Raw genomic sequence first — 110,650 nt, 5'->3', positions numbered from 1 at the left:
GCCACCAGGCAGCGGACAATTTGCATGATGGCTCAAACATAAGCACCGGGCATGAGGTGTGTCACTCGCTCACTTGCCTTCGTCACGCAGCGTGAACATATGTAGCGCGGCGCACCGAAGAGACCTCGCCCAGTCGTCCGCAAAGGCCAAGAAGATGCCAAAACTCGTCCTGACCGTCGCCTTCATCCTCGGGACTGCGATTCCCGCCCTCGCCCAGCAGGCGCAACAGCCGGCGCCGGCGCAGAGCTGCGTCATCCAGTACGATTCCGGTTCCGACAAGACATCGCCCGCGGGGCTGCTCTCCAACGGCTTCGCCATCGCCGCCGCCGTCCCCGGCGGGGTCTGGATGCAGAAGGGCGCCGAAGCCTACTACTGCACCGTCAATCGAACGCAGCCGGGCGAGCCGATCTGCTGGAAGTTGCGCGATCCGGTGACCGTCCAGACCTGCCAGTAGTCCCGGCCGCCGCCCCTTCACAACTCGTCGCGTCGGGGCTATTGAGTTGCCGGGTCCACGCCACGTTTGAGCGGAAGCCGCGATGCTTCCTGGCGATTGGCCTTCGCCTCTGGCGAAGCAGTGGATTCTCCCAAGTGTATCTACTGGCCAAGGTTGGTGGGCTGCAGGCGGACGTTTCGCGTTGAAATTGCCGTCCGCCGACGCCACAGCGGTGAAGGAAGGACGAGAGCGGCGAAGATGACACGAGACGACATCGCCACGCTCGCCGCGCTGATCGTGGTCTTCGCCTGCGGCGCGACCATGCTCTCGCACCGCTTTTACGCGGTCTATCAGCGGTGGCTGGCGAGCGGAACCCGCTTCAAGGCGCATCATCTGCCTGGCGCACTCGGGATCGCGGCGATGCTGCTGGCCCTCTTTCTGGCCGCATCCATGCTGGGATGGACATACGTCATCGCGACCCTGCTCGGCGGCCTGTCGATCTCGATGGGGTACGTCTATGTCCTGCGCTGGAGGGTCGAAATCGCGCCGGTCGGCCTCGTTCTCGGCCTGGCGGCGCTCGTCGCGGGATAGACGCCGCGCTTCTCAACCCTCGTTGAAGAACGGATCGGGCAAGGACGGATTACGGAGCTTGGCGGCGGCGCCGGAGCCGGCCACCGGCAGGCCCTTCGGATCGAGCAGGCCGATCTGCACCAGCACGTTCGCCTGGTCCCACATGATGTGCTCGTAGGACACCTTGTCGCCCTCGATGCCGACGATCACGACGAAGACGGTTTCCACCCGCTTGCCGGTCGGCTTGACGCCCGGCAGCATCCAGTCGATCGTCGTCGTGTGGGTGAAGGAGATGATGAGCTCATCGACCAGGCGTTCTTCGCTGTAGGTCCGCGAGATGCTCTCGAATTTCACGTCCGGCGGGAAGAACTGTCCGATCAGTCGCTTGGAATAGAAAGTCCGGACGCCGCTCGTTCCCTGGCCGCCGACCATCGTCGGGATGTTCACGAGATGCGGATTGGCCGACATGGTCGCCAAGGTCTTGTCGAGATCGCCGGCCAGTTCGGCGTCCATGTGGGCGTTGAAGATGGCGTCGAGCTTCTTCACGAGCATCGGATCGGTCACTGTCGGCGCTCCCCTTGCGCTGGCGCCGGCCACGACGCTGCCCGCCATCGCGGTGGCGAGCCCGGCAAGCGTTCGTCGTTTCAATTCGGCCATGGCACCCGTCTGGAAACCGCCCGCGGCGGCTCGGGCGCAAGACTACGCTACTTTTCAACGTCGGCAAGCATGGCGTGCCACAGCAGATGAAGATGGGCACTACTCGTTCGCCGTGCCGCTATGATGCAGCTCGCCGAGCTACGCCGCCGCTTGCGCACATCGCCCAAACCACTCTCACGTTCTACGATAACATGGCGCCATCCGTGATTCTGGCATCGCCTGGCTCGCCGCGTTCGAGTAAATTCAGGCTCGAAAAATGGAGTGGCCAACAGACCATGACGGAGCATCCTCGCATTGCGCTCGCCCCCGGCGTGCTCGCCGGTAAGCCTGTCATCCGCGGGACGCGGTTGTCTGTGGAGTTCATGATCGGCTTGATGGCCGACGGATGGAGCGAAGCCGACATCCTCGGGAATTACCCGGGTGTCACACACGACGACATCATCGCGTGCCTCGCATATGCGCGCGACACGTTGAGCTCGGAGAAGGTATTCCCGAGCGCAGCCTGATATGCGCTTTCTCGCCGACGAGAATTTCCCTGGTGCAGCGGTCACCGCTCTCGAGGCAGCCGGGCACGACGTTGTTTGGGTAGGACAGCCGCACCGGGTGCAATCGATTCAGACGTGCTGGCATGGGCGGCCCGCGAGCAGCGCATCCTCCTGACCTTCGACAAGGATTTCGGCGAACTGGCCAGAGGATCGGCGCTGCCCCGCACCTGCGGCGTCATTTTGCTGCGCATGCCGGTGGCAAAGCCTGGAGAAGTTGGAGAGCGACTCGCCCAGCTGGTAACAGCGCGTGACGATTGGGCTGGCTATTTCTCTGTCATCGAGCCGGGCCGAGTGCGAATGCGACCGTTCGGATAGCAGGTACGTTCACATGGTAGGCGCAAGGACGGCTGTAGAGTGAGAATGGGCGCTCCAAGGTTGGTCCTAGCGTGCTCTGGCGAAGCATGGCGTCCCCAACGGGATTCGAACCCGTGTTACCAACGTGAAAGGCTGGTGTCCTAGGCCTCTAGACGATGGGGACGTGGCCGGCCTGGGCGGCAGGAGCGGGTGGATGTAACGGCCCGGCCCCGGGAAATCAAGCAGGCGGGACGGCGCGCCTCCGCCGCCGCCGACTAGGCCAGCATCGAGCCCGCCGCGGCCGCCGCATCGTCGATCTGGAGGCGGACGGCTTCGCGGCCGTTGTAGCGCTCGAGGCGCAGGGCGCCGGCGACGTGGAGCACGGGCCTGGTCCGATCGAGAAGCGCCGGGCCGAGCGCGCTTTGCGCGGCGCGGAAGGCGATCGCCTCGACCCGGCCGCGCTGCTGGCCGACCAGAGTACAGCGCACATGCCCCTCGCCCACCGGCTGGGCGTAGTCGACCCGTACGCCCGACAGCGCGAAACGCGGCAGCGCGTTGCCGGCGCCGAACGGACCGGCACGCTCGATCATCGCCACCAGCTCGTGTGTCGCCGCGCCGGGTGCAAGGGCGGCATCGATGCCGAGCTCGCGCACCGCCGGCGCCGCGCCGAGCTGCGGTGCGATGCGCTCGTCGAGGAATTTCGCGAGCTCGGAGATCGCCTCGCGAGCCACGGTGAGCCCCGCCGCCATCGCATGCCCGCCGCCATTGACCAGCAACCCGGCCTGCCGCGCGGCCAGCACGGCGGCGCCGAGATCGACGCCCTTCACCGAGCGGCCGGAGCCCTTCCCCACTTCGCCATCGACGCCGATCACGAAGGCCGGCCTGCCGTAGCGTTCGACCAGCCGGCTGGCGACGATGCCGATCACGCCGACATGCCATCCCTCGCTCTCGACCAGCAGCGCCGAGGGCAGGCCCTTGCGATCGGGGCCATAAAGTCCCTCGATGCGCGCGATCGCTTGCTCGAGCACGTTGCGCTCGATCGCCCGCCGCTCGGCATTGAATTCGTCGAGGCGCAGCGCCAGCGCCCCGACCTCGTGCGGATCGTCGCTGGCCAGCAGCCGTGCGCCGAGGTCGGCCTGCCCCACCCGTCCGCCGGCATTGACCCGCGGTCCCAGCATGAAGCCGAGGTGATAGGCGCCCGGTGCCTCGCGCAGGCGGGCCACGTCGGCTAGCGCGGCCAGGCCGGCATTGCGCCGCTGGCCCATCACCAGCAGGCCCTGCCGCACCAGCGCGCGATTGACGCCGGTGAGCGGCACCACGTCGGCGACCGTGCCGAGAGCGACCAGGTCGAGCCATTGGCGCAGATCGGGCTCGGGCCTGTTGTCGCCGTACCAGCCCAGATCGCGCAGCGCGCGGTTGACGCCGACGGCCAGCAGGAAGGCGACGCCGACGGCGGCGAGCTGCTTGTGCGGGCTCTCCTCGTCGATGCGGTTGGGATCGACCACCGCCACCGCCTCGGGCAGCGTGACCTCGGCCTGGTGGTGGTCGATGACGATGACGTCGAGGCCGGTGCGTCGCGCCTCGGCCAGCGGCTCGTAGGCGGTGACGCCGCAATCGACCGTGACGACCACCGAGGCGCCCTGTTCCCTGAGTGAGCGCATCGCCTCGGCGCTGGGCCCGTAGCCTTCCTTGCGCCGGTCCGGGATGTAGTGGCCGATCGTGCCGCCGACGGCGCGGAAGAAGCGCAGCAGCAACGCCGTCGACGTGGCGCCGTCGACGTCGTAGTCGCCGAACACGACGATCCTCTCGCCGTCGCGCACCGCGCGCACCAGCCGGGCGACGGCCGCGTCCATGTCCTTGAGGTGCAACGGGTCGGGCAGGAACTTGCGCAAGGTCGGTTCGAGGAAGTCGGGCACCGCGTCGAGTCCGACCTCGCGCGCCGCCAGCAGCCGGCAGATCGCGTCGGGCAGGCCGTGGCGCTGCGCCATGGCGAGCGCGATTCGTTCGTCGGCCAATCGCGCCGCCCAGCGCCTGCCCGTCAACGACCGCTCGATGCCGAGAAAGGCGGGACGCGCGGCGCGCAGTTCGACGGCCATGGGCGACCAACTCGTTGGGAAGAAGTTACGCCCAGCTCGGCAGGCCGGTCTTGATCGAGAAATTGTGGTGAGCCGACACCCAGCGCACGGTGCCGGTCTTGGAGCGCATGACGATCGAGTGGGTCTCCGCGCCGTTGCCGAAGCGGCGAACGCCCTTGAGCATCGAGCCCGAGGTGACGCCGGTCGCGGCGAACATCACGTCGCCCTTGGCCATCTCGATCATCGAATACTTGCGGTTGAGGTCGCTGATGCCCCATTTCCTCGCGCGCGCCTTCTCGTCGTCGTTGCGGAACAGCAGGCGTCCCTGGATCTGCCCGCCGATGGCGCGCAGCGCCGCCGCCGCCAGCACGCCTTCCGGCGCGCCGCCCGAGCCCATGTAGATGTCGATGCCCGAATCGCCGGTCGATGTGGCGATGACTCCCGAGACGTCGCCATCGCCGATCAGCATGATGCGCGCGCCGGCCTCGCGGACCTTGGCGATCAGCTCGGAATGTCGCGGCCGGTCGAGGATGCAGACGACGAGATCCGAGACCTGCACGTTCTTCGCCTTGGCGAGGTCGGCGAGGTTCTGCTTCGGCGTCTTGTCGAGGTCGACCACGCCGTCCGGCAGGCCGCCGCCGACGGCGATCTTGTCCATGTAGACGTCGGGGGCGTTGAGGAAGCCGCCATGCTCGGCCATCGCCAGCACGGCGAGCCCGTTGGGCAGGCCCTTGGCGGTGATGGTCGTGCCCTCGAGCGGGTCGAGGGCGATGTCGATCTTGGGGCCGCCGGCGCCGACCTTCTCGCCGATATAGAGCATCGGCGCCTCGTCGCGCTCGCCTTCGCCGATCACCACGGTGCCGTCGATCGAGAGCGTGTTGAGCGCCGAACGCATGGCATCGACGGCGGCCTGGTCGGCGGCCTTCTCGTCGCCGCGCCCCATCAGCTTGGACGCCGCGAGGGCAGCCGCCTCGGTGACTCGCACGGCCTCCAGCGCAAGATTGCGGTCCATCTTTCCAACGTCGGCCATCGCTTCCTCCGTCGGCGCGCTCGCGGCGCCGTCTAGAACTTCTCGATCCGGATCAGGCAAGGTTCCTCGGCGACCGCCGGCAGGCGGGCGATGCGGGCCACCGCCCGCCGCATGCGCGCCTCCTCGGTCTCGTGCGTCGTCAACACCACCGGCACCTCGTCCGAGGGCGAGCGGCCGCGCTGCAGCATCGATTCGAGCGAGATGCGCTCCTTGGCGAGCACGCCCGACACCGCCGCGATCACGCCTGGCCGATCCTGCACCATCAGGCGCATGTAGTAGGCACCCTCGTGACGGTCCATGGGCGCTGCCTTCTTGTCCGCCAGGCGGTCGGCCGGGACGACGAAGGCCGGCATCTGGCGGCCGCGCGCCACGTCGACGAGGTCGGCGACCACGGCCGACGCCGTCGGCCCCTGCCCCGCACCACGGCCCTGGAACATGGTCGTGCCGACGAAGTCGCCTTCGACGACGACGGCGTTGAACACGCCCTCGATATGGGCGATCGGCGCGTCGAGCGGCACCATGCAGGGATGCACGCGCTGCTCGATGCCGTGGCGCGTTTCGCGCGCCAGTCCCAGCAGCTTGATGCGGTAGCCGAGCTCCTGGGCGAATTCGATGTCCATCGCCGTGACGCGGCGGATGCCCTCGACATGCACGCCGGAGAAATTCACGCGCGTGCCGAAGGCGGTGCCGGTCAGCACGGCGAGCTTGTGGGCGGCATCGATGCCGTCGACGTCGAAGCTGGGATCGGCCTCGGCATAGCCCGCGGCCTGCGCCTCGGCGAGCACGACGTCGAAGTCGCGGCCGGTCTCGCGCATGGTGGTGAGGATATAGTTGCAGGTGCCGTTGAGGATGCCGTAGAGGCGGCGCACCCGATTGCCGACCAGGCCCTCGCGCAACGACTTGATGATCGGGATGCCGCCGGCGACCGCCGCCTCGAAGGCGAGGATGGCGCCCTTCTTCTCGGCCAGTCCGGCAAGCCCGGCGCCGTGCATGGCGAGCAGCGCCTTGTTGGCGGTGACGACGTGCTTGCCGGCCCGCAGCGATTGCTGGACCAGGCGCCGCGCCACGCCGCCCGAGCCGCCGATCAGCTCGACCACGACGTCGACGTCGGGCGCATGCGCGAGCGCCAGCGGGTCGCGCTCCCAGCGCACGCCTGACAGGTCGACGTCGCGCTTCTTGGTCTTGCTGCGGGCACTGACCGCGACCAGCTTGAGAGGCCTGCCGCCGCGCAGCGACAGCAGACGGCTGTGCTCGGCGAGCAACTTGACCACGCCGGCACCGACGGTGCCGAGGCCGGCGATGCCGATCTTGAGGGGAGTTCTCATGGGGCCGCCCTGATACGACAGGATACGCTCAGGCGCGAGCCTTCAATGGCGTGATATTGTCCCCAACGCCGCGCAGATAGAGGTCTATGGCACGCGACGGATCGGCCATCACCTGGCGGACGTTGCGGATGGCCTGGCGGATGCGGTGCTTGTTCTCGACCATGGCGATGCGGACGTGGGCGTCGCCATGCTCGCCGAAGCCCAGGCCCGGCGACACCGCGACATTGGCCTGGGTGAGCAGCAGCTTGGAGAAGGCGAGCGAGCCCAGCTCGGCGAATGCCTTGGGGATCGGCGCCCAGGCAAACATGCTGGCCGACGGCGCCGGGATGTCCCATCCCGCCGTGCGCATACCCTCGATCAGGATGTCGCGGCGCTCGCGGTAGGTGTTGCGTGCATCGACGATGCAGTCCTGCGGGCCGTTGAGCGCCGCCGTCGCCGCCACCTGGATGGGCGTGAAGGCGCCGTAGTCGAGATAGGACTTGATGCGGGTCAGCGCCTGGATGAGCGTCCGGTTGCCGGCGGCGAAGCCGATGCGCCAGCCCGCCATCGAATAGGTCTTGCTCATCGAGGTGAACTCGATGGCGATGTCGCGCGCGCCCGGCACCTGCAGCACCGACGGCGGCGGGTGGCCGTCGAAATAGATCTCGGCATAGGCGAGGTCCGACAGGATCCAGATCTTCTCGCGCTTGCAGAAATCGACAATCGCTCGGTAGAAGTCGAGATCGACGACCTGCGCCGTCGGGTTGGACGGATAGTTCAGCACCAGCGCGAGCGGCTTGGGCACGGTGTGGCGCACTGCCCGTTCGAGTGCGGGCAGGAACTGGTCGAGCGAGGTGCTGCCCGGCACCGGAATGTGGCGCACCGAGCCGCCGGCGATGATGAAGCCGTAGGGATGGATCGGGTAGCTGGGGTTGGGGACCAGCACGATGTCGCCCGGCGAGGTGATCGCCTGGGCGAGATTGGCCAGCCCCTCCTTCGAGCCGAGCGTGACGATGATCTCGCTCTCGGGATCGAGCTCGACGTCGAAGCGACGTGCGTAGTACGCCGCCTGTGCCCGTCGCAGGCCGGGAATGCCGCGCGAGGCGGAGTAGCCGTGGGCGCGCGGATTGCCGGCGGCCTCGGCGAGCTTGGCGACGATGTGCGGCGCGGTCGGCAGGTCGGGGTTGCCCATGCCGAGATCGATGACGTCCTGGCCCGCGGCGCGCGCCCGCGCCTTCATGGCGTTGACCTCGGCGAACACGTAGGGAGGCAGGCGCTTCAGCCGATGGAATTCGGAATCGTCCATTGTCTTGTCCTTGGCGCGCCTAGAGGTCGAGGTAGATCTCCGCGCGGCGGTTGGCGGCCACGCCTCGCGCGGTGTTGGTGGCGTAGACCGGCTCGTCGTCGGACGCGGCCTCGGCGACGATCGCGCCGCGCGGCACCCCCATCCGCATCAACGAATTGGCGATGGCGAGCGCGCGCCGGCGCGACACCTCGTAGTTGCCGCGCTCCAGCGCGCCGGACGACGCGGCCGTCACGTCCTGCGAGGCATGCGCCACGATGCGAATCGTGCCGCCGTTTTGCTTCTGGATCTTGGCGACCCTCGACAGAACCGCCTCGTCGTTGCCGCCCAGTCCCGACGACGAGCGGCCGAACTGGATCACGGCGACCTGCACCTGCCCGCTGAAGGGCGGCGACTTGATGGCGCTGAACGGCACCTCGCCCGAGATCGCCTTGGCAATGTCGGCTTTCGTTGCCGGGGCGGGGACCGGGGGCGGTTCGGCGGCAGGAGTCGTAGACGGCGTGGCTTGGACAACGGGCTGTGAAGGCGGCGGTGGCGGAGGTGGCGGCGGCGCGGCGACCGTGGGTGGCGGCGGTGCCGGAACCGGTGCGGTCTGGACGGCCACGGGCGGCGGAGGTGGAGGCGGCGGAGGGGGTGCGACAGCCGCCGTCTGGACGGTCGGCGGCGGCGGTGCCGACGGCGCGCTCGCAGCGGGCGGAGTCCAGCCCGGAGGGGGCTCGAAAGCCTTGTTGGGGTCGGCACGCCGTGGCGGAGGCGGCGGAGGTGGCGGCGGCGGTGCGGCCGCCATGCGCGGTTCGGGTGCCGGCGGAGGCGGCGGGACGGCAGCGGCCGTCACGGCGGTCGTCGACGGAGCTGTCGCGGCAGGTGGCGGAGGCGGCGGCGGGGCAGCGACCACGGGATTGACCGCTTCACTGCGGTCGGGCGGCGTCCAGCCCGGCGGCGGTTCGAACGCCTTGTTCGGATCGACGCGGCGCGGCGCCGGCTCGGGCGGTGGTGGTGGTGGTGGTGGTGCCGCAGCCATCCGGGGTTCAGGCGCCGACGGCGGAGGGGGCGGCGGTGTCGCCACGGCGGAAGCGGTCGCCGTTTCGGTGGCTGGCGACGGCGGAGCGGCAACGACCGGATTGATCGCCTCGCTGCGGCCTGGCGGCGTCCAGCCCGGTGGCGGTTCGAACGCCTTGTTCGGATCGGCCGGCCTAGGCGGAGCTGCCGCGACAACCGGTGCCGTCGTCTCTGCGGGGGGCGGCGGCGGCGTTGCCGCCGTCGTCACGGTTGCGGCAGGAGGCGCAGCAACGGACGCCGCCTCGGCGACCGGAGGAGCCGACGGCGGCGGCGGCACCGCCGCGGTCGTCACGGCGGCAGGGGGCTCCACCGCGGCCTGCGCCGGCGGTTGCGCGGTGCGGCGTTCGGCGGCCTCCTTTTCCTGCTGCTGCTCGCGTTCGCGGGCCTCGCGCTCGGCCTGGTCGCGTGCCTGACGCGCTTCCCGCGCCTCGCGGTCGCGCTCGGCGGCCAGCTTGGCGGCCTCTTCCTTTTGGCCCTGCTGTCCGCCGCGCGCGGCGACGACCGAGCCGATCTGCGCTCCCTGACGCCTCGTCTCGTCGACCGGAGCCACTGCGGTATCGTACTGCCGTCCCGAACTCGCCGACGGCAAGGCGCCGCTCGCCGCCACCTGGCGCTCGGCACCGGGCCGAACTTTCGCGCTGTTGGCCGGGCTGTCGCGATCGCAGCCCGCCAGCAGGGCGGCCGCCGACACGCCCGCAAGCAGGCCAGACAAACGCATCCTACCAATCATGCCCTTGTGCCCTCGCATCCCGCTCCTCGTGTCTAGCGAAGCCCGAGAGGAAAATTGACCCCCGGGTTGTCGCAGCCTACCTAAGGGGGAAGGCTAGGCGATCCGGGAAAATGCCCGACGGTTCATTACCGGGCCGCTGAAAATACCGCAAGAAACGCGGCAAAGCCAATGATTCGTAAAGGGAAACGCATGTCCGAGACGTCGTCCCCACGGTCCACGCCAGGCACCCTCCCCGGCCTCACGCCGGCCGAGCAGGAGAAAATGCAGGCCGCCTTTCAGGATATCGCCGAGCGCAGCCAGAAGCTGCTGAAGGACTTCGCCGAGCGCTACCAGGCCGACGGCACGCAACCCGCCGATCCACTCAAGCTCACCCAGACCTTCATGGACTTCACGGCCAGGATGCTGGCCGACCCCAACAAGCTCCTGCAGGCGCAGATGGAGTTGTGGACGCAGTACATGCAGCTCTGGCAGGTCACGGCGCAACGCATGATGGGCCAGAAGGTCGAGCCCGTCGCCGAACCCGCCAAGGGCGACAAGCGCTTCAACGATCCGGCGTGGAAGGACGAGGTGGTCTTCGACTACCTCAAGCAGTCCTATCTGCTGACGGCACGCTGGCTGCAGCATACCGTCAAGGACGTCGAAGGCGTCGACGACAAGACCGCGCAGAAGGTCGACTTCTACACCCGCCAGTTCATGGACGCGATGTCGCCCAGCAATTTCGCGCTGACCAACCCCCAGGTCGTCAAGGCGACGATGGAGAGCAAGGGCGAGAACCTCGTCAAGGGCCTGCAGAACCTGCTGACCGACCTCGAGCGCGGCAAGGGCCGGCTGGCGATCCGCCAGACCGACATGAACGCATTCAAGGTCGGCGGGAACGTCGCGACCTCGCCCGGCAAGGTGGTCTACCAGAACGAGCTGATGCAGCTCATCCAGTACGCGCCGCGCACGGAAGAAGTCTGGCAGATGCCGCTGCTGATCGTGCCACCCTGGATCAACAAGTTCTACATCCTCGATCTCAAGCCCGAGAACTCCTTCATCAAGTGGGCGACCGAGCGCGGCTACACCGTGTTCGTCATCTCGTGGGTCAACCCGGACGAGAAGCTGACCCAGCTCGGCTTCGAGGAGTACATGAAGCGCGGCCCGCTCGCCGCCCTCGATGCCATCGAGAAGGCGACCGGCGAGCGGCGCGTGTCCGCCATCGGCTACTGCATCGGCGGCACCTTGATGGCGACGACGCTGGCCTACATGGCGGCGCGACAGGACGACCGCATCGCCGCCTGCACGTTCTTCACCGCCCAGGTCGACTTCACCGAACCCGGCGAGCTCGGCGTCTTCATCGACGAGGATCAGCTCGCCGGCATCGAGCAGGTGATGGAGAAGAAGGGCTATCTCGACGGCACCGAGATGGCGACGACCTTCAACATGCTGCGCGCCAACGACCTGATCTGGTCGTTCGTGGTCAACAACTACCTGATGGGCAAGGATCCCTTCCCCTTCGACCTGCTGTTCTGGAACGCCGACGCCACGCGCCTGCCGGCGGCCATGCACAGCTACTACCTGCGCAACATGTACCAGAAGAACCTGCTGGTGCAGCCGGGTGGCCTCGTGATCGACAACGTGCCGATCGATCTGCGCAAGGTGTCGATCCCCGTCTACCTGCAGGCCGGCAAGGAGGATCACATCGCGCCGGCCAGGTCGGTCTACAAGGCAACGCAGCTCTTCTCGGGGCCGGTCCGCTTCATGCTGGCGGGCTCCGGCCACATCGCCGGCGTCGTCAATCCGCCGCACGCGAAGAAATACCAGCATTGGCTGAATGAAACCGCGAAGAACCCGCCGACGCTCGCCGAATGGCAGGCCGCGGCCAGGGAGTTCCCCGGCTCGTGGTGGAACGACTGGGACGCGTGGCTGTCGGAGAAGTCGGGAACGAAGGTGCCGGCACGCGTGCCGGGCACCGGCGGCCTGCCGGCGATCGAGGACGCGCCGGGATCGTACGTCAAGGTGCGGCTGATCGACTGAGCCAAAGCCAGGGCTTGGGTCGCGCGCTGCCGCATCGAACCGTCAGCCGCGCCTCAGCCGGTCGGCCATCCTCTCGGCGATCATCACCGTCGTGAGATGCGTGTTGGCGCGCACCACCTCGGGCATGACCGAGGCGTCGATCACGCGCAGCCCCGACACGCCGATCACGCGGCACTCGGGATCGACGACGGACGTCGCCGCGTCGCGCGGTCCCATGCGGCAGGTCCCGCTGGCGTGCTGGGCGTCGGAGCACTCGGCGAACATCCAGTCGTCGATCTCCGCCGGACTCATCTCCTCCTCGATCGATCGGCCCGTCATGCCGTAGTCGACCCGCGTCGTGATGGCGCGAACGGCGTCGTGCCGTCCCAGCGCGCGCAGGCGGCGCACGCCGTCGCGCATGCGCACGAGGTCGCGTTCGTCCGACAGCATGCGCTCGTCGATCCGTGGATCGATCGCCGGGTCGGCGGTCGTGATCGCCACCCTGCCCTGGCTGAACGCCTGGTAGACCGAGACGACCAGCCGGCCCTTCGACGTGTCGCCGCCGCCCAGCGACACGAGGTTGCCGGCAATGACGATCATGTCGTTCTCGCCGGCACCGCCGAGGCCGGACGAGTAGCGCAGGCAGCAATTGGTGTGCCGGTGCATCATGGTGCCGACGCGCGCCCCGTCCCCAAGATGCAGGTAGAGCGTCATCGCCGGATGATCGAGCAGGTTCTCGCCCGTCGGCAGGTCGGCGATCACGGCGATGCCGAGCGACTTCAGCAGCGCGGCGGGCCCGATGCCCGAACGCTGGAGCACGGCCGGCGAATGGATGGCGCCGGCGCACAACAGCACCTCGCGGGTGGCGCGCGGCGTGAAGACCTGGCCGTCGACGCTCACCCGCACGCCGCTGGCATGCGGCCGGTTGCCCTCGAACTGAAGCGTCGACACAAGTGCGTTGCCGACGATCCGCAGGTTGGCCCTGCCGCGCGCCGGCTCGAGATAGCCGTCGTTGGTCGAGACGCGCACGCCGGCGCGGCTGTTGATGGCGTAGGGCGAGGCGCCGGTGCCGGCCGGCGCGTTGTGATCCTCGCACCAGCCGTAGCCGAGACCGATGGCCGCGTCCTTGAGCGCCCGATCGACCGCACCCCAATCGTGAACCGGCGCACGGTAAACCGGGATCGGGCCGGAATTGCCGTGGTACGGCGCGTCGCCGAAATTGACGTCCGTCTCGAGCCTGTTGAAGTAGGGCAGCACCTCGGGCCAGCCCCAGCCGGCGCAGCCCATCTCCCGCCAGCGCTCGAAATCGTCGGGCACGCCGCGGATGGCGATCTGCCCATTGATGGTCGAGCTGCCGCCAACAGCCCGGCCGCGCCAAAGGAGCTTCGGCTCCTGCCGCTCGGTGCGGCGCGCCATCAGGGTCGGCCAGCGATAGCCGTCGTCGGCGATCGCCCGCATCGGATTGGGGATGCGAATGTGCTCGGGCGTCTCGGCCGAACGGAAGTCGCGGCCCGCCTCGAGCAGCAGCACGCGCACGGCCGGATCCTCGCTCAAGCGCGCCGCCAGCACGGCGCCGGCCGATCCGGCGCCGACGACGATGTAGTCGTATTCGCGGGCGATCACGCCCGCCCTACTCCGCCGCCCTGGGCCGTTGCTGGGCGAGATAGGTCTGGGCGAGCGCGACGTAGTTGGCGGCCGAACGCCGGAAGCGCTCGATGTCCCGCTCCTCGATGTCGCGCATCTTGACCGCGGGATTGCCGGCCCACAGCTCGCCCTTGCGCACGATCTTGCGCGGCGTCACCACGGCGCCGGCCGCGACCATCGCCCCGGTCTCGACCACCGCCTCGTCGAGCACGGTCGAGTGCATGCCGATGAAGGCGTCGTCCTGCACTTCGCAGGCGTGCAGCAGCGCCATGTGGCCGACCGTGACGTTGCAGCCGACCGTCGTGCCGACACCGCGCGCGGCGATGTGGATCACCGTGCCGTCCTGGATGTTGGAGCCGTCGCCGATCCGGATCGGCGGGCCGTCGGCGCGCAGCACCGCGCCGAACCAGATGCCGCACCTCGCGCCGATCGTGACGTCGCCGACCAGGGTGGCATTGGCGGCGATGAATGCCGACCCGTCGACCTTCGGCAAAATGCCGTTGAAGGGAACGATCAGGCCGGCCATCGCCTCTCGGCTTAACGCTTGGAGAACTGGAAGCGGCGGCGGGCGCCGGCGCGACCGTACTTCTTGCGCTCGACCACGCGGCTGTCGCGCGTCAGGAAGCCGCTCGACTTCAGGGCGCTGCGCAGCGCCGGCTCGAACTTGGAGAGCGCCTGGGCGATGCCGTGGCGCACCGCGCCGGCCTGGCCCGACAGGCCGCCGCCGGACACCGTGGCGATCACGTCGAACTGGCCGTTGCGCTGGCTGACGTCGAACGGCTGCTGGATCACCATCTGCTGGGTCGGGCGCGCGAAATAGACCTTCTGGTCGCGGCCGTTCACCGTGATCTTGCCGGTGCCGAGCTTGACCCACACGCGGGCGACGGCGTTCTTGCGCCGGCCCGTGGCGTAGGCGCGGCCCTGCCCGTCGACTTCCTTCTCGCGCACCGGAGCGGGCGCCTCGACGCCGGCAATCGGCGCCTTCTTCAGTTCGGCAAAGGACGAAAGTTCGGTAGCCATATCAGCCGATCCTCGAATTCTTGCGGTTCATCGCGGCGACGTCGAGCTTCTCGGGCTGCTGCGCCTCGTGCTCGTGGTTCGGGCCCTTGTAGACGCGCAGGTTCTTCATCTGCGCGCGGCCGAGCGGACCGCGGGTGATCATGCGCTCGACGGCCTTGACGATGACGCGCTCGGGAAAGCGGCCTTCCAGGCGCTTGCCGAGGGTCTCGCCCTTGATGCCGCCAGGATGGCCGGTGTGCCAATAGAAGACTTCGCGCTCGGCCTTGCGGCCGGTCAGGCGCACCTTCTCGGCATTGATGACGACGATGTTGTCGCCGCAATCGACGTGCGGGGTGAAGGTCGGCTTGTGCTTGCCGCGCAGGCGCATGGCGATGATCGTGGCCAGCCGGCCGAGCACCAGCCCGTCGGCGTCGATCAGCACCCACTTCTTCTGCACGTCGGCAGCCTTGGCGCTGCGGGTCTGGTTGGTGAGGGTCTGCATGGGTCTTTCTTCCGTGAGCGGGCGCTTATGGGGATGCCGCCGTGGAATGTCAAATCATGAGAAAAGATGTCTATATTATAGCGTGTTAGATGTGAGGTATTATAATACCTCATCTTATTGCCCTGCTCCCACTTGTCATCCTGAGCGAAGCGAAGGGTCCCACGCTGACCCCACCTCCGTTGACCACCCTGCCAGGTCCTTCGCTCCGCTCAGCACGACCTAGGACCGTGGCGGAATCGCATAGGTGACGGTGGCGTGCGCCACGGGGTCGACCTTGCCTTCGCTCCAGATCGTGAAGTCGCCGACCGCCAGCGTCTTGCCGAGCTTCATCAGCCGGCCCTCGCCCAGCAGATCGGCGGGCTCGGGCTTGCGCATGAAGTTGATGTTGAGGTTGGTCGTCACCGCCAGCGCGACCGGACCGAGCCGCCCGAGCAGCAGCAGATAGAAGCCGCAATCGACCATCGCCATCAGGGTCGGCCCGGAGATCGTGCCGCCCGGACGCAAATGCCGCTCCGCCGTCTTCTGGCGCACCCGGATCGTCGTGTCGGTGAGATGCTCGATCGAGATGCCCTGCGGCGCCTGCGGGAACGCCTCCTTGAGGAACCTGTGCAGTGCATCGACAGTCATCGCCGGCATGACGCCCCTCCCCTCATCCCGTACACTGGCGTCATGTCAGCCGCTCCCAACGAACCGGTCCTGCTGCGACGCGACGAGGGTCGGGTCGCCATCCTGACCCTCAACCGTCCACGCGCCATGAATGCCCTCTCGGGCGAGCTTATAGACGCGCTGCAGGCGGAATTCGACAAGCTCGCCAAGGACCGCGGCGTACGCTGCGTGGTGGTCGAGGCGGCGGGCGATCGCGCCTTCTCGACGGGACACGACCTGCGCGAGGTCGCCGCACTCGCCGGCCGCGACGCCGCGCACGATCTGGTGCGGCGCTGCTCGGCGATGATGCTCGCGATCCGCAACCTGCCGCAGCCGGTGATCGCCAAGGTCCAGGCGGTGGCGACGGCCGCCGGCTGCCAGCTCGTCGCCGCCTGCGACCTCGCCGTCGCGTCGAGCGCGGCGACCTTCGCCACCTCGGGCATCGTCAACGGCCTGTTCTGCGGCACGCCGTCGGTGGCGGTCGGCCGCACCGTCGGCCCCAAGCGTGCGCTCGACATGCTGCTCACCGGCCAGTTCGTCGATGCCGCGACGGCGCTGCGCGACGGCCTCGTGAGCCGCGTGGTCGCGCCGGCCGACCTCGATCGCGAGACGCTCGATCTCGCCAACCGCATCGCCAGCCAGCCGCCCGGCCAGATCGCGGCGGGCAAGGCGATGTTCCACAGGCACATGGAAATGGACGTGGCGCGCGCCTACGGCTTCGCCACCGACTTCATGGCGGACGCACTGCAGACCGAGGACGCGCGAGCCGGTATCGACGCCTTCGTCGGCAAGAAGCCCGGGCCGGAATGGACGGGGCGGTGACCACGCCGGCTCGGCGATCTGCCCTTCATCGGAGATCAGGAGAAAATCGGTTTCACGAGCTGGAGGAAATACGAGCCGCCAGCCAACACTGTTCCGATTCTCAGGCACCAGCTCAGACCGGGTCCCCATTCCGACTGGGCGTTCCTCAGTCCCTCGATGGCTTCCTTGTGCTTGTCACGCAACAGCGGATCGAAAGGGGCGATCTTCGCCAGCTTGGCGACCAGAACGCCATACCTCGCAGCATAGAAAGCCGGAAATGCGAGGAGCACGACTCCGAGGAAGCCCAATGCGTTCGCTGCCACGTCCATGCCCGTCAGGCGCTCCCGTCGCGCTCGTAGGCTTCGTTCAGGGCGAGTTGCGTGTCTTTGAGCCCTTCGAACGGATCCGGATGGGCTCCGCCTCCTTTGAAGTCCAGGGCAACGGCGTCCACGATGCGCACGTGAGTCGCATCGATCGGTGAGGCAAACACGAATCCCACGGTTGCCCCACATACTTCTGCGTAGCGATTGACGGTAGCGATGTCCGGAAAGCCGCCGCGCGCACTCTCGAGCCTGGAAACGAACGCCTTGTCCCAGCCGGTGCGGGCAGCAATGTCGCTCTGGGCCAAACCTGCACTTCTGCGCAGGCCGACCAGTTTCATGCTGAGTGATCGCCGCGACGCCGTTTCGTCCCAAATTTTCCGAACATCCGGCCGCGTCGCCAGTACTTCACCTTCCACTTCTTCGAGGGAGGTAAATTTCGGCTGACCGGTCAACTTCTTCGCCTTGGTCATGACACTACTCCCGGCCTCGAACGATGTGGATATCCGTTGGAGCCTTGGACAACACGGCAGCGGCTGCCTTCATCGCCGCAAATTTCTTCGTCTCCTCCGAAGCGGTCGAATATGCGCCGACATCTGCCACCACAATCACATTGGCGTTGGCCGGATCCACGACGAGGATGGCCGCCAGATCGGGAAAGTCAGCTTCGAGCAGGTAGACATCCCATCGATGGTCGAGAACCGCAAAATGCCGCTCGCCCTTCAAGCCGTAGCTTCGGACTCCATCCAACCCCAAGGTAATCTCCGCATACGCCCGGGGAGAAAGGGCTTTGATCGCTTCGACTGCTTCAGAGGTGCATCGGACTTGGGGCAAGAAAGATCGCCTTAACATAAGCAGGTTGATTCAGAAATCAACCCGGATCACTTACGCCGAAACAAAAATTATACTACTTTCAGTAGTCGATATCTAAAGCTTCCGCTACCCAACAAATCTACCGATTGCCGGTCATCGGCGACCATCCTGAGCCACTCCCCGGTCAGGCCTCGAAGACCAAACACGTCGTCGTGGCATGGGCGAGCAGGCGGCCCTGACCGTCCGTAAGGCGACCCTCGGCGGTGCCGACGCGTCGTCCGCTGTTCAAGACGATGCCCTCCGCCCTGATCGTCCCGGTCTCGGGCGTGACCGGACGCATGAAGGAGATCTTGAACTCGAGCGTGGTCTGGGCGAGCCCCTTGTCCAGCGTCGTCAGGACGGCGAGCCCCATGCAGCTGTCGAGCAGCGTCGCCGACAGGCCGCCATGCACCGTGCCTGAGGGATTGAGGAGATCGGCATTCGGCTGCGCCGTTATCACCACGCGCCCTTTGTCGGCCTCGACGATGTCGTAGCCCAGGGTCCTGGCAATGGTGTTGAGCGGCAGCGTGCCGTTCACCAGCCCGCGCACGAACTCGAGCCCGCTCATCTGCCGGCGCCGCTCCGCCGGGACGGTTCCGTAGGTCTTGTTAGTGGTCATCCCTTTTCCCTAGCGAGCCGCGTCCGGCAAGGCTCGCGGGATTCGGACATCAACACTGTCGTCCCGAGGCGAAGCCGAAGGACCTAACAGAACAACCAACGACTCTGCTGCGGCGTCAGGTCCTTCGCTTCGCTCAGGACGACAAGAAAGATTACTGCCGCCAGTCGGTGCCCCTGCCCTCGATCTGGCGGAGCGCCGCGCGCCAGTCGGCCATGCCGAACTCCGGCGAGGCGCGCTGCGCCTTGGCGCGCTGGCCGTAGCTCTCGATCACCTCGGGCTCGATCGGCACCGGCTCCTCGCCGAGGCTGCGGGCGATGATCTCGACCTCACAGGCGCGCTCCAGCATGTACATGCGCCGGAGTGCCCCGGGGATGGTGGCGCCGACGGTGAGCAGGCCGTGGTTGCGCAGGATGACCGATTCGCCCTGCTGGCAAGTCACGCCGAGCGCGTCGCATTCCTCCTGCGAGGCCGGCATGCCGTATTCGTGGTAGGCGAGCTCGTCGTAGACGGCGAGCGCATCCTGGGTGATTGGCCTGAGCCCGCGCTTCAGCACCGAGATGCCGGTGCCGGCGCGGGTGTGGGTGTGCATCACGCAGTTGGCGTCGGGCCGCGCCTTGTAGACGCCCGAGTGGATGGTGAAGCCTGCCGCGTTGAAGGCGCCACCCTTGCTGTGGACGTTGCCGTCGGTGTCCATCTTCACCAGGCTCGACGCCGTGATCTCGCCGAACAGGTCGCCGTAGTTGTTGATCAGGAAGCACTTCGGCTCGCCCGGAATGCGCACCGACAGGTGCGTGTTGATGGTGTCGGTCCAGCCGTACATGTCGGAGATGCGATAGAGCGCGGCGAGGTCGCAGCGCGCCTGCCACTCCGCCTCGGTCATGTTCGCCCGATCCTGCATCATCGTGTCCATCGCCTGCTCCTTCGCCCGAGCCGCCTCGAAACCATGTTAGTCTAGGCGAAGCCGTGCCGGGGTGCGACCGCAGGCTGCGCCCGGCGCGCAAGCCCGCTATGCGATCGTGGGCGGCATCGCGGTTGCGTTCAGGCGTCGTCCCGGTGGAGGAGTGGCTCGTGACTGGCCGACCGTTTCATCTCGCATGGTTCCTCCAGGGCTCGAGCGCGCAGGCCTGGGGCGAGGCGTGGACCGGACACATCGGCACGGGCTGGATGCGGCCCGAGCTGTTCCTCGATCTCGCGCGGTCGCTCGAGCGCGCCTGCTTCGACTACGTGCTGCTCGAGGACTCTTCCTATGTCGGCGAGAGCTTCGGCGGCTCGACCGAGATCTACCTGAAGAAGGGCCTGTCGGTGCCGCGCCAGGATCCCTCGGTGGTCGCCGCGCTGATGACGCAGGTGACGTCGCGCATCGGCATCGTGCCGACCTTCGGCACCTACGCCTATCATCCCTATCTGCTGGCGCGCCTGGTGGCGACGCTCGACCAGGTTTCGGGCGGGCGCATCGGCTGGAACGCCGTGACCGGCAGTTCCGACATCGCGGCGATGAACTTCGGCATGCAAGGCATGCCCGAGCACGACCTGCGCTACGAGATGGCTGACGAATACATGGAGGTGTGCCGCGGCCTGTGGGGATCGTGGGAACCCGGCGCCATCGTCGCCGACCGTCGGGGCGGCATCCTCGTCGATCCCTCGAAGGTCCATGCGGTCAACCACGACGGCCGGTATTTCCGCACGCGCGGGCCGCTCAATTCCGGCCCGGCGCCGCAAGGCCAGCCGGTGATCGCGCAGGCCGGCGGCTCGCCGCGCGGCCGCAGGTTCGCCGCCACCCACGCCGACACCATCGTCGTGCACGCCAAGGGCATCGAGGCGATGAAGGCCTATCGCGACGACGTGCACCGCTACATGGTCGCGCAGGGCCGCAAGCCCGCCGACTGCAAGATCCTCTTCCTCATCAATCCCATCCTCGGCGAGACCACGGAGGAGGCGCTGGAGCGGCGCAAGGCGCGCCAGGCGCTGTCGATGGTGAAGATCGACGAACGGCTGGCGCATTTCGGCAAGGTGACCAACATCGACTTCGGCCGCTTCGATCTCGACAAGCCGCTGCCCGACGACGTCACCACCAACGGCCACCAGCAGAACCTCGAGCAGTTCCGCAAGGTCGCCGCCGGGCGTTCGATCCGCGAGACCATGGCGAGCTACAACGCCGTCGACCTCTCCATCGAGCTGGTCGGGACGTGCGACGCGGTCGCCGCGCGCATGGGCGAGGTCATGCAGGAGGTCGGCGGCGACGGCTATCTCTTCTCGATGCCCAACGTCCATCGCCGCACCTTGGCCGAGATCGAGGACGGGCTGGTGCCGGCGCTGCAGGACCGAGGCCTCGTACGCAAGGCCTACGAGCACGCCCACTTCCGCGACAACCTGCTGGCCTTCTAGTCGCCGGCGCCGAGGCCCTTCATGTAGGTCGAGGGCACGACGCTCTTCACCGACTGCGCCCGCTTGGCGAGCCAATAGGCCTGCGCCGGCGGCACCGAGCCGAACTGCGCGTCGACCCCGAGCTTCTGCGCCGCGTCCATCGGCCAGTTCGGGTTGTAGAGCAGCTCGCGGGCGAGCGCGATCAGGTCGGCCCGCCCCTCCCGCAGGATGCGCTCGGCCTGGTCGGCATGCACGATCAGCCCGACCGCCATGCTGAGGATGTCGGCGTCCTTCTTCAGGCGCTCGGCATAGGGCACTTGGTAGCCGTAGGTCACCGGCCCGGCGCTCACCACCGGCGAGCCGCGCATGCCGCCCGAGCTGCAGTCGATCACGTCGACACCCTTGGGCTTGAGGATCCTCGCCAGCGCCACGCTCTGGTCCGGGCCCCAGCCCGAATCGTCCTCGACCGAGAGCCGCACGAACAGCGGCTTGGAAGCCGGCCAGTGCGCGCGCACGCTCTCCACCACCTCTATGGCGAAGCGCATGCGGTTGAGCTCGCTGCCGCCGTATTCGTCGTTGCGCACGTTGGAGAACGGCGAGAGGAACTGGTGGATCAGGTAGCCATGCGCCATGTGGAGGTCGAGCACATCGAAGCCCGCCTCATGGGCGCGCCGCGCCCCCTGCCCCCAGCGCTCGATCACTTCGGGGATCTCGGCCCGCGTGAGCGCGCGCGGCGCGGGATCGCTCTCCGGCGAATTGATCGCACTCGACGAGACGAGTTCCCAGCCCTCCCAATCCCAGACATCAGGGGAGTTCTTCAACGGCGCGCCGCCTTCCCACGGCCGGAAGCGGCGCGCCTTGCGGCCGGAATGGCCGAGCTGGATGCCGGGCACGGCATTGTGCCGGCGGATGAACTCGACGCAGCGTTGCAGGCCGGGGATGAAGGCGTCGTCCCAGATGCCGAGATCGCCGACCGTGCCGCAGCCGCGGCGCTCGACCTTGGTCGATTCCATGATCACCAGTCCGGCGCCGCCGGCTGCATAGCGGCCGGCGTTCATCAGGTGCCAGTCGGTGGCGAAGCCCTTGTCCGCCGAATACTGGTGCATCGGCGCCACCACGACCCGGTTCTTCAGCGTCACGTCCCGGATCGAAATCGGTTCGAACAGCAGCGGCTTCGCCATGTATAGTCCCCTCCCCATGCCCGCCGTGAATATGTCCGCCGTGAATATGTCCGCCGTCAATCACGACCGCTACGACGACGCATACTTGCGCAGGATCCTGCGCGACACCAAGACCATCGCCATGGTCGGCCTGTCGGCCAACTGGAATCGGCCGTCCTATTTCGCAGCGAAGTACCTGCTCGACCGCGGCTACAGGGTCATCCCGGTGAACCCGGCGGCGGCCGGCCAGGAGATCCTCGGTCAGAAGGTCTACGCCTCGCTCGACGAGCTGCCGGTCAAGGCCGACATGGTCGACATCTTCCGCAACGCCGAGGCGGCCGGCGCGATCACCGACGAGGCGATCCGGCACGGCGCCAGGGTAGTGTGGATGCAGCTCGGGGTGCGCAACGACGACGCGGCCAGGCGCGCCGAGGCGTCGGGACTGAAGGTCGTTATGAACCGCTGCCCCAAGATCGAGCATTCGCGGCTTGCCGGCACCATCGAATGGCACGGCATCGCCAGCGGCGTGATCTCGAGCAGAAAACGCGCACTTTAACTCTGGCGCAATTTGGCAATCATCGTTTCCAAATCGGAGACGAGCGCGGGTAGCCGGTTTCTGCCGACGTCCCACAGCCGCCTCTCGTCCACGGCGTTGTAGCCATGCGCGAGGAAGTTCCTCTGGCCGATGATCAGGCGCCCGGCGTATCGGGAAAGCGCGAACGAAATTCTTCGGACAGGCCTCGGGCGGCTTCGCCGATGATCTCCAATGTACGTTCGACGGCGCGCACCCGCATTCTGTCGCCGACGAATGCCTCGTAGTCCGTGACACTGGTGTACTGAGAGCACTCACGAGCCGCATCGAGCATATCGATCAGCAGCGCCAGATCTCGACCTGCCGATTCATCACCCGACATAGAGCGGTCGTTTGTCGCGCAAGATCGCTTGGCGTCGCACCGGGTTCTTGACCGCGCCGTCGACGACGACATCGACGGGGCGACCGAACAACCCTGCAAGCTCCTCGCGCATGTCGACCATATCCCACAAGTCCCAATGCTCGCCCGGCTGAAAGGCCACCAGCACATCGGCATCGCTTGCCGGGCCGGCTTCGCCGCGGGCCATGGAGCCGAACAGCGAAAGCTCCTTGATTTGCCAGCGCCTGCAAAACACGGCCACCGCTTCCGGATCGGGCAACTTTGTCGCCATAATGGAAGATACCACGTCAATCCACACCATGGCACCACGGATGAAGTTCGGCGTCTTCGATCACATGGACCGCGCCGGGCCCGATCTCGGGCGGCAGTTCGAGGAGCGGCTGCGGCTCTGCGGGCTCTACGAGCGCGCGGGCTTCCACGCCTATCACGTCGCCGAGCACCATGCGACGCCGCTCGGCATGGCGCCCTCGCCCAGCGTCTTCCTCGCCGCCGTCGCCCAGCGCACGACGACGCTGCGCTTCGGGCCGCTGGTCTACACGCTCAACCTCTATCACCCGCTGCGCCTGATCGACGAGATCTGCATGCTCGACCAGATGAGCGGCGGCCGGCTCGAGCTCGGCGTCGGCCGCGGCATCTCGCCCTACGAGGTCGGCTACTACGGCGTCGATCCGGCGACCGGACCGGAACGCTTCCGCGAGGCGCTCGAGGTCGTGCTGCGCGGCCTGGTCGACGAGCGCCTGACCTACCGCGGCACGTACTTCACCTTCGACGACGTGCCGATGGAACTGCGGCCGGTGCAGCGCCCGCGTCCGCCGCTGTGGTACGGCGCCAACTCCCTGGAGAGCGCCGACCGACTCGCCGGGGAAGGCCTCAACGTCGTGGTCGGCATGGACGCGAAGGGCGTCGGCGCCTTCGCCGCGCGCTACCGCGCCGCCTGGCGGGCGCTCGGCCGGTCCGACGACGCGCTGCCCCTCATCGGCCTCAGCCGCCACGTCGTGGTCGGCGACAGCGACCGCGAGGCGCAGTCGGCGGCCAGGCGTGCCTTCGCCCTGTGGTACGACGCGCTGATCCATCTCTGGCGCGCGCACGGCGTCGGCCTGCCGCGCCAGCTCATCCCCGCGGCGTTCGAGGATGCGCTCGATCAGGGCTACATCGTCGCCGGCTCGGCCGCGACGGTGCGCGACCGGCTGAAGCGCGACAACGACATCGCCGGCATCAACTACTGCATCTGCCGCCTCGCCTTCGGCGATCTCTCGTTCGAGGAATCGGCGCGCTCGGTCGAGCTGATGGCGCGCGAGGTCATGCCGGCGCTCGCCTGACGCCGCCCCTGCACGGGCACCCGGCACGGCCGCCAGATGTGCGTGCTTGGCGCGCGACATTCCTTCGGATTGTGTGTAAGATAGTCACACAACCGACTGAAATATAACGATTTGATGAAAATCGCCGTCTTCGACCACATGGATCGGTCCGGCGCGCCGGCCGAGCGCCAGTACGAGGATCGGCTGCGCCTGGCCGAACTCTACGAAGAGGCCGGCTTCTACGCCTATCACGTCGCCGAGCATCACGGCACGCCGCTCGGCATGGCACCCTCGCCCGGCCTGTTCCTCGCCGCGCTGGCCCAGCGCACCACGCGGCTGCGCTTCGGGCCGATGGTCTATCCGCTCGGCCTCTACCATCCGGTGCGGCTGATCGAGGAGATCTGCATGCTCGACCTGCTGAGCGGCGGCCGGCTCGAGGTCGGCGTCGGGCGTGGCGCCTCGCCCTACGAGGCGAGCTTCTTCGGCGTCGATCCGAAGACCGGCCCCGACCGCTTCGGCGAGACGCTCGACATCCTGCTGAAGGGTCTCGGCGCGCGCCGCCTCGACCATCGCGGCAAGTTCTTCCTGTTCAAGAACGTGCCGCTGCAGCTCCAGCCATTGCAGCGCCCGCGCCCGCCGCTGTGGGTGGCGACGCGCTCGATCGAGAGCGTGCCGCAGCTCGCGCGGCAGGGCTGCAACATCGCGCTCAGCCTGCCGGTCGGCGAAGTGGCCGACTTCACCGCGCGCTACCGCGCCGCCTGGGCGCGGCTCGGCCGCGATCCCGAGGAGATGCCGTTCGTCGGCGCGACGCGCAACGTCGTGGTCGGCGACGACGATCGCGACGCCGTTGCCATCGCCCGCCGTGCCTTCCATGTCTGGTACGGCTCGCTGGTCCATCTGTGGAAGGCGCACGGGCTCGACCTGCCGCGCCAGATCTTCCCGGCCGATTTCGACGAGGCGGCGGGGCTGGGCTACGTCGTCGCCGGTTCGCCGGCCACGGTGCGCGAGCGCCTGCGCGCCGACGACCACGCGATGGGCATCAACTACAGCCTCTGCCGCTTCGCCTACGGCGATCTTTCCTACGACGAGGCGGCGCGCTCGGTGCGCCTGTTCGCGCGCGAGGTCATGCCGGCGCTCGAATCGCGCTACGGCTCGCGCGACCGCGCCGCCCTGGGCGGCCTGGTGAAGGGCGTGCGCTGGGTCGGCGGCGAGACCCTGAGCGACGTGGCGATCCCGTTCCGGTGAGGCGCGCGGCGCGGCGGAAACGGCGGACGGCGCAGACACCTGGACGACGAACCGCCGATGGCATCGGCATCGGAGCTGTCCACGCCTGGATGGACATCGGCCGGACGCGCCTGCCCGCCCGCACGCCCGCCGGCCCACAACATGCGGGGTGGACCTGAATTGATTGCCGTTTTTCAATTCACGGCGGACAAGATCTTGGGATGGGCGCCGCGCGGACAGGCAAAAGCCGGCGATGGTGGGGCCACCGCCGGCTTCGCCGTGAGGGACAGGTTAAGCCGCCCGGGGAGAGACAGCGACGAACCTGGACATTCCCTCGCGATAGATTTTCATCAGCACCGGCTTGTCGCCCTTGCGCGCCTCGGCGAGCTTGCCGGCGGCGGCCTGCGGGCTGTCGACCGCGTCGCGGCCGACCTGCTGGATGACGTCGCCGGGGCGCAGGCCCTGCTCGTCGGCCGGGCTGCCCGGCGCGACGGCGACGACCAGCGCGCCGTCGACCTTGTCGCCGAGGCGGAGCTGCTGGCGCGCCTCGGGCGTGAGCGGCGCCAGCGAGAAGCCGAAGGCCTTGCCGTCGGGCTTGATCTCCGTCTTCTCGCCCGCCTTGGCCTGCTTCGGCCCGGCGTCGCCGAGCTTGGCCTGGACGGTCATCTCCTTGCCGTCGCGCACCAGCTTGACCTTCACCGTCGAGCCGGGCTGCGCCATGCCGATGGTGCGGGTGAGGTCGCGCACGTCGGCGATCTCCTTGGCGTCGACGCCCTTGATCACGTCGCCCGACTTGATGCCGGCCTTGGCGGCGGCGCCGTCCGGTTCGACCGCGGCGACCATCGCGCCCTTGGTCGAGCCGAGCGACAGGCTGGCGGCGATCTCGTCGGTCAGCGGCTGGATCTGCACGCCGAGCAAGCCGCGCTCGACCCTGCCGTGCTCCTTGAGCTGGGCGACGACCGGCTCGGCCAGGCTCGAGGGGATGGCGAAGCCGAGGCCGATGTTGCCGCCGGTCGGCGAGAAGATGGCGGTGTTGATGCCGATCACCTTGCCGTCGAGGTCGAACAGCGGGCCGCCCGAGTTGCCGCGGTTGATGGCCGCGTCGGTCTGGATGTAGTCGTCGAACGGGCCCGACTGGATGTCGCGGCCGCGCGCCGAGACGATGCCGGTGGTGACCGTGCCGCCCAGCCCGAACGGGTTGCCGACCGCCATCACCGCCTGGCCGACGCGCACCTTGGCGGCGTCGCCCCACGGCACGAACGGCAGCGGCTTGTCGCTGTCGATCTTGAGCACGGCGAGGTCGGTCTTCTCGTCGCTGCCGAGCAGCCTGGCGTCGAACTTGCGGCCGTCGGACAGGGTGACGACGATCTTGTCGGCCTTGCCGGCGACGTGGTTGTTGGTGACGATCACGCCCGACGGATCGATGATGAAGCCGCTGCCGACCGCCTGGCCCTTCGGTGCCGGGCGCATGTCGCGGCGGCCCTGGCCGAAGCGCTCGGCGAAGCGGCGCATGAACTCCTCGAACGACTGCGAGTCGTCCGACATCTGCAGGTGGTTGCCCTCGCCGGCGCCCGGCTTGAAGGTGACCGACACGTTCACCACGGCCGGCGAGACCTTGGCGGCGAGGTCGGAGAAGTCGCGCACGACGGTGTCGGCGGCGCGGGCCGGCGGCGCGCTGAACGCCGGCGCGATCAGCACGGGGGCTGTCAGCGCGGTGGTCAGGGCCAGGGCAGCGAACAACTTGGATTTGAACTTGGTCATGTCTCGGAACCTCCTCGGTCCCGAGAATATGGGTCCCGGCCCATGGCGGGCGGATGGCCGCCACATTGAATGTTTGTATAGTCGCGACCGTGAAGATCCTCCTCGTCGAAGACGACAAACAGACCGCCGACTACATCCTCAAGGGCCTGCGCGAGCAGGGCCACGCCGTCGATCGCGCCGACAACGGCCGCGACGGCCTCTATCTCGCGACCGGCGAGCCCTACGACGTGATGATCGTCGACCGCATGCTGCCGCACATGGACGGCCTGTCGCTGGTCAAGGCGGCGCGCGCCGCCGGAACGAACACGCCGGCGCTGTTCCTCACCACCATGGGCGGCATCGACGACCGGGTCGCCGGGCTGGAGGCCGGCGGCGACGACTACCTGGTCAAGCCCTTCGCCTTCGCCGAGCTGCTGGCGCGCATTGCCGCGCTGGCGCGTCGCGCGCCGATGGCACCACAGACCACGTTGCAGGTCGGCGACCTCGAGGTGAACCTGCTGGCGCGCACCGTGACCCGCGCCGGCAAGCGTCTCGACCTGCTCGGGCAGGAGTTTCGCATCCTCGAGTACCTGATTCGGCACGCCGGCCAGATCGTCACGCGCACCATGCTGCTGGAGAAGGTCTGGGATTTTCACTTCGACCCCAAGACCAACATCGTGGAGACGCACATCAGCCGCCTCAGGGCGAAGATCGACAAGGGCTTCGACAAGCCCCTGCTCCACACCGTCCGGGGAGCCGGCTATGTCATCCGCGCGCCCGACTAGCACCTTCGCGCGCATCCTGCGCTCGGCGACGTTCCGGCTGGCGCTGGTCTATGCCGGGCTGTTCGTCGTGTCGGTCGGCGCGCTGTTCGCCACCGTCTACGTCACCGCCACGCGCGCCATGCAGGACGACATGGAGGCGGTGCTGCGCACCGAGGCTCTGCAGCTCGCCGAGATCCATCGCCGCGGCGGGCTGCTGGTGCTGGCCGAGCAGATCAGCCGGCGGCTGAATTTCCGCACGCGCGGGCCGATCTACTACCTGCTGCAGGGACCGAGCGGCCAGGTCGTCGTCGGCAACCTGCCGGGCATGCGCCCGATCGAGGGCGTCGTCGACTTCGACAGCGACGAGGACGGCAGCCCCGACCGGCGCGCCAAGCTGACCGGCTACGGCGTGCGGCTCGGCGACGGCTCCTTCCTGCTGGTGGCGCAGGACGCCAGCCGTCTGACCGACATGCAGCGCGCCATCGGCCGCGCCTTCCTGTGGGCCGGCGGCCTGACCCTGCTGCTCGGCATCGCCGGCGGCCTGCTGCTCGGCCGCGGCTTCCTGCGGCGCATCGACACGATCGGCCGCACCAGCGCCGCCATCATGGAAGGCGATCTCGGCGCCCGCATCCCGCTGCGCGGCACCAACGACGAGTTCGACCAGCTCGTGGTCAGCCTCAACGCCATGCTCGACCGCATCCAGCAGCTCATGGAGGGCGTTCGCCAGGTGTCGAGCGACATCGCGCACGACCTGCGCACGCCGCTCGGTCGTCTGCGCCACCACCTCGAGGAAGCACGCGACCGCGCCGCCTCACCCGAGGAGCTCCGCGCCACGATCGAGGCGGCGATCGCCGAAGCCGACACGCTGCTCGAGACGTTCTCCGCCCTGCTACGCATCGCCCAGGTCGAGGCCGGCACCCAGAGGAGCGCGTTCGGCGAGATCGACCTCACGGCCCTGCTCCGCAGCGTCGCCGAAGCCTACGCGCCGTCGGCCGAGGAGTCGCGGCATGCGTTCGCGTCGCGGATCGAGGACGGCCTGTCGCTGCAAGGCGACCGCCAGCTTCTCGCCCAGATGATTTCGAACCTGGTCGAGAACGCGCTGCATCACACCCCGGCGGGAACCGCGATCGAGCTCACGGCGCGCCACGCCGGCACCGGCGTCGAGATCGAGGTCGCCGACAACGGTCCCGGCATCCCCGAGGGCGAGCGAGAGAAGGTGTTCGAGCGCTTCTATCGCCTCGACCGCAGCCGCTCGACCCAGGGCAGCGGCCTCGGTCTGGCGCTCGTCAAGGCGATTGCGGGCTTGCACGGTCTCGCCGTGTCGCTGGAGGATCGCCGCCCCGGTACCGCCGTCCTGTTGAGGTCCATCGCCAAATGAGCGCCCTGTTCGCCTATGTCGGCAGCTACACCACGCCCGAGCGCAACGGGCGGGGCAACGGCATCAATGTCTACCGGGTCGACCGGCGGACCGGCGGGTTCACTCACGTCCAGCATGTCGGCGGGCTGGAGAACCCGTCATTCCTCGCGATCGACGATGCGGGAACGCATCTCTACGCCGTGCATGGCGATCGCAGCGAAGCGACGTCGTTCACCATCGACCGGGGCACCGGCGAGCTCGCCGTCCTGAACCGGCAATCGACCGGCGGCTACAACCCGGTGCATCTCGCCGTCACCCGCGACGGCAAACACCTCGCGGTCGCCAACTACACGACCGATTCGGTGTGCGTGCTGCCGGTCCTGGCCGATGGCGCGCTCGGCCCCTACTCCACCCTCACGGTCGTCAAGGGCGAGCTCGGACCGCACAAGGTGCAGCAGCGTGGCATGTATCCCCATCACATCCCGCTCGATCCGTCCGGGCGGTTCTTCTACGTGCCCTGCAAGGGCGGCGACTGCGTCGTCTCCTATCGGCTCGATGCGCGGCGGCGCGTGCTGGTCGAAACGTCCCGCGTCGCCGGACGCCCGTCGGCCGGTCCGCGGCACATCGACTTCCACCCGACGCGGCCGCTCGCCTATGTCCTGAACGAACTCGACTCGACCATCACGACCTATCGCCGGGACCGATCGAGCGGCGCGCTGAAGCCGATCCATGTCGTGCGCTCCACGCCCGCCGACTTCACGGCCTACTCGACCGGCGCCGAAATCCAGGTCGATCGCGCCGGCCGCTGCGTCTACGTGTCGAATCGCGGCCACGACAGCATCGGCGCGTTCGCCATCGACCCGAGGGACGGCACGCTCGCGCCGCGCCAATGGGTGCCGACGAAGGGCGGCACGCCGCGTTTCTTCGCGCTCGATCCCGCCCAGCGCTTTCTCTATGTGGCGAACCAGGACGGCCACACGATCGTTGCCTACCGGAAGGCCGCGTCCGGAAAATTGTCACCGACTTCGATCCGGGTGCGCGTCGGCAGCCCGGCCTGCATCGTCTTCACAGCGGGAGGATCGCGATGAGCGACAAGAGCTACGGCTTCGAGACACTTTCGGTCCATGCCGGGGCCGCGCCCGATCCGGCGACCGGTGCCCGCGCCCAGCCGATCTACCAGACCACGGCCTACGTGTTCGAGGACGCCGATCACGCCGCGGCGCTGTTCAACCTGCAGACCGTCGGCTTCATCTATTCGCGCCTGACCAATCCCACCAACGCCGCGCTCGAGACGCGGCTCGCCACCCTGGAAGGCGGCCGCGGCTGCACCGTCACCTCGTCGGGCCATGCCGCGCAGGTGCTGGCGCTTTTTCCGCTGATGCAGCCCGGCGACGACATCGTCGCCTCGACGCGCCTCTACGGCGGCTCGCTGCAGCAGATGAGGAACACCTATCCCAAATTCGGCTGGAAGGCCCAGTTCGTCGACGCCGACACACCCGACAATTTCAAGCGCGCCGTGACACCGAAGACCAAGGCGTTCTTCATCGAGAGCCTCGCCAATCCGGGCGGCGTGGTGAGCGACATCGAGGCGATCGCCCGCATCGCCGGGGATGCCGGCGTCCCGCTGATCGTCGACAACACGCTGGCCACGCCGTGGCTCTGCAAGCCGATCGACTACGGCGCCACGCTGGTGATCCATTCGACCACCAAGTTCCTGAGCGGCACCGGCACCTCGATGGGCGGCGCGGTCGTCGATTCCGGGAAGTTCGACTGGGCCGTCAAGGCGAAGGACGGGACCGGCCGGTTTCCGAGCCTCGCCGGCCCGGAGCCGGCCTATCACGGCCTGAACTTCTTCGAGACCTTCGGCGACATGGCCTACACCTTCCACTGCCACGCCGTCGGCCTGCGCGACCTCGGACCGAGCCAGGCGCCGTTCAACGCGTGGCTGACGATGCTGGGGATGGAGACGCTCGGCCTGCGCATGGAGCGGCACTGCGCCAACGCGCTCAGGGTGGCGCAGTTCCTGGAGGCGCATCCGGCGGTGGCCTGGGTCAACTACGCCGGCCTGCCGTCGAACAAGTATCACGCGCTCGCCGCCAGGTACCTCGCGAAGGGCGCGGGCTCGGTCTTCACCTTCGGCGTCAAGGGCGGCTATGCGGTCGGCGTCAAGGTGGTCGACAACGTCGAGCTGTTCTCGCACCTCGCCAACATCGGCGACGCCAAGAGCCTGATCATCCATCCCGCCTCGACGACGCACCGCCAGCTCACCGACGAACAGCGCGTGGCCGCGGGCGCCGGCCCCGACGTGATCCGCCTGTCGATAGGGATCGAAACGGCGGAGGACATCATCGCCGATCTGGAGCAAGCTTTGCAGAAGGCCACATCCTAGAGAGTGCGGACAAATGCTGAGCAAGGAGGACAACGAGTTCCTGACCCGAAGCGGCAAGGGCACGCCGATGGGCGAGCTGCTGCGCCGCTTCTGGATGCCGGCGCTGCTGTCGGAGGAGCTGACGGAGCGCGACGGCCCGCCCCGGAAGATCAAGGTTCTCGGCGAGGACCTGCTGGCCTTCCGCGACAGCAACGGCCGCGTCGGCATCGTCGAGCCGCACTGCCCGCATCGCGGCGCCAATCTGTACTTCGGGCGCAACGAGGAGTGCGGCCTGCGCTGCGCCTATCACGGCTGGAAGTTCGACGTCGAGGGCAACTGCGTCGACCTGCCGACCTCGCCACCCGAATCGACCTACAAGGACACCATCAAGCTCCTCGCCTATCCGACGCGCGAATGGGCCGACATGGTCTGGGTCTACATGGGCCCGCGCGAGGCCATGCCGGAGTTGCCGCAGCTCGAGCTCGGCCTCGTTCCCGCGGCGTCGCGCTTCGTCACCAAGAAGTGGCAGGACTGCAACTGGGTGCAGAGCGTCGAGGGTGCACTCGACACCGCGCACTTCTCCTTCCTGCACGCCGTGCTGGCCAAGGACGACGCCAAGGCGCGGGCCGCTCTCGCCAAGGCGGCGGTCGCCGATCAGTCGACGCCGGACGACCGCATCCGCTGGATCCACAACGACCCGCGGCCGAAATTCACCGTGCTCGGCCACGACGCCGGCCTGCTGATCGGCGCGGCGCGCAAGACCGACGGTGAAGATCTCTACTGGCGCATCTCGCAGTTCCTGATGCCCAATCATGCCTATACGCCGACGGCCTTCCCGGGCGAGATCTACTACGGCCAATGCTGGGTGCCGGTCGATGACACGACCTGCTGGATCTACACTTACTGCTGGAACCCCGACCGGCCGTTCAGCAACGCCGAGCGGACGAAGTTCGACGGCGGCTTCAACGTCCACGCCGAGGTCGACGACAACTACGTGCCGCTGCGCAACCCGGGCAACGATTATCTGCGCGACCTCGAGGCGCAGAAGTCGGTGTCGTTCACGGGCATAGAAGGCGTCAGCGAGCAGGATGCCGCCATCCAGGACAGCCTCGGTCCGATCCAGGATCGCACGAAAGAGCATCTCGGCCCGACCGACATCGGCGTCGTCGAGTTCCGAAAGCTGCTGATGAGCGCGGCTCGTGGCGTCCAGGCGGGGAAGCCGCCACGGGCCGCGTCGGCGGCGAAGCGCTATGCCGTGCGTGCCGGCGGTGCCGTGGCCACGCCCGACAAGCCCCTCGAAACCGTGATGGTCGACCGGTTCGGCCACGGCCGGGGCTATGTCGGCCGGTCATATGGTCTGGGGGAGTGAATGCTGAGCAAGGAGGACAACGAGTTCCTGACCCGAAGCGGCAAGGGCACGCCGATGGGCGAGCTGCTGCGCCGCTTCTGGATGCCGGCGCTGCTGTCGGAGGAGCTGACGGAGCGCGACGGCCCGCCCCGGAAGATCAAGGTTCTCGGCGAGGACCTGCTGGCCTTCCGCGACAGCGACGGCCGCGTCGGCATCGTCGAGCCGCACTGCCCGCATCGCGGCGCCAATCTGTACTTCGGGCGCAACGAGGAGTGCGGCCTGCGCTGCGCCTATCACGGCTGGAAGTTCGACGTCGAGGGCAACTGCGTCGACCTGCCGACCTCGCCGCCCGAATCGACCTACAAGGACACCATCAAGCTCCTCGCCTATCCGACGCGCGAATGGGCCGACATGGTCTGGGTCTACATGGGCCCGCGCGAGGCCATGCCGGAGTTGCCGCAGCTCGAGCTCGGCCTCGTTCCCGGCGCGCATCGCTACGTGTCGAAGAAGTGGCAGGACTGCAACTGGGTGCAGAGTCTGGAAGGCGCCATCGACACCGCGCACTTCTCGTTCCTCCATGCCATTCCCAACACCAACGAGGCACGACGTCTCGAGATCCTGCAGAAATCCTCGGCCATCGGCCAGGAAGCGGGGTTGGCCGACCGCAGCCGCTGGATCACCGCCGACCCGCGGCCGAAATTCAGGATCGACGGCCACGACGCCGGACTGGTCATCGCCGCCGGGCGGAAGACCGACAGCACCGACATCTACTGGCGCATCGCCCAGTTCCTGATGCCCAATCACGCGCTGGTGCCGGTCGCCTTCCCGGGCGAGGTCTATCATGGCCAGTGCTGGGTGCCGGTCGACGACACCTCGTGCTGGATCTACACCTACAGCTGGGTGCCCGACCGGCCGTTCACCAATGCCGAGCGCACCAAGTATGCCTCGGGCCTGAGCCTGCATGCCGAAGTCGACGAGCACTACGTGCCCAGGCGCAACATCCGCAACGACTACATGCTCGATCGCGACCTTCAGAAGACCGAGAGCTTCACCGGCATCGCCGGCGTCAGCGAGCAGGATGCCGCCATCCAGGACAGCCAGGGCGCGATCCAGGACCGCACGAAGGAGCATCTCGGCCCGACCGACGTCGGCATCGTCGAGTTCCGCAAGATGGTGATGGGCGCGGCGCGGGCGCTCGCGGACGCTCGGCCGCCGAAGGCCGCCGAACGCGCGGCCGCCTACGCGGTGCGCGCCGGCGGATGGATCGCCGCGCCGGACAAGGACCTGACCACCATCATGACCGAGCGTTTCGGCCATCGGCACGGCCATGTCGGCCACGAGCACGGGCTCGGACAATAGTTAGACCGCGCGCGCACACTGGACTATCGTCGCGCCCGCAATCGGATGGGGGAGACCGCAAGTGACCGTCAAGATCTATGGCCCCACGGCCTCGCGCGCCGCGCGCGCCCTCTGGATCGTGCATGAGTTGGGCATTCCCTTCGAGCACGTGCCGGTGGAGATGAAGGACCTGAAGAATCCCGACTTCCTGAAGATCAATCCGAACGGCAAGGTGCCGGCGCTGGTCGACGGCGATTTCAAGCTCTTCGAATCGATGGCGATCAATCTCTATCTCGCGGCGAAGTACGACAAGAACGGTCTCCTGCCCTCCAGCCTCGAGGATCGGGCGCTGTGCCACCAGTGGAGCTTCTGGGGCATGACCGAGGTCGAAAAGCCGCTGCTGACGATCCTCATCGACATGTTCATGACGCCGCCCGACAAGCGCAAGCCGGACGCGGTGGCCGAGGCGCAGAAGACGCTGCCCAAGCCGTTCGGTGTCCTCGACGGTGCGCTGCAGGGACGCGACTATCTGCTGGGCGGATCGTTCACCGTGGCCGACCTCAATCTCGCGTCGATCTGCAGCTGGGCCAAGCCGATCAAGTACGACTTCTCACCCTTCCCCAACGTCTCGGCCTGGCTCGATCGCTGCCTGTCGCGCCCCGCCTACAAGGCGGCGCGGGCGACGAAGTAGTCGCTTCCTACTCCGCGGGCACCGCCTGCGGACGCGACGCGGCCGGGATCGCCGCCTTGCCGTCGCCCTTGGGCAGCAGGAGCGACACCAGGGTGATCAATACCGAGAGCGCGGCGAGGCCGAGGAACAGCATCTCGAGGCTGCCGGTCGCCTTGCGGATCCAGGCGATGGCCATGATCGCCAGAGGGCTGGCGCCGAAGGCGATGACGAACTTGGCGCCGAAGCCGAGGCCGTGGTAGCGGCTCGGCGTGTAGCGGGCGATCAGGATGTTCTCCACCGGCCCCGCCACCGAGCTCAGGATCGCCGAGCCGATGGCGCCGCAGAGCGCGACCGGCATGTTGCCGATCGCCAGCGCCAGCATGGCGACGACCTGCAGCGACTGGGCGACGATGTAGCTCGAGCGCAGCGGATAGCGGTCGACCACGCGGCGCCCGAGCGCATACTGCGCGAGGCCGGACACGACGTAGATCATCGATGTCGCCAGGCCGATCCACAGCGCCGCCTGCGCCAGCTCGCCGAGTTGCGCCTCGAACACGAACCCGGATCCGAACAGCACCGCCTGCCAGATCACGCCTTCGAGGGCCATGGTCACCGACAGGACGATGAACACCCGCCAGAACTCCGCGCGCCCCGGCTGGACGCCCGGCGTCGCCGGCATCGGGCGGTCGACGATGCGCTTGCGCGCCATCTCCCAGATCAACGCCGCGCCGATCGCGAGGCAGACGATCCCCGGCACGATGAACGCCGCGCGCCACGAAGCGAGCGTGATGAGCACCCCGGGCACGATGCCGTAGAGCGCGAGGCCGACGCTGCCGAACAGGCCGTTCACCCCCATGGCGTGCCCCTGTTCCTTCGCCGTGCGGATCACCCAGCCGATGCCGACCGAATGGTAGATCGCGCCGAAGGCGCCGATCCCGCACAGGGCGATGGAGAGCGCCAGCGTGTCTCCCGTCGGCACCAGCCCGCAGGCGATCGACGACACGCCCAGCCCGAGGAACATCACGACCATCATGATGGGAGCGCCGAAGCGGTCCGACGCCCAGCCGGCCGGCAGCGACATCACGCCGAGCAGGACGGCCGCCGGCGCATACAGTTCCAGCAGGTCCTCGGCACGGAGGTTCCAGGAGATCGCCAGGGTGAGCACGATCACGGCGTAGAACGCCGTCATCAGATGCATCAGGGCGTGGCCGAGCGACGAATAGATCAGGACGCGTCGCGACATCTCGGCAGGCAGGCTCATTTTGCCTGTATCCGCTCGCGACGAGCGCAGCACAAGCCAACTTGCGGCAGCGCAGCCATTCGCGCTAAACGGGCCACCTTCGGTCGGGGCGTAGCGCAGTCTGGTAGCGCATCAGTCTGGGGGACTGGGGGTCGTCGGTTCAAATCCGGCCGCCCCGACCATCTCGCGCCCGGCGCGGCGCTATCGCGGGTCGACCATCCGCCGGCCGCTCTCGGTGAGCTTGCAGACCAGCCAGTCCGGCTTCAGCGGATTGGCGAACCAGGGCTCCGCCCAACCGCGCTCGAGGCAACGCCGCACCACGCCGACGTCGACGTCCTGGCCGTCGAGATCGAACAAGGGCAACTTGCCGCCCGGCTGGGCCAATCCCCGCCGGAGGTACAGAAACTCCGGCAGGTTCGGCTGCTCGAAGTCCTGCGCATTGTCGTTCGACGCGACGGCATGCGGCACCAGCCGCGGTCTGTCTCGATCGGCAATCACGGCGGCGTCCCCCTCTGACGTTGCCGGCCCGGAACCCTTGCCGCCGCCAAGCCCAACTTGGCATTGGAAAGAATCGCCCAGGCTAAAAAGACATCGTAAAGATCGAGGCGTTCCTCAGGCCTGCCGCCCCCAGCGGCAAGCCTGCTAACCCCAGGCTAGTTCTGAGACTTGAGCGTGCTGCGCAGTTGCGTCAGCGCCTGCTCGAGATCCTCGAGCACGGTTTCGATCTCCCGACGCTTGTGCAGGTCGAGCATGGCCGCCCTCGGCGTGGTCGTCGAGGGCTGTGGGCCGGTGCGCGGCAGCGGCTGGCGGCTCCCCGTCGCCATGGCTTCGGCACGCGCCGACACGATGCGCAGGCTCTCCAGCGCGCTCTCCGCGGCGATGTCGAGGCGCTGTTGCGGCAAGCGACCACGCCCCTCCTTCAACAGGCGCTGAACGCCCTTGATGGTGTAGCCATCGTCGTAGAGCAGCGTGCGAATGCGGCGCAGGAGGTCGATATCCTCCGGCCGATAGTAGCGCCGGCCCCCGCCGCGCTTCAGCGGACGGACCTGGCTGAACTTGCTTTCCCAGAACCGCAGCACGTGCTGCGGGACGTCCAGTTCGGTCGCCACTTCGCTGATAGTGCGAAATGCCTGCGCCGACTTCTCAACCCGCCTCTCGACGGTCTGAACAGATGCGGCCATTACAAATCCCCCACAATTCCCCAGTTACCCCTTGTGCCTCCTCAGGCCTCGCTCTCGCCGACCGTCCCATTGATCAACGATTTCAGGACGTTCGACGCCCGGAAGACAAGAACACGCCGCGGCAGGATCGGAACTTCCTGCCCAGTCTTCGGATTTCGACCCACGCGCTGGCCCTTGTCGCGAACCGTGAAACTTCCGAATGAGGAAATCTTCACAGATTCGCCACGCGCCAAGGCCTCGACGACTTCGCCGAGAATCGTCTCGACGAGATCGCTCGATTCGTTGCGCGACAGTCCCACTTGCTGGAATACCGCCTCGCTCAAATCGGCACGCGTAATAGTCCGGCCTTCCATCCGGTACCCTTCCTTCCCCCACTTAATCCTTACTCTAAGGTGGGAAAGCGGTCAATATCAGCGAGATAGCGCGGAGACTTGAATCTTTAGTCTGTTCTTGTTCCGTTGCGCCCGGAATTGTCACGAATCGTTCAATTCACCAGCGGACCAGCGACGCGCCCCAGGCCAGTCCGCCACCGATCCCCTCGAGGAGGAGCAGATCGCCCCTCTTGATCCGGCCATCGGAAACCGCCGCGTCGAGCGCGAGGGGGATCGATGCTGCCGAGGTGTTGGCATGCCGGTCCACGGTCACGACGACCCGCTCGGGAGGCAGTCCGAGCTTGCGGCCGGTGCTGTCGATGATGCGCTTGTTGGCCTGGTGGGGGACCAGCCAATCGATATCCTTGGACTCGAGGCCAGCTTTGCCCAGGACCTCGCCGACCACCGCCGCCATGTTGACCACGGCGTGCTTGAACACTTCCTTGCCTTCCATGCGGAGGAACCCGGTCGTCCGCGTCGAGGACGGTCCGCCATCGACATACAGGATGTCGTGCTGGCGGCCGTCGGAATGCAGGGCATTGGCGAGGATGCCGCGGTCGGCGGACGTGCCCTTGCCCTCTTCCCCTCGCAGCACGACGGCGCCGGCGCCGTCGCCGAACAACACGCAGGTCCCCCGGTCGTTCCAGTCGAGGATGCGCGAGAACGTCTCCGCGCCGATGACCAGCGCCGTGGTCGCCACACCCGACTTGATCATGCTGTCGGCCACCGAGAGGCCGTAGACGAACCCGGCACAGACGGCCTGGACGTCGAAGGCGGCGCCCTTCGTCATGCCGAGCGAGGCCTGGACTCGCGTTGCCGTGGCCGGAAACGTCTCGTCGGGCGTTGCCGTGGCCAGCACGATGAGGTCGAGGTCGGACGCCTTCAGGCCGGCATTGTCGAGCGCCCGCTGCGAGGCCTTGGTGGCGAGATGGGAGGTGAACTCGCCGTCGGCGGCGATATGGCGCTGGCGGATGCCGGTGCGCTGGCGGATCCAATCGTCTGACGTGTCCATCTGCCTGGACAGGTCGTCGTTGGTGACGACACGCTCCGGCAAGTAGGAACCGCACCCCTGCACCACCGACCGTATCACTCGGCTCCTCCGCTCGCCTGCAGTGCCTCACCCGACAACTCGGCAGCCGAAATGACTTCCTTCAGCCGAGCCAATCCCTCGACGAGCTTGCTCCTGTATTCGTAACGCACCAGATCGACCGCCACCCCGATGGCGTAGGCGAAGCCCAGATCGTCAGTGCCGCCGTGGCTCTTCACGCAGACGCCATCGAGTCCGAGGAAGACGCCGCCGTTGTAGCGCCGCGGGTCGACCCGCTTGCTCAGCTTCACCCAGGCGCCCGCGGCGAACAGGTAGCCGATCTTGGCGAAGGTCGAAGTCCGAAAAGCGTCGCGCACGAAACCGGTCCGGCCCATCAAGAGTTTGGCCGTGCCCTCGATCGCCTTCAGCGCCACGTTGCCGGTGAAGCCGTCGGTCACCACCACGTCGACCACGCCGGCGCCAATGTCGTTGCCCTCGACGAAGCCGTGGAAGTTGACCGGCGCGCCATCGCCGCGCAACCAGGCCGCCGCCTGGCGCAGCTCCTCGTGGCCCTTCAGTTCCTCGGAACCGACGTTCAGCAGCCCGACCTTTGGCGTATCGAGCCCTAGCAGGACCTGAGCGAACACGCTGCCCATCACGGCGAACTCTGCGAGATTGTCCGCATCGCACTCGAGATTGGCGCCGAGGTCGAGCATGACCGTTTCGCCGCGCGTCGTCGGCAGGAACGAGGCCAATGCCGGCCGGTGCGCGCCCTCGATCATGCGCATCGCGACCATCGAAATGGCGAGAAGCGCCCCCGTGTTGCCCGCCGACACCACCGTGTCGGCGCGTCCCTCGGCGGCCGCCTGTACCGCCAGCCACATGCTCGAGTTGCGGCGTCGACGAAGGGCGAAGCTCGGCTTGTCGTCGGCCAGCACCGCGTCCTCGGCCGGCACGATCTCGAGCGATTGCGCCAATCCCTTGCGCTTGTCGACCAGCGGCTTCAGCCGGGCCGGATCGCCGAACAGCAGGAACGAGGTGTCGGGATAGCGTTCCCGCGCGATGGCCGCGCCGTTCACAACGACGGCGGGGGCGTCATCCCCGCCCATGCCATCGAGCGCGAGAACAACCTTGTTCGCGCTCATCGCGGCGCGCTGGAACTAGCTTTCGGCCGACTGGTTGTCGGCCAGAACGGGCATGTCCTCGCGGTAGTATCCGCAGTGCGAACATACCGAGTGCGGCCGCTTGAGCTCACCGCAGTTCTTGCACTCGACGTAGGCCATGGCGGGCAGGCCGTGATGGGCGCGACGCATGTTGCGGCGCGACTTGGATACTTTCTTCTTGGGAACTGCCATGACGATCTCCACGGAGGCGGCGGCCACGCCAGCCCCCACAAATAAGGCGGCCGCGCTCTATAGGCGCGGCGGGCCGACTTCTCTAGCCAAATCGTTACGCCGCTGCAACATTTTACCGCCTCCGCCGTGGCTTGTCTTTCAAGGCGGCCAACCCCGCGAAGGGATGCCGCCGCCCCTCGTCCCGGCCCTGCCGTTGCCCTGTCCGCGGCTTCGGCAGAACGTCCTCGAGCCTGGCCCCCGGGCGCCTCGGATAGGGATCGGCCGCCAAAGCCAGCTGCTCTGCGACGATTTCCCCCACATCGAGCGTGGCGCCCTCCAGCGGCTCGGGAGCGTCGGTCTGCGCGCTCAGGACGGCTTCGCCGCTCTCCGGGTCGCGCTCGTCGGCGAGCCCTTGCCTGAAGACGATGCGAAAACTGTCGTCGAGCTCCTGTGTCACCGGGTCCAGGGTCAGGATGCAGGCCTGCACGATCTTGCCGCGCAGGCGGCCCTCGACGACGACCTGCCCGCCTGGGCGGCAGTCGACGGTGGCGCGTGCCGAGAAGGCCGGCAGCCCCAGGAAACCGAAGCGCTTCGCCAGTGCCAGCCGTTCGCTGTCGCTGGCGACGATTTCGAGGGCGGCGCCTCCCGGTCCCATCCGGTCGAGGTCGACGATCCGCTCGAGCTCGGATTTCGGCGTCTTGTCGGATATTTGCGGCATGGTTCGACTACTTCGCGAGATCGGCCCGTTCGGTGCGGTCGAGGCGGGCGACCTCTGCCCGCACATAGCTTGCCAGGGCTTCGACCGGGCCCTGGTCTGAAGGCGGCCTACCGCCATAGGCGTTGCGGCGCAAGGCCTCCCGCAGCGCGTCCGGCCCTTCGCCGAGGGCCCGGCGATAGGCCAGCGCCCGGCCATGCAGTCCTTCGGCCATGATCTTTATGCGTCTTCCCACCCCGAGATCCTGCACGCCGATTTCGCGCAGGGTGAGATCGAGGTGACGGAACATCGCATCGAAGAAGGCTTGCGCGAGGGGCTCGCCTTCCGGCTCCCGGCGAAGCCGGTCGATGACCAGCGCAGCGTGCAGGGCCAGCGCATCGAAGCGCCCGTCGAGCGTGTCCGGAATCCCGCAATGCTCGAAGAGATCGGCCGAACGTGCGCGCTCGGCGGTCCGAACATACAGGGCGGCCGCGAATTGTTCCTCAGGTTTGCGGCGTCGAAACACCTCTCGCCCCTCCTGCCATCGATCCGTTGACCCCGCCCCGGCGGCGCGACATGTTGTGCCTCCGTCGCCCATTTTCCAAACCCATGACCTGCATGCGCAACGCCGCCTCGCTCGCAACCGTCTGTGCCCTGACCGCCTCGCTTGCCGTGGCCGGCTGCGATGCGATCGTCGACCAGCGCGGGTTCGCCGCCACCCCCGGCGCGGTCGAGAAGCTCGAAGTCGGCGCGCAGGGCCGCGAGGATGTGCTTCGCCTGATCGGCTCGCCATCCGCGGTGGCCACCTTCAATCCCAACGTCTGGTACTACATCAGCCAGAAGCAGGAGACCTACGCCTTCCTGAAGCCGACCATCGTCAACCAGAACGTACTGCAGGTGACCTTCAACGAAACGGGCCGCGTGCAGGCGCTCAAGAACTACCAGCTCTCCGACGCCGAACGCATCACCATGGTGTCGCGCATCACCCCGACGTCGGGCAAGGAGCTGACGGTCCTGGAGCAGATACTGGGCAACGTCGGGCGTTTCAGCGGACCGCGTACGGAGACCAATCCGGGCGCGCCGACCGGTATTTGAACGGACGAAGCCCCGGTCTTTCGACCGGGGCTTCGCGTTTCGCCGACCTATGCGGCCGCTCAGTGCGCGAGCACGGCGAGCAGCAGCAGGGCCACGATGTTGGTGATCTTGATCATGGGGTTCACGGCGGGTCCCGCCGTGTCCTTGTACGGATCGCCCACGGTGTCGCCGGTCACCGCCGCCTTGTGCGCGTCGGAGCCCTTGCCGCCGAAGTGACCTTCCTCGATGTACTTCTTGGCATTGTCCCATGCTCCGCCGCCCGCCGTCATCGAGACGGCGACGAACAGGCCGGTGACGATCACGCCGAGCAGCATCGCACCGACCGCGGCGAAGGCATCGGCCTTGCCCGCGATCGCCGTGATCACGAAATAGACGACGATCGGCGACAGCACCGGCAGCAGCGACGGCACCACCATCTCCTTGATGGCGGCGCGCGTCAGCATGTCGACGGCCCGGCCGTAGTCCGGCCGGTCCTTGCCTTCCATGATGCCCGGCTTCTCCTTGAACTGGCGGCGCACTTCCTCGACGACCGCCTGCGCGGCGCGACCCACCGCCAGCATCGACATGCCGCCGAACAGGTACGGCAGCAGGCCGCCGATCAGCAGGCCGACGACGACATAGGGATTCTCGAGGCTGAACTGCACCGCCTGCACGCCGAGCTTGCCCTGCCCGATGAAGTACTTGAGGTCTTCGGTGTAGGCCGCGAACAGCACCAGCGCGCCGAGGCCGGCCGAGGCGATGGCGTAGCCCTTGGTGACCGCCTTGGTGGTGTTGCCGACCGCATCGAGCGCGTCGGTGTTCTTGCGGACCTCCTTCGGCAGGCCCGACATCTCGGCGATGCCGCCGGCGTTGTCGGTGACCGGGCCGTAGGCGTCGAGCGCCACCACCACGCCGGCCAGCGCCAGCATGGCCGTCGTGGCGATGGCGATGCCGAACAGGCCGGCCAGCAGGTAGCAGGCCACGATGCCCGAGCAGATCACCAGCGCCGGCAGCGCCGTGGCCTCCATCGACATCGCGAGGCCCGCGATCACGTTGGTGCCGTGACCGGTGACCGACGCCTGCGCCACCGCCTTGACCGGACGATAGTCGGTGCCGGTGTAGTACTCGGTGATCCAGATGATCAGGCCGGTGACGGCAAGGCCGACGAGGGCGCACCAGAACAGCGACATGCCCGTGAAAGTGGCGCCTCCCGCCTTCATCTCGGTACCCATGCCGACGACGTTCTGGGTGACCAGCCAGATCGCGGGCACCGACAGGATCGCCGCGGCGATGAAGCCCTTGTACATCGCCCACATGATGTTGCCGTCGGAACCGAGGCGGACGAAGTAGGTGCCGATGATCGAGGTGATGATGCAGACACCGCCGATCGCCAGCGGATAGATCATCAGGCCGGAGACCAGCGCGGCATTGCCCTGGAAGAAGATCGACGCCAGCACCATGGTCGCCACGAAGGTGACGGCATAGGTCTCGAACAGGTCGGCCGCCATGCCGGCGCAATCGCCGACATTGTCGCCGACGTTGTCGGCGATGGTCGCCGGGTTGCGGGGGTCGTCTTCCGGGATGCCGGCCTCGACCTTGCCGACCATGTCGCCGCCGACGTCCGCACCCTTGGTGAAGATGCCGCCGCCGAGACGGGCGAAGATCGAGATCAGCGACGCGCCGAAACCGAGCGCCACCAGCGCGTCGATCATTTCGCGAGCACCGGCTGTCACGCCCATGCCGAGCAGCGCCGAGAAATAGCCGACGACACCGAGCAGGGCGAGGCCCGCGACCAGCATGCCGGTGACGGCGCCGGACTTGAAGGCGATGTCGAGACCGTCGGCCAGGCTCTTCTGGGCGGCGACGGCCGTGCGCACATTGGCGCGCACCGACACGTTCATGCCGATGAATCCCGCGGCGCCCGACAGCACGGCGCCGATCAGGAACCCGACGGCGGCATATGTGCCAAGCAGGATCGCGAGCACGACCAGCACGACGACGCCGACGATGGCGATCGTGGTGTACTGGCGACGAAGATAGGCGGCCGCGCCCTCCTGAATCGCCTGTGCGATCTCCTGCATGCGCGGCGTGCCCGAGTCGGCGGCCATGACACGCGAGGCGGTGACCATGCCGTAAAGCAAGGCGACCACACCACAGCCGATGACGGCCCAAAGAACGGAAGACATATTTTCTAACCTGTTGTTTCCACAGCGCTTTTAGCCAACCGTAACGCGAAGTTCCGGATCTCCCCCCGCGCCAAGGCGGGCGGAAAATGACAGAACGCCCCTGTCCGCGCAACACAGGCCGTGGAAAAAGCCTCATCACGTCAAGGGCTTGGCTGGAAAGGCGTCCGGTCCTCCGGACTCAGACGCGGCCGGGGTACCAGATCCGGAAGCCGCCGATGACGAGCAGCGCGATGCAGACGAGCGTGAGCGCGATGTAGTTCAGGACGGCCCAGCCGTTGAGCTCGAGCACGATGGAGGCCATCAGGCTCGCCGCCGATGTCGTTCCAAACACGGCGAAATCGTTGAAGGCCTGCGCCTTGCCCCGCTCGGACGGGCGATAGGTCGTGGTCAGCAATGTCGTGGCGCCGACGAACAGGAAGTTCCAGCCGACGCCGTTGAGACCGAGCGCGGCCCTGAAGTGCCACTCGGTGAGACCCATCAGGGCGACGATCACGCCGGCCACCAGGAGCGCGATCCCGGCGATCATCACGTTGAAGACGCCGAAGCGCGAGATCAGATGACCGGTGAAGAAGGCCGGCACGAACATGCCCATGACGTGCACGAAGATGGTGACCGGGGCCTCGGTCTTGTCGAGGCCGCATTGCACGATGGCGAGCGGCGACGCGGCCATGACGAACGACATCACGCCGAACGCGATCATCGCCCCGGCGGCCGCCACCATGTAGGTCGGCTGGGTGACGATCTCGAGAAGCGGACGTTGTGGGCCGCTTGCGTCTTCCGCCTTCACGCGCGGGAACTCGATGAAGCCCAGCACGACGAACACGACGGCATGGACGACGATGACCGCCACGAAGCTCGCCTGGAAGGTCGGCAACCAGAGATCGGGCGTGAAGCGCGCCAGGGTCGGGCCGAGGACGCCGGCGAGCACGCCGCCCGCCGTGACGTAGGAGATCGCCTGGGCGCGGAAATGGCCGGGCGCGAGTTCGACCGCGGCGAAGCGATACAACTGCATGTTGGCGATGGCATAGCCGAGCAACAGGCCGCCGAGGCACATCAGCGGAAAGCTGGCGAGTCCCAGCCCGAGGGCGGCACACGAAGAGCCGACCATTCCCATCGTCGAGCCGACGCGAAAGCCGAGCTTGCGGCCGCGCCGCATCATCAGCATCGACGCCGGAAAGACCGAGAGCATGACGCCCAAATGCTGCATGGTCACCGGCAGGTTGGCCCACATCCGCATGTCCGGCGTGACGATGGTCAGCACGGCGAGCGCGGACGACGCGAACATCAGGGTGTTGCTGCTCTGCGTGAGCGCCTGGCACACCGCCAGCAAGGCGATGTTGCGCAAGGCACGGCGCGGCATCGGCCCGCCCGCGAGCGCCTGCGCTTCTTCCGCCTTGGTCGTTCCGTCCATGGGGCGGGCAATCTAGTCGCCCGGCTCCTGCCTCCCAAGAAAATAAGGGATACGCAGTGCTGCCATGTGTTCAGAAGTGGACATAGCCTTTTCGTGGGGCGCGGACCGGGCGTCCCTTCACGGTCAGGTCGACGCCTTCGCCCGCACCGAAGCCGCCGATGAGGGTCACCTTCACTCCGGCCGACCGAGCCGATGCGAGCAGCGCCGCGCGCCGTCGAGGCGGCAGCGCGATGAGCAGTTGGTAGTCGTCGCCCCCGCCCACGACGTTGGCCCACAGGGAGGGATCCGATCTCACGAGCCGTCGAGCGGCGGCCGACAGCGGCACACGCTCGCGCTCGATGCTCACCGCAACGCCCGAGGCGTCGGCGATGTGCCCGGCATCCGCCAGCAATCCGTCGGAAATGTCCGCCGTCGCGCCGGCAACTCCCACCAGCCGCGGCCCGAGTGCGGTCGGCGGTCGAGGCTGCCGGTAGCGCCGCTCGAGACCGGGTGCATCGACGCGACCCTTCGCCGCCAACAGGCCGAGCGCCCCGTCGCCCACCGTTCCCGTCACCCAAAGCTCGTCGCCGGCGCGCGCACCGTCGCGCCGCAGGCCCTTCCCCGACGCCACTCGGCCGAAGGCGGCCACGGTTGCCGTGGTCGGACCGGGAGTCCCGGTCGTGTCGCCGCCGCAGAGCACGATGCCGTGCTCGCGCTGCACCTTCGCCAGGCCGCGCGCGAAGCCTGCCACCCATTGCTCTCGCCAACCGCGCCCGAGCGAAAGCGCGAGCTGATAGACGAACGGCGTGGCGCCGCCCGCGGCAAGATCGGACAGGCACACCAGCAATGCCTTGGCGCCCACGAGATCGGGCCGCTCGTCGGCGAGAAAATGGATGCCCGAGACGATGGTGTCGGTCTTGACCACGAGGTCGTGGCGCGGGTCGGCGGGCAGGAACGCATTGTCGCTCGTCAGGCCGCCGGCACCGGCGAACGAGCGCGCGAGGGGCGCAAAATACCGCGCGATGAGGTCGAACTCGCCGATCCGCCGGCGCCGCGCCATGCCGGCTATCTCGACAACTCGGACGCGCGCTCCTGGCGCGCGACGCGATCGAGCACGGAATTCACGAAGGTCGGCTCGCCCTGGTCGTAGAACGCATGGGCGATCTCGACATACTCGTTGATCGCGACCCGTGGCGGCACGTCGCGACGGTGCACCAGCTCGTAGGCGCCGGCGAGCAGGATCGCCCGGACCAGGCGGTCGATCCGGTTCCAGGTCCAGTCCTGCGACAGCGCCGCGGACACCAGCTCCTGCAGCGCATCCTTGTGAGACGCCGCTCCCTCGACGACGTCCTTGAACAACGGACGGTCGGCATCGCGACGCATGCCGCCCTCTCCCGCCTCTCCCGTGCGCACACTGAGAAACTGCTCGACGATTTCGGCCGGGCCGTGCTGGCCTTCCTGCCACTGATACAGCGCCTGCACCGCCGCCAGCCGGGCGGCCTGCCGGCGGCTGGTCGACGGCGCGGATGTCGGCTCGGCGCTCACGCCTTCCGCCAGCGTCGGCCGAGCGCCACCATGGCGAGGCAGGCGTGGGCGGCATCGCCGCCCTTGTCGCCGCGCTCGACGAAGGCCCGCGCCTCCGCCTGCGCTCTCGTCTCCACGGTGACGATGCCGTAGCCGATGGCGAGCTTGTCCCGGATCGTGAGGTCCATCAGTCCACGCGCGCTCTCGCCGCACACATAGTCGTAGTGCGTCGTCTCGCCGCGAATGACGCAGCCCAGCGCCACGAAGCCGTCGTACCGGTCGGCCGCCAGCGCGATGGCGCCGGGGATCTCGAATGCCCCCGGCACGACGATGCGCTCGGACACGGCGCCGCTCTTCGCGATCTCGCGCTCGGCGCCGGCGATCAGCGCGTCGGCGATGTCGGCGTAGTAGCGCGATTCGACGATCAGGATGCGCGCTCCCATCACGCCGTCGACGGCGGGCCGCACGGTCGGATTTTCGGTGCGTGTCGACATGGCTTACGGCGCGGCGCGCGACGGCACGGGCTTCTGTCCGACCACCTTGAGGCCGAAGCCCTCGAGTCCGACGATGCTCTTCTTGCTGTTGGTGAGCAGGACCATTTCCTTGACGCCGAGGTCGATCAGGATCTGGGCGCCGACGCCGTAGTCGCGCAGTTCTCCGCCCGCCGGCTGGATCGCCTCGCCGCTGCGCCTGCGCTGCTCCGACAGCATCACCGTCGGCGGTTCGCGGATCAGCACGAGGACGCCCTTGCCCTCGCCCGCGATCAGCTCCATCGAGGCTTCGATCTCGCCGCCGCGGCCGGTGTCGCGCTGGCCGAGCACGTCGGTGAAGATGTTGACGGCGTGCATGCGAACGGTGACCGGGCCGCCGGCCGCCGGATCGCCCTTCACCAGCGCGATGTGCTGCGCCATCGTCACCTTGTTGACGTAGATCACGCAGCGGAAGTCGCCGCCGTAGATGCTCTTGAAGGTGCTCTCGCTCAGCCGCCTGACGATCGAATCGTAGCGGCGTCGATAGGCGATGAGATCGGAGATCGTGCCGATCTTGAGGCCGTGGCGCTGGGCGAAGGTGATCAGGTCGTTGCGACGGGCCATCGTGCCGTCGTCGTTCATGATCTCGCAGATCACGCCGGCCGGCATCAGCCCGGCCAGACGGGCCAGGTCGACCGCCGCCTCGGTATGGCCGGTGCGCTCCAGCACGCCGCCGTCGCGGGCGACCAGCGGGAACACGTGCCCCGGGGTGACGATGTCCTGCGGCCCACGCGACGGGTCGATCGCCACCGCCACGGTGCGCGCCCGATCGGCGGCGGAGATGCCCGTGGTCACGCCCTCGCGCGCTTCGATCGAGACGGTGAAAGCGGTCTGGTGGCGCGTGCCGTTGTTCTGCGCCATCAGCGGCAGGCCGAGCTGCTCGACGCGCTCGCGCGTCAGCGCCAGGCAGATCAATCCGCGCGCATGCTTGGCCATGAAGTTGATGGCGTCGGGCGTGGCCCACTGCGCCGGTATCACGAGGTCGCCCTCGTTCTCCCGATCCTCGTCGTCGACCAGGATGAACATGCGGCCCTTGCGGGCCTCCTCGATGATGTCCTCGGCCGCCGCCTTCACCTCCGAGAAGGTGATCCGCCAAGCGTCCTTTTCGAGCGCGCTCATGACTTTCCGTGCTCCAGCAGTCGCGCAACGTAACGCGCGAGCATATCGACCTCAAGGTTGACGCGCCGGCCGACCGTGGCCTGGCCGAGCGTCGTGACCGCCCGGGTGTGGGAAATGACGTTGACGCCGAACCGGTCGCCCTCGACCTCGTTCACGGTCAACGAGACGCCGTCGACCGCGATGGAGCCCTTGGCCGCGACGAAACGCGCCAGATCGGCGGGCACCTCGAAGACGAAGCGCACGCTGCCGCCGTCCGGCGTCATGGCGGCGACCCGGCCGACACCGTCGACATGGCCATAGACCAGGTGACCGCCGAGTTCGTCGCCGACCTTGAGCGACAATTCGAGGTTGAGCCGCGTGCCCTGCTTCCAGTCGCCGAGATGGGTCTTGGCGAGAGTCTCGCCCGATGCCTCGACGGCGAACCAGTCCGCGCCCTTGTCGATCACCGTCAGGCAGCAGCCCGAGCAGGCGATCGAGGCGCCGATCGGCACTGCGGCGAGGTCGTGACGCGTGCGCACGGTGAAGCGGCGATCGTCCTTCTTTCCTCCCGCGGCGACGGAGACGATCTCGCCGATGTCCGTGACGATGCCCGTGAACATGCTTCGTACCTATGCCCCGCGCCGCCAGGTTTCCAGCGTGTCGCCGTCCACGACCTTGCGCGACACCAGCGCGAACCGGGGCGCGAAATCGAGCCGCGCGATGCCCAGATCGCCGACCGCAGAGCGGCTGTCGGCCCCCAGCAGCAGGCCCGACCGAAAGGCGCTGACGCGATCGACCAGGCCGGCCTTCAGGAAAGAAGCCGCGACCGCGCCGCCGCCTTCGACGAGCACCCGCGTGATCCCTCGCGTACCGAGTTCGCGCAAGGCGACGCCCACGTCGACGTAGCCGTCCGGGCCGGCCGGGCTCTCTATGATCTCCACGCCCTGGTCGCGCAAGGCCTGGCGTGCGGCGGCGGGGGCGGTCGGCGTGCAGATCAGCCACACCGGCACCTGCTCCGCCGAGGTGGCGAGCCGCGAACCGGGCGACAACCGTGCTCTGGAATCGAGAACGACGCGCACCGGCGAATAGCCCGCGAGCCCCGGCAGACGACAGGTCAGCTCGGGATCGTCGGCAGCCGCCGTCCCCGCACCGATCAGGATCGCGTCGTGCGTGGCGCGCAGCCGCTGGCCCATGATGCGCGCCGCGGTGTTGGTGATCCACCGGCTCTCGCCCGAAACGGTGGCGATCCGGCCGTCCAGGGTCGTGGCGAGCTTGAGATGGATGAGCGGCCGCCCTTCCCGCACGCGCAGGAAGAAGCCGGCATTGATCTCGGTCGCTTCCGCGGCGCGCTCGCCCACCTCGACCGCGATGCCGGCCGCCCGCAGCCGCGCATGCCCCTTGCCGTCGACGAGCGGATTGGGGTCGTCCATCGCCGAGACGACCCTGGCAACGCCGGCCTCGATCAGCGCGTCGGCGCAGGGTGGCGACTTGCCGACGTGCGAACAGGGTTCCAGGGTCACGTAGACGGTGGCGCCGCGCGCCGCTCCGCCCGCCATCGCGAGCGCGTCGACCTCGGCGTGCGGGCGGCCGCCGTCGCGCGTGCGACCGCGTCCGACGACGAGCCCGTCCCTGACGACGATGCAGCCCACGGCGGGGTTGGGCCATGTGCGGCCGAGCGAGCGGCGCGCCAGGGCGAGCGCCGCGCGCATCATGGCGTCAGTCCTTCAGGTTGGTCTCCGCGAGGTCGGAGATGAACTCCTCGAAATCCTTGGCCTCGCGGAAGTTGCGATAGACCGAGGCGAAACGGACGTACGCCACCGGGTCGAGGGCGCGCAGCGCGTCCATCACCAGCTCGCCGATCTGGGTCGACGGAATCTCGCTTTCGCCGGAACTCTCGAGCCGGCGGACGATGCCGTTGACGACGCGCTCGATGCGCTCGGGATCGACCGGGCGCTTGCGGCAGGCGACGGTGATCGAGCGGGCGAGCTTGTCGCGGTCGAACTGGACGCGCTGGCCGTTCTTCTTGACCACCGTGAGCTCGCGCAACTGCACGCGCTCGAACGTGGTGAAGCGCGAGCCGCACGACGGGCAGTAGCGCCGCCGGCGGATCGCCGAGTTGTCGTCGGTCGGTCGCGAGTCCTTAACCTGGGTGTCCTCGTGACCGCAAAATGGACAGCGCATCTCGTCCCCCTGTTTTTCTGACTTGGCGCTTGTTCAGTCGCGGTAGATCGGAAAACGAACGCAAAGATCGTGCACCTTGGCGCGCACCTGCGCCTCGACCTGGGCGTCGCCCTCCGGTCCGTTGCGGGCGATGCCGTCGAGCACGTCGGCGATCAGGTGGCCGACTTGCCGGAATTCGGCGACGCCGAAGCCGCGCGTCGTGCCGGCCGGCGAGCCGAGCCGCACGCCCGACGTGACGGTGTATTTCTCCGGATCGCCCGGGATGCTGTTCTTGTTGACGGTGATGCCGGCGCGGTCGAGCACCTTCTCGGCGGCGACGCCGGTCGCCTTCTTCGGCCGCAGATCGACCAGCATCACGTGGCTGTCGGTGCCGCCGGAGACGATCCTCAGGCCGCGCTCGGTGAGCGACGAGGCGAGCGCGCGCGCATTGTCGACGACGTTCTGGGCGTAGACCTTGAATTCCGGCCGCAGCGCCTCGCCGAACGCCACCGCCTTGGCGGCGATGATGTGCATCAGCGGCCCGCCCTGCAGGCCGGGGAACACCGCCGAGTTGATCTTCTTGCCGAGGTCGGCGTCGGTCGAGAGGATCATGCCGCCGCGCGGGCCGCGCAGCGTCTTGTGAGTCGTGGTGGTGACGACATGGGCGTGCGGCAGCGGACTCGGGTAGACGCCGGCCGCGACCAGGCCGGCATAGTGCGCCATGTCGACCATGAACCAGGCGCCGATCTCGTCGGCGACCTTGCGGAAGCGCGCCCAGTCGATGTGGCGCGAATAGGCCGACGCGCCGGCGATGATCAGCCTCGGCTTCTCCCGACGCGCCACCTCCTCCATCTGCTCGTAGTCGATCAGGTGCGTGTCGGGCTTCACGCCGTACGACACGACCTTGAACCACTTGCCCGACTGGTTGGCGGGCGAGCCGTGCGTCAGGTGGCCGCCCTGGTCGAGCGCCATGCCGAGGAACTTGTCGCCGGGCTGCAGCAGCGCCATGAACACCGCCTGGTTGGCCTGCGCGCCCGAATGGGGCTGCACGTTGGCGAAGCTGCAATCGAACAGCTTGCAGGCCCGCTCGATCGCCAGGTCCTCGGCCTTGTCGACTTCCTCGCAGCCGCCGTAGTAGCGGCGGCGCGGATAGCCCTCGGCGTACTTGTTGGTCAGCACCGAGCCCGCCGCCTCGAGCACGGCGCGCGAGACGATGTTCTCCGAGGCGATGAGCTCGATCTGCTCGCGCTGCCGATGCAGTTCGCCCTTCAGCACCGCATCGACGGCCGGATCGCTCTGCGCCAGTCCCCTGTCGAACAGCGAACTCGTGGCGTCCGGCACTCGTGCGGCGGCATTGCTCATCGGGTGGGCTCCTTCGACAGTTTGGCGACGCGGCCGACGTGCCGGCCGCCCTCGAATTCGGTGGCGAGAAAGACCTTCAGCGCCTCGCGGGCCGTCTCCGGGCCGATGAGGCGCGAACCGAAGGCAACGACATTGGCGTCGTTGTGCTCGCGCGACAGGCGGGCCGACGTCACGTCATGGGCCACCGCGGCACGCACCTTGGGATGTCGGTTGGCGGCGATCGAGATGCCGATCCCGGTCCCGCACACCAGCACGCCGCGCCGCGCCCGGCCCGAGGCGATGGCGTCGGCCATCGCGGCACCGAAGTCCGGATAGTCGACCGACGCCGCGGAATCCGTGCCGAGATCGAGCACGGCGTGCCCCGCCGCCTGCAGGTCCCGCTTGAGCACTTCCTTCAGGTCGAACCCGGCATGATCCGACGCGACTGCGATGGTGGCGCCTGCCATGTCGCCGATCGATCCCCTCTAGCTGTTGAGCCCCCCGATACCATATCGGGGGCCACAGTGTCACGGCTGCCCTACATGATGGAGGGACGCTACAAGAGGTTGATTCCACGATGAAAAAGGCCCGGCTTGCGCCGGGCCCTTCCCGTCGGACCTGAACGACGACTACTTCGTCGAGACGTAGGACTTGCCGTCCTTCCAGACGTAGATGTCGTAGACCGCGTTCTTGATGTCACCCTTCTCGTCGAACTCGAGCACGCCGACGGCGGAATCGTACTTGCCGGTCCGCAGCGCCTTGGCGACCGCGGCCGAGTCGAGCGACTTCGCCTTGTTCGCGGCGTCGGCCCAGACCTTGACCGCGGCGTAGCTGAACAGCGTGTAGCCCTCGGGGTTGTACTTGGCGTCGCGGAATTTCTTGACCAGGGCGGCGTTCTTCGGATCGTCCTCCGCCTTGGGCGGGAACGACATCAGCACGCCGTTGGTCGCCGCGCCGCCGAGCTGGGCGAACTCGGCCGTCTCGAGCGAATCGAAGCCGATCATCTGGGCCATCAGGCCCTGCTCGCGCGACTGCTTGATGATGAGGGCACCGGCGGTGTGGTAGCCGCCCAGCACGATGATGTCGATCTTGGCCTGCTTCATCTTGTTGATGAGCGCAGTGAAGTCCTTGTCGGTGTCGTTGTAGGCCTCGTACATGGCCTCACGCGTGCCGCCCTTGTTCAACGCCTTCTTGGTCTCGTCGGCGACGCCCTTGCCGTAGGGCGTCTTGTCGTGAAGGATCGCGACGCGCTTGCCCTTGTGATACTTGTTGATGTAGCCGCCGACGGTGACGCCCTGCACGTCGTCGCGGCCGCAGGTGCGGAACACCGTGGTATTGCCCTTCTTGAAGGCGTCGTCGGTGAGCCTCGGGTTGGTCGAGGCCGGCGAGATCTGCAGGATCTTCGCTTCCTTGTAGATGTCGGAGGCCGGGATCGACGAGCCGGAGCAGAAGTGCCCGGCGACGAACGCCACCTTGTCGGACACCATCTTGTTCGCCACCGCGGTGGCCTGCTTGGGATCGCACGCGTCGTCGCCGATCACCAGTTCGAGCTTCTGGCCGTTGACGCCGCCCGCGGCGTTGATCTCCTCGACAGCCATGGTGGCGCCGCGCCGGAGCTGCTCGCCGAACGCCGCATACTGGCCGGTCATCGGTCCCGCCGATCCGATCTTGATCTGCGCCAACGCCGGCGTGGCCGCCACGGCGACCGCCGCCACGGCAAGCGCACCGAAAATCCTACCCATTCGAGTCTCCCTCGTTGTCTCTCCACCAGCGTAGAGATCGGTTGCAACCTTAGTGCCGCTCCTCCCAGCCCAGCAAGCCTTTGCGCCGGTAGAGCCAGGGATACTGCCGAACCATCTGCCGCGCCTTGGCGAGCCGATAGCCCAGCGCCGCGATGGCGAACTGAACGGCCCATGCCAGCAGGAAGCCGCCGACCGACCAGAGTTCGCCGCCGGCCAGCGCATAGTCGAGAAAGCGCACGCCGCCTCCCGCCAGAAGGGCGGTGTAGAAAACGAGCTTGGCCCAATGACGCCAGGTGATGGCGATGGCGTGTCCGGTGGCGAACGAGGCGGGGCCGATCAGGACGAGATTGAACAGAACGACATTGAACAATGTGTCGCCGAACCAGTCGAACATGAACATGTCGAAGTCGCTCATGCGTGGCCGCCTTCGAGATAGGCCGCGCGCACTTCGGCGTTGGCGAGAAGCTCCTTGCTCGGCCCGCTCATCCGCACCCGCCCGTTGACGAGGACGTAGCCCCGATCGGCCAGGCGCAGCGCGTGAAAGGCGTTCTGCTCGACCAGGAAGATCGTCACCCCCTCCTCGCGCGCGATCCGGCCGATCGCCTCGAATATCTGCCGCACGATCAAGGGCGCCAGTCCGAGCGACGGTTCGTCGAGCAGCAGCAGGCGCGGCCGGCTCATCAGGGCCCGTCCGATCGCCAGCATCTGCTGCTCGCCGCCCGACAACGTGCCGCCGCGCTGCTCGCGGCGCTCGGCCAGCCGCGGGAACATGGCGAAGACGCGATCGAGGTCGGCGTCGAAGGTCGACGGGTCGCCCAGCGTGGCGCCCATCTGCAGGTTCTCGAAGACGCTCATGCGCGGGAAGATGCGCCGTCCCTCCGGCACCTGGGCGACGCCCCGGCGGACGATCTCGTGCGTCGGCAGGGCGGCGATGTCCTCGCCGTCCAGCCTGATCGTGCCGCCGCGCGCCCGCGGATTGCCGCAGATCGTCATCAGGAGCGTCGATTTTCCCGCTCCGTTCGCGCCGATCAGGGTGACGATCTCGCCGCGGGCGACGTCGAGGTCGACGCCATGCAGCGCCTGGATGGCGCCATAGAACGTGGTGACGCCCCTGACCTCAAGCATCGGGACCGGTCTCCGCGGTTCCGAGGTAGGCACTGATGACGGCGGGATCGCGCTGCACGTCGGCCGGCGCGCCCTCGGCGATCTTGCGGCCGTAGTCGAGGACCACGACGTGGTCCGAGATCTTCATGACGACGCTCATGTCGTGCTCGATCAGCAGCACGCCCACGCCGTCGCGGTCGCGTATCGACACCAGCAGGGCGTTGAGCTCGTGCGACTCGCGCGGATTGAGGCCCGCCGCCGGCTCGTCGAGGCAGAGCAGGCGGGGCTCGGTGCACATGGCGCGGGCGATCTCGAGCCGCCGCTGCGCGCCATAGGGCAGCTCGCCGGCCGCCCGGTCGGCGTCGGCCAGCAGGTCAATCCGGTCCAGCCAACCGCGCGCCATGTCGACCGCCGCGCGCTCGGCCTCTTCGAATCGCCTGAGGCCCAGCAGGCCGTAGATGCTCATGCCCGACGCCCGCATCAGCTTGTTGTGCTGGGCGACCAGCAGGTTCTCCAACACCGTCATGCCGGGAAAGAGCCGGATATTCTGGAACGTGCGGGCGACGCGCGCGCGCTGGCCGATCTCGTGGCCGAGCATGCGCTCGAGAAGATACTCCCGGTCGCCGCGCAGCGTGAGGCGGCCGACCGTCGGCTTGTAGAAGCCGGTGATGCAGTTGAAGACGGTGGTCTTGCCGGCGCCGTTCGGTCCGATGATGGCGGTGATCTGGCGCGGCTGGCCGGTGAAGGACACGTCGTCGACCGCGACGAGGCCGCCGAAGCGCATCGTCAGGTGTTCGACCTCGATGAGCGGCCGGGTCATGGGCCGTCCCGTTGCCCGGCGCCGTGCAGGCGCACGGTCGGCTCGCGGTGCGCGATCAGCCCGCGGGGGCGGAAGACCATGATCAGCACCATGGCGCCGCCGAAGGCGAGCATGCGGTACTGGCCGAGATCGCGGAACCATTCGGGCAGGCCGATCAGCAGGATCGACGCCAGCACGACGCCGATCTGGCTGCCCAGGCCGCCGAGCACGACGATCGCCAGGATGATCGCCGATTCGATGAAGACGAAGCTCTCCGGACTGATGAAGCGCTGCTTGGCGGCGAAGAAGGAGCCGGCGAAACCGGCGAACATCGCGCCGATGGCGAATGCCGTGAGCTTGGTGTTGGTCGGGTTGATGCCGAGAGTCCGGCAGGCCGTCTCGTCCTCACGCAACGCCTCCCAGGCACGACCGACCGGAAGACGGCGAAGCCGCCGGGCGAACAGGTTGGTCACCAGGGCGAGAGCGAGGATGATGTAGTAGAGAAAGATCAGGCGATGCTTGGCATCGAACGGAATGCCCATCATTTCCGAGAAGGTCTGCTCGCCTGCCGGGGCGTTCTCGGCGAACACCGCGCCGAAGAAGGTCGGTCCGGGGATCGAGCCGATGCCGGCCGGGCCGCTCGTCAGGTCGACCCAGTTGAGGATGACGAGCCGGATGATCTCGCCGAAGCCGAGCGTCACGATGGCGAGATAATCTCCGCGCAACCTCAGCACGGGGAACCCGAGGATGATGCCGAAGGCCGCCGCGATCATCCCGGCGATCGGCAGCACGGTCCAGAAACCCATCCCGTGCTGCGTGCTGAGCAGGGCGTAGGAATAGGCGCCGACCGCGTAGAACGCGACGTAGCCGAGGTCGAGCAGCCCGGCGAGGCCGACCACGATGTTCAATCCCCAGCCCAGCATGACATAGGTGAGGATCAGCACGCTGAGATCCATGGTCTTCTGGTCGGCGAACGGAAAGGCCGGCAACGCCACGGCCGCCCCGAGCATCAGCCAGCCGGCCCATTTGGCGCCGACGCGCGTGGCAGTCCGGCCGCGTTGTGTGCGGCCCACGTTCGCCACGGTCTCGTTGGCCCACGGCCAGATCGCCCGCAGCACGATCAGCACGCCGCCCAGCGCGACGAACCAGTGCAGGAACGTCGACGGCAAGGTCAGCGGGCCGGCGGCTGCTGCGATCAGCACGACGCCGAGCAGCAAGGCGGGCCATCGCAGGCCGGTCGAGGCGAGCGACAGGCCGATGCGGCCGACGAAGATGGTGAACACCGCGACGGCGAGGTCGACGAACTGGTAGTCGAAGCCCAGCCCCGTGCGGGCGCCCACGTCGACCGTGCGGAAGCCGACGATGAAGATGCCGAGGGCCGCCGCGACGAAGGCCGTGAGGCCGGCGTCCTTCAGCATGGCCGGCAGACGTGCGCCCATGCCGTCAGACCTTCTCGATCTCCGGTTTGCCGAGCAGGCCGGTGGGACGGAAGATCAGCACCAGGACCAGGATGGAGAAAGCCGCGACATCCTTGTACTCGCTCGAGAAGTAGGCCGCCCAGAAGACCTCGATCAGGCCGATCAGCAGGCCGCCGAGCATGGCGCCGGGAAGCGAGCCGATGCCGCCCAGCACCGCCGCCGTGAAGGCCTTGATGCCGGCAAGGAAGCCGATGAAGAAGTCGATGACGCCGTAATACATGAGGAACAGCATGCCGGCGACGGCGGCGAGGGCCGCGCCCATGACGAAGGTGAGCGATATGGTGCGGTCGACGTTCACGCCCAGCAGCGCCGCCATCTTCATGTCCTGCTCGCAGGCACGTTGCTGGCGGCCGAGCCGCGTCCTGGCGATGATCCACGTGAACCCCGCCATCAGCGCAACCGTCACGACGACGATGACGATCTGCAGCCAGCTCACGCGCACGTCGAAGCCGTCGGCGCTGAACAGGCTGAAGCCGCCGGAAACGATCTGTCCGCCCGGCTTGGGTCGCGCCCCCTGGGTCAGTTGCACGTAGTTCTGCAGCACGATGGAGACGCCGATCGCGGAAATCAGCGGCGCCAGCCGGAACGAGCCCCGCAGGGGCCGGTAGGCCGCCCGTTCGACTCCCCAGCCGTAGACCGCCGTGAAGGCCATCGCCATCAGCAGCACCAGCAGGATGGCCACGGGTACCGAGGAAATCCCGAGCAGGCCGCAAATCATGAAGCCGATCAGGGAGATGAAGGCGCCGATCATGAAGATTTCGCCATGGGCGAAATTGATCATGCCGATGATGCCGTACACCATCGTGTAGCCGATGGCGATCAGGCCGTAGATGGCGCCGAGCGTGATGGCGTTGATCAATTGCTGCGTGAAGTACGCCATGCGCTTGCCTTCCCCCTGCCGAGCGACCTACGACGGTTCGCACAGGACGGGCAAGCCGTCCACCGCCCGCCACGGGACAACTCGCACGCGCCGAGCCAGGAAAGGAAACCTCGTATGTCCGAGACGACCCACGACGTGATCGTGATCGGCGCCGGGCCGGCCGGACTTTCCGCCGCGACCGCGCTCGCGCGCGCCGGCCTCAGGTGCCTTGCCCTCGACAAGCTCGCGCCGGGCGGTGCCCTGATCAATCTGGGCGAACTGCACGACACCGCCGAGGCCGGCACCGGTGCCGACGTCGCCGCACGCCTCACCGACGAAGCCATGTCGGCAGGCGCCGAAATCGGCTTCGGCGAAGTGTCGGGTATTTCGGGGAACGGCCCGTGGACGATCGAGACGACCGACGGCGAGCACCACGTCGCGAAGGCGATCGTCGTGGCCACCGGTCTCAACAAGGGTCGCCTCGGCCTCCCCGAGGAAGAGTCCTTCGAGGGTCGCGGCCTGTCGCATTGCGCGGCCTGCGATGGCCCGCTCTATGCCGGTCAGCCGGTGATCGTCGCCGGCCGGGAGGGCTGGGCCGCCCAGGAAGCCCGCGAGCTCGAGGCGGTCGCCGGACGGGTGACGGTGCTCGACCCCGCCAGCGACCGGATCGTCGCGCTGGAGGGGGACGACGGGCTTCAGTCCGTGGTCGTCGAATCGGGCGGCGCGCGAAAGTCCATTCCGGCGCGCGCGGTGTTCGTCTATGTCGGCCAGAGCCCCGCTGCGGAATTCCTGCCGGATTCGCTTGCGCGCGACGCCTCAGGGCATATCGTTGTCGATGAAACGGGCCGCGCCTCCTCACCCACCGCGTTTGCCGCGGGCGACGTGAGAGCCGGGTCGCGGTCGATGCTGGTCGAGGCCCTGGCCGACGGCCGGCGTGCCGCCGAGGCGATCGTCGCGGCGTTGAAGAGAGACTGAGGAGGTTCCATGCGCATCATCAACCCGACGTTCGGCCTCGCCGCCGCAGGCGGACCGTCCGTGGCGCTCAAGCCGGTGAACTGGGCGACGGACGCCATCGCGCTGGTGTCGAATTCCAAGCCCAACGCGCGCGAGCTGCTCGAGGGCATCAGGGCCAAGCTCGCCGGCACGCGGCCCACCGACAACATCACGTTCGAGGCCAAGAACAGCGCCAGCCAGCCGGCACCGAAGGACCTGATCGAGAAGATCGCCGCCAACTACCGAGGGGCGCTTCTGGCGATAGCCGATTGAGGGAGCTGTTCATCGTGGAGTTTCCACGACAGCATCGAACTCGAGAAGCAGGGCATCACGGCCTACGTGATCGCCACCGAAACCTTCAAGCCGCTCGTCCTCGCCCAGGCGAAGGCGCGCAAGGTCGAACCCAAGCTCATCGTGGTGAAGCACCCGATCGGCGGCCTCAACGCGGACGAGTTGCGTGAGCGCATCGAGACGGCGACCAGGGGATTGACCGAGGCCATCGCAAAATGAAGGACATCGCCGACCAGGAAGTCATCGATCTGCCGGAGATGGATGCCGAGACCTTCAACGACTTCGCGATCCAGCAGGGCTGGAGCGACGGCATGCCGCTCTACGTGCCGACCGAGGAGAAGGTGGCGAGGTTCGTCGAGGTGGTGCGCGGCGACAATCGCCCCTACCCGCCCGTGCCGCCCCGCCAGATCGTGCCGACCGTGCAGGCCCTGGCGGCCAACGCCGTCATGGCGGGATGCAAGCCGGAATACTTCCCGGTCGTCACGGCGGCGCTGCGCGGCCTGCTCGACCCCGAGTACAACCTGCACGGCACGCTCGCCACGACGCACTCCTGCGCGCCGATGATCATGGTGAGCGGTCCGCTGCGGCGGACCCTCGACATCAATTGCGGCTCCAACTGCTTCGGCCAGGGCTGGCGCGCCAACGCCACGATCGGCCGCGCGGTCGGCCTGATGCTGATCAATGTCGCCGGTGCCAAGCCGGGCGAGATGGATCGCTCCACCCAGGGCAACCCGGCCAAGTACACCTTCTGCTTCGGCGAGAACGAGGAGGAGAATCCCTGGACGCCGTACCACGTCCAGCGCGGCTTCGCGCCGGGCGATTCGGTGGTGACGGTGATGTCGGGAGAGGGCCCGCACAATCTGAACGACCATGGCAGCACGACCGGCGACGGCCTGCTGACGACCTTCGCCGGGGGCATGGCCACGCCGGGCGCCAACACGATCTACGGCAAGGGCCCGAGCTTCGTCATCATCGGGCCTGAGCATGCCGCCACCTTGAAGCGCGACGGCTACACCATCGACAGCATCCGCGAGGAACTGTGGAAGCGTTCGCGGGTGCATGTCTCGCGCGTCTCGAAGGAAAATCTCGAGACCTACGCCAGCACGGGCCATCCGCCCGAGGGCGACTGGCTGACGATCGGCCGCAGCCCGCAGGACATCCACATCACCGTAGCGGGCGGGCCCGGCAAGCATTCGGCCTTCATTCCCTCGTTCGGCGGCACCACGGTCGCCTGCGTCCGCATCGCCACATGATGGAGTGGTGCGGCTGGCCGATCGTCGAGGAGACGGCCGGCTGGGAGACTGCCCAGCAAATCCTGACCGACGCCGAGCTGAGCGACGGCCTGCCGCTGGTCCCGCCGACCCGGGGCCGGCTCGACGCGATGGTCGCGGGCGTCGCCGATCGCGCCGCGGCGAGAGGCGCCCTGCCGCCGATGTTCGGCGAGCTGACGGCCGACGCCGTCGCCTATCAGTGTGTCATCGCCGGCGCCCGGCCGGCCGAGCTGCCGGTGGTGATGGCGGCCGCCGAAGCGATCCTCGAGCCCGACTTCAACATCCTCGGCATCGCCACGACCACCGGGTCGGCCTGCGTCGCGCTCTGCGTGCATGGCCCGATCGTGCGGCGGCTCGGCATGAACGCCGCCACCAACTGCATCGGCCCCGGCAATCGCGCCAACGCCGGTATCGGCCGCGCGCTGCAGCTCGTCATCCGCAACATCGGCGGGGCGCGGTCGGACGTCGGCGACATGGCGACCATGGGCCAGCCCGGCAAGTACACCTTCTGCTTCGCCGAGCGCGACGACGGCCCCTTCCCCTCGCTGGCCGAACGCCGCGGCCTCGGCCGCGACGTGAGCGCCATCACGGTGATGGGAATCTCGGGCACGGCGGAAGTGCTTCCCGGCGACGGCGAGGGTGCGACGCCCGAGGCGATCCTCGACCCGGTCGCCGCCGGCATGCGCGCCGAGATCGTCATGTCGGGACAGGGCCGGAAGAACCAGCGCGGTGAGCAGGTCCTGCTGCTGCCGCTCGAACTGGCCGAGAAGATCGCACGGCACGATGCGTGGGACATCGCGCGCGTCCAGCGATACCTGTTCGACAAGGGCGACGACGTCGCCAGTGCCCCCGACGCCATCCATCCCGTCGTGACCGGCGGCGCCGGCTACAAGATGGCCTTCCTGCCGATCTGGGGCGGCGGCTCGCGAACCGTCACGCGCAAACTCTAGGCGGAGTGCCCGACCCGGCGCCTGGCCGCGCCGCTTCGACGGCTGTCGGCCTTGCGGACGATGGCCGCACGCTCGGCGTCGGTAGGGCCATCGGTCGCCGCCGACTTCAGCGCGCGCTCGAGCGTCAGGAAGTTGAGCCGCCGCTTGCGCCACAGGGGAATGGTCTTTCGCGTACCGAGCATCGTCACCTCCATCGAAGAAAGACAACGCACGCGCCGGCGGGTGGGTTCCCGCTACCGGGCCACCTCGGCCAGGATCGCGGCAACCGCTTCCCTGTACTCGGCGAATGTCGGAGCGACCGTGCCGTCCTCGCCCGTCCAATTGATGGTGAAGCAGAACGTCGTCGGCGCGCCGTCGACGATCATCTGCCCGGGAAGGCTGACGGCATGGAAGCCGTTCCAATCGATGCTGCCGCCTTTGCCGTAGGAAACGACATCGCCGGGAACGACCTGGGACAAGGCAGTGGCCGTCGCCTGGATGCGCTTGAACTCGCGCAGGGTCTCCGGTTTCCCGAAGAACTCGCCGCGCAAGGCCAGGCGGTACCATCGAACCAGCTCTTCGGCCGTGCTCATCATCGTTTGCCTGTCGTTCACGGCGGCGCGGGGCGGGCCGAACTGGTCGCCGGCCGCGATCTTCTGCATGCCGTCCCAACCGACGTCGACGCCGTCCGCGGCGCCCGCCAGGTACGAAAAGAGTCGGCGAGTCGAGTCGACTATCTGTGTTTCCGCAAGCCCGGCTTCCTTGATCAGCCCGCGAATCCGATCGACGCCGACGAGCGCCATCGCCGCATCGGTGGCGGTGTTGTCGCTATGGGCGATCATCGCTTCCAGGACACTTCGAGCCGGCGTCGTCCCGGCCAACCCGAGAAACACCGGACTGCTCAGCGAGCGCACGCCATCGTCGATCGCGACCGGTCGATCCTCGCTCAGACGCCCCGCTTCCACATCGCGCAGGAACTGGGCGAGGATGAAGGTCTTCACCGCGCTGCCGACGAATCGGCGAGACCGGGCGTCGTGCTCGGTCCGCCACCCTCCGCCCGCCCGCTCGCTGACGACGAGGCAACTGGCGGAGGGCAATCTCGCGAACCGCTCGACCGTGCGCTTCACCGCCGCGGGAGCTTCACCTTGCTGGGCCCGCGCCGCGATGGCCGGCGCGGCCAGCGCCGCCACCGCCAAGGGCATCAGCGCCCTTCGCGGGAACGCCCTGTCGTCGCCTGCGGACGTCGCCGAGCGATCCGGTTGCGGATTCCGTGTGCCATGGCCCATTCCAGATCCTCGCCTTCGGTCCCGTCCCCGGATTCACGAATGCCGGACGCAGCCCCGTTGCCACCCGGGAGGGCGGATGCGTCAAACGCGCCCCGACGCGCAGGTCTTTTGCCAACGGAGAGCCGCGACCGTCACCGCGCGTCGCGTTTCGCCTGGGCGACGGCGGCGGCCTTGCGCAGCCGGCCGCGCTCCATCGGACGCACCAGCGCCGGCGCGCGCGGGTTCTCCTTTCGCCGCAGGCCGCCATGGGCGTGCCTGGTGTTCAGGGATGCCGCGGCGTTCCCTCTCGACTCCGCCTGCTTCATCGCCAACGCCTTGTGCGCGCTCGCCACCAGCGCGAGGCGTGCGCCCATCCGCCGGCGCCTCTCGGCTTCGCCGTTGAGCCGCCGCATCGCCGACGCCAGCACCGCCAGCTTGAGCTTCGAGCCGTCGTCGGCCTGCGCCGGCGTGGCGCCGCGCGGCTCTGACTTGCCGCGCATCTCGCGCCGGCGCCGATCGGCCATGGTCCTCGCCCGGTCGCGCCGTTCACGCACCAGCTTCACGACTTCGGAGAGCTCGGCGTCCGAAAGTCCCTGGACCGCCGGATGATGCGACTTGCCGACGAGGTCCCGCTCATCCGAGCTCAGGGCGCGATTCTCTTCCTTCCGTGTGACGGCCATGGTGCCTCCCTATCTTTCCCGATCGACGGCGCCGATCGTCGCCGTCGATCGGGGCGGTCTTGTGGCAATGGCTCCCGCGCGAGGGCATCTACGATCGCGCATCGTCAACGCCGGGCCCGCACCCGGCACGCCAGTGACTATTTCCGACAAGGCGGCGGCCTGAGGAAGTCGACGTCGGTTACGCTGTCCGCCTCGTGTCGACCGGCGCGAAATGCGCATCGACGGCGGCGCGCAGCGCGCGTGCCAGCGCGAGCTGATGCTGGCGCACGGTGAGCAGCTTCTCGTCGTGGCGGTTGGAAAGGTAGCCGAGCTCGACCAGGCAGGCCGGCACGTCGGACGCGGTGAGTACGGCGAAGCCCGCCTCGCGATGCGGCGCGCGCGCCAGCAGCCGCACGCCCGAGCGGCCGAAGGTGGTGACGATGGTGCGCGCCATGCGCCGCGAATCGTTCACCGTGCCGCGCTGCTCCATCGCCACCAGGGTGCGCGTCACCGTGTCCGACATCATCGCCCGGCCCTCGTCGCGGTTCTCCTTGGCGGCGAGCGCCTCGGCCTCGCGGTCGGAGGCGGAGTTGGACAGCGTATAGATCGAGGCGCCGCGCACCTCGGGATTGGGATGGGCGTCGGCATGCAGCGACAGGAAGAGGTCGGCGCGCGCGTTCTGGGCCCGCGCCACGCGCGCGCGCAGCGGCAGATAGATGTCGGTGCTGCGTGTCAGCAGCACACGGTAGCGGCCTTTGGCCTGCAACTCGGCCTGCAGCAGCCGGGCGACCTGCAGCGCCACGGTCTTTTCCCGGGTGCCGCGTCCGCCGATGGCGCCGGGATCGCGGCCGCCATGGCCGGGATCGATGGCGATCAGCCGTGGTCGCGGCTTGGGTGCCGGTTTGGGAGCCGGCTTGCCGAACGACTTGGGCCGGACCTTGGGTGCTGCCCAGGCCGGCGTGGCCCCGAGGATCAGGGCAAGCGCGAGGAGGTCACGACGCCGCATGGTCCTTTTCTAACATTATCAATGAATTATCGCAATTTCTTCAGATCGACACTAATTGATTGTCGGTAAGCGGCGAACACCGTATGTTGCGCGGGCGAGCAGTCGCCGTCGTTCGAAGCGCCCCCCGGGTGGGCCGCGCTCCGACGGCAGCCCCGCCGGTACCCCCAGACGGGAGGGCCGCGGGATTGTCAGGCAGGCGGTGGCTAACAGGAACCTCGAGGTCGGCAGGGCCGCGTTTTGGCCCGGCGGCGCGATGCTTCCCCGTCTTGGTCGTGTCCGGCTTTGGCCGGCCGATCGTTCGACGGGTCGATGGCGCACCGTCCCCCTCGCGCCAAGGAGGCGGCCCGTCCGCTGGGCGCTCGCACCGGCCCGAACGCGGCGTCTCGGAGAGCGAGCCCATGGCACGCCGCATGTTGATCGACGCCAGCCACCCGGAAGAAACCCGCGTGGTGGTGATCGACGGAACCAAGCTGACCGATTTCGACTACGAGATGGCCAGCCGCAAGCCCCTCAAGGGCAACATCTACCTGGCCAAGGTGATCCGCATCGAGCCGTCACTGCAGGCGGCCTTCGTCGAGTACGGCGGCAACCGCCACGGCTTCCTGGCCTTCTCGGAAATCCATCCCGACTACTTCCAGATCCCCGTCGCCGACCGCGAGAAGCTGCTGGCCGAGCAGCAGCGCCTGGCCGAGGACGACTCCGAGCCGGCGCCGTCGCGCCACCGGATCGACCGCAGCGACATAGAAGACGTGCGCGAGGAATATCGCGAAGCCGCCGAAACGAGTGCGGATAGGGGCGCCGATTCGGCTCCCGTCGACCTCGCGGCGTCCGACGAGGCGCTGCCGATGTCGCCGCCCTCCGAGGCGCCCGTCCCCGAGGCTCCCGTCCCCGAGGCCGTCCCCGAGGCGCAGCCCGAGCCGCAGGAAGAGGCGCGCGCCGAACCTGCCATCGAGGCCGCGCCCGTCGTCGAAGCCGCGCCCGAGCCACCGCCAGTCGCCGAGACGGCGCACGAGCCGCCGCGCGATCCGCTGGCCGAGCCCGCCCCCGCCGCACAGGCGGCCGAGATTCCCGCCGAGCGACTCGATGGTCCCGCTCTCGAGGGATCGACCGACGCCGTTCCGGCCGATCCCGCCGAGGCGCCGCAGCCCGAGGTGCCGCAGACCGTCGAGACCCTGGGCGGCGACGATTCGGGCGAGGAGCGCGAGCGCCGCGAACGGCGCCGCCGCTATCCGTCGGTGCGCCAGTACAAGATCCAGGAAGTCATCAAGCGCCGGCAGATCCTGCTGGTGCAGGTCGTCAAGGAGGAGCGCGGCAACAAGGGCGCCGCCCTCACCACCTACCTCTCGCTGGCCGGCCGCTACTGCGTGCTGATGCCCAATGCCGGGCGCGGCGGCGGCATCAGCCGCAAGATCTCCAACCCGGCCGACCGCAAGCGCATGAAGGAGATGCTGGCCGAGCTCGAGGTGCCGCAGGGCATGGGCGTGATCCTGCGCACCGCCGGGCTGGAGCGCAGCAAGATCGACATCAAGCGCGACTACGAATACCTGTCGCGGCTGTGGGATTCGATCCGCGAGCTCACCATGCGTTCGACCGCCCCGGCGCTGATCTACGAGGAGGGCGACCTCATCAAGCGCAGTCTGCGCGACGTCTACGACACCGACATCGCCGAGGTGCTGGTCGAGGGCGAGACGGGGTTCGACGCGGCGTCGGAGTTCATGCGCCAGCTGGTGCCGCACCAGGCCGACAAGGTGCGGCCCTACAAGGAGCCGATCCCCCTCTTCCATCGCTATCAGGTGGAAAGCCAGTTCGACGCCATGCACTCGCCGGTCGTGCAGCTCCGCTCGGGCGGCTACATCGTCATCAATCCGACCGAGGCGCTGGTCGCCATCGACGTCAACTCGGGCCGCGCCACCAAGGAGCGCAACATCGAGGAGACGGCGCTGCGCACCAACGTCGAGGCGGCCGAGGAGATCGCCCGCCAGGTCCGCCTGCGCGACCTCGCCGGCCTGATCGTCATCGACTTCATCGACATGGAGGAGAACCGCCACCAGCGCCAGGTCGAGCACCGGGTCAAGGACGCGATGCGCCACGACCGCGCGCGCATCCAGATCGGCCGCATCTCGGCCTTCGGCCTGCTCGAGATGTCGCGCCAGCGGCTGCGGCCCTCGCTGCTCGAGCATTCGACCGAGATCTGCCCGCACTGCGCCGGCACCGGCCGCGTCCGCTCGATCGAATCGGCGGCGCTGCACGCCATGCGCGCCATCGAGGAGGAGGGCGTGCGCCGCCGTGCCAGCGAGATCGTCGTCTCGGTGCCGCCCAACGTCGCGCTCTACCTGCTCAACCACAAGCGCCACGCCCTGTCGGAGATCGAGAAGCGCTACGGCTTCACCGTCATCGTCGAGGCCGACGAGGAGCTGCACGCCGCCGACTGCGAGATCGAGAGGGTGCGCGGCCGCCGCGATTCCGAACGACCGGCGCAGGAAACCGCGCGCGCGAGCTATGACCATGCGCAAGGCGAGGCCGCCGCCGAGACCGCCGAGGCAAGCGACGACGGCGACGCGCCTTCGGCCGACGGCGAGCACGAGCGCGACGGGCACGAGCGCGACGGGCACGGCGAGGAGGAAGGCGACGGACGCGGCCGCGGCCGCCGCCGGCGTCGCCGCCGGCGTCCCCGGCGTGACGGCGAGGAGCGCGGCGCGACGGAGGGCGACGGCGCCAACGGCCACGCGCCGGACGACGATCGCCCCGGACGCCGCGACCGCCGGCGCGATTCCGGCGAGGCACCCGCCGATGGCGAGGAGCAGGCGCCGGCCTACGCCACCGAGGAGAATCCGCCCGAGCATGGCGAGCGCGAGGCCGACGCCGGCGATGCGGCCGACGGCGATCGCCGCCGACGCCGCGGCCGGCGCGGCGGACGCCGCCGGCGCCGCGAGAACGGCGAGACCGGCGGCTGGGAGCACGATGGCTCGCCCGAAGCGACCGGGTCGCCGGAGGCGACCGGGTCGCCCGAACCGACCGCGCCCGCCATCCCGCTCGACGGCGAAGCCCCAGTCGCGCGGCGGCACGAGGAATATGGCGACGAGGCGCGCGAACCGATCGCGGCCGAGCCGCCCGCACCGCCGCCGGTGATCGCGGTTGCACCGCAGCCGGCGATGGCCGAAGCGCCGTCCGAGCCGGCGCCACCGCCGCCGCCTCCGCCGCCGTCGGTCGTGGTCCCGACGATTTCCGCCGACGCGCCGCCGGAGAAGCCCAAGCGCGGCTGGTGGCGGCGCTAGCCGTCGTCGCTGCCGTTGCGACGGTCTGCTAGGTTTCCTCGACACCGAGGAAACGAGCGATGAACGTCGTCACCCTGCGTGCCACCCTCGACCAGACCTACCAGCGCCTGCGCGCCGCCGGGGAGGAACTGGAGACGGTCGAGATTTTCCGCGCGCCGCGGCGGCCGCATCGCCGTGGCGACCGACTGACGAAACCGCCTCCGGCTAGCGCCTGGTCATCCGCGACTGCTCGGCGACGACGGCGCGGTCGATCACCGTGAACAGGTAGGCGTCGGGCGAGATCGTGCAGCCGCCGCGCACCAGCAGGGCGAGATGGGCGCCGTGGTCGCCGTCCGGCAGGACGACGCCGCGATGGCGCGCGGCGTGTTCGGCGAGGAAGATGGCGAGGCCGCGACGGGCCTCGGCCGTCATGTCGTGGGCCTCGCGGCAGGTCACGTAGACGGCGCGCTCGAAGCTGATCGGCGGCGGCGTCTGGGCCACGGCCGCGCCGGCGGAGAGAGTGGCGGCGAGAGCGCCGGCGAAAACGGTGGCGAGAGTCGCGGTTCGCATGGTGCGGCTCCTACTTGCTGCTCTTGTCCAGCGCGGTGCCGGCGAGGAAGCCCGCCGCGCCGCCGATCAGGCCGGCACCGACCACCGTGCCGAAGCTGCCGCCGGTGACCAGGCCGATGCCGGTGCCCAGCGCCGAGCCGGCGATCGCGCCTTTCTCGCCACCCGTCATCGGCTTGTCGCAGGCGCCGCACAGCAGCAGCGCGGCGACGGTCAAGGGAGCAAACGCCTTCATCACTTCCTCCTGGCGCGCGAAACGACAGAGCGCGACGCGGTGATTCTATCGCCGGCGGCGGGATCGGGTCCAGCGCGAGCGAACGGGGTCGGCTGATCTGCTATGGTCGCGCATGCCAGCGGCGCGGCGCATCGTGATCTGCGGCGGCGGCGCGATCGGCGCGGCCGTCGCCTACTTTCTCGGCCGGCGCGGCGCGACGCCGGTCGTGGTCGAGCGCCACGAGGTGGGCGGCGCGGCGTCGGGCAAATCGGGCGGCTTCCTCGCCCTCGACTGGTGCCGCGGCACGGCGCTCGACCGGCTGGCGCGGCGCAGCTTCGCCCTGCACGCCGAGCTCGCCGAAACGCTCGGCAACCCGTGGGGCCATCGCCGCCTCGACACCTTCGCCGGCCACGCCATCGAGGGCGACGACGTTTCCGGCCCCGGTGCGCGGCCCTGGCTCTCCGGCGCGGTAACCCTGCAGGGCCGGATCGGCGGCCGCGAGACGACGGCGATCGTCGAGCCGCGCGCCTTCACGCAGGGATTGATGCAGGCCGCGCAACGGCACGGCGCCGAACTGACGCAGGGCACGGTCGCCGGGCTGCGGCGCGACGCCTCGGGTGCGGCGCGCGGAATCGTGCTGGCGGACGGCGGGACCGTCGAGGGCGACGCCGTCGTGATCGCGCTCGGCCCATGGTCGATCCTGGCGGCGCGCTGGCTGCCGCTGCCGCTGGTGTTCGGCCTCAAGGGCCACAGCCTGATCTTCCGCACCGGCGATGCGGTGCCGGCCGAGGCGCTGTTCCTCGAGTACACCGAGGCGAGCGGTGAGGTGCTGACGCCCGAGCTGTTCGCGCGCGCCGACGGCACGGTGTGGGCCTGCGCCGTGTCGAGCACGGCGTCGCTGCCGGTCGATCCCGCCGCGGTCGGCCCCGACCCGGGCGCGCACGGACGACTCGAGCGGCTCTGCCGCGCCGTCTCGCCCGCGCTCGCCGCCGCCCCCATCGTCGCGCGCCAGGCCTGCTACCGTCCCGTCACCGAGGACGGCCTGCCGCTGATCGGCGCGGTGCCGGGCACGCCGGGCGCCTATGTCGCGACCGGCCACAGCGTCTGGGGCATGCTCAACGCGCCGGCGACCGGCGAGGCGATGGCCGGCCTGATTCTCGACGGCGCCTCGCCGCGGGTCGATCTCGCGCCCTTCGCGCCGGGCCGGCTGCGGCCTCAGGCCTTGCCGTAGACCGGGATCAGCGCGCCCGAGTTGATCGGGTCGGCGAGGGCGACATGGGCCACGATCAGCTCGGCGATCGCGGCGGGCTTCACCCACGAGGCGTGATCGGCCTTCGGCATGTCGGCGCGGTTGGTCGGCGTGTCGATGGTCGAGGGTGCCAGCGCGATCGCCACGATGTCCTCGCGCTTCAGTTCCTCGGCGAGCGCCACGGTGAAGGCCGCGACCGCCGCCTTCGACGCGGTATAGGCCGTCATGTTGGCGCCCTGCCGCGGATCGAGCGCCGGCCTGGCCGCGATGTTGACGAGGCGCCCGCCCTGCCCCGCCTTGCGGAAGTTCGCCACCGCGGCACGGCAGCTCAGCACGCACGACAGGAAGTTCATCGCCATCTGCGCCTGGAAGACCCTGGCCGGGCTGTCGGCGATCGGCGCCCAGGCGAAGCCGCCGGCGATGTTCACCGCCGCGGCGAGCGGCGGCAGCTTGTCGTAGAACGCCGACACCGCCTCCTCGCTCGACAGATCGACGCCGGTCGTCACCGACACGCCATCGCCGGGAAAGCGATCGGCCGGCACGGCGGTCTCGATCGCCGGGATGTGGCAGTGCGCGCCCGCCCCGACCAGCGCCTTCACCACGGCGACACCCAGCGCGCCGGTGCCGCCGGTGACGACGACGTGCGCGCCCTTCAGGTTCGTCATGCGATCCTCGCCTTTCTCTGGTCGTTCCGCTCCAGCGAAGCTGGGGAGGTGGCCCGCAGGGCCGGAGGGGTCATGACCCACCCCTCCGTCAGCGCAAGACGCTGACACCTCCCCTTGCGTCGGCAAGGGGAGGAACGGTTTGGGTTCAGCTCGCGGCCTTGCTGGGCTCGAGCTTGTCCTGGGTGCGCAGCTCGAAGTCGCTGGCGTCGTGTCGTTCGCGCAGCTGCGCCTTGGGATCGCCCTGCAGGCGGTTGACGATGCGGCCGCGCTTCACCGCCGGCCGCGCGCCGATCTCGTCGGCCCAGCGCTGGACGTGCTTGTAGTCCTGCACCGCGAGGAACTCGCCGGCGCCGTAGAGCAGGCCCTTGGCGAGCCCGCCGTACCACGGCCACACCGCGATGTCGGCGATCGTGTAGTCGTCGCCGCCGAGGAACCGGCTCTCGGCCAGCCGCCGGTCGAGCACGTCGAGCTGGCGCTTGGTCTCCATGGCGAAGCGGTCGATGGCGTATTCGATCTTGGTCGGCGCGTAGGCGTAGAAGTGGCCGAAGCCGCCGCCGAGATAGGGCGCGCTGCCCATCTGCCAGAACAGCCAGGACAGGCACTCGGCGCGCAGCGGGTCGCCGACCCTGGGCAGGAAGGCGCCGAACTTCTCGGCGAGATGCATCAGGATCGCCCCCGATTCGAAGACCCGCACCGGCTTCGGCCCGCTGCGGTCGAGCAGCGCCGGGATCTTGGAGTTGGGGTTGATGGCGACGAAGCCCGAGCCGAACTGCTCGCCCTCGCCGATCCGGATCGGCCAGGCGTCGTACTCGGCGCCGGCGTGGCCGAGCGCCAGCAGCTCCTCGAACATGACGGTGACCTTCTGGCCGTTCGGCGTGCCCAGCGAATAGAGCTGGAACGGGTGCTTGCCGACCGGCAGCTCCTTGTCGCGGGTCGCTCCGGCAATCGGCCGGTTGATGCTGGCGAAGCGGCCGCCGTTCTCCTTGCTCCAGGTCCAGACCTTGGGCGGTACGTAGTCTGTGCTCATGCGCTTGATCCCCTCGAAGACGTTTCCCGCGTTATAACACCTCCCCATGGACACCGAACAACTCAGGCGCTTCGTCGGCGCCTTCTGGGACGACGCCATCCTGCCGTCGATCACCGACTACATCCGCATCCCCAACAAGTCGCCCGCCTTCGACCCGCAATGGGCCGAGCACGGCTACATGGACGACGCCGTCGGGCTCATGGAGGGCTGGGCCCGCGGTCAGCTCGAGGGCTTCCCCGGTGCCACGCTCGAGGTGGTCCGCCTGCCCGGCCGCACGCCGCTGATCTTCATCGAGGTGCCGGGCGACGGCGAGGGCGAGGGCGCGGGAAACGCCGACGACACCGTGCTGCTCTACGGCCATCTCGACAAGCAGCCCGAGATGAAGGGCTGGGCCGAGGATCTCGGGCCGTGGAAGCCGGTGCTGAAGGGCGACAGGCTCTACGGCCGCGGCGGCGCCGACGACGGCTACGCGATCTACGGCTGCCTCGCCGCGCTGCTGGCCCTGCGCGAGCAGAAGGTGCCACGCGCCCGCTGCGTCGTTCTGATCGAGGCCTGCGAGGAATCGGGCAGCTACGACCTGCCGCACTATGTCGATCACCTGAAGGCGCGCATCGGCAACCCCTCGCTCGTCGTCTGCCTCGATTCGGGCTGCGGCGACTGGGACCGCCTGTGGCTCACCACGTCGCTGCGCGGCATCGCCTCGGGCACGCTGCAGGTGCGCGTGCTGACCGAAGGCGTCCATTCGGGCGACGCCTCGGGCATCGTGCCCTCCTCCTTCCGTCTCCTGCGCGCGCTCCTCTCGCGCATCGAGGACGAGGCGAGCGGCGAGATCAGGCTGGCCGACCTCTACGTGCAGATCCCGCCGCAGCGCATCGCCCAGGCGAGGGACGCGGCGAAGGTGCTGGGCAGCTCGGTCCACGATCGCTTCCCCTTCGCCGGCACGACGAAGCCGATGGCGAGCGAGCTCGCCGACCTGGTGCTGAACCGCACCTGGCGGCCGCAGCTCGCGATCGTCGGCATGGACGGCTATCCGGCGCCGGGCGACGCCGGCAACGTGCTGCTGCCCTATTCCACCGCCAGGCTCAGCCTGCGCGTGCCGCCGACGCTCGACGCCGACGCCGCCGAGCAGGCGCTGAAGCGCGCGCTCGAAGCCGATCCGCCTTATGGCGCGGAGGTCACGTTCGAGGCGCAGGGCGGACAGAGCGGCTGGCACGCCCCGCCGCTCGCGCCGTGGCTGGAGGGGGCCGTGACGCAGGCCTCGCAGGAGGCGTTCGGCCAGCCCGCCGCCTACATGGGCGAAGGCGGCTCGATCCCCTTCATGGGCATGCTGGGCGAGAAGTTCCCCGACACGCAGTTCGTCATCACCGGCGTGCTTGGCCCGCACGCCAACGCCCACGGCCCCAACGAATTCCTGCACATCCCGACCGGCAAGCGCGTCACCATGGCGGTCGCCCGCCTGATCGCCGCCCATCGCGCGCGCGACGACGTGCAGCTGGAGGTGGGCATGAACACTTGATGTCGGTCGACTGAGCGACCGCGCATCGCTACGCGGCCGTGTTGGTAGACTGGCCAAGCCTCGTAAGCCGCAGAACACAACGAGAAGCCGACAGCTTCCACGCGTGGAGCATCAACTGACGAACTCTACCCATCCCTGGATAGAGGTCGCAAGCAACGCCATGATACGTTCTCGACGTTGACGGACATGGCTCAGGCAGTCATTGGATGAAGGCCAACAGACCATCGATATTTCTGTCGTCCTGCTTCGAGGATCCACTCGGATCTCCTCTCGCGATTCGGCGCCGGATCCGGGAGATGACCGGGGGCGATCATGTGGCGACCGGTGCTGTGCGCCCCATTTGGATGGCCGAGGACTTCCGCGAACTCGACCGAGACAGCCTCTTGGAGCCTTTCGACAAGGCGGAGCTGTGCCTCGAGGGTGTACGGACTGCGGACTGCCTTGTCGTAGTGCTGACGAAGCGCCACGGTACACCGATCAAACTTTCGGACCGGGACGCAGTTCCTAGCTCCTTCTTCGAGCTGGAGCTGTTCGAAGCGGCTCTGCTCCGAAAGCCGACCTTCATCTTCCTTCAGCAAGGCTTCGATCCGGAGCCCAGGCTGGCACAGCTACTTCGACTACTCGAGCCGTGTTTCCCAGGCTTCAGTCTCGATCCGGTGTCTGAGGACCATATCCTGAAGCGGGTCGATCGACTCCTTCAGGTGTATGACCGGCCAAAGTGGCTGAGGCGGCTGCCTTTGCCGAGGCTGTCGACGCTTGTCGATACCCTGCATCGAATCAGGCATCGTGACTACCGAGTCAAAGACGAACCGCCGCCGCTGCAATTCTTGGAGGGAGTTGGCGATCCTGACCTCGCACCGCCGAGACCGAAAACCATCCAGCTCGTGCTGGAGCGCGCGACTGCAGCGACTCAACATCATCGCCGACTCACATTCCTCTGGTTGGCGATTCGCGCACTGATGGGTGCGCCGTTCGGCAAGGCCGAGTTCAGATCCTACGTGCCGTTTTGGGATCGAGCGTTGGGTGCCTGGTCGAGTTCAGGGGCATGGTACGGCTTGCACTCTCACGCGGTCCTGGGGTGTTTGGCGGCACTGGGTTCACAAGCCCGTGCTCGTTCGGTGTCAGTCGCCTCGACCGACCTGCCGAAAGTGATCCCTCACGGCGCGCTTGCCAGCGCGTATTATTCGATCGCGAAGCTTTCGACTCACCGACGCGATCTCTTCGAGTTGGCATTTCAACATGTCGAGGCGTCTCTCGCCCTCGGCGGCGATGTCACGAGCGGTTTGGGGGTGCGAGGGAGCATTCATCTAAGGCTCCACCGAACGGAGGCTGCCATCGCCGACTACCGACGGGTCGCCGAGCTGCGCTCTGAAATGGGTGGCGCATCGTACGGTGACGCTCTCAGTGAACTCGGGCATGCATTGGTCATGGCTGGCAATTGGCGGGACGGCATATCGACGATGGAGCAAGGTCGTGAACTGTTGCGCCTTGAGCCACCATCCGGATTTGCCGTAAGAGCCACGCGAAAGCTGGCGGCAGGCTATGCTCGGACGCTGAGACTAGGCCGGGCGCTTGAGTTGGCAGCCGAAGCCCACGACATGGCTTCGACGATCGGTGCGCTCGATCAGATTCATGGGGCAGAGCGTCTCGCTGCCCGGCTTCACGGCCTCTACCGGCGCAGCCTCTATCCACGGCTTGTGGCACCCTCCTCACGATCCGGCCCCACAGTCTGACGTTGCTCTCACCCGTCATCGAAGGTGCTGTGCGTCCGCCAGCTTGCGGCGCCGGCTGGCGTCCGTCAGGAGCCTGGCGGAGGGCACGAGAACGGCCAATTCGGCGGCGCGTGTGGACGCGGCGACGGTTGCTCCGACGGCGGTTGCGCGGGCGGCTGTTGCTCCGGCTGCGATGGATCGTCCGGCGCGGGACGTGCGGCGGCGGCGGCCGCGGCCTCGCGTTCGCGCCGCGCCTGCTGCTCCTTCAGCACCCCGCGTGCCGCCGCGCGCACGCGCTCGACGCCTTCCGCATCGGTCTTGCTCAGGATCGCATCGGCGATGATGTTCATGCGCTGGCCGCGCGGCAGGTCGGGCCGCGCCGCCGCCTCCACCGCCGCCAGGTCCTTCTCCATCCGGCTCGACCCCGCCGCCGGTGCATCCGCCTCCGGTGCATCGTCCTCGCCGCGCGCCGTCGCCACCAGCGCCTGCGCGAACTCCGTGTTCTCCTTCTGCGCCCGCGTCGCCGCCTCGACCCGACGCTCCAGATCGCGCTTCTCGATCGAGCGCCGACGCATGTCGAACAGCGCCGACCACGCCAGCGCATCGGCCGCCGACAGCTCGCCCGACGCAACCGCCGCGATCACCACCTGCTCCGCCTCGTCCACCCCCGCCATCGTGTCGGTGCGCGGCAGGTCGAGCTTCACCACCGCCCCGCGCGGCTGACCGCACACCATGCGGATCACGAACTTGGCCGCCGATTCGCTGCCCTTGTCCAACGCCTGTTGCAGCACTTCGCGCGCCTGCTCGTACAGCCCCTCCAGCATCGCCTCGCGCGCCAGGGTCGCCGCGTTCCTGACGCCGGGGGTACGGCCGCGGCCGGCCGTGTTGCCCTTGCCAAAGCGTGTGTCCTTCTTCTTCATCGTCGCGATATGCGGTCGGCCATCGCCGATTGCCAGCGAACCGACGCATCTGACTCTCCCGCAGACGAATCTGACTCTCCGCCGACTCTCCCCGAGGGCCGGTCGAACGGGCCTTCGATGCCGATGCCGTCGGCATCCGCCGCGTTCCGTCGACCAGACGCACCCGCGCGGCCGCCCGCGGCCCCGGCGGCGCCCGCGGTCCGAATAAATCGCCGTTATTTTCCGCCGCCGCCGAGGTCGAGCCGGGATCGAATCCGCCTTCGATGCCGATGGCATCTGCATCCGCCCGAATCCGTCGACCCGATTAGGCTCGCCCGAACCCCAGCGGCTATGGTCGCGCCATGTCGCCGAATAAATCGCCGTTATTTGCGATCGCCCGTCCGGACGTCAGCCGCCGGGACGTCGCACGACGTCGCGCGATCTCACTTCCAGACGCGACGAAGTCCGGTGGCGATCGCCCACATCCCGAAGCCCCAGAAGGCATAGACCACGGGAACGGCGACGACGCCCGGCATCCGGAAGCCGCCGCCCACCGGGACGCCCTTGATGGGCAGCACCACGAACCAGTTGACCAAGGTGACGACGACACCCGCGAACAGGATCCAGCCGAGCGGCCCGTTCAGGGGCGGTGCCAGCCGCTCCACGACGAACGCCGCGGCGATACCCCACAGCCCGCCCCAGAAGGCCGCCGAAAGGATCGTCGGCACCCCGAAAGGCGGCACCGGTCGCAGGTTGTAGAGATTGGCCCGCGTGAGGCCGAGCTCGTTGGAAACGTAGAAGCCGAATTGATGGAAAACCAGCACGCCGACGAAGCCGGCGATGAACCCGATGACGGCGGTGCGCATGTCGCCTCCTCTCGTTCTCCGCCCCAGTCTAGCATCGGGTTGGCGCCCGTGGCCGTCCCTGATAAGACCCGGCGAACACATTCAGGAGAGATTCATGGCCACTGCCGCCACCCCCATGAAGAGTGCCGCCAAGGGCATCAGCGCCGACGCCAGGCCCTTCGACTGGGAGGATCCGTTCTTCCTCGACGACCAGCTCACCGAGGAGGAAGTGGCCATTCGCGACGCCGCGCGCGACTATTGCCAGGACAAGCTGATGACCCGCGTGCTGGAGGCCAATCGGCACGAGAAGTTCCATCGCGAGATCATGAACGAGATGGGCGCGCTCGGCCTGCTCGGCTCGACCCTGCCCGAGAAGTACGGCTGCGCCGGCGCCAACTACGTGACCTACGGGCTGGTCGCGCGCGAGGTCGAGCGGGTCGATTCGGGCTATCGGTCGGCGATGAGCGTGCAGTCCTCGCTGGTCATGCATCCGATCTACGCCTACGGCACGGAAGAACAGCGCCTGAAGTACCTGCCGAAGCTCGCCACGGGCGAATGGGTCGGCTGCTTCGGCCTCACCGAACCCGACCACGGCTCCGATCCGGGCGGCATGAAGACGCGCGCCGTCACCGTGCCCGGCGGCTTCAAGGTGTCGGGTTCGAAGATGTGGATCACCAACTCGCCGATCGCCGACGTGCTGGTGGTGTGGGCCAAGCTCGATGGCGGCGCGATCCGCGGCTTCATCCTCGAACGCGGCATGAAGGGGCTCACGACGCCCAAGATCGAGGGCAAGTTCAGCCTGCGCGCCTCGGTGACCGGCGCCATCATGATGGACGAGGTCATGGTGCCGGCCGAGAACATGCTGCCCAACGTGTCGGGATTGGGCGGTCCGTTCGGCTGCCTCAACAACGCGCGCTACGGCATCGCCTGGGGCGCCATGGGCGCCGCGGAGTTCTGCTGGAAGCAGGCGCGCAACTACACGCTCGACCGCAAGCAGTTCGGCCGGCCGCTTGCGGCCAACCAGCTCATCCAGAAGAAGCTCGCCGACATGCAGACCGAGATTGCGCTCGGTCTCCAGGCCTGCCTGCGCGTCGGCCGCTTGAAGGACCAGGGCCACGCCCAGCCCGAGATGATCTCGCTGATCAAGCGCAACAACTGCGGCAAGGCACTCGACATCGCCCGCCAGGCGCGCGACATGCACGGCGGCAACGGCGTGTCGGACGAGTATCACGTGATCCGCCACGTCATGAACCTCGAGGCCGTCAACACCTACGAGGGCACCCACGACGTGCATGCCCTGATTCTCGGCAGGTCGATGACCGGCATCCAGGCCTTCTCCGCCGGGGCCTGAGAGCGGTGGACTTCCCGCCCGCCGGCGACATCGCCATCGTCGTCGCGGGCGCCGCGGTGGCCGGTTTCGTCAATGGGTTGACCGGCACCGCCTACGCGCTGGCGGCCCTCGGGTTCTGGCTGCATGCCATGCCGCCGACGATGGCGGCGCCCCTGGTCGCGCTGGGGGCGGTCGGTGGGCACGTCCAGGCCCTGCCGTCGATCTGGCGCGGCGTGCGTTGGCCGCGGCTATGGCCGTTCCTCGCCTGCGGGCTGGTCGGCGTACCGCTCGGCACGACGCTGCTCACCCGGGTGCAGCCCGACCCGCTGAAGCTCGGCGTCGGAATCCTGCTGGTCGCCTATGTCTCCTGGACCTTCTTCGTGCGCCATCCGCCGACCGTGACATGGGGCGGCCGCATCGCCGATGGCGCCGCGGGCTTCGTCGGCGGCGTTCTGGGCGGCATGGCGAGCCTGTCGGGCCCCGTTCCCGTCACCTGGGTCCAGTTGCGCAACTGGCCGCGCGACGAGCAACGCGGCGTCAACCAGCCCTTCAACATGACCATCCTGTTCCTCGCCCTGGTGTCGGCGGCCCTCAGCGGCCTTCTCGACCGCACCTGGCTGCTGTGGGCCGCGATCGCGCTGCCGATATCCCTGGTCGGCACGCGCATCGGGCTGAAGCTGTATGGGCGCGTCAACGACGAACAGTTCCGCAGGATCGTGCTCGCCATGCTCGGCCTCTCGGGTATCATCCTGGTCGCGACGTCGCTGCAATGAAACTCACCACCTTTTCCGCCGGATTTTTCGCGCTGTGCCTCGCCGTGGGCCTCGGTGTGCTCGCCACCCACCGGCCGGTCGCCGTCACGAGTGAGCCGCAATCGAAGCAGCAGACCGAGCTCGACTACGGATCGCGCCTCGTCTCCGAGACTTTCGCCGTCATCGGCCCCAACGTCTCCGATCCCGCGATGCGCTTCGCCGGCAACAACCTGGCCTGCACGAACTGCCACCTCGACGGCGGCACCAACCGGGCGGGCCTGCCGCTCCTCGGGGTCGTCGGGACCTACCCCAAGTACTCGGCGCGGAGCGATCGCACCATCACCCTGCCCGAGCGCATCAACGAATGCATGACCCGATCGATGAACGGGCGGCCGCTTCCCGAGACGTCGCGGGAGATGGCGGGCTTTCTCGCCTACCTCCAGTCGCTCGCCGATCGGCCGCACATCGAGCCGTCGGCGCCCGCCGCCTCTCCGCCCGAACCGGCGGACGCGGCGCGCGGCGCCCAGGTCCATGCCCGCGTGTGCGCGGCCTGCCACCAGGCCGATGGCCTCGGCGTGCGCATCGGCTCGGCGACCGAGGCCCGAGGCTACCGGTTCCCGCCGCTCTGGGGGCCCGACAGCTTCAATGACGGTGCCGGCATGGATCGTTTCGACCGGGCCGTCGGTTTCATCCGCAGCAACATGCCCCGCGGCGTCGACCCGGCGAATCCGCTGCTCACGCTCCAGGAGGCATGGGACGTGGCGGCCTATCTCATCGCTCAACCCCGGCCGCACTACCGGCCACGGTAAGCGCCATGCGCGCGCCGCCGCTCGCCCTCTGGCTCGTTCCCCGCCTGCCCTTCTTCTACGGCTGGGTCGTCCTCGGCTGTCTCTGCCTGGCGGGCTTCGCGCGGCAGGGGCCGGCCGTGGCGGTACTGTCGATCTTCGTCGTGCCGATGACATCCGAGCTCGACTGGACGCGCACGCAGATCTCGGGGGCGGTATCGCTGGGCGGCGTCCTGGCCGCGATCCTCTCGCCCTTTCTCGGCCCCTTCCTCGATCGGCGCGGCGCGCGCCTCGTCCTCTGCCTCGCCGTGGCCGGGACGGGCCTTGCGACCATGGCGCTGTCGTTCACCCAGTCCCTGCTGATGTTCTACGCGCTGTTCTGCTTCGCGCGCATGAACTGGGCCGGTCCGTTCGATCTCGGACTCTATGGCGCGCTCAACAACTGGTTCGTCGCGCGCCGCGCGCTCGCCACCTCGATCAACACGCTGGCGCAGATGTCGGGGCTCGTGGCGCTGCCGATCATCGCCCAACTCGCCATTTCGGGCGGCGACTGGCGCGACGGATGGATCGCCGTCGGCGCGACGGTCCTCGTCGTCGGCTTCGTTCCCGTCTGGCTCCTGCTGGTGCGCCGGCCGGAAGACGTCGGCCTCACGCCGGATCGCAGCCCTGTGGATGGCAGTCGGGTTCCCCTGGCGGAACCTCGTTTCACGCGACGCCAGGCGATGCGCACGTCGGCCTTCTGGTTGTTGTCGCTCTACACCGTGCTCGTCTTTCCCGTGCAAGCCGGCGTCAGCCTCCACCAGGCGCCGCATCTTCTCGAACGCGGCATCTCCTCGTTCACCGCCGCCACCGTGATCGGCGCCTTTTCGGCCATGTCCGCGGTCGCGAGTTTCGGTGTCGGCTTCCTGCCGCGACGCTGGCCGATTCGCTACTCGATGCTCGGCGCCGCAATTCTGCTCAGTATCGGCTCTTTCGGCCTGATCGCCGTCGATGCCGCCCCGATGGCGTTCGCGGCCGCCAGCGTCTTCGGGTTGGGAATCGGCGGCATCATGACCCTCCTGCCGATGGCCTGGGCCGACTATTTCGGCCGCGAGAGCTACGGTGCGATCCGAGGCGTTGCCTTGTCGATGCAGGTGCTCGCCCAGGCGGCGGGGCCGCTGCTGTCCGCCATCCTGCGCGACTGGAGCGGCGACTACACGGGATCGTTGACCCTGTTCGGTGGTTTGGCTGCACTCGCCGCCATTGCCGCGCTTGCAGCGCGCCGCCCCGTTTCGTAGGGTCCATCCGGCCCGCAAGAGGCCGCGCCCGCCGGAATCCATTGGCGGTAGCGGGATATGAGGAAACAGGCTTCGTCGTTGTAAGGTTTTCGGCAGGTGTGTGGGTCGTCAGCGTGTGTGCGCGCGGCGATGCCTCCTCTTTAGCCGAGCGAGGCAGAGGGAGCGCATGGCGGCACTGCTCGAGGTCAAGGGGTTGCATACCGAGTTCCGTACCGGTGCGGGACTGGTTCCGGCCGTGGATGGAATCTCCTATTCGGTCGACCAGGGAGAGACGGTCGCCGTCGTCGGCGAAAGCGGTTCCGGCAAGTCGGTCAGCGCGCTTTCCATCCTGCGGCTGATCGCCGACCCGCCCGGCAAGATCACCGCCGGGCAGATTCTGTTCGATGGGCGCGACCTGCTGAGCGTCTCCGAAGCCGAAATGCGCGAATTGCGCGGCCGCGACATCGGCATGGTGTTCCAGGAGCCGATGACGTCCCTCAATCCTGTCCTGAGCATCGGCCGGCAGATCACCGAGACGCTCGAACAGCACCAGGGGGTGGATCGGACCGCCGCCGACCGGCGGGCGGTCGAATTGCTCGAGTTGGTCGGCATCGCCGATCCGGCGCGGCGACTGAGGCAGTATCCTCATCAGCTTTCGGGCGGGATGCGCCAGCGCGTCATGATCGCCATCGCCCTTGCCTGCAATCCCAAGCTCATCATCGCCGACGAGCCGACGACGGCGCTGGATGTGACCATCCAGGCGCAGATCCTCGAGCTCATGAAGTCGCTGTCGGACCGGTTCAATGTCGCGCTGATCATCATCACGCACAATCTCGGCGTCGTCGCGCGCTACGCCAGGCGCGTGAACGTCATGTATGCAGGCCGCATCGTCGAGGCCGGCATGGCCGACGCGATCTATCACAACCCGCGCCACCCCTACACGATGGCGCTGCTCCGCTCGGTTCCCCGCCTCGACCAGCCGCGGCGCGCGCGCCTCGACCCGGTGGATGGCCAGCCGCCCGATCTCACGCGGCTCGATGGCGGTTGCTCCTTCCGGTCACGCTGCCGGTTTGCCGTCGCGCGCTGTGCCGAATCGCGGCCCCCTCTGGAATCGGTGGGTGAGCCCAGCCATTTCGCCGCGTGCTTTCGCAGCAAGGAAGCGCTCCTTCCCGTCTCGGAAGCCGCCGCATGAACGCCGAGGTCCAATCGCCGCTGCTCGAGGTGCGGCAGCTCGCCATGCACTTCCCGATCACCGAGGGCATCGTGCTTTCGCGCAAGGTCGGCGAGGTCAAGGCCGTGGATGGCGTCGACTTCACGATCGGCCGCGGCGAGACGCTCGGCCTGGTCGGCGAGAGCGGTTGCGGCAAGACGACGACGGGGCGCTGCATTCTTCGTCTCGAGCGCCCGACGGCCGGCCAGATCCTGTACGACGGCCAGGACCTCGCCCACATGGAGCGCAGGGATCTGAATGTGCTGCGGCGGCGCATGCAGGTGATCTTTCAGGATCCCTACAGCTCGCTCAATCCGCGCATGAAGGTCGGCGACATCATCGGCGAGCCGATCAAGGTCCACGGAGTCGAGCCCGACCCGCGCCGCCGCGCCGCCAGGATCGCCGAGCTGCTGTCGATTTGCGGCCTCGACCCCAAGTTCGCCGACCGATACCCGCACGAGATGTCGGGCGGACAGAGGCAGCGCGTCGGCATCGCGCGCGCCCTCGCGCTAAACCCGGAATTCATCGTCTGCGACGAAGCCGTCTCGGCCCTCGACGTGTCGATCCAGGCCCAGGTCATCAACCTGCTGGAAGATTTGCGCGAGCGCTTCGGTCTCACCTATCTCTTCATCGCGCACGACCTGTCGGTCGTTCGGCACCTGTGCCAGCGCGTCGCCGTGATGTATCTCGGACGGATCGTCGAAATGGCGTCCTGCGACGAGCTGTTCGACAATCCGATGCATCCCTACACCCAGGCGCTGCTGTCCGCCGTTCCGGTGCCCGACCCGCGCGTGGAAGCGGCGCGGCAGTTCCGCCCGACCAAGGGCGAGGTGCCCAGTCCCATCAACCCGCCGTCCGGCTGCGTGTTCCATCCGCGCTGCCCCTCGGCCGTGGAAGGCTGCAAGAAGAGTCGGCCGGCGCTGCGCGAATTGCGGCCTGGCCATTGGGTAGCGTGTAGTGAAGTGGCGTAAGCGTTCGATGCAGAACGAATAGACGGGAAGGAGGAAGCGATGAGCTTTCGGACGGGAGTATGGGCCGCTGGCCTCGGCCTGGCGGCGGCAATTGCGGCGGCGCCTGCCGGCGCGCAGACGCCCAAGAAGGGCGGCACACTGACCTACATGATCTCGGCGGATGCTTCGCCGAGCTTCGACGGCCATCGCGAAACGACGTTCGCCACCGTGCATGCGGTCGCGCCCTACTACAGCGTGCTCATCCGGGTGCCACCGGACAATCCGGCGTCGACGACGGAGTTCGTCTGCGATCTCTGCACGGCGATGCCGACGCCGACCGATGGCGGCAAGACCTACACCTTCAAGATCCGGGAAGGCGTCAAGTGGCACGACGGTAGCCCCCTGACGGCCAAGGACGTCGCCGCGAGCTGGAACAAGATCGTGTTCCCGCCGCAGGGCGTCACCAGCGCCCGCATCAGCTACTACTCCATGGTCGAGAAGATCGAGGCGCCGGACGACACCACCGTCGTCTTCCGCCTCAAGAAGCCGTCGGCCGCGTTCCTGCCGGCGCTCGCCGACCCCTTCACCTGGATCTACAAGAAGGAGATCCTCGACAAGGATCCGAAGTGGTACGAAAAGAACATCATGGGCTCCGGCCCGTTCAAGTTCGTTTCGTACCAGATCGGCCAGTCGATCAAGGGCGTGCGCAACCCGGACTACTATCACAAGGGGCAACCCTATCTCGACGCCATCGAGGGCATCTTCGCGGCCAAGCAGTCGGTCCGCGTCGACGCCATTCGCGGCGATCGTGCCGCCATCGAGTTCCGCGGCATGCCGCCATCGGCGCGCGATGAGCTGGTGAAGGAGGCCGGCAAGGAGATCGTCGTCCAGGACAGCGACTGGAACTGCGGCAACATCATCACGGCGAATCAGAAGAAGAAGCCGTTCGACGACGTGCGGGTACGCCGCGCGCTCGCACTCGCCATCGACCACTGGAGGGGCGCTCCCGCCCTGTCCAAGATCGCCATCGTCCGCTCCGTGGGCGGCATCGTGTTCCCCGGTTCGCCTCTGGCGGCGACCAAGGAAGAGCTGCAGCAGATGGCCGGCTACTGGCCCGACATCGAGAAGTCCCGCGCCGAGGCGCGGCGTCTCCTCAAGGAGGCCGGCGCCGAAGGCCTGAAGTTCGAGCTGACCAACCGCAACGTCGACCAGCCCTACAAGTTCGTCGGCACGTGGCTGATCGGCGAGTGGAAGAAGATCGGCCTCGAGGTCGAACAGAAGGTCGTGCCGACCGGCCCGTGGTTCCAGGCCATGCGCACCGCCAGCTTCGACGTCGTCGTCGACGCCAACTGCCAGAGCGTGGTCAATCCGGCTCTCGACACCGGCAAGTACCTGCCGCAGTCGGTCTATCCGGAGAGCTACGGCGGCTATGAGGATCCCAAGTCGGTCGAGCTCTACAACAAGATGCTCGACGCGACGGACCCGAAGGCCCAGCGCGCGGCGATGCGGGAGTACGAGAAGCACACGCTGGACACCATGGCGCACGCCATCGTGACACCCTACTGGTACCGCATCGTGCCGCATCGCTCGTACGTGAAGGGCTGGAAGATCAGCGCCAGCCACTACCTGAACCAGGACTTGGCCAACATCTGGCTGGACAAGTAGAGGCAACCTCGTAACGGAGCGAGACGGATGTACCAGTACATCGTCAAGCGCCTGCTGTTGGCGGTCCCGACATTGCTCGGGGCCGCCGCACTGGTCTTCATCCTGATGCGTCTCATTCCGGGAGACGTGTGCGTCATCCGGCTCGGTTCGGGTGGCGCGCACGTCGATCCGGCATCGGTCAACGCCTGCCGCGAGTCGCTCGGCCTGAACGATCCGCTGATCATCCAGTTCTTCGACTTCATATGGAACTACGCGACCTTCAACTTCGGCAACTCGATGTGGTCCGGCCATCCGGTGGTCCACGAGATCGGCCAACGCCTGCCGGTGTCTCTGCAGATTGCCGTCATGGCGACCGTCATCGCCATCCTGCTGGCCATTCCCCTCGGCACGATCTCGGCGCTGAAGGAGAATACCTGGCTCGACCATTTCGTGCGCATGTTCGCCATCGCCGGCATCGCCACGCCGTCCTTCTGGCTCGGCATCATGTCGCTGGTGCTGGTGCTCGACATCACCTACCTCGCCACCGGCAAGGCCTGGATGCCGCCGATCACGTACGTTTCGTTCTGGGAGGACCCGATCCGCAATTTGTCGATCGTGATCCTGCCGGCCATCACCGTGGGCTACCGCTACTCGGCCGTCACGATGCGGCTCACGCGATCGGCGATGCTGGAGGTGATGCGTGAAGACTACATCCGCACCGCCCGCTCGAAGGGCCTGATGGAGCAACTGATCGTCAACCGGCACGCACTCAAGAACGCGCTGCTGCCGGTCGTAACGCTGATCGGCATCGAGTTCGCCTTCCTGATCGGCGGTCTCGTCGTCACCGAGCAGGTCTTCAATCTCAACGGGATCGGCAAGCTGTTCGTGCTGGCGGTGCAGAACCAGGACAACGTCCTGACCCAGGCGCTCGTCATGCTGGTCGTGACCATCTTCGTCGTCACCAACCTCGTGGTCGACCTGCTTTATGCCTGGCTCGATCCGCGAATCCGCTTCTCGTGAGGTACGCCGCGTCATGACAGCGATCACTTCCAACGGGTCTCTGCCACCGGCCGACGACACGCTGGCGAAGAAGCGCTCGGCGCTCTCGCACGCTCTCGAATTCTGCCGGCGCCAGCCGCTCGGCACAGCGGGGCTCGTCATCATGATCGTGATGGTCGCGGCGGGCGTGATGGCCGGCTGGATCTCGCCCTACGACCCGGAGGAGAACGATTTCAGCGCCATGATGGAGGCGCCGAGCTGGACGCACATTCTCGGCACCGACCAGCTCGGCCGCGACATCTTCTCGCGCCTGATCTACGGCGCGCGCACGGCACTGATCGTCGGCTTCACCGCCGCGTTCGTCGGCGGCGTCATAGGGCTGGTGCTGGGCGTGACCAGCGCCTATCTGGGCGGCTGGTTCGATCTCATCTTCCAGCGCGTGCTCGACGTTCTGATGGCGTTCCCGCTGATCATCCTGGCGCTCGCCGTCGTGGCGGTGTTCGGCACCGGCGTGTTCAACGTCATCCTCGCCATCACCATCCCGCTGATCCCGCGCTGTGCACGCGTGGTCCGCGCCAGTGCGCTCGCGATCCGCGAGGTACCCTATGTCGACGCCGCCCGCGCGCTGGGCTACAGCCACGCCCGCATCGTGCTGTTGCACATCGCACCCAACGTGGTCGCGCCGTTCCTGATCCTGCTCTCGGCCTTCGTCGGCCAGGCGATCCTTGCCGAGGCGTCCCTTTCCTATCTCGGCCTCGGCGTGCAGGAGCCGGTGCCGGCCTGGGGCCTGATGCTGCAGGGCGGCGCGGAGGAATACGCGACGACCGCCCCCTGGATCGCCGTCTTCCCGGGCCTCGCCATCATGCTGGCGGTGCTCGGCATCAGCCTGTTCGGCGACGCCCTTCGCGACGCCATCGACCCCAAGCTCAGGACGCGCTGAGAAACCCTATCGCAGCCAGGCGAGGCAGTCGGCGCGCTGCAGCACGTCGCCGAGGTCGGGCGTGTCCTTTGCGGCGGCGTACTTGGCCCGGATTTCCTTGAGTGAACGGGCGTGATACTTTTGCGGTTCCTGCACCCAGCGCGAACCGGCCAGCGTCACCTCGAAGCTCTTCTCGCCTGCGGCGAGCGCCTTTTCGTTCGCCGCGGACCAAGGCAGGAACAGCCGCCCGACCTGCTCCTTCAGCAGCGGCATCAGGGTCGGCTCGAGCGCCGACCAGCTCTCGAAGGGGGCCTCGGCCTTCGGCGACACCATGCGCTCCACCCAGGCCTGCACCTTCGGCGAGGATCTCCGCAGGATGGCGCCCGGCGTCGGATCGGTCGCCGCCTCGTAGAACTGGCCCCACAGGCCGAAGTCGGCCAGCGACGGCCGTCCCCCCAGCAGGTATGGCCGGGTGGCGAGGTGCGGTTCCAGAATTGCCAGCGTGTGCCGGTAGGAATCCTCGATAACCGGCGTCGTCGTCTCGCTCGAGCCGACGAAGCCCAGCCGCCCCTGCATTCGCTCCGCCACAGCGCCGCGGGCCTGCGCAACGGCAAGCGGGCCCTGTGCGCCGACCATCTGGACGGCAATGCGCTCGGCGGTCGCCCAGCAGTCGGGCTGGTAGGCCCAGCGGTAGTGGAACATCCACTTGTTGCCCCACTCGTCGGCATACTCCTCGATCAGCGCCGAAAGGAAGGCGAGCACAGGATCGTCCGGCACGATCGACGGCTCGGGCCGCGCCTCCTCCATCTTTTCGATGATCGGAGTCGAATCCTGGAGGCCCTCGCCCTGCGGCGTCACCACGAGCGGGATCAGCGGCAGCTTGGCGTGCTTCTGGAACTCCGCTTGGTTGGCCGGTCCGCGCAGCAGCCATTCGTGCGCGATGTTTTTGTAGCGGAAGTAGGAGCGCACCTTGACCGAATAGGGCGAGAGCTCCGAGCCGAATATCCGATAGTTGTCGTCCAAGGCACTAGATCCACTTCTTGCGCTTCAGCCAGAGGAAGAGCCCGCTGACGATGACGGCGACCATGATCCAGAAGAACGTGTAGCCGTACTTCCATCCCAGCTCCGGCATGTTTCCGGCATCGCGCTCGAAGTTCATGCCGTAGATTCCGGCGAGGAAGCTCAACGGCATGAAAAAGACGGTGATGATCGCCATCGTCTTCATGACCTCGGCCAGGCGATTGGACGAGCGCATGAGGGAGACTTCCATCAGGCCATTGGTCATTTCTCGGTAACTTTCGACCAGGTCGAGCACGGCAACGGTATGATCGAAGCAGTCGCGCAGATAGGTGCGCGTCTCCGGCATGATGAAGGGCGTCTCCGGCCGCATGATCGAGAGTACCGTCTCGCGCTCCGCCCATTCGATGCGGTGAAACGTGACCAAGGCGCGCCGGGCCTGATGAATGCGCCCGAGCGTCTTCCCCGTGGCGTCCTCGAGAACCTCGTCCTCGAGCGCCTCGAGTCGGCTGGACAAGGCCTCGATGACCGGAAACTTCCGATCGACGACCAGGTCGACCAGGGCATAGACGAGGTAGTCGATGCCGAAGGTGCGCAACCGCGAGCCCGTCGTCTGCACGCGGTCCCGGACCGGCTTGAAGATGTCGCCCTTGTGGTCGTGGAACGAGATGACGTAGTTCTCGCCGAAGAAAATGCTGACCTGGCGCGACCTCAGTTCGCCCTCCTCATAGACGGGATCGTTCAGGACGATGAAGCCCTGTCCCTCGTAGAGGTCGAGCTTGCTGCGCTGCGAGGCGTGGAAGACGTCCTCCAGGGCCAACGGATGCAGGTTGAAGGCCATGCCGAGATCGCGCAGCATCTCCGAGCTGGCGCGCCCCGCCACGTCGATCCAGGTATGCGCCGGGGTGCCGAGATGGAAACGGCACTCGTCGACCTCCACTCCGTGCAGGACCTGACAATCGTCCTGCGTGTACTCGACCAGGGTGAAGTCGAGCGCCTCGTCCGGGACGGGAGCGCGTCCGGCCAGGGTTCCCGGCGAGGTGCCGGGCTTGGTGTGGCGGAGAACGATGCCGTCCATGAGCTTCGACGCGGCGCGTCAGACCTCCTGCATCACCTGTACGTCGGGACGGCCGGCGAGGTAGTCGCCGAGCTTGCGCCCCAGCTCCTTGAAGTGCGGCGCCGCGCGGTGGGCCTCGAGCGCCGCCTGATCGTCATAACGCTCCAACATGACATAGACGTTGGGATCGGTCGTCTTGTGCAGCGCATAGAGCTTGTTGCCCGGCTCGTCGGCCTGCACCTTGGCCTGCAATGCCCGCATCGTGGCCTCGAAATCGGCGTTGGTGCCGGGCTTTATCGTCAACTTCGCGATGACACCGATCATGTCTGCTTCTCCTGCGGGCGCTTTCGCACAAGGTACTTGTGTTCACCGTCGCACACCAGTTCGCCGGCCTGATTGTGGATGGTCAGCCTGAGCGTCGCCACGCCCGTCGAGCGGCCGGGCTTGAGGTTGGAGACCTCCAGCATCGGATACAGCGTGTCGCCGCAGTAGACCGGTTTCAGGAACCGCGATGACTGCTCGAGGAAGCCGATCAGCGAATCGCCGATGAAGTGCGGGAAGATCCCCGCTCCCGCCGCACCCTGCACGGCGACCTGCAGTCCGTGCGCCAGCAGGTCGCGATGCCCACGGGCCCTGCAATATTCACGGTCGTAGTGGATCGGATGGTTGTCGCCGCTGGCGAGCTGAAACGCCGAGAACAGCGCCTCGGTCTGGGTACGCGAATTGATGTAGAATTTCTGCCCGACCGCCAGATCCTCGAACCAGTGGGAGGGCCCGAAGCGATGTTCCGCCGGGTCGAATTTCTGTGTCTCGGTCAACGACGCCTCCTTCGGCTCGCCCCTTCTAGGCGACCTGAGCCTTGCGACCCAGGCCGTCGAACAAATCGAGCATGCGCTCGCGCCAGGCATGCACGGGATCGTCCTGCGCCAGCAGCCCGAGGTCCGGACTGATCGACCGTGGCCACATCAGCGTACCGAACAGAATGTAGTCGACATAGGCTGGCGCCTCGCCAGCGAGGAACGGCTGCTGCTGCAGCACACGACGCGCCGGCTCGAGTGCGGCACGGAACGTCGCCAGTCCCCTTTCGCGCGCATCCTTCTGGAACGTGGCGAAGTCGGTGGTGCCGATACGCTTGCCGCGCGATTCGACCACATAGTCGCGATCCTGGGGGCGCACGGCCGCGACCATGTCGCTGACCACCATTGGGAAAATGGTGCCGTTCACCGAGCCGTCGGCCCATGCATTGACGAAGCGCGCATGAGCCTTGCCCGGGTCGCCGGGAAAAAGCGGCTTGTCCGGATACGCCTGATCGAGATGGAGCGCGATCGCCCAACTGTCCTTCACCACCCGGGTACCGTCGTGGATCACCGGCACTGTGGTCGAATTGGCGAACGCGATCTTCACCTTCTCGGTGAATCCCAAGGGCTCGTCACGCCACGAGAGGCCCTTGTGTTTCAACGCCAGCTTGGCCCGCCAGCAAAACGGGCTCGGCCGGACATCCTTGTCGAAGACAAGATCGTAGAGCGTGATCACCCGTACCTCACTTGCCGTCGATCATCCGGATGATGCCGGAAAAATCCTTGGCGCCGTTGCCGGCGTTGACGAACAGGTTGAAAAGCTGCGCCGCCTCCGCGCCGAGCGGCGTGCTGGCGCCCGCCCCCTGCGCCGCCTGCTGGGCCAGCATGAGGTCCTTCAGCATCATCGCCGCTGTGAAGCCCGCCTGGTAGTCGCGGTTGGCCGGCGAGGTCGGCACGGGACCGGGGACCGGACAGTAGGTCGTGAGCGCCCAGCACTGGCCCGACGAGGTCGACGCCACGTCGAACAGCTTCTGAGCATCGAGGCCCAACCGCCTGGCCATCATGAAGGCCTCGCTGACACCGATCATCGAGATGCCGAGCATCATATTGTTGCAGATCTTGGCGACCTGCCCATTGCCGCTGCCGCCGGCGTGGACGATGTTCTTGCCCATCTTCTCGAGAATGGGCCGCGCCTTGGCGAAGGCCGCCGACGGCCCGCCGACCATGAAGGTGAGCGTGCCAGCCGTGGCGCCCCCGACGCCGCCGGAGACGGGCGCGTCGACCATGTCGTGGCCCGCGCTCTGGGCCAGTCCCGCGACATGGCGTGCGCTATCGACGTCGATGGTCGAGCAATCGATCAGCAACGTCCCCTTGGCGACGTTGGGCAGCACGTGCTGTTCGTAGACCTCGCGCACGTGTTTGCCGGCCGGCAGCATGGTGACGACGATCTCCGCGCCCTTGACCGCCTCCGCCGCGCTCGCCGCGCCCTTGGCACCCTTGTCGACGATGCCGTTCAGCGCTTCGGTCGACAGGTCGAAACCCGTGACCTGATGCTGGCCCTTCAGCAGGTTGGCCGCCATCGGGCCACCCATGTTGCCGAGACCAATGAACGCGATCTTCGCCATCCTTCCCTCCCCTTGCCGTCAGTCGAAGACCAGATCGTTCGACACCGGCTTGAAATGCGCCTCGACCATCTCGCGTGTCACGCCCTCGACGGTCGGCGGGTTCCACTTGGGTTTCTGGTCCTTGTCGATCAGCAAGGCCCGCACGCCTTCGAAGAAGTCGTGGCCCTGCTTCATGCAGGCCTGCGACATGCGGTATTCGATGGTCATCGTATCCTCGAACGACCGGTTGGCGCAGCGCTTGAGCTGCTCCAGGGTGATCGCCATCGACAGCGGCGACAGCTTCATCAACGCGGCGAGCTGCTTCTGCGCGAACTCGCCCGGCGACGCCTTCAGCCTGGCTACGATCTCCGCCAGCGATTCGGCGGAAAAGCAGCGATCGATCTCCGGCATGAGTGCCGGCAGCGTGGGCTCGCCTGCGTCCGTCGAGAAGCGGGCGATCACCGCACTCACCTTGTCGTTGGCCCGCGGGCCCGACAGGTCGGCCTCGGCGAGGGCCGCTTCCAGTTCGTTCATCCGGGCACTCGGCACATGGGCATCGACGATACCGGCCCAGATTGCATCTGCCGCCTTCAGACGATAGGAGGTGAGTGCGAGGAACGTTCCAAGCGCCCCTGGCAGACGCGTCAGAAAGTAGCCGCCACCGACGTCGGGGAAGAGGCCGATCGTCGTCTCAGGCATGGCGAAGAGGAACTTCTCGCTCGCCACCGAATGCGAGCCGTGCGCCGAGAGGCCCACGCCGCCGCCCATGTCGATGCCGTCGATCAGCGAGATCCACGGCTTGGCGTAGCGGTAGATGCGGCGGTTGACGATGTACTCGTCGCGGAAGAAGTCGCGGCGTAGCGTGCCGGCAGGATCGGCGCGCATCTCGCGATAAAGGCCGGCGACGTCGCCGCCCGCGCAAAAGGCGCGGTCTCCCGCGCCGCGCAGCACCACCGCCTTGATCGCCGGGTCCTTCTCCCACTGCGGCATGACGCGCTCCATCTCGAGGATGATGCCGTGCGACAGCGAATTCAGGACCTTGGGCCGGTTGAGGGTCATGACACCCAGCCCGCCCTTCACTTCGAACAGAATTTCAGCTTCCGACATTCTTCATCCCATCAACAGACGCCGCGAAATGATGACGCGCATGATCTCGTTGGTCCCCTCGAGGATTTGATGCACACGCAGGTCGCGCAGATAGCGTTCGATGGGGAAGTCCTTCAAGTAGCCGTATCCGCCGTGCAGTTGCAGAGCGTCGTTGACGACGCGGAAGCCGACGTCGGTGGCGAAGCGCTTTGCCATGGCAGCGGCCTGAGTCGCCTCCGGCGACTTCCGGTCGAGCAGCGAGGCGGCGCGCCAGATCATCAGTCGTGCCGCGTCGAGTTCGGTCGCCATGTCGGCGAGCTTGAACTGGGTCGCCTGGAAGTCGGCGAGCGGCTTGCCGAACTGCTTGCGCTCGACGACGTAGCGCGACGCGGTCTCGAGGCAGGCGCGCGCACCGCCCACCGAACAGGCACCGATGTTGATGCGCCCGCCGTCGAGCCCCATCATAGCGATCTTGAATCCGTGCCCCTCCGGACCCAGCCGGTTGGCGACCGGCACCTTGCAGTTCTCGAAATTCACCGCCGCTGTCGGCTGGCTGTTCCATCCGAGTTTCTGCTCCTGCTTGCCGAAGGAAAGGCCCGGCGTGTTCCTCTCGACCACCAATGTCGACACGCCGCTCGCGCCTGATCCACCGGTCCGCAACATCACGACATAGATGTCGCTCCGTCCGCCGCCCGAGATGAACGCCTTGGTGCCATTGACGATGTAGTGGTCCCCCTTGAGCTCGGCGCGAGTCGCCAGCGCCGCCGCATCCGAGCCGGCGCCGGGCTCAGTCAGGCAGTAGCTGGCGAAGTGCTCCATCGAACAGAGCTTAGGCAGGAACCGCCGCCGCTGGTCGTCGTCGCCGAAGCCGTCGATCATCCAGGCGGCCATGTTGTGGATCGAGATGTAGGCCGCCGTGCTGGGACAGGCGGCCGACAGTTCCTCCATGATCAACGCGGCGTCGACACGGCTGAGCCCACTGCCGCCGACGTCATCCTGCACGTAGATGCCGCCAAAACCGAGGGCGGCCGCCTCGCGCAAGGCCTCGACCGGAAAAATCTTGTCGGCGTCCCATTTGGCCGCGTGGGGCAGCATCTTCTCGGTCGCGAACTGGCGCGCCGTGTCGCGAAACGCTTCCTGTTCCTCGGAGAGCCTGAAATCCATGCGCCGCGGATCATAGAGAGGGCAGGATGCCAGTCAAACAAGCCGCATTGCAGCTACCCGTCGTTCGCGCGATAAGAGCGTCCCATGGCGAAACGCTTCTCGACCCTGGGCCGCTTCCCCACCACACGACTGCGCCGGAATCGCCGCGAGGACTGGTCGCGCCGGCTGGTCGCGGAGACGAGGCTGTCGGTCGACGATCTGATCTGGCCGGTGTTCGTCCAGGAAGGTACGAAGGCACGCACACCCGTGCAATCGATGCCGGGCGTCGATCGCCTGTCGATCGACCTCTTCGTCGAGGCGGCCAAGGAGGCGCGCGACCTCGGCGTTCCCGCCATCGCCATCTTCCCCGAGACCGACCCCAAGGCCAAGACCCCGGACGGCCGCGAGGCCTATAATCCCGGCAATCTGGTTTGCCGCGCCACCGTGGCCGTGAAGAAGGCGGTTCCCGACTTAGGTGTCATGACCGACGTGGCGCTCGATCCGTTCAACAGCGACGGCCACGACGGCATCGTGCGCGACGGCTACGTGCAGAACGACGAGACGCTCGAGGCGCTGGTCAAGCAGGCGATCGTGCAGACCGAGGCCGGCGCCGACATCCAGGCGCCGTCGGACATGATGGACGGCCGCATCGGCGCCATCCGCAAGGCGCTCGACGCCAAGGGCCACATCCACGCCCAGATCATGAGCTACGCTGCCAAGTACGCCTCGGCCTTCTACAACCCGTTCCGCGATGCCATCGGTAGCTCTGGCGCGTTGAAGGGCGACAAGAAGACCTACCAGATGGACTACGCCAACTCCGACGAGGCGCTGCGCGAGGTCGGCTTCGATATCGAGGAAGGCGCCGACATGGTGATGGTGAAGCCCGGCCTGCCCTATCTCGACATCGTGCGGCGCGTGAAGGACGCCTTCGGCGTGCCGACCTACGCCTACCAGGTCAGCGGCGAGTACGCGATGCTGAAGGGCGCCGCCGACCGCGGCTGGCTCGACTGGAACAAGATCCTGATCGAGACGCTGACCGGCTTCAAGCGGGCCGGCTGCGACGGCATCCTGACCTACGGCGCGATGGATGCAGCGAGGTTGCTGAAAGGCAAATGATCGAGCGTCCATCGGCGCGGCTGATCCTGCTCGATCCGCAGGACCGGCTGTTCATGTTCAAGGTCCATCAGCCGGCCGTCTATGATCCGGCCGATCCGTTCCACGATCCGTTCTGGGTGACGGTCGGCGGGCTGGTCGATCCGGGCGAGGAATACGCCGACGCCGCCATGCGCGAGGCGCGCGAAGAGACCGGACTGGCCGTGCGGAACATCCGCTGGGTGTGGTCGCGCGAGCGCATCATGCAGTGGCGCGACAAGCGTGTGCTCCATCGCGAGCGCTTCTTCCTCGGCCGCAGCGAGTCGACCGAAATCGACACCTCCGGGCTCGACGAGCGTGAGAAGAGCTGGACGCTCGACCATCATTGGTGGTCGCTCGGCGAGCTTGCCTCGTCGAGGCAACGCTTCGAACCGTTCGACATCGGCGCGCGGCTCGCGGAATTGCTGCGCGACGGCCCTCCTGAAAAACCGATCACGATCGGCTAGCCCCGGCGGCCAGCAGGCGACTCGTCTCGGCAAAGGGCAGCACGTCGCGCATCCAGGCGAACGAGCCCTGCTCCCTCATGGCGCGGGCGGCCTCGATGACCGTCGCCAACGCCAAGCGTGACAACAGCCCGCCGACGCTGATGCGCTTGCCGCCCGCCTCGGCGATCTGGCCCGCCGTGACATCCGGATCGAGCCAGCCGGTGACGACGTTCACCGGCCGCTTCACGGCGGCTACCACCTCGCGGATTTCCGCAGCGTTACGCAAGCCCGGCGCGTAGAGCACGTCGGCGCCCGCCTCTTCGTAGGCGCGTAGCCGGCGGATCGTGTCAGCCATGTCGTTGCGACCCCTGATCAGGTTTTCGGCGCGCGCCGTGACGACGAACGGCACGGGGAGCGAGCGCGCCATGGCGACCGCCGCCCGCACCCGCGCAACCGATAGTTCGAGGTCGTAGATCGGCTCCTGACGATCGCCGCTGAAATCCTCGATCGAGCCCCCCACGGCGCCCGCTTCGAACGCCAACCGGATCGCCTCGGCCGCTTCCTCCGGCTCATGGGCGAAGCAATTCTCCAGGTCGACGCTGACCGGCAGGTCGGTGGCCTCGGCGATCGCCCGGGCGTTCTCGATCACCTCGGCGCGCAACACTGCGGCGTCGGGACGCCCCAGCATGTTGGCAGCTCCCAGGCTGGTGGTGGCCAACGCCTCGAAGCCCAACGCGGCCAGCAGGCGCGCCGTGCCCGCGTCCCATGGATTGGGAATGATGAAGGCACCGGGTCTGTCGTGCAGGGCGCGGAATGTCGCCGTTTTCTGGGCCTGCGTGGGCATGGCATCTCCTCTGGTGGCTGCCCCACCGTCGACCACGGGTTATCCTTTGTAAAATGCATAGTTCGGCAGTATTCCATCGAAAATCCTGATCATGGACATCGACGAGATCCGGACCTTCCTCGCCATCGCCGAAACCGGCGGCTTCTCGCGCGCGGCACAGCAACTGCACAGGTCGCAGCCGGCCATCAGCCGCCGTGTCGGCCAGCTCGAACAAGAACTGGGCGCGCCGCTGTTCGAACGCATCCGGGGCCGCGCGCGGCTGACCGATGCCGGCCGCGCCTTCCTGCCTCACGCAGAGGCGACCATGGCGGCTCTCAAGGACGGACACGACGCCGTGCGCGATCTCGGGGCCCACGCCGTCGCGGTCGTCTCGCTCGCTCTGGTCGGAACCCTCGCCGATACGCACATCGTCCACATCCTTCGGCGCTTCGCCCGTCGCCGGAAGAACGTCCGCCTCGAACTGCGCACGGCGTCGAGTGCGGAAGTCACCGACCTCGTGCGACGCGGCGAGGCCACCCTCGGCCTACGCTACTTCAGGAGCGACCGCACGGATCTGGTCGAACTGGACGCCGGTGGCGAAGCGATGCTGGTGGTGGCCGCAGCCGGTCATCCCCTCGCCGGCCGCCGCCTGCGCGATCCCCGCGCGCTCGTGGGCGAGCGATGGGTGGGCTTCCCGCTCGTGCCACGCGACCGTGATTCCTCCGGTCACGTGCTGGCGCGACAACTCGCGCGCGCGGGCCTCGACCGCGCCGACGTTACCCTCATCGACAGCCTGACCGCGCAAAAGCGGCTCGCTCAGGCTGGCTTCGGTCTCGCCCTCGTTCCCGAAAGCAGCGTGCGCGACGAACTGCGCCAGGAAACCTTGGTCGCGCTCGACATCCCCGCCATGCGTACGACGGTCCCGATCACGGTACTGCACCGGCGCAAAGGCTATCTCAGTCCCGCCGCGCAGGTACTGCTCGGCTTGTTGACGATGCGGAGAGTCAAATGACGAGATGTTCGCTGCGAAAGGGGGTCGAATGGCCATCCGATCCAACTGCCATCGGCACTTGTTCGAATCCATCGACCCAATTAGGTGCAAACGCCGCCCCCATGGTAATCTTGGCGTTCGACGAGGTGCGGGTGTGCGCCGGTCATGGTGGTCGCGGTGAATTTTGGCATTTTTGGCATTTTTGGCATGAGGTTTTAGGTCCGGAACGGGACCATTTTGCAGGCTGATCTAGTCGCGGTCGTCGCGATCTTGTCGCTCACGCTTGCGCTCCTCATGATCCTGCGCGGCGCCACGATAGGCGCGCCAAGCGAGGATAAGGGCTGCCAGCAGCCCGACGACGATTGCGATGGTGGCCAGTGGCTCTGCCTCAGACATGCTCCAAGAATCGCACGATCGCGATGTCGCTCCAAGGCCTGCGGTCGCCCCGGCCGTGGAAGCCGACATGGCCCCCGTTACGCGACAGCAGCGGCGTGAGCAACGGGTTCTCAGCCCACCCGAACGACTTGTAAAGATCGCCGGGAATCCAGGGATCGTCCAGCGCGGCGATCACCAGCGTCGGAATACCGATGGCTGGCATGAAGCGCACCGGCTTGCAGCGGTCGTAGTAGTCGTCGGCGCCAGCGAAGCCGTGCCGCGGTGCGATGAAGACCTCGTCGTACTCCCAGATGCTGCGCGCACCGAGAACGGCATGGCGTTCGTCGTCCGTGAGAACCGCCCCCTCGCCCGTCGCTTCGCCCTTCATCTGAGCAAGCAGGTAGCGATGATAGAGCGCATTGCGTGGGCGAAGCATGCATTGGCAGGTCGCGGCAAGATCGATCGGCGCACTCACACTGGCGGCGGCCACCAGCGGCGCAGCCCGCCCCTCCTCGCCGAGATACTTGAGAAGCATGGCTCCGCCCAGCGAGTAACCGACAGCCGCCACTCCATCGCGCCGAAACTCATCCGGCAGGAGGGCCAGCAACGCTCGAAAGTCCTGGCTGCGTCCGGCATAGTAGTGTCCCCCGCACAACGCACGGGACGGACCGGCGCCACGCAGATTGAGCCTCAGCACCCGAAAGCCGGCTTCCAGCAAGCAACGAGACTGGCTGAGCATGTAGGTGCTGTCCTGCGACCCCGTCAGGCCGTGGATCAGGATGACCAGCGGCGCCCCGGCCCGCGGTCGCGCCGGCCGGTCGAGCCTGGCAAGCAGCGTATCGCCGGTGCCGTCGTCGAGCCGGAAAGACTGGCCACGGCTGGTGTGCGGCGCAAGATCGATAGCGCCAACCGCCAGGCGGTTGGCCAAGGTCTGCAGGTCGCCGCCCCACCAGGGAAAGCGCGGCTGGAAGGGCGGTATGTCGAAACTCACCCAGCGATCCTAGCAAGTCCGGCGACAGGGAATAGATGGACGGGTCGCGCGCGAATTCGTATGCGTTCGCCTGAAAATGAAGACCAGCGACATGGGGGAAGGTTCGGCGGCACTCGGCGCACTCTACGCCATCCTGGCTGCCGTCATGTTCAGTACAGCCGGCGTGATCGTGCGGCAGATCCAGCTCCCGGCCTGGGACGTGTCGTTCTGGCGTTCGACACTGCTCATGCTCGCGATCGTGCCGCTGCTGCTATGGCGCCGTCGGCAGGTCTGGCACGATCTGCGCTACGCCGGCATGTCGCTGTTCATGAGCGGGCTGATGCTGGCGGGAAGCTTCGTCTCCTTCATCCTGGCACTGGGCATGGCTCCAGTGGCCAACGTGCTGATCGTGTTCGGCGCAACGCCGTTCGTCACGGCCCTGCTCGCCCGCTTCTTCCTGGGGGAGCCGCTGCACCGCCATACCCTGATGGCGATGGCTGTGGCGGTCGCGGGCCTGGCCTTGTCGGTGATCGATTCGCTGGATGCCGGGGCGGTACTCGGCATGTCGGTGGCTTTCATCGTGGTGCTCTGCATCAGCGCCAACTATGTGATCGTGCGCCACCGCCGGGACGTCAGCATGACCCCCTCGCTCGCCATCGCCGGGGCCATCTCGGCGGTCGTCGCCCTCCCCTTCGCGACGCCCGGCACCGTCACGCGCGACGATCTCGCCTGGTTACTGGCGCTCGGGCCCGGCCAGCTCGCGCTCGGCCTGCTGCTCTACATGGCCAGCCTCAAGCACATCCCTGCCGGACGCGCCGCCCTGCTCGGGCTGCTCGAACTGGTTCTCGGACCAATCTGGGTATGGCTCGTCGACGGCGAAAGGCCGGGCACGCTCACCTTGTTCGGCGGCGCCGTGGTCATCGGTGCCGCAGCCACCAATGTCTGGCTGGATTCGCGGCGAGCCACTGGCTAAACAAGCCGATCATGACTGAAAACGCCAAAGGCCCCCTGTCGGGCATCGTCGTCGTCGACCTGTCGCGCATCCTTGCCGGGCCCTACTGCACGCTGATGATGGCCGAGCTCGGCGCCCGTGTGATCAAAGTCGAGCCGCCCAAGGGGGGCGACGACGCGCGCGCCTATGGGCCGTACGTCCACGGTCGCTCGACCTATTTCGCGTCGGTTAACCGCGGCAAGGAAAGCATCGCGCTCGACCTCAAGACCGATGCCGACCGCAAGGTCTTCGAGAAGCTGCTCGCGAAGGCCGATGTCGTCGTCGAGAATTTCCGTCCCGGCACCATGGAGAAGCTTGGCTACGGCTGGGAAACGCTGCATAGCCGCTACCCCAAGCTGATCTACGCCTCTGCCTCGGGTTTCGGGCACACCGGACCGAATTCCAGGGATCCCGCCTACGACATGGTCGTGCAGGGCATGGGTGGCATCATGAGCATCACCGGCCACGAGGGAGCCCCGCCGGCGCGTGTGGGCATGTCGATCGGCGACATCGGCGCTGGCCTCTACACGGCGATCGCGGTCAATGCCGCGCTGGTGCACCGGCTGAAGACCGGCGAGGCGACCAAGATCGACATCGGCATGTTCGACTGCCAGATCGCGTTGCTGGAGAACGCCGTGATGCGTTACACGGTCGAGGGTGAAATCCCCGGCCCGCTCGGCGCCCGCCATCCGACCATCACGCCGTTCCAGGCGTTCCGCAGCCAGGACGGCGCGCTGATCATCGCGGCCGGCAACGACGGCCTGTTCGTCAAGACGTGCGAGGCCCTTGGACGGCCAGATATGGCTGCCGACCCCATCTACAAGTCGAACGCCCTGCGCCAGAAGCATCATCAGAAGCTCGAGCACGAGATGGAGTCCGTCCTCAGAACCAACACGACTGCGCACTGGCTCGGCGTCCTGGCGAAGGCCGGCGTGCCGAGCGGCCCGATCAACAATATCGAGCAGGCGCTTTCCCACCCGCAGGTCGCCGCCCGCAACATGCTGGTCGAGGCACCTGACGGCGGCGGCGGCACGCTCCGCCTCGCCGGCAATCCCATCAAAATGTCGGCCTTCGAGGATCCGACGACGCGCAAGCCGGCGCCCGATCTCGACGCGGACCGCTCGGCCATTCTCTCCTTCATCGGTTAGCCGGTGCGGACGCTCGTCCGCCTCGGATTGGGCACCGCGAAGATCGCGGCCGCCGCCGCACTCGGCCTCGCCGTGCTGCTGGTCGGAGTCTTCTTTGAGGCGCGCGGCGCGCTGCCACCGTACTCTGGCCGCTTCGATGTCGCCGGCCCAAAGGCCTCCGTCGAGATACTACGCGACCGGAACGCCGTTCCCCATATCGTCGCCGGCTCGATAGAGGACGCTGCATTCGGCCTTGGTTACGCCCATGCCCAGGACCGCTTCTGGCAAATGGAGTTCATGCGACGCCTCGGGCAGGGGCGACTTTCCGAGATCGTGCCGCCGGCGCTGGTCGGCACCGCCCTGCTCGATACGGATCGCACGATGCGCGGCCTGGGCGTCTACCGACACGCGCTCGACAGCGTGAGCGTCCTGTCGGCTGGAACGCGCGGCATCCTCGAGGCCTATGCCGCGGGAGTGAACGCGTTCATAGTCGGCGAACATCGGCAGTTCGGCCTGGAGCTCACGCTCATCAAGCTTCTGTCGGGCGGACAATATCGGCCAGAGCGCTGGCAGCCAGCCGATTCACTGGTCTGGACGAAGCTGATGGCCCTAAGCCTCGATGGCAATTGGCGCGCTGAGCTCCTGCGCCTGCGCCTGCTCAAGAAAATCGGAGAGGACGGCGTGCGTTTCCTGATCGAGCCGACGGGAGACCCACGCGACGCAACCCTCGCCCAAGTCAACGAGGCAGTAAAGGGAATCGACCTCGAACGTCTCTTTCGCGCCACCGACACCATTGCTACGCTCAAGCGGGAAGCCTCGAATGAATGGGTCGTGGCGGGCGCGCGTTCGGTCTCCGGCAAACCGCTGCTCGCCAACGATCCCCATCTCGGATTCAGTTTCCCCGGGACCTGGTATCTGGCGCGGCTGGTCGGCCCCGGTTTCGACATTCGCGGCGCCTCGGCACCGGGAGTGCCGGCGATCGTGTTGGGCCACAACGCAAGCATCGGCTGGGGTTTCACCACCACCAATCTCGACAGCCAGGACCTGTTCATCGAGCGCGTGGATGCTACCGACCCCAATCGCTACATCACGCCCGACGGTGCCCGCCCCTTCGCGGTCTACGACGAGACCATCAACGTACTGTGGGGCGATCCGGTGCGGCTGCGCGTGCGAGAAACACGTCATGGCGTGGTCATAGACGACTTTGCCCGCAAGCCCGAGGATCTCGCGCCCACGGGCCACGTGCTGGCACTGCAGGCCACCGCGCTCGACAGCGGCGACACCACCATGGAAGCGCTGATCCGCATCGGATTGGCGCAGAACTGGGACGATTTCCTCGATGCGGCCCGCAAGGTCGTGTCGCCGATGCAGAACATCGTCTACGGCGACACCGAAGGGAATATCGGGCTCATCGCTCCCGCGCGCGTGCCGATTCGCCGCAAGGGTGACGGTTCGATAGCACGGCCCGGCTGGACGTCGGAGCACGACTGGGCAAGCTTCGTGCCGTTCGACGAATTGCCCCGCGCCCTCAATCCCCCGAGCGGCCTCATCGTCAATGCCAACGGCCGCCTGGTCGGGGACGACTACCGTCACTTCATAACCCGCGACTGGGCCGAGGGATACCGGCAACGCCGGGCCACGGAACTGCTCCGCGAGGTCCAACGTCATCCGGTCTACGGCATGATCGCGCTGCAGGCCGACAACCGCACACTCGACGCCGACGACGTCCTGCCGGAGCTGCTCAAGGTCAAGCCGCGCAGCGCCCGGGCCGGCAAGACCGTCGCCATGCTGCAGAACTGGAACGGGTTCATGCTGGCGACGCGACCGGAGCCGCTGATCTACACGGCCTGGCTGATGGAGCTTCAGCGCGGCTTGCTGGCCGACGAAGTCGGCGATGACATCTACAACGACATGTCGCAGATCAACGTGTCGCTCGTGCTCCGTATCCTGCGTGAACGACCGCAATGGTGCGACGATCGGGGCACCAGCGCGGTCGAATCCTGCGATGACGTCGTCGCCACGTCGCTCGAGAGGGCACTCAGCCGGCTGACGCAGCTGCAGGGCCTCAACCCCGAGGCCTGGCAATGGGGCCGCGAGCATCACGCCGCCTTTCGCCATCCGCTGTTCGACGGCATCCCCCTGCTGCGCGACCTCGCCTCGGTGCGCTTTCCCGCTGACGGAGGAGCCCATACGCTCAACCGTGCCAATCCCGCCTATCGCGGCGCACGGCCCTTCGACGCGATTCACGGCGCCACGTTCCGCGGGATCTACGATTTCAACGATCTCGACAATAGTCGCTTCGCCATCCCGCTCGGGCAGTCCGGCAACTTCCTGTCGCACTGGTCGCGGCACTTCGTCGAGTCATGGCGCAGCCTGCGCTACGTCGGCATTTCCGGCACTCACCCCGAACTTGCCCGCAACGCCATCGGCACAATCACCCTCGCCCCGCCCGCCCCATGATCCTTCCTGGGTGAATATCTTCACGGATCAATAACTCACGGTTCACGGACCCGCTTCGCGTGCCTGGTCAGACGTTCCGCTTCTCGAGCGCCGCCCTCACCGCATGGGCCAAATCAGCCTTGCGATACGGCTTGCGCAGAACGGTTCGGCTGTCGTCGGTGTCCAAGTCCTCCCCCGAGAAGCCTGACGTCAGCAACACCGCGACGTCAGGCCATCTCCGCTCGATCAACTTCGCCAATGCCGAGCCGTCGGTCGCACCGGGCATGACGAGGTCGGTGAAGATCAAATCGAACTCCGCGGCCCGCGTCTCGAGCATCGCCAACGCCGTGTCGCCGCTTTCGGCCTCACCCACGGAGTATCCGAGGGAAACGAGCTGCTCGACGACGGTTTCCCGGACGTACTCGTTGTCTTCCACCACGAGGATGCGTTCGTTGCCCCCGGGCAGCGCGGACCGGGATTTCGGCCCGGTCGTTGCCGGGCGCGGCTCACGCGTTCGTGGCAGGAAGAGCCGCACCGTCGTACCCCGTCCCCGCGTACTCTCGAGCCGCACGACGCCCCCCGACTGGTGAACGAAGCCATGGACCATGCTCAATCCGAGGCCGGTGCCATGACCGGGTCCCTTGGTCGTGAAGAAGGGCTCGAAGGCCATCGCCATCGTATCCGGGGCCATGCCGATCCCCGTGTCGGATACCTCGATCAGCACGTGATCGCCTGCCGGCGCCTGCAGCGTACCCTCCGGTGCGTTGCGGACAGCGATCCTCAGCACGCCGCCGTTCGGCATGGCGTCGCGGGCGTTGTTGGCGAGATTGACGAGTGCCGCGTCGAGTTGGGCGCCGTCGATCCGGACCAGCCAAAGGTCGGGCGCCACGTCGACCTCGAGCGATATCTTCTCGCCGATCGTGCGCTCGATCAGCCGGCCGACGGCGACGATCCGGGCATCCAGGTCGAGCACTCGCGGGTCGAGAGGCTGACGACGGGAGAAGGCCAGCAGACTTCGGGTCAGCTCCGCGCCACGTCGCACTCCGGCCAACGCGCCGCCGATCAGCTTGGGTGTCTCGGGATCGGAGTGCGGGCGGTCGGCCAGCATGTCGAGGTTACCCATGATGACGGCGAGATAGTTGTTGAGGTCGTGCGCCAGGCCGCCCGTCAACTTGCCGATCGCCTCCATGCGCTGCGACTCGCGCAGCTGCGCCTCCATTTTTATCTGATCCGTGACGTCGCGCCCGATCGAGACGATTCCTCCGCTCTGCGAGCGATGCTCCGATATGTGCAGGATGCGGCCATTCTGGAGGTGGCGGACGATCTGGGTGCCGTCGGCCCGGCGATGCAGCTCGACCCGCTCGGCGATCAGCGCTTCGGGATCCGTGCCGGGCGGCACCGGTAGCCCTCCGCTGTAGACGACATCGCGCAATATGTCCTCGAACTTGCGGCCGGCTTCGAAGTAGCGCTCGGCATTGGGATATTGCTCCGCGAGATGCCTCGTCGACAGCACGAGCCGGTCGTCGCGGTCGTAGATGATCAGATTGTCGTTGACGCTCTGAACGGCGTCGAAGAGCGTTTCGTGCATCTTGGCCAGTTGCTGCTCGGCCTGCTTGCGAGCGTCGATGTCGAGGACCAGACCCTCGATCATGACGACCTCTCCGGTCTCCGAGCGGATCGCGCGTGCCCGATCCTGGACCCAGCGCCAGGTTCCGTCGGCATGCCGCACGCGGTACTCGAGTTGGAAATTGTCACCCGCGCGAAAGTCGGCCTGGACTTTTTCCCATACGGCATCGCGCTCGTCGGGATGGATCAGGCTGCCGATCGTCACCGCGCCGCTGGTGAGTTCTTCCGGAAACCTCCCGAACAAGTCGTGGCAGCCCTCGCTCGCGAACAGCATCGTCCAGTCGCGATCGTTGCGGCAGCGATAGACCATGCCCGGAAGATCTCCGACAATGTTGCGCAGGAATCGTTCCCGATCTGCCAGCTCGGCAGTCCGCTCGGCGATTCGCCTTTCCAAGCCGGCGTTGGCCTCTTGCAGGGCGCGCTCTACCCGCTTCTGCTCAGTGGTATCCAGATAGATCGACAGCGATCCGCCATCCGGCAGATCCTGCCGTCGCATCTCGAAGGCCCGCCCGTTTGGCCGTTCCCTGGTGACGAAGTCGATACGCCCGGAATCCATCGCCTCCCAGCGCTCACGGGCGGTTCTCGCCGGGTCGTCAGTTGGACCGAATTCACCGAGCCGCGCCTGGGAGACCAGCACCTCGAGCGGCGACACGCCCTTCCTGATTGCGGCGGGATCGGCACCGATGATGTCGGCATAGCGTTCGTTCCACAGTACCAGTCTTTTGTCGCGGTCGTAGACGGCGATACCCCCTGGAAAGTTCTCGAAGATCGCCTGCAGGAGACTGGAGGTCCGCTCGAGCTCCGCCTCGCGGTCCTTGCTTTCGGTGATGTCGCGATACAGCGACAGAAAGCCGCCGCCATCGATGGCTCGCAGCCGCGCTTCCATCCAGCGGCCGGTCTTGAGTTGACGCTGATAGTTGACGCTGCCCTTCTCGCGCAACACGCCGAGCATGCTCTGGACACGTTCTCGGGCGATTGATTCGGGATCGCCCGGTCCGTACTCGCCGCGCTTGGCCATGTCGACGATCGACTGCATCGTGATCTCGGGCTCCGGCCGCCCCTTGCGGTTCGCAATTCCCATGATCTCGAAGATCTGGTCATTGACCGCCAGCGTCCGGTTGTTCTCGTCGACGACCTGGACGCCGTCGGGCATGGTGCTCAGGATCGCCTCGAGTGTCCGCCCCTGGACCTCGAGCTTGCGGCGTACTTCGACCTCGTCAGTGACGTCGCGGCCGATGCCGCGATAGCCGAGGAAAGCACCGTCGGCGTCATGTCGCGGCTCGCCACTCACCACGCACCATCGTCCGCCCCCGTCACGAAGACGCGTGCGGAAGAGGAAATCCCGAAAGGGCTGTCGCCGGCGTACGATCTCCGACAGCTCGGCAATGCGCCGTGCATTCTCAGGATCGTTCACCGCGACATCGGCACGACGCATTCCGATGCGATTGGCAAGGTCGATGCCCCCCGCAGTCACGGCCACTGAAAAGTAGCTGTAGCGATCGTCGCTGTCGGTCTCCCACAGCCAGTCGACGCCGGTCCGCGCAAAGTCGGCAAAGACATTGGCGTCATCCATCGCCGCTACCTCGGCCTGTCGCCCTTCAGCGTAACCCGGTGCATCACCCGGCGATAACCGTGATAGTCGTTGATCGGGTTGTGCATGGCGCAGCGGTTGTCCCAGAAGGCCAACGATCCCGGCGCCCAGCGGAACCGGCAGGTGAACTCCGGTCTCACCTGGTGCTCCCACAGGAAGCGCAACAGAGGGAGACTCTCCTTCTCGCTCCAACCCTTGATGTGGCTGGTATGGGCGTCCGACGTATAAAGCGCCTTGCGACCCGTTTCCGGATGCGTGCGAACGATCGGATGTTCCGCTGTCAGCACTTTGAGTTCGGCGCCGGCCGCCTTCATGCGGTCCTCGCGAGTCTTGGTCACCTCCGCCTTGGCCGACGAGCTCACCCCCACTAGGTCTTCCAGTGTCTGTTTCAACCCGTCTGACAGGGCCTCATAGGCGAGATACTGATTGGCGAACAGAGTATCGCCACCGTAGGGTGGCACTTCGCGGGCCAACAGCATACTGCCCATCGGGGGTTCGGGAAGATACGTGGTGTCCGAATGCCAGATGCCGCCGAAGTTGTTGCGCTCGTGCTCGAGCTTGACCACGGGCGTGATGAGTGGTGTCTCCGGCAGTCCTCTGAGCTGAGGGTACTCCATCGGCTCTCCGAAGTGGCGCGAGAATGCGAGTTGCTGTTGCGGGGTCGCCTGCTGGTCGCGCAAGAAGACAACCAGGTAGTCGAGGAAGACCTGGCGCAGCTCTTCGACCGTGTCCTGCTCGAGCTCGCCGGAGATGTCGATGCCGTGGATTTCAGCGCCGAGCGCACCAGCGACCGGACGTACCTCGATATGGCGATAGTTGCGCATCTCCCTGCCCCCACCCGCTAAGCCTTCTTCGACCACGGCGGCGATTTCTTGGCCTTGAAGGCCTCGATCCCGACTGCCGCCTGCGGGCGTCGCAGCAATTCCACGAGACTTCTGGCCGCGTCGTCCAGAACCGCCCGGTCCCCCTGCCCGGCGCAACTCAGCACCAGGCGTTTGACCGTGGCAAGCGCCGACGGTTCCATCTTGACGATATCGTGGAGCAAGTCGCTCAGGACCGTCTCGATCTCCTCGGAGGAACGGCAAAGATATCGCCCAACTCCGAGGCTCAAAGCGTCCTCAGCGGTCAGCAGCCTTCCGGTGACGGCCAGGTCGCGGACCGGCCCCTCGCCCAAGCGACGCACCGTAAAGGGAATGACCTGCGACGGAATGAAGCCGACCTTCGGCTCCGGCAACCCGAACCGCGCCGAAGAATGGAGGATGACGACGTCGGAGCAACAGGCCATGCCGAAGCCACCGCCAACCGCCGAGCCTTCGACGACGGCGACGGTCGCCTGCGGGAGATTGTTGAGCGCCAGCAACGCATCGCCGAACTGTCGATAGGCCGAAATCAGCGGATCGTCGGCTTCGTTGGCCGGGCGGGGCGGCATGCTCGCCATGGCATCGAGATCACCGCCGGCGCAGAAGTGGCCGCCGGCCCCGCGCAACACCAGCGCGCGGCACTCCCGATCGTCGCGTATGCGCCCAAACGCATCCTCGAGTTCCAGCATCATCCGGTGTGTGAGCGCATTGCGCCGATCCGGCCGGTTGAGCGTCAACCGCGCGACGCTGCCGTCTCTCGTCAGAACGATATTGGCGTAGTCGATCATGGGAAGTGTCTTAGCCAGCGGACATCCTGCCAACAAGATGAAGCGCCCCGTTGTCCTCGTCCTGGGACATTCGGCGGTGCTCGATGGCAGTCGAACTACTCACCCTGTCCCAGCAGGGAACCGGCCCGGCGGGACAGCCGGAAGAACCATTGGAAGACCTGGAAGCCCGCCACCAGATAGACGACGGACAATCCAAAGGCGATCGCCAACAGATCCCAGTGGACAACGTTGTCCGTCAGGATGGCTCGCATGCCCTCAAAGACATACGACGTCGGCAATGCCCAGGCGATCACCTGCAACCAATCGGGCAGCACCGACACCGGATAGTATACGCCGCTGACCGGCATCAGGATGAAGACGGCCGCCCAGGCGAAGGATTCGGCGCTCTGGCCGACGCGCATGACGAGGCCCGACATGGCAAGGCCAATTGACCAGGAGAACATCTGCAGGATCGCGAAGAAGGCGATCAGCGGCAGGCCGAGAGAATAGACCGAGTAGCCAAAGAAAGCCCAGGCCAGCAGGGACACGGGGACCATTCCAAGCAGCGTGCGGAGAAGAGCGGCGATGATGATGCCGGTCGCCAATTCCCACGACCGGATCGGGCTCACGAACAGGTGCCCGAGGTTGCGTGACCACATCTCCTCCAGAAAGGCGATCGACAGGGAGAGATTGCCGCGCACGACGACTTCCCACAGTAGCAGCCCAGAAAGCAATACGCCCGCCGCCTGCGCGACGTAGGAGGTCTGCGGGAGCAGGAACTGCGTGAGAAAGCCCCACATGACCATCTGAACCGCCGGCCAGTAGATCGAATCCACCAGACGCATCACCGAGCTGCGCCAGATGTAGATGTGTCGCAGCACCAGTGCATAGATACGCCCCAACGAAGCGCTCATGATGCCGCCGCACGGCGCCCGCGTGCCATGTCCAGAAAGACCTCTTCCATGTCCTCCCGGCCGAAGCGCTCGATCAGCTGGCTCGGACTGCCTCGATCATAGATCCGGCCGGTTTGGAGCAGGATGACGTCGTCGCAAAGACGCTCGACCTCTCCCATGTTGTGCGAAGCCAGCAGAATGGTCGCACCGGTCTCACGCTGATAGTCCCTCAGATAGCCGCGCACCCAGTCGGCGGTGTCGGGATCGAGCGAAGCCGTAGGTTCGTCGAGCAGCAGGACTTCCGGGCGATTGATCAGGGCCTTGGCCAATGCCACACGCGTCTTCTGCCCTGCCGACAGCTTGCCGGCCTGCCGGTCCAGGAAGGGAGCCACCTGCATGTGATCGGCGATCTCCTCGACACGGCGTGCAAGATCGCTCACGCCGTAAAGCCTTCCATAGAAGCCGAGGTTCTGACGCACGGTCAGCCGATGCGGCAGATCGACGTAGGGCGAGGAAAAATTCATCCGCGGCAGGGCCGCATAGCGTCGGCGCAACATGTCAACGCCGAGCACGAAGATCTCACCACCGCTCGGCTCGAGCAACCCCAACAACATGGCGATCGACGTGGTCTTGCCCGCCCCGTTGCCACCCAGCAATCCCAGGACGGCACCTCGCGGCGCCGAGAACGTCAGGTCTTCGACCGCGACGATCTCGCCGTACACCTTCCGAAGGTGCCTGACGTCGATTGAAGCGCACTCTGCCATGACACGATCAAAGTGCCCTGACGGCCGCTTCGATGCGATCCATGCCCTTGCTCAGCCGCTCGGCACCGGAGGCGAAGCACAGACGGATGTGGCCTTGACCGCCGGGACCGAAGGCTTCGCCGGGGGCGACGCCGACCTTGTACTCCTTCGCGAGTCTCTTGCAGAACGCCAGCGTATCGGTCACGCCCTCCACGGCAAAAAACGAGTAGAAGGCAGCCTCCGGCCGCGCGATCTTGACCCTGGGAAGCGCCGACAGGCGTTGGAACACCAGCTCCCCACCGAAGCGACAACGTTCCACCATCTTGCCGAGGAACTCCTCTCCCTTCTCCAGAGCCGCCACGGCGCCATGCTGCAGGAACGGCGGCACGCCCGAGGTATTGATCTGGACCAGCTTGGCAAAGTCGTCACCGAGCTGGCGCGGGTGCGTGAGCCAACCGATGCGCCAGCCCGTCATCGCCCATGGCTTGGAGAATGAATTCAACACGATAAGCGGATCGTCTGGACCAGCCAGTTCGAGGAAGGAGGGCGCGACCGGCTTTGTGTAGATCAGCCGCGCATACACCTCGTCTGCCATGATCCAGATACCGCGCTCGCGCGCAAAGCCCAGGATGGCGCGCTGCTCGTCCGACGTCATCGTCCAACCGGTCGGATTGCCGGGGGAATTGACGAAGATCGCCCGCGTGCGCCCATCTACCATGTCGAATAGCTTCTGCAGGTCAAGCCTCCAGCCGCCATCCGGCCGAGGATCGAGCGCCACGTACCGGGGTTCGCCGCGCACGAGCTTCACTGCCGAAGTGATGTTGGGCCAGATCGGCGACACGATCACGACATTGTCACCGGGATCGAGCAGCAGTTGGCACGTCAGCAGGATGGCTTGCATGCCGCCCGTTGTCACGGTCAGACGGTCTGACGGACAGGTAATTCCGTACAGCCGCTCCGTGTAGGCGGACAAGGCCGTGCGCAGCTCGGGGATGCCCCGCTGCCACGTGTAGAAAGTGTCGCCCTCCCGCAGAGCCGATGCAGCCGCCGCGCCAACGAAGTCCGGCGTCACGAGATCGCTCTCGCCGAACCACAACGGCACGACGTCGGGATCTCCGAAGACAGTCATCGCCACTTCGGTGATCGGCGTGTCGGACATGCCGGCGATCGGGCCGCTGAGCGTCGCCGGGAGCCCTGGCGGCTGGAGGCGGGAACTGGATTGCATGCGCCCGCCTACAGCATCGGCAGGCGAATCGCCACCTAGTCCTTTTCATGGCCTCCAGAATCGGGATTGAGGCGCAGGGGACCAAGCGGCGCGGATGGCGTTACAACCATTGAAGGCAGCCGAGGAGGTCGATCGATGAAACGCACCGCCCTTGTATTGCTGACGGCCAGCGCCGCCGCAGCATGTGTCCAGTCTTCCAGCCTCGATCAAGTCCGCCCAGGCATGAGCCGCGAGCAGGTCACGTCCATCATGGGTGTTGCCGATAGCTCGGCCTATACGGCTGGAAACGATTGCGCCGTCTACACGGTGATGAAGGACTTCTGGATGCGGGTACCGTGGGACATGACCAATCGGTACTACGTTTGCTACAATGAAGGAAAGGTCGATCATTTCGGCCGTGCGGATCAGCCGGTGCCAAGCGATCGATAGGATCACCGGGGCCCCGGGGTCGTACCATGTGCTAAGCTTAACCATGACATTGCTCGTCCTGGGGCTTGCTCTCTTCCTGGGCATCCATACCTTCACCACGCTGCGCAGTAGTCGCGCCGTCATGCTCGCTCGACTCGGAGAAGGCTCGTATAAGGGTCTTTATTCCGTCATTTCGGCAGCCGGTATCGCCCTGATCGTCATCGGCTTCGCCCGATACCGAAGCGAAGGCTACATCGTCGT

Annotated in this window: 119 protein-coding genes and 2 tRNA genes (2 of these 121 only partly in view); 46 read left to right on the top strand and 75 right to left on the bottom strand. The window is 67.4% G+C overall.

The annotated features are described in order from the left end of the window. Positions 1-26: the 5' end (the start) of a hypothetical protein gene (locus tag KIT25_12035; protein UYN97612.1), read on the bottom strand. Its footprint begins 697 nt before the window's first position; the window shows 26 of its 723 coding nt (coding positions 1-26); its start codon is at positions 24-26; the stop codon falls past the left edge of the window. Positions 27-154: 128 nt separating this feature from the next. Between KIT25_12035 and KIT25_12030 the strand changes: the two genes are divergently transcribed. Further along, complete coding sequence (locus KIT25_12030; GenBank protein ID UYN97611.1) at positions 155-454, top strand: hypothetical protein; 300 nt, start codon at positions 155-157, stop codon at positions 452-454. Between the two features lie 237 nt (positions 455-691). Then, positions 692-1,024: a hypothetical protein gene (locus KIT25_12025; protein UYN97610.1), complete on the top strand. Its 333-nt coding sequence runs from the start codon at positions 692-694 to the stop codon at positions 1,022-1,024. Between the two features lie 12 nt (positions 1,025-1,036). Here KIT25_12025 and KIT25_12020 read toward each other — a convergent pair whose 3' ends face one another. Next, positions 1,037-1,660 (bottom strand): hypothetical protein, encoded by a 624-nt coding sequence (locus KIT25_12020; GenBank protein UYN97609.1) that lies wholly within the window; start codon positions 1,658-1,660, stop codon positions 1,037-1,039. Between the two features lie 86 nt (positions 1,661-1,746). On the opposite strand from KIT25_12020, the gene KIT25_12015 reads away from it, so the two are divergent. Genes KIT25_12015 through KIT25_12005 form a run of 3 tightly spaced genes read left to right on the top strand, consistent with a single transcriptional unit; the run spans position 1,747 to position 2,520 of the window. Continuing rightward, positions 1,747-2,166 carry a DUF433 domain-containing protein gene (locus KIT25_12015; GenBank protein ID UYN97608.1) on the top strand — a complete coding sequence of 140 codons (420 nt, stop codon included), beginning with the start codon at positions 1,747-1,749 and terminating at the stop codon, positions 2,164-2,166. Between the two features lies 1 nt (position 2,167). Further along, positions 2,168-2,320, top strand: coding sequence for a DUF5615 family PIN-like protein (locus KIT25_12010; protein ID UYN97607.1), 153 nt, complete (start codon positions 2,168-2,170; stop codon positions 2,318-2,320). Further along, entirely contained in the window at positions 2,281-2,520 is a 240-nt protein-coding gene (locus KIT25_12005) for a DUF5615 family PIN-like protein (protein ID UYN97606.1), read from the top strand. The genes KIT25_12010 and KIT25_12005 overlap by 40 nt, the downstream gene beginning before the upstream one ends. 87 nt (positions 2,521-2,607) lie before the next feature. On the opposite strand, the gene KIT25_12000 is transcribed toward KIT25_12005, so the two are convergent. The 6 genes from KIT25_12000 to KIT25_11975 form a co-directional block, all read right to left on the bottom strand. Next, positions 2,608-2,683, bottom strand: a tRNA-Glu gene (locus KIT25_12000). A 91-nt stretch (positions 2,684-2,774) separates the two neighbouring features. After that, complete coding sequence (recJ, locus tag KIT25_11995; protein UYN97605.1) at positions 2,775-4,595, bottom strand: single-stranded-DNA-specific exonuclease RecJ; 1,821 nt, start codon at positions 4,593-4,595, stop codon at positions 2,775-2,777. Positions 4,596-4,620: 25 nt separating this feature from the next. Then, a complete protein-coding gene (gene glpX / locus KIT25_11990; protein UYN97907.1) occupies positions 4,621-5,586 on the bottom strand; it encodes a class II fructose-bisphosphatase in 966 nt (321 codons plus the stop codon). A gap of 50 nt (positions 5,587-5,636) precedes the next feature. Beyond that, on the bottom strand, positions 5,637-6,929 hold the full coding sequence (locus KIT25_11985; protein ID UYN97604.1) for a homoserine dehydrogenase: 1,293 nt from the start codon (positions 6,927-6,929) through the stop codon (positions 5,637-5,639). A gap of 28 nt (positions 6,930-6,957) precedes the next feature. Next, entirely contained in the window at positions 6,958-8,214 is a 1,257-nt protein-coding gene (locus KIT25_11980; protein ID UYN97603.1) for an LL-diaminopimelate aminotransferase, read from the bottom strand. A gap of 19 nt (positions 8,215-8,233) precedes the next feature. Further along, complete coding sequence (locus KIT25_11975) at positions 8,234-9,988, bottom strand: OmpA family protein (protein ID UYN97602.1); 1,755 nt, start codon at positions 9,986-9,988, stop codon at positions 8,234-8,236. A 201-nt stretch (positions 9,989-10,189) separates the two neighbouring features. Between KIT25_11975 and phaC the strand changes: the two genes are divergently transcribed. Beyond that, positions 10,190-12,016, top strand: a complete 1,827-nt coding sequence (gene phaC, locus KIT25_11970) for a class I poly(R)-hydroxyalkanoic acid synthase (protein ID UYN97601.1) — start codon at positions 10,190-10,192, stop codon at positions 12,014-12,016. Between the two features lie 42 nt (positions 12,017-12,058). Here the strand turns inward: phaC and KIT25_11965 are convergent, their stop codons facing one another. The 5 genes from KIT25_11965 to KIT25_11945 all read right to left on the bottom strand — a co-directional run bounded on the left by KIT25_11965 (position 12,059) and on the right by KIT25_11945 (position 15,776). Next, the gene (locus tag KIT25_11965; GenBank protein UYN97906.1) at positions 12,059-13,615 is read right to left on the bottom strand and encodes a GMC family oxidoreductase N-terminal domain-containing protein; all 1,557 of its coding nucleotides are present in this window, start codon (positions 13,613-13,615) and stop codon (positions 12,059-12,061) included. 10 nt (positions 13,616-13,625) lie between these two features. Then, positions 13,626-14,165 carry a gamma carbonic anhydrase family protein gene (locus tag KIT25_11960; protein ID UYN97600.1) on the bottom strand — a complete coding sequence of 180 codons (540 nt, stop codon included), beginning with the start codon at positions 14,163-14,165 and terminating at the stop codon, positions 13,626-13,628. Between the two features lie 11 nt (positions 14,166-14,176). Continuing rightward, a complete protein-coding gene (gene rpsI / locus KIT25_11955; GenBank protein ID UYN97599.1) occupies positions 14,177-14,659 on the bottom strand; it encodes a 30S ribosomal protein S9 in 483 nt (160 codons plus the stop codon). A gap of 1 nt (position 14,660) precedes the next feature. Next, positions 14,661-15,140: a 50S ribosomal protein L13 gene (rplM, locus tag KIT25_11950; protein UYN97598.1), complete on the bottom strand. Its 480-nt coding sequence runs from the start codon at positions 15,138-15,140 to the stop codon at positions 14,661-14,663. 219 nt (positions 15,141-15,359) lie between these two features. After that, positions 15,360-15,776, bottom strand: a complete 417-nt coding sequence (locus KIT25_11945; GenBank protein ID UYN97597.1) for a PaaI family thioesterase — start codon at positions 15,774-15,776, stop codon at positions 15,360-15,362. A gap of 33 nt (positions 15,777-15,809) precedes the next feature. Between KIT25_11945 and KIT25_11940 the strand changes: the two genes are divergently transcribed. Further along, positions 15,810-16,607 (top strand): enoyl-CoA hydratase, encoded by a 798-nt coding sequence (locus tag KIT25_11940; GenBank protein ID UYN97596.1) that lies wholly within the window; start codon positions 15,810-15,812, stop codon positions 16,605-16,607. A 35-nt stretch (positions 16,608-16,642) separates the two neighbouring features. On the opposite strand, the gene KIT25_11935 is transcribed toward KIT25_11940, so the two are convergent. From KIT25_11935 to KIT25_11915, 5 genes are all read right to left on the bottom strand, one after another. After that, positions 16,643-16,915, bottom strand: coding sequence for a hypothetical protein (locus tag KIT25_11935; GenBank protein UYN97595.1), 273 nt, complete (start codon positions 16,913-16,915; stop codon positions 16,643-16,645). A 5-nt stretch (positions 16,916-16,920) separates the two neighbouring features. Beyond that, a complete protein-coding gene (locus KIT25_11930; GenBank protein UYN97594.1) occupies positions 16,921-17,379 on the bottom strand; it encodes a helix-turn-helix domain-containing protein in 459 nt (152 codons plus the stop codon). Positions 17,380-17,383: 4 nt separating this feature from the next. Continuing rightward, the gene (locus tag KIT25_11925; protein UYN97593.1) at positions 17,384-17,740 is read right to left on the bottom strand and encodes a hypothetical protein; all 357 of its coding nucleotides are present in this window, start codon (positions 17,738-17,740) and stop codon (positions 17,384-17,386) included. A 163-nt stretch (positions 17,741-17,903) separates the two neighbouring features. Further along, a complete protein-coding gene (locus KIT25_11920) occupies positions 17,904-18,377 on the bottom strand; it encodes a PaaI family thioesterase (GenBank protein UYN97592.1) in 474 nt (157 codons plus the stop codon). 151 nt (positions 18,378-18,528) lie between these two features. Beyond that, complete coding sequence (locus KIT25_11915) at positions 18,529-19,287, bottom strand: class II aldolase/adducin family protein (GenBank protein ID UYN97591.1); 759 nt, start codon at positions 19,285-19,287, stop codon at positions 18,529-18,531. Positions 19,288-19,445: 158 nt separating this feature from the next. Here KIT25_11915 and KIT25_11910 point away from each other — a divergent pair, with 158 nt between their 5' ends. Further along, a complete protein-coding gene (locus KIT25_11910; GenBank protein UYN97590.1) occupies positions 19,446-20,762 on the top strand; it encodes an NtaA/DmoA family FMN-dependent monooxygenase in 1,317 nt (438 codons plus the stop codon). On the opposite strand, the gene KIT25_11905 is transcribed toward KIT25_11910, so the two are convergent. Next, the gene (locus KIT25_11905; protein ID UYN97589.1) at positions 20,759-21,922 is read right to left on the bottom strand and encodes an NADH:flavin oxidoreductase/NADH oxidase; all 1,164 of its coding nucleotides are present in this window, start codon (positions 21,920-21,922) and stop codon (positions 20,759-20,761) included. The genes KIT25_11910 and KIT25_11905 overlap by 4 nt on opposite strands. Here KIT25_11905 and KIT25_11900 point away from each other — a divergent pair. After that, positions 21,921-22,457, top strand: a complete 537-nt coding sequence (locus KIT25_11900) for a CoA-binding protein (protein UYN97588.1) — start codon at positions 21,921-21,923, stop codon at positions 22,455-22,457. The genes KIT25_11905 and KIT25_11900 overlap by 2 nt on opposite strands. Here the strand turns inward: KIT25_11900 and KIT25_11895 are convergent. Together KIT25_11895 and KIT25_11890 are read right to left on the bottom strand one after the other, a co-directional pair. Continuing rightward, a complete protein-coding gene (locus KIT25_11895) occupies positions 22,454-22,747 on the bottom strand; it encodes a DUF86 domain-containing protein (GenBank protein ID UYN97587.1) in 294 nt (97 codons plus the stop codon). The two genes, KIT25_11900 and KIT25_11895, sit on opposite strands and share 4 nt — an antisense overlap. A gap of 57 nt (positions 22,748-22,804) precedes the next feature. After that, complete coding sequence (locus KIT25_11890) at positions 22,805-23,104, bottom strand: nucleotidyltransferase family protein (GenBank protein UYN97905.1); 300 nt, start codon at positions 23,102-23,104, stop codon at positions 22,805-22,807. Positions 23,105-23,144: 40 nt separating this feature from the next. Between KIT25_11890 and KIT25_11885 the strand changes: the two genes are divergently transcribed. After that, on the top strand, positions 23,145-24,152 hold the full coding sequence (locus KIT25_11885) for an LLM class flavin-dependent oxidoreductase (GenBank protein UYN97586.1): 1,008 nt from the start codon (positions 23,145-23,147) through the stop codon (positions 24,150-24,152). A gap of 114 nt (positions 24,153-24,266) precedes the next feature. Further along, complete coding sequence (locus KIT25_11880; protein UYN97585.1) at positions 24,267-25,376, top strand: LLM class flavin-dependent oxidoreductase; 1,110 nt, start codon at positions 24,267-24,269, stop codon at positions 25,374-25,376. A 270-nt stretch (positions 25,377-25,646) separates the two neighbouring features. On the opposite strand, the gene KIT25_11875 is transcribed toward KIT25_11880, so the two are convergent. Beyond that, entirely contained in the window at positions 25,647-27,116 is a 1,470-nt protein-coding gene (locus tag KIT25_11875; protein UYN97584.1) for a DegQ family serine endoprotease, read from the bottom strand. 89 nt (positions 27,117-27,205) lie between these two features. Here KIT25_11875 and KIT25_11870 point away from each other — a divergent pair, with 89 nt between their 5' ends. The 7 genes from KIT25_11870 to KIT25_11840 all read left to right on the top strand — a co-directional run bounded on the left by KIT25_11870 (position 27,206) and on the right by KIT25_11840 (position 34,961). Continuing rightward, entirely contained in the window at positions 27,206-27,880 is a 675-nt protein-coding gene (locus KIT25_11870; GenBank protein UYN97583.1) for a winged helix-turn-helix domain-containing protein, read from the top strand. Further along, positions 27,858-29,237 (top strand): HAMP domain-containing histidine kinase, encoded by a 1,380-nt coding sequence (locus KIT25_11865; protein ID UYN97582.1) that lies wholly within the window; start codon positions 27,858-27,860, stop codon positions 29,235-29,237. The genes KIT25_11870 and KIT25_11865 overlap by 23 nt, the downstream gene beginning before the upstream one ends. Next, entirely contained in the window at positions 29,234-30,304 is a 1,071-nt protein-coding gene (locus KIT25_11860; GenBank protein ID UYN97581.1) for a lactonase family protein, read from the top strand. The genes KIT25_11865 and KIT25_11860 overlap by 4 nt, the downstream gene beginning before the upstream one ends. Further along, on the top strand, positions 30,301-31,605 hold the full coding sequence (locus KIT25_11855; GenBank protein UYN97580.1) for an O-acetylhomoserine aminocarboxypropyltransferase: 1,305 nt from the start codon (positions 30,301-30,303) through the stop codon (positions 31,603-31,605). The genes KIT25_11860 and KIT25_11855 overlap by 4 nt, the downstream gene beginning before the upstream one ends. Before the next feature lie 13 nt (positions 31,606-31,618). After that, positions 31,619-32,953 (top strand): Rieske 2Fe-2S domain-containing protein, encoded by a 1,335-nt coding sequence (locus KIT25_11850; protein ID UYN97579.1) that lies wholly within the window; start codon positions 31,619-31,621, stop codon positions 32,951-32,953. Beyond that, positions 32,954-34,291, top strand: a complete 1,338-nt coding sequence (locus tag KIT25_11845; protein ID UYN97578.1) for a Rieske 2Fe-2S domain-containing protein — start codon at positions 32,954-32,956, stop codon at positions 34,289-34,291. A gap of 61 nt (positions 34,292-34,352) precedes the next feature. Next, positions 34,353-34,961 carry a glutathione S-transferase family protein gene (locus tag KIT25_11840; protein ID UYN97577.1) on the top strand — a complete coding sequence of 203 codons (609 nt, stop codon included), beginning with the start codon at positions 34,353-34,355 and terminating at the stop codon, positions 34,959-34,961. A gap of 7 nt (positions 34,962-34,968) precedes the next feature. Here the strand turns inward: KIT25_11840 and KIT25_11835 are convergent, their stop codons facing one another. Beyond that, positions 34,969-36,201, bottom strand: coding sequence for an MFS transporter (locus KIT25_11835; GenBank protein ID UYN97576.1), 1,233 nt, complete (start codon positions 36,199-36,201; stop codon positions 34,969-34,971). Positions 36,202-36,285: 84 nt separating this feature from the next. On the opposite strand from KIT25_11835, the gene KIT25_11830 reads away from it, so the two are divergent. Next, positions 36,286-36,362: transfer RNA gene (locus tag KIT25_11830), tRNA-Pro, on the top strand. A 19-nt stretch (positions 36,363-36,381) separates the two neighbouring features. On the opposite strand, the gene KIT25_11825 is transcribed toward KIT25_11830, so the two are convergent. The 8 genes from KIT25_11825 to KIT25_11790 all read right to left on the bottom strand — a co-directional run bounded on the left by KIT25_11825 (position 36,382) and on the right by KIT25_11790 (position 41,385). Next, entirely contained in the window at positions 36,382-36,594 is a 213-nt protein-coding gene (locus tag KIT25_11825) for a hypothetical protein (GenBank protein UYN97904.1), read from the bottom strand. Positions 36,595-36,833: 239 nt separating this feature from the next. After that, the gene (locus KIT25_11820) at positions 36,834-37,361 is read right to left on the bottom strand and encodes a MerR family transcriptional regulator (protein ID UYN97575.1); all 528 of its coding nucleotides are present in this window, start codon (positions 37,359-37,361) and stop codon (positions 36,834-36,836) included. Between the two features lie 41 nt (positions 37,362-37,402). Then, entirely contained in the window at positions 37,403-37,714 is a 312-nt protein-coding gene (locus tag KIT25_11815; GenBank protein ID UYN97574.1) for an integration host factor subunit alpha, read from the bottom strand. Positions 37,715-37,850: 136 nt separating this feature from the next. After that, positions 37,851-38,819 (bottom strand): ketoacyl-ACP synthase III, encoded by a 969-nt coding sequence (locus KIT25_11810; protein ID UYN97903.1) that lies wholly within the window; start codon positions 38,817-38,819, stop codon positions 37,851-37,853. After that, positions 38,819-39,904 carry a phosphate acyltransferase PlsX gene (gene plsX / locus KIT25_11805; protein UYN97573.1) on the bottom strand — a complete coding sequence of 362 codons (1,086 nt, stop codon included), beginning with the start codon at positions 39,902-39,904 and terminating at the stop codon, positions 38,819-38,821. Before plsX ends, KIT25_11810 begins: the two co-directional genes overlap by 1 nt. Before the next feature lie 15 nt (positions 39,905-39,919). Then, the gene (rpmF, locus tag KIT25_11800; GenBank protein ID UYN97572.1) at positions 39,920-40,114 is read right to left on the bottom strand and encodes a 50S ribosomal protein L32; all 195 of its coding nucleotides are present in this window, start codon (positions 40,112-40,114) and stop codon (positions 39,920-39,922) included. A gap of 112 nt (positions 40,115-40,226) precedes the next feature. After that, a complete protein-coding gene (locus tag KIT25_11795) occupies positions 40,227-40,811 on the bottom strand; it encodes a DUF177 domain-containing protein (protein ID UYN97571.1) in 585 nt (194 codons plus the stop codon). Between the two features lie 7 nt (positions 40,812-40,818). Next, a complete protein-coding gene (locus KIT25_11790) occupies positions 40,819-41,385 on the bottom strand; it encodes a ubiquinol-cytochrome C chaperone family protein (protein UYN97570.1) in 567 nt (188 codons plus the stop codon). A gap of 11 nt (positions 41,386-41,396) precedes the next feature. Between KIT25_11790 and KIT25_11785 the strand changes: the two genes are divergently transcribed. Then, entirely contained in the window at positions 41,397-41,882 is a 486-nt protein-coding gene (locus KIT25_11785; protein ID UYN97569.1) for an outer membrane protein assembly factor BamE, read from the top strand. Between the two features lie 59 nt (positions 41,883-41,941). Here KIT25_11785 and KIT25_11780 read toward each other — a convergent pair whose 3' ends face one another. The 17 genes from KIT25_11780 to KIT25_11700 all read right to left on the bottom strand — a co-directional run bounded on the left by KIT25_11780 (position 41,942) and on the right by KIT25_11700 (position 58,093). Beyond that, positions 41,942-44,047 (bottom strand): sodium-translocating pyrophosphatase, encoded by a 2,106-nt coding sequence (locus KIT25_11780; GenBank protein UYN97568.1) that lies wholly within the window; start codon positions 44,045-44,047, stop codon positions 41,942-41,944. Positions 44,048-44,225: 178 nt separating this feature from the next. Then, entirely contained in the window at positions 44,226-45,458 is a 1,233-nt protein-coding gene (locus KIT25_11775; GenBank protein UYN97567.1) for an MFS transporter, read from the bottom strand. Between the two features lie 70 nt (positions 45,459-45,528). Further along, positions 45,529-46,497: a thiamine-phosphate kinase gene (gene thiL / locus KIT25_11770; GenBank protein ID UYN97566.1), complete on the bottom strand. Its 969-nt coding sequence runs from the start codon at positions 46,495-46,497 to the stop codon at positions 45,529-45,531. Positions 46,498-46,502: 5 nt separating this feature from the next. Beyond that, on the bottom strand, positions 46,503-46,982 hold the full coding sequence (gene nusB, locus KIT25_11765; protein ID UYN97565.1) for a transcription antitermination factor NusB: 480 nt from the start codon (positions 46,980-46,982) through the stop codon (positions 46,503-46,505). After that, the gene (gene ribH / locus KIT25_11760; GenBank protein UYN97902.1) at positions 46,979-47,404 is read right to left on the bottom strand and encodes a 6,7-dimethyl-8-ribityllumazine synthase; all 426 of its coding nucleotides are present in this window, start codon (positions 47,402-47,404) and stop codon (positions 46,979-46,981) included. Before ribH ends, nusB begins: the two co-directional genes overlap by 4 nt. 54 nt (positions 47,405-47,458) lie before the next feature. Beyond that, positions 47,459-48,610: a 3,4-dihydroxy-2-butanone-4-phosphate synthase gene (gene ribB, locus KIT25_11755; GenBank protein ID UYN97564.1), complete on the bottom strand. Its 1,152-nt coding sequence runs from the start codon at positions 48,608-48,610 to the stop codon at positions 47,459-47,461. Further along, positions 48,607-49,209 (bottom strand): riboflavin synthase, encoded by a 603-nt coding sequence (locus KIT25_11750; GenBank protein UYN97563.1) that lies wholly within the window; start codon positions 49,207-49,209, stop codon positions 48,607-48,609. Before KIT25_11750 ends, ribB begins: the two co-directional genes overlap by 4 nt. 9 nt (positions 49,210-49,218) lie before the next feature. Next, positions 49,219-50,298 carry a bifunctional diaminohydroxyphosphoribosylaminopyrimidine deaminase/5-amino-6-(5-phosphoribosylamino)uracil reductase RibD gene (gene ribD, locus KIT25_11745; protein ID UYN97901.1) on the bottom strand — a complete coding sequence of 360 codons (1,080 nt, stop codon included), beginning with the start codon at positions 50,296-50,298 and terminating at the stop codon, positions 49,219-49,221. Between the two features lie 7 nt (positions 50,299-50,305). Next, entirely contained in the window at positions 50,306-50,770 is a 465-nt protein-coding gene (gene nrdR, locus KIT25_11740) for a transcriptional regulator NrdR (GenBank protein ID UYN97562.1), read from the bottom strand. 33 nt (positions 50,771-50,803) lie between these two features. Then, positions 50,804-52,111 (bottom strand): serine hydroxymethyltransferase, encoded by a 1,308-nt coding sequence (locus KIT25_11735; protein UYN97561.1) that lies wholly within the window; start codon positions 52,109-52,111, stop codon positions 50,804-50,806. Next, a complete protein-coding gene (gene rpiB / locus KIT25_11730; GenBank protein UYN97560.1) occupies positions 52,108-52,557 on the bottom strand; it encodes a ribose 5-phosphate isomerase B in 450 nt (149 codons plus the stop codon). Before rpiB ends, KIT25_11735 begins: the two co-directional genes overlap by 4 nt. Before the next feature lie 162 nt (positions 52,558-52,719). Further along, positions 52,720-53,832 (bottom strand): branched-chain amino acid ABC transporter substrate-binding protein, encoded by a 1,113-nt coding sequence (locus KIT25_11725; GenBank protein ID UYN97559.1) that lies wholly within the window; start codon positions 53,830-53,832, stop codon positions 52,720-52,722. Between the two features lie 49 nt (positions 53,833-53,881). Then, positions 53,882-54,247, bottom strand: coding sequence for a hypothetical protein (locus KIT25_11720; protein UYN97558.1), 366 nt, complete (start codon positions 54,245-54,247; stop codon positions 53,882-53,884). Then, a complete protein-coding gene (locus KIT25_11715) occupies positions 54,244-54,957 on the bottom strand; it encodes an ABC transporter ATP-binding protein (GenBank protein ID UYN97557.1) in 714 nt (237 codons plus the stop codon). Before KIT25_11715 ends, KIT25_11720 begins: the two co-directional genes overlap by 4 nt. Then, complete coding sequence (locus KIT25_11710) at positions 54,950-55,756, bottom strand: ABC transporter ATP-binding protein (protein ID UYN97556.1); 807 nt, start codon at positions 55,754-55,756, stop codon at positions 54,950-54,952. The genes KIT25_11715 and KIT25_11710 overlap by 8 nt, the downstream gene beginning before the upstream one ends. Then, positions 55,753-57,153: a high-affinity branched-chain amino acid ABC transporter permease LivM gene (livM, locus tag KIT25_11705; protein UYN97900.1), complete on the bottom strand. Its 1,401-nt coding sequence runs from the start codon at positions 57,151-57,153 to the stop codon at positions 55,753-55,755. Before livM ends, KIT25_11710 begins: the two co-directional genes overlap by 4 nt. A gap of 25 nt (positions 57,154-57,178) precedes the next feature. Then, a complete protein-coding gene (locus tag KIT25_11700; GenBank protein UYN97555.1) occupies positions 57,179-58,093 on the bottom strand; it encodes a branched-chain amino acid ABC transporter permease LivH in 915 nt (304 codons plus the stop codon). Positions 58,094-58,228: 135 nt separating this feature from the next. Between KIT25_11700 and KIT25_11695 the strand changes: the two genes are divergently transcribed. The 5 genes from KIT25_11695 to KIT25_11675 all read left to right on the top strand — a co-directional run bounded on the left by KIT25_11695 (position 58,229) and on the right by KIT25_11675 (position 61,577). Then, positions 58,229-59,047 carry an FAD-dependent oxidoreductase gene (locus tag KIT25_11695; GenBank protein UYN97554.1) on the top strand — a complete coding sequence of 273 codons (819 nt, stop codon included), beginning with the start codon at positions 58,229-58,231 and terminating at the stop codon, positions 59,045-59,047. Between the two features lie 9 nt (positions 59,048-59,056). Then, positions 59,057-59,338: a hypothetical protein gene (locus tag KIT25_11690; GenBank protein UYN97553.1), complete on the top strand. Its 282-nt coding sequence runs from the start codon at positions 59,057-59,059 to the stop codon at positions 59,336-59,338. A gap of 66 nt (positions 59,339-59,404) precedes the next feature. Beyond that, positions 59,405-59,575, top strand: coding sequence for a hypothetical protein (locus KIT25_11685; GenBank protein ID UYN97552.1), 171 nt, complete (start codon positions 59,405-59,407; stop codon positions 59,573-59,575). Further along, a complete protein-coding gene (locus tag KIT25_11680; GenBank protein UYN97551.1) occupies positions 59,572-60,609 on the top strand; it encodes a hypothetical protein in 1,038 nt (345 codons plus the stop codon). Before KIT25_11685 ends, KIT25_11680 begins: the two co-directional genes overlap by 4 nt. Further along, positions 60,606-61,577 carry a hypothetical protein gene (locus tag KIT25_11675; protein ID UYN97550.1) on the top strand — a complete coding sequence of 324 codons (972 nt, stop codon included), beginning with the start codon at positions 60,606-60,608 and terminating at the stop codon, positions 61,575-61,577. The genes KIT25_11680 and KIT25_11675 overlap by 4 nt, the downstream gene beginning before the upstream one ends. On the opposite strand, the gene KIT25_11670 is transcribed toward KIT25_11675, so the two are convergent. From KIT25_11670 to KIT25_11655, 4 genes are all read right to left on the bottom strand, one after another. After that, on the bottom strand, positions 61,574-61,759 hold the full coding sequence (locus KIT25_11670) for a hypothetical protein (protein ID UYN97549.1): 186 nt from the start codon (positions 61,757-61,759) through the stop codon (positions 61,574-61,576). The genes KIT25_11675 and KIT25_11670 overlap by 4 nt on opposite strands. A gap of 51 nt (positions 61,760-61,810) precedes the next feature. Continuing rightward, on the bottom strand, positions 61,811-62,746 hold the full coding sequence (locus tag KIT25_11665) for a serine hydrolase (protein UYN97548.1): 936 nt from the start codon (positions 62,744-62,746) through the stop codon (positions 61,811-61,813). A 227-nt stretch (positions 62,747-62,973) separates the two neighbouring features. Further along, the gene (locus KIT25_11660) at positions 62,974-63,501 is read right to left on the bottom strand and encodes a hypothetical protein (GenBank protein ID UYN97547.1); all 528 of its coding nucleotides are present in this window, start codon (positions 63,499-63,501) and stop codon (positions 62,974-62,976) included. Positions 63,502-63,679: 178 nt separating this feature from the next. After that, entirely contained in the window at positions 63,680-64,486 is an 807-nt protein-coding gene (locus KIT25_11655; GenBank protein ID UYN97546.1) for an N-acetylmuramoyl-L-alanine amidase, read from the bottom strand. A gap of 398 nt (positions 64,487-64,884) precedes the next feature. On the opposite strand from KIT25_11655, the gene KIT25_11650 reads away from it, so the two are divergent. Continuing rightward, positions 64,885-67,761, top strand: a complete 2,877-nt coding sequence (locus KIT25_11650) for an Rne/Rng family ribonuclease (GenBank protein ID UYN97545.1) — start codon at positions 64,885-64,887, stop codon at positions 67,759-67,761. A 204-nt stretch (positions 67,762-67,965) separates the two neighbouring features. Here KIT25_11650 and KIT25_11645 read toward each other — a convergent pair whose 3' ends face one another. Then, entirely contained in the window at positions 67,966-68,310 is a 345-nt protein-coding gene (locus KIT25_11645; protein UYN97544.1) for a hypothetical protein, read from the bottom strand. A gap of 10 nt (positions 68,311-68,320) precedes the next feature. Next, entirely contained in the window at positions 68,321-68,542 is a 222-nt protein-coding gene (locus KIT25_11640) for a hypothetical protein (protein ID UYN97543.1), read from the bottom strand. Between the two features lie 112 nt (positions 68,543-68,654). Between KIT25_11640 and KIT25_11635 the strand changes: the two genes are divergently transcribed. Continuing rightward, on the top strand, positions 68,655-69,752 hold the full coding sequence (locus KIT25_11635) for an FAD-binding oxidoreductase (GenBank protein ID UYN97542.1): 1,098 nt from the start codon (positions 68,655-68,657) through the stop codon (positions 69,750-69,752). Here KIT25_11635 and KIT25_11630 read toward each other — a convergent pair. Together KIT25_11630 and yghU are read right to left on the bottom strand one after the other, a co-directional pair. After that, positions 69,737-70,435, bottom strand: a complete 699-nt coding sequence (locus KIT25_11630; protein ID UYN97541.1) for an SDR family NAD(P)-dependent oxidoreductase — start codon at positions 70,433-70,435, stop codon at positions 69,737-69,739. The two genes, KIT25_11635 and KIT25_11630, sit on opposite strands and share 16 nt — an antisense overlap. A 145-nt stretch (positions 70,436-70,580) precedes the next feature. Next, positions 70,581-71,462: a glutathione-dependent disulfide-bond oxidoreductase gene (gene yghU / locus KIT25_11625; protein UYN97540.1), complete on the bottom strand. Its 882-nt coding sequence runs from the start codon at positions 71,460-71,462 to the stop codon at positions 70,581-70,583. A 46-nt stretch (positions 71,463-71,508) separates the two neighbouring features. Here yghU and KIT25_11620 point away from each other — a divergent pair, with 46 nt between their 5' ends. After that, complete coding sequence (locus KIT25_11620; GenBank protein UYN97539.1) at positions 71,509-72,978, top strand: M20 family metallopeptidase; 1,470 nt, start codon at positions 71,509-71,511, stop codon at positions 72,976-72,978. A 296-nt stretch (positions 72,979-73,274) separates the two neighbouring features. Next, positions 73,275-74,711: a hypothetical protein gene (locus KIT25_11615; protein UYN97538.1), complete on the top strand. Its 1,437-nt coding sequence runs from the start codon at positions 73,275-73,277 to the stop codon at positions 74,709-74,711. A gap of 65 nt (positions 74,712-74,776) precedes the next feature. Here the strand turns inward: KIT25_11615 and KIT25_11610 are convergent, their stop codons facing one another. Both KIT25_11610 and KIT25_11605 read right to left on the bottom strand, forming a co-directional pair. Then, entirely contained in the window at positions 74,777-75,610 is an 834-nt protein-coding gene (locus KIT25_11610) for a hypothetical protein (GenBank protein UYN97537.1), read from the bottom strand. A gap of 422 nt (positions 75,611-76,032) precedes the next feature. Continuing rightward, complete coding sequence (locus tag KIT25_11605) at positions 76,033-76,455, bottom strand: hypothetical protein (GenBank protein UYN97536.1); 423 nt, start codon at positions 76,453-76,455, stop codon at positions 76,033-76,035. 115 nt (positions 76,456-76,570) lie between these two features. On the opposite strand from KIT25_11605, the gene KIT25_11600 reads away from it, so the two are divergent. The 9 genes from KIT25_11600 (at position 76,571) to KIT25_11560 (ending at position 86,300) form a co-directional block, all read left to right on the top strand. Beyond that, positions 76,571-77,785, top strand: coding sequence for an acyl-CoA dehydrogenase (locus KIT25_11600; GenBank protein UYN97899.1), 1,215 nt, complete (start codon positions 76,571-76,573; stop codon positions 77,783-77,785). A gap of 5 nt (positions 77,786-77,790) precedes the next feature. Then, entirely contained in the window at positions 77,791-78,537 is a 747-nt protein-coding gene (locus KIT25_11595; protein ID UYN97535.1) for a sulfite exporter TauE/SafE family protein, read from the top strand. After that, positions 78,534-79,325: a c-type cytochrome gene (locus KIT25_11590; GenBank protein UYN97534.1), complete on the top strand. Its 792-nt coding sequence runs from the start codon at positions 78,534-78,536 to the stop codon at positions 79,323-79,325. Before KIT25_11595 ends, KIT25_11590 begins: the two co-directional genes overlap by 4 nt. A gap of 5 nt (positions 79,326-79,330) precedes the next feature. After that, positions 79,331-80,578, top strand: coding sequence for an MFS transporter (locus KIT25_11585; GenBank protein UYN97533.1), 1,248 nt, complete (start codon positions 79,331-79,333; stop codon positions 80,576-80,578). A 166-nt stretch (positions 80,579-80,744) separates the two neighbouring features. Further along, on the top strand, positions 80,745-81,749 hold the full coding sequence (locus KIT25_11580) for an ABC transporter ATP-binding protein (GenBank protein ID UYN97532.1): 1,005 nt from the start codon (positions 80,745-80,747) through the stop codon (positions 81,747-81,749). Then, entirely contained in the window at positions 81,746-82,738 is a 993-nt protein-coding gene (locus KIT25_11575; protein UYN97531.1) for an ABC transporter ATP-binding protein, read from the top strand. Before KIT25_11580 ends, KIT25_11575 begins: the two co-directional genes overlap by 4 nt. Before the next feature lie 39 nt (positions 82,739-82,777). Then, entirely contained in the window at positions 82,778-84,382 is a 1,605-nt protein-coding gene (locus KIT25_11570; protein ID UYN97530.1) for a hypothetical protein, read from the top strand. Between the two features lie 27 nt (positions 84,383-84,409). Beyond that, positions 84,410-85,381 (top strand): ABC transporter permease, encoded by a 972-nt coding sequence (locus KIT25_11565; protein ID UYN97529.1) that lies wholly within the window; start codon positions 84,410-84,412, stop codon positions 85,379-85,381. 13 nt (positions 85,382-85,394) lie between these two features. Continuing rightward, positions 85,395-86,300, top strand: coding sequence for an ABC transporter permease (locus KIT25_11560; GenBank protein ID UYN97528.1), 906 nt, complete (start codon positions 85,395-85,397; stop codon positions 86,298-86,300). Between the two features lie 6 nt (positions 86,301-86,306). On the opposite strand, the gene KIT25_11555 is transcribed toward KIT25_11560, so the two are convergent. From KIT25_11555 to KIT25_11520, 8 genes are read right to left on the bottom strand one after another with little or no spacing between them, the layout of a single operon-like run. Then, positions 86,307-87,302, bottom strand: coding sequence for a glutathione S-transferase family protein (locus tag KIT25_11555; protein UYN97527.1), 996 nt, complete (start codon positions 87,300-87,302; stop codon positions 86,307-86,309). A 4-nt stretch (positions 87,303-87,306) separates the two neighbouring features. After that, positions 87,307-88,374 (bottom strand): magnesium/cobalt transporter CorA, encoded by a 1,068-nt coding sequence (gene corA, locus KIT25_11550; GenBank protein UYN97526.1) that lies wholly within the window; start codon positions 88,372-88,374, stop codon positions 87,307-87,309. 18 nt (positions 88,375-88,392) lie between these two features. Continuing rightward, the gene (locus KIT25_11545) at positions 88,393-88,677 is read right to left on the bottom strand and encodes an antibiotic biosynthesis monooxygenase (GenBank protein UYN97525.1); all 285 of its coding nucleotides are present in this window, start codon (positions 88,675-88,677) and stop codon (positions 88,393-88,395) included. Next, positions 88,674-89,171 (bottom strand): MaoC family dehydratase, encoded by a 498-nt coding sequence (locus KIT25_11540; protein ID UYN97524.1) that lies wholly within the window; start codon positions 89,169-89,171, stop codon positions 88,674-88,676. Before KIT25_11540 ends, KIT25_11545 begins: the two co-directional genes overlap by 4 nt. 25 nt (positions 89,172-89,196) lie before the next feature. Further along, positions 89,197-89,886 carry a glutathione S-transferase N-terminal domain-containing protein gene (locus KIT25_11535; GenBank protein UYN97523.1) on the bottom strand — a complete coding sequence of 230 codons (690 nt, stop codon included), beginning with the start codon at positions 89,884-89,886 and terminating at the stop codon, positions 89,197-89,199. A gap of 7 nt (positions 89,887-89,893) precedes the next feature. After that, complete coding sequence (mmsB, locus tag KIT25_11530; GenBank protein UYN97522.1) at positions 89,894-90,775, bottom strand: 3-hydroxyisobutyrate dehydrogenase; 882 nt, start codon at positions 90,773-90,775, stop codon at positions 89,894-89,896. A gap of 18 nt (positions 90,776-90,793) precedes the next feature. After that, positions 90,794-91,861, bottom strand: coding sequence for an enoyl-CoA hydratase/isomerase family protein (locus KIT25_11525; protein ID UYN97521.1), 1,068 nt, complete (start codon positions 91,859-91,861; stop codon positions 90,794-90,796). Positions 91,862-91,864: 3 nt separating this feature from the next. After that, positions 91,865-93,004, bottom strand: a complete 1,140-nt coding sequence (locus tag KIT25_11520; GenBank protein ID UYN97520.1) for an isobutyryl-CoA dehydrogenase — start codon at positions 93,002-93,004, stop codon at positions 91,865-91,867. Between the two features lie 84 nt (positions 93,005-93,088). Here KIT25_11520 and hemB point away from each other — a divergent pair, with 84 nt between their 5' ends. Further along, a complete protein-coding gene (gene hemB / locus KIT25_11515) occupies positions 93,089-94,099 on the top strand; it encodes a porphobilinogen synthase (GenBank protein ID UYN97519.1) in 1,011 nt (336 codons plus the stop codon). After that, positions 94,096-94,581, top strand: coding sequence for an NUDIX domain-containing protein (locus tag KIT25_11510; protein UYN97518.1), 486 nt, complete (start codon positions 94,096-94,098; stop codon positions 94,579-94,581). Before hemB ends, KIT25_11510 begins: the two co-directional genes overlap by 4 nt. On the opposite strand, the gene KIT25_11505 is transcribed toward KIT25_11510, so the two are convergent. Next, a complete protein-coding gene (locus KIT25_11505) occupies positions 94,568-95,404 on the bottom strand; it encodes an isocitrate lyase/phosphoenolpyruvate mutase family protein (protein UYN97517.1) in 837 nt (278 codons plus the stop codon). The genes KIT25_11510 and KIT25_11505 overlap by 14 nt on opposite strands. A 91-nt stretch (positions 95,405-95,495) precedes the next feature. Between KIT25_11505 and KIT25_11500 the strand changes: the two genes are divergently transcribed. Continuing rightward, on the top strand, positions 95,496-96,395 hold the full coding sequence (locus KIT25_11500) for a LysR family transcriptional regulator (GenBank protein ID UYN97516.1): 900 nt from the start codon (positions 95,496-95,498) through the stop codon (positions 96,393-96,395). A 228-nt stretch (positions 96,396-96,623) separates the two neighbouring features. On the opposite strand, the gene KIT25_11495 is transcribed toward KIT25_11500, so the two are convergent. After that, positions 96,624-96,770 (bottom strand): hypothetical protein, encoded by a 147-nt coding sequence (locus KIT25_11495; protein ID UYN97515.1) that lies wholly within the window; start codon positions 96,768-96,770, stop codon positions 96,624-96,626. Next, positions 96,763-97,740 (bottom strand): alpha/beta fold hydrolase, encoded by a 978-nt coding sequence (locus KIT25_11490; GenBank protein ID UYN97514.1) that lies wholly within the window; start codon positions 97,738-97,740, stop codon positions 96,763-96,765. The genes KIT25_11495 and KIT25_11490 overlap by 8 nt, the downstream gene beginning before the upstream one ends. Positions 97,741-97,816: 76 nt before the next feature. Between KIT25_11490 and KIT25_11485 the strand changes: the two genes are divergently transcribed. Genes KIT25_11485 through KIT25_11475 form a run of 3 tightly spaced genes read left to right on the top strand, consistent with a single transcriptional unit; the run spans position 97,817 to position 102,297 of the window. Then, the gene (locus tag KIT25_11485; GenBank protein ID UYN97513.1) at positions 97,817-98,692 is read left to right on the top strand and encodes a DMT family transporter; all 876 of its coding nucleotides are present in this window, start codon (positions 97,817-97,819) and stop codon (positions 98,690-98,692) included. 11 nt (positions 98,693-98,703) lie between these two features. After that, positions 98,704-99,858 (top strand): CoA transferase, encoded by a 1,155-nt coding sequence (locus tag KIT25_11480; protein ID UYN97512.1) that lies wholly within the window; start codon positions 98,704-98,706, stop codon positions 99,856-99,858. Positions 99,859-99,861: 3 nt separating this feature from the next. Then, positions 99,862-102,297: a penicillin acylase family protein gene (locus tag KIT25_11475; GenBank protein UYN97511.1), complete on the top strand. Its 2,436-nt coding sequence runs from the start codon at positions 99,862-99,864 to the stop codon at positions 102,295-102,297. 67 nt (positions 102,298-102,364) lie between these two features. Here the strand turns inward: KIT25_11475 and KIT25_11470 are convergent, their stop codons facing one another. From KIT25_11470 to KIT25_11445, 6 genes are all read right to left on the bottom strand, one after another. Then, positions 102,365-105,475, bottom strand: coding sequence for a PAS-domain containing protein (locus KIT25_11470; GenBank protein ID UYN97510.1), 3,111 nt, complete (start codon positions 105,473-105,475; stop codon positions 102,365-102,367). Between the two features lie 5 nt (positions 105,476-105,480). After that, complete coding sequence (locus KIT25_11465; GenBank protein ID UYN97509.1) at positions 105,481-106,317, bottom strand: TauD/TfdA family dioxygenase; 837 nt, start codon at positions 106,315-106,317, stop codon at positions 105,481-105,483. 17 nt (positions 106,318-106,334) lie between these two features. Further along, positions 106,335-107,141 (bottom strand): enoyl-CoA hydratase/isomerase family protein, encoded by an 807-nt coding sequence (locus KIT25_11460; GenBank protein ID UYN97508.1) that lies wholly within the window; start codon positions 107,139-107,141, stop codon positions 106,335-106,337. A 95-nt stretch (positions 107,142-107,236) separates the two neighbouring features. Then, positions 107,237-108,034, bottom strand: a complete 798-nt coding sequence (locus KIT25_11455; protein ID UYN97507.1) for an ABC transporter permease — start codon at positions 108,032-108,034, stop codon at positions 107,237-107,239. Beyond that, entirely contained in the window at positions 108,031-108,777 is a 747-nt protein-coding gene (locus tag KIT25_11450) for an ABC transporter ATP-binding protein (GenBank protein ID UYN97506.1), read from the bottom strand. Before KIT25_11450 ends, KIT25_11455 begins: the two co-directional genes overlap by 4 nt. Positions 108,778-108,784: 7 nt before the next feature. After that, complete coding sequence (locus KIT25_11445; protein ID UYN97505.1) at positions 108,785-109,915, bottom strand: pyridoxal phosphate-dependent aminotransferase; 1,131 nt, start codon at positions 109,913-109,915, stop codon at positions 108,785-108,787. A 201-nt stretch (positions 109,916-110,116) separates the two neighbouring features. Between KIT25_11445 and bamE the strand changes: the two genes are divergently transcribed. Further along, on the top strand, positions 110,117-110,410 hold the full coding sequence (gene bamE, locus KIT25_11440; GenBank protein UYN97504.1) for an outer membrane protein assembly factor BamE: 294 nt from the start codon (positions 110,117-110,119) through the stop codon (positions 110,408-110,410). Positions 110,411-110,453: 43 nt separating this feature from the next. Beyond that, on the top strand, positions 110,454-110,650 hold the beginning of the coding sequence (locus KIT25_11435) for an NnrU family protein (GenBank protein ID UYN97503.1). 370 nt of this gene lie beyond the right edge of the window; 197 of the gene's 567 nt are visible here — the first part of the coding sequence; the start codon lies at positions 110,454-110,456; its stop codon lies off the right edge, out of view.

It is taken from the genome of Enhydrobacter sp., from assembly GCA_025808875.1.
Classification (GTDB): Bacteria; Pseudomonadota; Alphaproteobacteria; order Reyranellales; family Reyranellaceae; genus Reyranella.
This window is presented reverse-complemented; position numbering and strand designations above follow the sequence as displayed.

Bases quoted from the DNA above. Each gene is read 5' to 3' on its own strand.
- KIT25_11580 (UYN97532.1), top strand. From the start codon at position 80,745: ATGGCGGCACTGCTCGAGGTCAAGGGGTTGCATACCGAGTTCCGTACC.
- KIT25_11675 (UYN97550.1), top strand. From the start codon at position 60,606: ATGATGGAGTGGTGCGGCTGGCCGATCGTCGAGGAGACGGCCGGCTGG.
- KIT25_11890 (UYN97905.1), bottom strand. From the start codon at position 23,104: ATGGCGACAAAGTTGCCCGATCCGGAAGCGGTGGCCGTGTTTTGCAGG.
- KIT25_11470 (UYN97510.1), bottom strand. From the start codon at position 105,475: ATGGATGACGCCAATGTCTTTGCCGACTTTGCGCGGACCGGCGTCGAC.
- rpmF (UYN97572.1), bottom strand. From the start codon at position 40,114: ATGGCAGTTCCCAAGAAGAAAGTATCCAAGTCGCGCCGCAACATGCGT.
- KIT25_11570 (UYN97530.1), top strand. From the start codon at position 82,778: ATGAGCTTTCGGACGGGAGTATGGGCCGCTGGCCTCGGCCTGGCGGCG.
- KIT25_11865 (UYN97582.1), top strand. From the start codon at position 27,858: ATGTCATCCGCGCGCCCGACTAGCACCTTCGCGCGCATCCTGCGCTCG.
- nrdR (UYN97562.1), bottom strand. From the start codon at position 50,770: ATGCGCTGTCCATTTTGCGGTCACGAGGACACCCAGGTTAAGGACTCG.
- KIT25_11460 (UYN97508.1), bottom strand. From the start codon at position 107,141: ATGATCGACTACGCCAATATCGTTCTGACGAGAGACGGCAGCGTCGCG.
- KIT25_12015 (UYN97608.1), top strand. From the start codon at position 1,747: ATGAAGATGGGCACTACTCGTTCGCCGTGCCGCTATGATGCAGCTCGC.
- KIT25_11445 (UYN97505.1), bottom strand. From the start codon at position 109,915: ATGTCCGACACGCCGATCACCGAAGTGGCGATGACTGTCTTCGGAGAT.
- ribH (UYN97902.1), bottom strand. From the start codon at position 47,404: ATGGGAGCGCGCATCCTGATCGTCGAATCGCGCTACTACGCCGACATC.
- KIT25_12030 (UYN97611.1), top strand. From the start codon at position 155: ATGCCAAAACTCGTCCTGACCGTCGCCTTCATCCTCGGGACTGCGATT.
- KIT25_11620 (UYN97539.1), top strand. From the start codon at position 71,509: ATGGACACCGAACAACTCAGGCGCTTCGTCGGCGCCTTCTGGGACGAC.
- phaC (UYN97601.1), top strand. From the start codon at position 10,190: ATGTCCGAGACGTCGTCCCCACGGTCCACGCCAGGCACCCTCCCCGGC.
- thiL (UYN97566.1), bottom strand. From the start codon at position 46,497: ATGGCGCGGCGCCGGCGGATCGGCGAGTTCGACCTCATCGCGCGGTAT.
- KIT25_11935 (UYN97595.1), bottom strand. From the start codon at position 16,915: ATGGACGTGGCAGCGAACGCATTGGGCTTCCTCGGAGTCGTGCTCCTC.
- KIT25_11465 (UYN97509.1), bottom strand. From the start codon at position 106,317: ATGCGCAACTATCGCCATATCGAGGTACGTCCGGTCGCTGGTGCGCTC.
- KIT25_11835 (UYN97576.1), bottom strand. From the start codon at position 36,201: ATGAGCCTGCCTGCCGAGATGTCGCGACGCGTCCTGATCTATTCGTCG.
- KIT25_11455 (UYN97507.1), bottom strand. From the start codon at position 108,034: ATGAGCGCTTCGTTGGGGCGTATCTATGCACTGGTGCTGCGACACATC.
- KIT25_12010 (UYN97607.1), top strand. From the start codon at position 2,168: ATGCGCTTTCTCGCCGACGAGAATTTCCCTGGTGCAGCGGTCACCGCT.
- KIT25_11860 (UYN97581.1), top strand. From the start codon at position 29,234: ATGAGCGCCCTGTTCGCCTATGTCGGCAGCTACACCACGCCCGAGCGC.
- KIT25_11855 (UYN97580.1), top strand. From the start codon at position 30,301: ATGAGCGACAAGAGCTACGGCTTCGAGACACTTTCGGTCCATGCCGGG.
- KIT25_11640 (UYN97543.1), bottom strand. From the start codon at position 68,542: ATGAAGGCGTTTGCTCCCTTGACCGTCGCCGCGCTGCTGCTGTGCGGC.
- KIT25_11510 (UYN97518.1), top strand. From the start codon at position 94,096: ATGATCGAGCGTCCATCGGCGCGGCTGATCCTGCTCGATCCGCAGGAC.
- KIT25_11845 (UYN97578.1), top strand. From the start codon at position 32,954: ATGCTGAGCAAGGAGGACAACGAGTTCCTGACCCGAAGCGGCAAGGGC.
- KIT25_11880 (UYN97585.1), top strand. From the start codon at position 24,267: ATGAAAATCGCCGTCTTCGACCACATGGATCGGTCCGGCGCGCCGGCC.
- KIT25_11605 (UYN97536.1), bottom strand. From the start codon at position 76,455: ATGCGCACCGCCGTCATCGGGTTCATCGCCGGCTTCGTCGGCGTGCTG.
- KIT25_11575 (UYN97531.1), top strand. From the start codon at position 81,746: ATGAACGCCGAGGTCCAATCGCCGCTGCTCGAGGTGCGGCAGCTCGCC.
- KIT25_11785 (UYN97569.1), top strand. From the start codon at position 41,397: ATGACCTGCATGCGCAACGCCGCCTCGCTCGCAACCGTCTGTGCCCTG.
- KIT25_11635 (UYN97542.1), top strand. From the start codon at position 68,655: ATGCCAGCGGCGCGGCGCATCGTGATCTGCGGCGGCGGCGCGATCGGC.
- ribD (UYN97901.1), bottom strand. From the start codon at position 50,298: ATGCGCGCGGCGCTCGCCCTGGCGCGCCGCTCGCTCGGCCGCACATGG.
- KIT25_11985 (UYN97604.1), bottom strand. From the start codon at position 6,929: ATGAGAACTCCCCTCAAGATCGGCATCGCCGGCCTCGGCACCGTCGGT.
- KIT25_11850 (UYN97579.1), top strand. From the start codon at position 31,619: ATGCTGAGCAAGGAGGACAACGAGTTCCTGACCCGAAGCGGCAAGGGC.
- mmsB (UYN97522.1), bottom strand. From the start codon at position 90,775: ATGGCGAAGATCGCGTTCATTGGTCTCGGCAACATGGGTGGCCCGATG.
- KIT25_11790 (UYN97570.1), bottom strand. From the start codon at position 41,385: ATGGGCGACGGAGGCACAACATGTCGCGCCGCCGGGGCGGGGTCAACG.
- recJ (UYN97605.1), bottom strand. From the start codon at position 4,595: ATGGCCGTCGAACTGCGCGCCGCGCGTCCCGCCTTTCTCGGCATCGAG.
- KIT25_11520 (UYN97520.1), bottom strand. From the start codon at position 93,004: ATGGATTTCAGGCTCTCCGAGGAACAGGAAGCGTTTCGCGACACGGCG.
- KIT25_11945 (UYN97597.1), bottom strand. From the start codon at position 15,776: ATGCCGGCGATGACTGTCGATGCACTGCACAGGTTCCTCAAGGAGGCG.
- KIT25_11710 (UYN97556.1), bottom strand. From the start codon at position 55,756: ATGACCCGGCCGCTCATCGAGGTCGAACACCTGACGATGCGCTTCGGC.
- KIT25_11940 (UYN97596.1), top strand. From the start codon at position 15,810: ATGTCAGCCGCTCCCAACGAACCGGTCCTGCTGCGACGCGACGAGGGT.
- KIT25_12020 (UYN97609.1), bottom strand. From the start codon at position 1,660: ATGGCCGAATTGAAACGACGAACGCTTGCCGGGCTCGCCACCGCGATG.
- bamE (UYN97504.1), top strand. From the start codon at position 110,117: ATGAAACGCACCGCCCTTGTATTGCTGACGGCCAGCGCCGCCGCAGCA.
- KIT25_11650 (UYN97545.1), top strand. From the start codon at position 64,885: ATGGCACGCCGCATGTTGATCGACGCCAGCCACCCGGAAGAAACCCGC.
- KIT25_11720 (UYN97558.1), bottom strand. From the start codon at position 54,247: ATGAGCGACTTCGACATGTTCATGTTCGACTGGTTCGGCGACACATTG.
- KIT25_11560 (UYN97528.1), top strand. From the start codon at position 85,395: ATGACAGCGATCACTTCCAACGGGTCTCTGCCACCGGCCGACGACACG.
- KIT25_11525 (UYN97521.1), bottom strand. From the start codon at position 91,861: ATGTCGGAAGCTGAAATTCTGTTCGAAGTGAAGGGCGGGCTGGGTGTC.
- KIT25_11670 (UYN97549.1), bottom strand. From the start codon at position 61,759: ATGCTCGGTACGCGAAAGACCATTCCCCTGTGGCGCAAGCGGCGGCTC.
- rpsI (UYN97599.1), bottom strand. From the start codon at position 14,659: ATGGCTACCGAACTTTCGTCCTTTGCCGAACTGAAGAAGGCGCCGATT.
- KIT25_11735 (UYN97561.1), bottom strand. From the start codon at position 52,111: ATGAGCAATGCCGCCGCACGAGTGCCGGACGCCACGAGTTCGCTGTTC.
- KIT25_11700 (UYN97555.1), bottom strand. From the start codon at position 58,093: ATGGCGTACTTCACGCAGCAATTGATCAACGCCATCACGCTCGGCGCC.
- livM (UYN97900.1), bottom strand. From the start codon at position 57,153: ATGCTGAAGGACGCCGGCCTCACGGCCTTCGTCGCGGCGGCCCTCGGC.
- KIT25_11815 (UYN97574.1), bottom strand. From the start codon at position 37,714: ATGGAAGGCCGGACTATTACGCGTGCCGATTTGAGCGAGGCGGTATTC.
- KIT25_11680 (UYN97551.1), top strand. From the start codon at position 59,572: ATGAAGGACATCGCCGACCAGGAAGTCATCGATCTGCCGGAGATGGAT.
- KIT25_11780 (UYN97568.1), bottom strand. From the start codon at position 44,047: ATGTCTTCCGTTCTTTGGGCCGTCATCGGCTGTGGTGTGGTCGCCTTG.
- KIT25_11750 (UYN97563.1), bottom strand. From the start codon at position 49,209: ATGTTCACGGGCATCGTCACGGACATCGGCGAGATCGTCTCCGTCGCC.
- KIT25_11655 (UYN97546.1), bottom strand. From the start codon at position 64,486: ATGCGGCGTCGTGACCTCCTCGCGCTTGCCCTGATCCTCGGGGCCACG.
- KIT25_12025 (UYN97610.1), top strand. From the start codon at position 692: ATGACACGAGACGACATCGCCACGCTCGCCGCGCTGATCGTGGTCTTC.
- KIT25_11900 (UYN97588.1), top strand. From the start codon at position 21,921: ATGTATAGTCCCCTCCCCATGCCCGCCGTGAATATGTCCGCCGTGAAT.
- KIT25_11715 (UYN97557.1), bottom strand. From the start codon at position 54,957: ATGCTTGAGGTCAGGGGCGTCACCACGTTCTATGGCGCCATCCAGGCG.
- KIT25_11885 (UYN97586.1), top strand. From the start codon at position 23,145: ATGAAGTTCGGCGTCTTCGATCACATGGACCGCGCCGGGCCCGATCTC.
- KIT25_11505 (UYN97517.1), bottom strand. From the start codon at position 95,404: ATGCCCACGCAGGCCCAGAAAACGGCGACATTCCGCGCCCTGCACGAC.
- KIT25_11610 (UYN97537.1), bottom strand. From the start codon at position 75,610: ATGAAGAAGAAGGACACACGCTTTGGCAAGGGCAACACGGCCGGCCGC.
- KIT25_11875 (UYN97584.1), bottom strand. From the start codon at position 27,116: ATGACCAAGTTCAAATCCAAGTTGTTCGCTGCCCTGGCCCTGACCACC.
- KIT25_11930 (UYN97594.1), bottom strand. From the start codon at position 17,379: ATGACCAAGGCGAAGAAGTTGACCGGTCAGCCGAAATTTACCTCCCTC.
- KIT25_11565 (UYN97529.1), top strand. From the start codon at position 84,410: ATGTACCAGTACATCGTCAAGCGCCTGCTGTTGGCGGTCCCGACATTG.
- KIT25_11645 (UYN97544.1), bottom strand. From the start codon at position 68,310: ATGCGAACCGCGACTCTCGCCACCGTTTTCGCCGGCGCTCTCGCCGCC.
- hemB (UYN97519.1), top strand. From the start codon at position 93,089: ATGGCGAAACGCTTCTCGACCCTGGGCCGCTTCCCCACCACACGACTG.
- KIT25_11820 (UYN97575.1), bottom strand. From the start codon at position 37,361: ATGGCCGCATCTGTTCAGACCGTCGAGAGGCGGGTTGAGAAGTCGGCG.
- KIT25_11775 (UYN97567.1), bottom strand. From the start codon at position 45,458: ATGGACGGAACGACCAAGGCGGAAGAAGCGCAGGCGCTCGCGGGCGGG.
- glpX (UYN97907.1), bottom strand. From the start codon at position 5,586: ATGGACCGCAATCTTGCGCTGGAGGCCGTGCGAGTCACCGAGGCGGCT.
- rpiB (UYN97560.1), bottom strand. From the start codon at position 52,557: ATGGCAGGCGCCACCATCGCAGTCGCGTCGGATCATGCCGGGTTCGAC.
- KIT25_11690 (UYN97553.1), top strand. From the start codon at position 59,057: ATGCGCATCATCAACCCGACGTTCGGCCTCGCCGCCGCAGGCGGACCG.
- KIT25_11500 (UYN97516.1), top strand. From the start codon at position 95,496: ATGGACATCGACGAGATCCGGACCTTCCTCGCCATCGCCGAAACCGGC.
- KIT25_11495 (UYN97515.1), bottom strand. From the start codon at position 96,770: ATGTCTGAGGCAGAGCCACTGGCCACCATCGCAATCGTCGTCGGGCTG.
- KIT25_11585 (UYN97533.1), top strand. From the start codon at position 79,331: ATGCGCGCGCCGCCGCTCGCCCTCTGGCTCGTTCCCCGCCTGCCCTTC.
- KIT25_11450 (UYN97506.1), bottom strand. From the start codon at position 108,777: ATGGCAGAGTGCGCTTCAATCGACGTCAGGCACCTTCGGAAGGTGTAC.
- KIT25_11905 (UYN97589.1), bottom strand. From the start codon at position 21,922: ATGGCGAAGCCGCTGCTGTTCGAACCGATTTCGATCCGGGACGTGACG.
- KIT25_11975 (UYN97602.1), bottom strand. From the start codon at position 9,988: ATGCGTTTGTCTGGCCTGCTTGCGGGCGTGTCGGCGGCCGCCCTGCTG.
- KIT25_11590 (UYN97534.1), top strand. From the start codon at position 78,534: ATGAAACTCACCACCTTTTCCGCCGGATTTTTCGCGCTGTGCCTCGCC.
- ribB (UYN97564.1), bottom strand. From the start codon at position 48,610: ATGAGCGCGCTCGAAAAGGACGCTTGGCGGATCACCTTCTCGGAGGTG.
- KIT25_11660 (UYN97547.1), bottom strand. From the start codon at position 63,501: ATGGCCGTCACACGGAAGGAAGAGAATCGCGCCCTGAGCTCGGATGAG.
- plsX (UYN97573.1), bottom strand. From the start codon at position 39,904: ATGAGCGCGAACAAGGTTGTTCTCGCGCTCGATGGCATGGGCGGGGAT.
- KIT25_11980 (UYN97603.1), bottom strand. From the start codon at position 8,214: ATGGACGATTCCGAATTCCATCGGCTGAAGCGCCTGCCTCCCTACGTG.
- yghU (UYN97540.1), bottom strand. From the start codon at position 71,462: ATGAGCACAGACTACGTACCGCCCAAGGTCTGGACCTGGAGCAAGGAG.
- KIT25_11960 (UYN97600.1), bottom strand. From the start codon at position 14,165: ATGGCCGGCCTGATCGTTCCCTTCAACGGCATTTTGCCGAAGGTCGAC.
- KIT25_11615 (UYN97538.1), top strand. From the start codon at position 73,275: ATGACCGGGGGCGATCATGTGGCGACCGGTGCTGTGCGCCCCATTTGG.
- KIT25_11480 (UYN97512.1), top strand. From the start codon at position 98,704: ATGACTGAAAACGCCAAAGGCCCCCTGTCGGGCATCGTCGTCGTCGAC.
- rplM (UYN97598.1), bottom strand. From the start codon at position 15,140: ATGCAGACCCTCACCAACCAGACCCGCAGCGCCAAGGCTGCCGACGTG.
- KIT25_11630 (UYN97541.1), bottom strand. From the start codon at position 70,435: ATGACGAACCTGAAGGGCGCGCACGTCGTCGTCACCGGCGGCACCGGC.
- KIT25_11795 (UYN97571.1), bottom strand. From the start codon at position 40,811: ATGCCGCAAATATCCGACAAGACGCCGAAATCCGAGCTCGAGCGGATC.
- corA (UYN97526.1), bottom strand. From the start codon at position 88,374: ATGGACGGCATCGTTCTCCGCCACACCAAGCCCGGCACCTCGCCGGGA.
- KIT25_11485 (UYN97513.1), top strand. From the start codon at position 97,817: ATGAAGACCAGCGACATGGGGGAAGGTTCGGCGGCACTCGGCGCACTC.
- KIT25_11600 (UYN97899.1), top strand. From the start codon at position 76,571: ATGAAGAGTGCCGCCAAGGGCATCAGCGCCGACGCCAGGCCCTTCGAC.
- KIT25_11545 (UYN97525.1), bottom strand. From the start codon at position 88,677: ATGATCGGTGTCATCGCGAAGTTGACGATAAAGCCCGGCACCAACGCC.
- KIT25_11725 (UYN97559.1), bottom strand. From the start codon at position 53,832: ATGGGTAGGATTTTCGGTGCGCTTGCCGTGGCGGCGGTCGCCGTGGCG.
- KIT25_11920 (UYN97592.1), bottom strand. From the start codon at position 18,377: ATGACCACTAACAAGACCTACGGAACCGTCCCGGCGGAGCGGCGCCGG.
- KIT25_11915 (UYN97591.1), bottom strand. From the start codon at position 19,287: ATGGACACGATGATGCAGGATCGGGCGAACATGACCGAGGCGGAGTGG.